The organism is Leptospira vanthielii serovar Holland str. Waz Holland = ATCC 700522 (assembly GCF_000332455.1).
Taxonomy (GTDB): domain Bacteria; phylum Spirochaetota; class Leptospiria; order Leptospirales; family Leptospiraceae; genus Leptospira_A; species Leptospira_A vanthielii.
On the sequence record NZ_AOGY02000069.1, the window covers coordinates 1 to 115343 of the forward strand.

Annotated in this window: 101 protein-coding genes, 1 tRNA gene and 2 pseudogenes (1 of these 104 running past the window's edge); 36 read left to right on the top strand and 68 right to left on the bottom strand. The window is 38.9% G+C overall.

Features of this window, described 5'->3' with window-relative positions; translation table 11 throughout:
• Positions 1-153, top strand: a pseudogene (locus LEP1GSC199_RS21920) (IS30 family transposase); the annotation flags it as partial.
• A gap of 236 nt (positions 154-389) precedes the next feature.
• On the opposite strand, the gene LEP1GSC199_RS21925 reads toward LEP1GSC199_RS21920, so the two are convergent.
• The 4 genes from LEP1GSC199_RS21925 to LEP1GSC199_RS16440 are packed head-to-tail and all read right to left on the bottom strand — an operon-like array spanning position 390 to position 4112.
• Entirely contained in the window at positions 390-554 is a 165-nt protein-coding gene (locus LEP1GSC199_RS21925; protein WP_002988160.1) for a hypothetical protein, read from the bottom strand.
• Positions 551-736 (bottom strand): hypothetical protein, encoded by a 186-nt coding sequence (locus tag LEP1GSC199_RS16430; RefSeq protein ID WP_002988277.1) that lies wholly within the window; start codon positions 734-736, stop codon positions 551-553. Before LEP1GSC199_RS16430 ends, LEP1GSC199_RS21925 begins: the two co-directional genes overlap by 4 nt.
• A gap of 9 nt (positions 737-745) precedes the next feature.
• Positions 746-1354 carry a tetratricopeptide repeat protein gene (locus LEP1GSC199_RS16435; RefSeq protein ID WP_002988114.1) on the bottom strand — a complete coding sequence of 203 codons (609 nt, stop codon included), beginning with the start codon at positions 1352-1354 and terminating at the stop codon, positions 746-748.
• On the bottom strand, positions 1326-4112 hold the full coding sequence (locus LEP1GSC199_RS16440; RefSeq protein ID WP_002988093.1) for a hypothetical protein: 2787 nt from the start codon (positions 4110-4112) through the stop codon (positions 1326-1328). Before LEP1GSC199_RS16440 ends, LEP1GSC199_RS16435 begins: the two co-directional genes overlap by 29 nt.
• A 50-nt stretch (positions 4113-4162) precedes the next feature.
• On the opposite strand from LEP1GSC199_RS16440, the gene LEP1GSC199_RS16445 reads away from it, so the two are divergent.
• Positions 4163-5137, top strand: coding sequence for an alkaline phosphatase family protein (locus LEP1GSC199_RS16445; RefSeq protein ID WP_002988324.1), 975 nt, complete (start codon positions 4163-4165; stop codon positions 5135-5137).
• Here LEP1GSC199_RS16445 and LEP1GSC199_RS16450 read toward each other — a convergent pair.
• Together LEP1GSC199_RS16450 and LEP1GSC199_RS16455 are read right to left on the bottom strand one after the other, a co-directional pair.
• The gene (locus tag LEP1GSC199_RS16450; protein WP_002988256.1) at positions 5134-6303 is read right to left on the bottom strand and encodes a tetratricopeptide repeat protein; all 1170 of its coding nucleotides are present in this window, start codon (positions 6301-6303) and stop codon (positions 5134-5136) included. The two genes, LEP1GSC199_RS16445 and LEP1GSC199_RS16450, sit on opposite strands and share 4 nt — an antisense overlap.
• Complete coding sequence (locus LEP1GSC199_RS16455) at positions 6300-7985, bottom strand: hypothetical protein (protein ID WP_051999785.1); 1686 nt, start codon at positions 7983-7985, stop codon at positions 6300-6302. Before LEP1GSC199_RS16455 ends, LEP1GSC199_RS16450 begins: the two co-directional genes overlap by 4 nt.
• A gap of 80 nt (positions 7986-8065) precedes the next feature.
• Here LEP1GSC199_RS16455 and LEP1GSC199_RS16460 point away from each other — a divergent pair, with 80 nt between their 5' ends.
• The 7 genes from LEP1GSC199_RS16460 (at position 8066) to LEP1GSC199_RS16490 (ending at position 14565) form a co-directional block, all read left to right on the top strand.
• Entirely contained in the window at positions 8066-8725 is a 660-nt protein-coding gene (locus tag LEP1GSC199_RS16460) for a class I SAM-dependent methyltransferase (RefSeq protein WP_002988195.1), read from the top strand.
• Positions 8726-8771: 46 nt separating this feature from the next.
• Entirely contained in the window at positions 8772-10055 is a 1284-nt protein-coding gene (locus tag LEP1GSC199_RS16465) for a UvrD-helicase domain-containing protein (RefSeq protein ID WP_002988341.1), read from the top strand.
• A gap of 14 nt (positions 10056-10069) precedes the next feature.
• Positions 10070-10143: transfer RNA gene (locus tag LEP1GSC199_RS16470), tRNA-Val, on the top strand.
• Between the two features lie 94 nt (positions 10144-10237).
• Positions 10238-10918 (top strand): DUF6989 domain-containing protein, encoded by a 681-nt coding sequence (locus LEP1GSC199_RS16475; protein ID WP_002988144.1) that lies wholly within the window; start codon positions 10238-10240, stop codon positions 10916-10918.
• Positions 10902-11852: an LA_2486 family SGNH/GDSL-type esterase gene (locus tag LEP1GSC199_RS16480; protein WP_002988047.1), complete on the top strand. Its 951-nt coding sequence runs from the start codon at positions 10902-10904 to the stop codon at positions 11850-11852. Before LEP1GSC199_RS16475 ends, LEP1GSC199_RS16480 begins: the two co-directional genes overlap by 17 nt.
• Positions 11853-11894: 42 nt before the next feature.
• Positions 11895-13133 (top strand): LA_2490 family SGNH/GDSL-type esterase, encoded by a 1239-nt coding sequence (locus tag LEP1GSC199_RS16485; protein ID WP_002988081.1) that lies wholly within the window; start codon positions 11895-11897, stop codon positions 13131-13133.
• Between the two features lies 1 nt (position 13134).
• Complete coding sequence (locus tag LEP1GSC199_RS16490; protein ID WP_002988112.1) at positions 13135-14565, top strand: MBOAT family O-acyltransferase; 1431 nt, start codon at positions 13135-13137, stop codon at positions 14563-14565.
• Positions 14566-14694: 129 nt separating this feature from the next.
• Here LEP1GSC199_RS16490 and LEP1GSC199_RS16495 read toward each other — a convergent pair whose 3' ends face one another.
• The 20 genes from LEP1GSC199_RS16495 to LEP1GSC199_RS16590 form a co-directional block, all read right to left on the bottom strand.
• The gene (locus LEP1GSC199_RS16495; protein ID WP_002988287.1) at positions 14695-15285 is read right to left on the bottom strand and encodes a LemA family protein; all 591 of its coding nucleotides are present in this window, start codon (positions 15283-15285) and stop codon (positions 14695-14697) included.
• A gap of 54 nt (positions 15286-15339) precedes the next feature.
• Positions 15340-16497, bottom strand: a complete 1158-nt coding sequence (locus LEP1GSC199_RS16500) for a DUF1343 domain-containing protein (RefSeq protein WP_002988181.1) — start codon at positions 16495-16497, stop codon at positions 15340-15342.
• A complete protein-coding gene (locus tag LEP1GSC199_RS16505) occupies positions 16494-17387 on the bottom strand; it encodes a prephenate dehydrogenase (protein ID WP_002988106.1) in 894 nt (297 codons plus the stop codon). Before LEP1GSC199_RS16505 ends, LEP1GSC199_RS16500 begins: the two co-directional genes overlap by 4 nt.
• Entirely contained in the window at positions 17384-18475 is a 1092-nt protein-coding gene (gene pheA, locus LEP1GSC199_RS16510; protein WP_002988218.1) for a prephenate dehydratase, read from the bottom strand. The genes LEP1GSC199_RS16505 and pheA overlap by 4 nt, the downstream gene beginning before the upstream one ends.
• Entirely contained in the window at positions 18476-19105 is a 630-nt protein-coding gene (scpB, locus tag LEP1GSC199_RS16515; protein WP_002988042.1) for an SMC-Scp complex subunit ScpB, read from the bottom strand.
• Between the two features lie 6 nt (positions 19106-19111).
• The gene (locus LEP1GSC199_RS16520) at positions 19112-19855 is read right to left on the bottom strand and encodes a segregation and condensation protein A (protein WP_039927179.1); all 744 of its coding nucleotides are present in this window, start codon (positions 19853-19855) and stop codon (positions 19112-19114) included.
• Between the two features lie 3 nt (positions 19856-19858).
• Positions 19859-20221: a response regulator gene (locus tag LEP1GSC199_RS16525; RefSeq protein ID WP_002975323.1), complete on the bottom strand. Its 363-nt coding sequence runs from the start codon at positions 20219-20221 to the stop codon at positions 19859-19861.
• Between the two features lies 1 nt (position 20222).
• The gene (locus tag LEP1GSC199_RS16530) at positions 20223-21290 is read right to left on the bottom strand and encodes a protein-glutamate methylesterase/protein-glutamine glutaminase (RefSeq protein ID WP_002988065.1); all 1068 of its coding nucleotides are present in this window, start codon (positions 21288-21290) and stop codon (positions 20223-20225) included.
• On the bottom strand, positions 21287-24490 hold the full coding sequence (locus tag LEP1GSC199_RS16535; RefSeq protein WP_002988049.1) for a chemotaxis protein CheW: 3204 nt from the start codon (positions 24488-24490) through the stop codon (positions 21287-21289). Before LEP1GSC199_RS16535 ends, LEP1GSC199_RS16530 begins: the two co-directional genes overlap by 4 nt.
• Before the next feature lie 18 nt (positions 24491-24508).
• The gene (locus LEP1GSC199_RS16540; protein ID WP_002988262.1) at positions 24509-25012 is read right to left on the bottom strand and encodes a chemotaxis protein CheW; all 504 of its coding nucleotides are present in this window, start codon (positions 25010-25012) and stop codon (positions 24509-24511) included.
• A 39-nt stretch (positions 25013-25051) separates the two neighbouring features.
• Positions 25052-25666, bottom strand: coding sequence for a 5-formyltetrahydrofolate cyclo-ligase (locus LEP1GSC199_RS16545; protein ID WP_332307942.1), 615 nt, complete (start codon positions 25664-25666; stop codon positions 25052-25054).
• Positions 25633-25950 (bottom strand): cell division protein ZapA, encoded by a 318-nt coding sequence (locus LEP1GSC199_RS16550; protein WP_002988008.1) that lies wholly within the window; start codon positions 25948-25950, stop codon positions 25633-25635. Before LEP1GSC199_RS16550 ends, LEP1GSC199_RS16545 begins: the two co-directional genes overlap by 34 nt.
• A 5-nt stretch (positions 25951-25955) precedes the next feature.
• On the bottom strand, positions 25956-26588 hold the full coding sequence (locus tag LEP1GSC199_RS16555; protein WP_002988124.1) for a hypothetical protein: 633 nt from the start codon (positions 26586-26588) through the stop codon (positions 25956-25958).
• A 57-nt stretch (positions 26589-26645) separates the two neighbouring features.
• Positions 26646-26999 carry a 50S ribosomal protein L20 gene (gene rplT / locus LEP1GSC199_RS16560; protein ID WP_002988099.1) on the bottom strand — a complete coding sequence of 118 codons (354 nt, stop codon included), beginning with the start codon at positions 26997-26999 and terminating at the stop codon, positions 26646-26648.
• A gap of 3 nt (positions 27000-27002) precedes the next feature.
• Complete coding sequence (gene rpmI, locus LEP1GSC199_RS16565) at positions 27003-27203, bottom strand: 50S ribosomal protein L35 (protein ID WP_002988170.1); 201 nt, start codon at positions 27201-27203, stop codon at positions 27003-27005.
• Between the two features lie 7 nt (positions 27204-27210).
• Positions 27211-27774: a translation initiation factor IF-3 gene (gene infC, locus LEP1GSC199_RS16570; RefSeq protein WP_002975194.1), complete on the bottom strand. Its 564-nt coding sequence runs from the start codon at positions 27772-27774 to the stop codon at positions 27211-27213.
• A gap of 90 nt (positions 27775-27864) precedes the next feature.
• Positions 27865-28746 carry a hypothetical protein gene (locus LEP1GSC199_RS16575; protein WP_039927186.1) on the bottom strand — a complete coding sequence of 294 codons (882 nt, stop codon included), beginning with the start codon at positions 28744-28746 and terminating at the stop codon, positions 27865-27867.
• Between the two features lie 49 nt (positions 28747-28795).
• Positions 28796-30709 carry a threonine--tRNA ligase gene (thrS, locus tag LEP1GSC199_RS16580; RefSeq protein WP_002988332.1) on the bottom strand — a complete coding sequence of 638 codons (1914 nt, stop codon included), beginning with the start codon at positions 30707-30709 and terminating at the stop codon, positions 28796-28798.
• 49 nt (positions 30710-30758) lie between these two features.
• Positions 30759-31352 carry a TetR/AcrR family transcriptional regulator gene (locus tag LEP1GSC199_RS16585; RefSeq protein WP_002988078.1) on the bottom strand — a complete coding sequence of 198 codons (594 nt, stop codon included), beginning with the start codon at positions 31350-31352 and terminating at the stop codon, positions 30759-30761.
• Entirely contained in the window at positions 31337-32227 is an 891-nt protein-coding gene (locus tag LEP1GSC199_RS16590) for an alpha/beta fold hydrolase (protein ID WP_002988292.1), read from the bottom strand. Before LEP1GSC199_RS16590 ends, LEP1GSC199_RS16585 begins: the two co-directional genes overlap by 16 nt.
• 154 nt (positions 32228-32381) lie before the next feature.
• Here LEP1GSC199_RS16590 and LEP1GSC199_RS22095 point away from each other — a divergent pair, with 154 nt between their 5' ends.
• The 4 genes from LEP1GSC199_RS22095 to LEP1GSC199_RS16605 are packed head-to-tail and all read left to right on the top strand — an operon-like array spanning position 32382 to position 38793.
• Positions 32382-33038, top strand: a complete 657-nt coding sequence (locus tag LEP1GSC199_RS22095) for an adenylate/guanylate cyclase domain-containing protein (protein ID WP_002988266.1) — start codon at positions 32382-32384, stop codon at positions 33036-33038.
• A gap of 2 nt (positions 33039-33040) precedes the next feature.
• Positions 33041-33739 (top strand): adenylate/guanylate cyclase domain-containing protein, encoded by a 699-nt coding sequence (locus LEP1GSC199_RS22100; protein ID WP_002988087.1) that lies wholly within the window; start codon positions 33041-33043, stop codon positions 33737-33739.
• A gap of 51 nt (positions 33740-33790) precedes the next feature.
• Complete coding sequence (locus LEP1GSC199_RS16600; RefSeq protein WP_002988338.1) at positions 33791-35497, top strand: ABC transporter ATP-binding protein/permease; 1707 nt, start codon at positions 33791-33793, stop codon at positions 35495-35497.
• Positions 35455-38793 (top strand): GH36-type glycosyl hydrolase domain-containing protein, encoded by a 3339-nt coding sequence (locus tag LEP1GSC199_RS16605; RefSeq protein WP_232420817.1) that lies wholly within the window; start codon positions 35455-35457, stop codon positions 38791-38793. The genes LEP1GSC199_RS16600 and LEP1GSC199_RS16605 overlap by 43 nt, the downstream gene beginning before the upstream one ends.
• A 67-nt stretch (positions 38794-38860) precedes the next feature.
• Here the strand turns inward: LEP1GSC199_RS16605 and LEP1GSC199_RS16610 are convergent, their stop codons facing one another.
• Together LEP1GSC199_RS16610 and LEP1GSC199_RS16615 are read right to left on the bottom strand one after the other, a co-directional pair.
• Entirely contained in the window at positions 38861-39205 is a 345-nt protein-coding gene (locus tag LEP1GSC199_RS16610) for a P-II family nitrogen regulator (protein WP_002988210.1), read from the bottom strand.
• A 20-nt stretch (positions 39206-39225) separates the two neighbouring features.
• The gene (locus LEP1GSC199_RS16615; RefSeq protein WP_002988018.1) at positions 39226-40614 is read right to left on the bottom strand and encodes an ammonium transporter; all 1389 of its coding nucleotides are present in this window, start codon (positions 40612-40614) and stop codon (positions 39226-39228) included.
• A gap of 295 nt (positions 40615-40909) precedes the next feature.
• Between LEP1GSC199_RS16615 and LEP1GSC199_RS16620 the strand changes: the two genes are divergently transcribed.
• Positions 40910-42400, top strand: coding sequence for a hypothetical protein (locus LEP1GSC199_RS16620; protein ID WP_002988327.1), 1491 nt, complete (start codon positions 40910-40912; stop codon positions 42398-42400).
• On the top strand, positions 42397-42681 hold the full coding sequence (locus LEP1GSC199_RS16625) for an ATP-dependent Clp protease adaptor ClpS (RefSeq protein ID WP_002988032.1): 285 nt from the start codon (positions 42397-42399) through the stop codon (positions 42679-42681). The genes LEP1GSC199_RS16620 and LEP1GSC199_RS16625 overlap by 4 nt, the downstream gene beginning before the upstream one ends.
• 31 nt (positions 42682-42712) lie before the next feature.
• Here LEP1GSC199_RS16625 and LEP1GSC199_RS16630 read toward each other — a convergent pair whose 3' ends face one another.
• Positions 42713-44773 carry an adenylate/guanylate cyclase domain-containing protein gene (locus LEP1GSC199_RS16630; protein WP_002988117.1) on the bottom strand — a complete coding sequence of 687 codons (2061 nt, stop codon included), beginning with the start codon at positions 44771-44773 and terminating at the stop codon, positions 42713-42715.
• A 46-nt stretch (positions 44774-44819) separates the two neighbouring features.
• On the opposite strand from LEP1GSC199_RS16630, the gene LEP1GSC199_RS16635 reads away from it, so the two are divergent.
• The 3 genes from LEP1GSC199_RS16635 (at position 44820) to LEP1GSC199_RS16645 (ending at position 48221) form a co-directional block, all read left to right on the top strand.
• Positions 44820-46139, top strand: coding sequence for a class I SAM-dependent RNA methyltransferase (locus LEP1GSC199_RS16635; RefSeq protein WP_002988075.1), 1320 nt, complete (start codon positions 44820-44822; stop codon positions 46137-46139).
• Between the two features lie 49 nt (positions 46140-46188).
• Positions 46189-47316, top strand: a complete 1128-nt coding sequence (locus tag LEP1GSC199_RS16640; protein WP_002988352.1) for a SpoIID/LytB domain-containing protein — start codon at positions 46189-46191, stop codon at positions 47314-47316.
• 62 nt (positions 47317-47378) lie between these two features.
• A complete protein-coding gene (locus LEP1GSC199_RS16645) occupies positions 47379-48221 on the top strand; it encodes an HDOD domain-containing protein (protein WP_002988204.1) in 843 nt (280 codons plus the stop codon).
• A 31-nt stretch (positions 48222-48252) separates the two neighbouring features.
• Here the strand turns inward: LEP1GSC199_RS16645 and LEP1GSC199_RS16650 are convergent, their stop codons facing one another.
• Genes LEP1GSC199_RS16650 through LEP1GSC199_RS16685 form a run of 9 tightly spaced genes read right to left on the bottom strand, consistent with a single transcriptional unit; the run spans position 48253 to position 56505 of the window.
• Positions 48253-49485, bottom strand: a complete 1233-nt coding sequence (locus LEP1GSC199_RS16650) for an adenylate/guanylate cyclase domain-containing response regulator (RefSeq protein ID WP_002988322.1) — start codon at positions 49483-49485, stop codon at positions 48253-48255.
• A gap of 5 nt (positions 49486-49490) precedes the next feature.
• Positions 49491-50309: an NADH-quinone oxidoreductase subunit B family protein gene (locus LEP1GSC199_RS16655; RefSeq protein ID WP_002988167.1), complete on the bottom strand. Its 819-nt coding sequence runs from the start codon at positions 50307-50309 to the stop codon at positions 49491-49493.
• Complete coding sequence (locus LEP1GSC199_RS16660) at positions 50306-51736, bottom strand: hydrogenase large subunit (RefSeq protein ID WP_002988279.1); 1431 nt, start codon at positions 51734-51736, stop codon at positions 50306-50308. Before LEP1GSC199_RS16660 ends, LEP1GSC199_RS16655 begins: the two co-directional genes overlap by 4 nt.
• Entirely contained in the window at positions 51724-52941 is a 1218-nt protein-coding gene (locus LEP1GSC199_RS16665; protein ID WP_002988158.1) for a proton-conducting transporter transmembrane domain-containing protein, read from the bottom strand. The genes LEP1GSC199_RS16660 and LEP1GSC199_RS16665 overlap by 13 nt, the downstream gene beginning before the upstream one ends.
• Positions 52938-53066, bottom strand: a complete 129-nt coding sequence (locus LEP1GSC199_RS22105; protein ID WP_002988289.1) for a hypothetical protein — start codon at positions 53064-53066, stop codon at positions 52938-52940. Before LEP1GSC199_RS22105 ends, LEP1GSC199_RS16665 begins: the two co-directional genes overlap by 4 nt.
• 54 nt (positions 53067-53120) lie before the next feature.
• On the bottom strand, positions 53121-53549 hold the full coding sequence (locus tag LEP1GSC199_RS16670; protein ID WP_002988314.1) for a hypothetical protein: 429 nt from the start codon (positions 53547-53549) through the stop codon (positions 53121-53123).
• Positions 53550-53557: 8 nt separating this feature from the next.
• Entirely contained in the window at positions 53558-54436 is an 879-nt protein-coding gene (locus tag LEP1GSC199_RS16675) for an NADH-quinone oxidoreductase subunit H (protein WP_002988282.1), read from the bottom strand.
• Complete coding sequence (locus tag LEP1GSC199_RS16680; protein ID WP_002988190.1) at positions 54437-56182, bottom strand: proton-conducting transporter transmembrane domain-containing protein; 1746 nt, start codon at positions 56180-56182, stop codon at positions 54437-54439.
• Between the two features lie 38 nt (positions 56183-56220).
• A complete protein-coding gene (locus tag LEP1GSC199_RS16685) occupies positions 56221-56505 on the bottom strand; it encodes a hypothetical protein (RefSeq protein ID WP_039927189.1) in 285 nt (94 codons plus the stop codon).
• Positions 56506-56563: 58 nt separating this feature from the next.
• On the opposite strand from LEP1GSC199_RS16685, the gene LEP1GSC199_RS16690 reads away from it, so the two are divergent.
• The 3 genes from LEP1GSC199_RS16690 to LEP1GSC199_RS16700 are packed head-to-tail and all read left to right on the top strand — an operon-like array spanning position 56564 to position 60673.
• On the top strand, positions 56564-57268 hold the full coding sequence (locus LEP1GSC199_RS16690) for an ABC transporter ATP-binding protein (RefSeq protein ID WP_002988242.1): 705 nt from the start codon (positions 56564-56566) through the stop codon (positions 57266-57268).
• On the top strand, positions 57265-59727 hold the full coding sequence (locus tag LEP1GSC199_RS16695; protein WP_002988148.1) for an ABC transporter permease: 2463 nt from the start codon (positions 57265-57267) through the stop codon (positions 59725-59727). The genes LEP1GSC199_RS16690 and LEP1GSC199_RS16695 overlap by 4 nt, the downstream gene beginning before the upstream one ends.
• 37 nt (positions 59728-59764) lie before the next feature.
• Positions 59765-60673: a hypothetical protein gene (locus LEP1GSC199_RS16700; protein ID WP_002988285.1), complete on the top strand. Its 909-nt coding sequence runs from the start codon at positions 59765-59767 to the stop codon at positions 60671-60673.
• Between the two features lie 2 nt (positions 60674-60675).
• On the opposite strand, the gene LEP1GSC199_RS16705 is transcribed toward LEP1GSC199_RS16700, so the two are convergent.
• From LEP1GSC199_RS16705 to LEP1GSC199_RS16715, 3 genes are all read right to left on the bottom strand, one after another.
• Positions 60676-61428, bottom strand: a complete 753-nt coding sequence (locus LEP1GSC199_RS16705; RefSeq protein WP_002988044.1) for a hypothetical protein — start codon at positions 61426-61428, stop codon at positions 60676-60678.
• Entirely contained in the window at positions 61429-61986 is a 558-nt protein-coding gene (pyrE, locus tag LEP1GSC199_RS16710) for an orotate phosphoribosyltransferase (RefSeq protein ID WP_002988227.1), read from the bottom strand.
• A 186-nt stretch (positions 61987-62172) separates the two neighbouring features.
• On the bottom strand, positions 62173-63159 hold the full coding sequence (locus tag LEP1GSC199_RS16715; RefSeq protein ID WP_002988347.1) for a cytochrome-c peroxidase: 987 nt from the start codon (positions 63157-63159) through the stop codon (positions 62173-62175).
• A 273-nt stretch (positions 63160-63432) separates the two neighbouring features.
• On the opposite strand from LEP1GSC199_RS16715, the gene LEP1GSC199_RS16720 reads away from it, so the two are divergent.
• Positions 63433-63780, top strand: coding sequence for an LEPBI_I2431 family sigma-54 regulated protein (locus LEP1GSC199_RS16720; protein ID WP_002988164.1), 348 nt, complete (start codon positions 63433-63435; stop codon positions 63778-63780).
• 87 nt (positions 63781-63867) lie between these two features.
• The gene (locus tag LEP1GSC199_RS16725; protein WP_039927193.1) at positions 63868-64800 is read left to right on the top strand and encodes an ornithine carbamoyltransferase; all 933 of its coding nucleotides are present in this window, start codon (positions 63868-63870) and stop codon (positions 64798-64800) included.
• A 55-nt stretch (positions 64801-64855) separates the two neighbouring features.
• Here the strand turns inward: LEP1GSC199_RS16725 and LEP1GSC199_RS16730 are convergent, their stop codons facing one another.
• Positions 64856-65290 carry a globin domain-containing protein gene (locus LEP1GSC199_RS16730; RefSeq protein ID WP_039927226.1) on the bottom strand — a complete coding sequence of 145 codons (435 nt, stop codon included), beginning with the start codon at positions 65288-65290 and terminating at the stop codon, positions 64856-64858.
• 198 nt (positions 65291-65488) lie between these two features.
• On the opposite strand from LEP1GSC199_RS16730, the gene LEP1GSC199_RS16735 reads away from it, so the two are divergent.
• Both LEP1GSC199_RS16735 and LEP1GSC199_RS16740 read left to right on the top strand, forming a co-directional pair.
• Entirely contained in the window at positions 65489-66478 is a 990-nt protein-coding gene (locus tag LEP1GSC199_RS16735; RefSeq protein WP_002988055.1) for an HpcH/HpaI aldolase/citrate lyase family protein, read from the top strand.
• 448 nt (positions 66479-66926) lie between these two features.
• A pseudogene (locus tag LEP1GSC199_RS16740) lies at positions 66927-67127 on the top strand (alginate export family protein); the annotation flags it as partial.
• A gap of 81 nt (positions 67128-67208) precedes the next feature.
• Here the strand turns inward: LEP1GSC199_RS16740 and LEP1GSC199_RS16745 are convergent.
• From LEP1GSC199_RS16745 to LEP1GSC199_RS16755, 3 genes are all read right to left on the bottom strand, one after another.
• A complete protein-coding gene (locus tag LEP1GSC199_RS16745; protein WP_002988031.1) occupies positions 67209-69281 on the bottom strand; it encodes a methyl-accepting chemotaxis protein in 2073 nt (690 codons plus the stop codon).
• A 179-nt stretch (positions 69282-69460) separates the two neighbouring features.
• Positions 69461-70594: a FecR family protein gene (locus tag LEP1GSC199_RS16750; protein WP_002988155.1), complete on the bottom strand. Its 1134-nt coding sequence runs from the start codon at positions 70592-70594 to the stop codon at positions 69461-69463.
• A gap of 270 nt (positions 70595-70864) precedes the next feature.
• The gene (locus LEP1GSC199_RS16755; RefSeq protein ID WP_083901969.1) at positions 70865-72157 is read right to left on the bottom strand and encodes a chloride channel protein; all 1293 of its coding nucleotides are present in this window, start codon (positions 72155-72157) and stop codon (positions 70865-70867) included.
• Positions 72158-72269: 112 nt separating this feature from the next.
• Here LEP1GSC199_RS16755 and LEP1GSC199_RS16760 point away from each other — a divergent pair, with 112 nt between their 5' ends.
• Positions 72270-72611 (top strand): ArsR/SmtB family transcription factor, encoded by a 342-nt coding sequence (locus tag LEP1GSC199_RS16760; RefSeq protein ID WP_039927196.1) that lies wholly within the window; start codon positions 72270-72272, stop codon positions 72609-72611.
• The gene (locus LEP1GSC199_RS16765; protein WP_002988184.1) at positions 72604-73092 is read left to right on the top strand and encodes an SRPBCC family protein; all 489 of its coding nucleotides are present in this window, start codon (positions 72604-72606) and stop codon (positions 73090-73092) included. Before LEP1GSC199_RS16760 ends, LEP1GSC199_RS16765 begins: the two co-directional genes overlap by 8 nt.
• Before the next feature lie 24 nt (positions 73093-73116).
• On the opposite strand, the gene LEP1GSC199_RS16770 is transcribed toward LEP1GSC199_RS16765, so the two are convergent.
• From LEP1GSC199_RS16770 to xerA, 5 genes are all read right to left on the bottom strand, one after another.
• Positions 73117-73896 carry a lysophospholipid acyltransferase family protein gene (locus LEP1GSC199_RS16770; RefSeq protein ID WP_002988269.1) on the bottom strand — a complete coding sequence of 260 codons (780 nt, stop codon included), beginning with the start codon at positions 73894-73896 and terminating at the stop codon, positions 73117-73119.
• Between the two features lie 93 nt (positions 73897-73989).
• Positions 73990-76146 carry a PAS domain S-box protein gene (locus tag LEP1GSC199_RS16775; RefSeq protein WP_002988084.1) on the bottom strand — a complete coding sequence of 719 codons (2157 nt, stop codon included), beginning with the start codon at positions 76144-76146 and terminating at the stop codon, positions 73990-73992.
• Between the two features lie 145 nt (positions 76147-76291).
• Entirely contained in the window at positions 76292-77734 is a 1443-nt protein-coding gene (locus LEP1GSC199_RS16780; RefSeq protein WP_002988316.1) for a nitrilase-related carbon-nitrogen hydrolase, read from the bottom strand.
• Positions 77735-77784: 50 nt separating this feature from the next.
• On the bottom strand, positions 77785-78474 hold the full coding sequence (locus LEP1GSC199_RS16785) for a TetR/AcrR family transcriptional regulator (protein ID WP_002988090.1): 690 nt from the start codon (positions 78472-78474) through the stop codon (positions 77785-77787).
• 219 nt (positions 78475-78693) lie between these two features.
• Complete coding sequence (gene xerA / locus LEP1GSC199_RS16790; protein WP_002988234.1) at positions 78694-79629, bottom strand: site-specific tyrosine recombinase/integron integrase; 936 nt, start codon at positions 79627-79629, stop codon at positions 78694-78696.
• A 302-nt stretch (positions 79630-79931) separates the two neighbouring features.
• On the opposite strand from xerA, the gene recA reads away from it, so the two are divergent.
• Positions 79932-81095: a recombinase RecA gene (gene recA, locus LEP1GSC199_RS16800; protein WP_002988250.1), complete on the top strand. Its 1164-nt coding sequence runs from the start codon at positions 79932-79934 to the stop codon at positions 81093-81095.
• 131 nt (positions 81096-81226) lie between these two features.
• Positions 81227-82321, top strand: a complete 1095-nt coding sequence (locus LEP1GSC199_RS16805; RefSeq protein WP_002988096.1) for a hypothetical protein — start codon at positions 81227-81229, stop codon at positions 82319-82321.
• Between the two features lie 37 nt (positions 82322-82358).
• Here the strand turns inward: LEP1GSC199_RS16805 and LEP1GSC199_RS16810 are convergent, their stop codons facing one another.
• Together LEP1GSC199_RS16810 and LEP1GSC199_RS16815 are read right to left on the bottom strand one after the other, a co-directional pair.
• Positions 82359-83186, bottom strand: coding sequence for an aldo/keto reductase (locus LEP1GSC199_RS16810; RefSeq protein WP_002988127.1), 828 nt, complete (start codon positions 83184-83186; stop codon positions 82359-82361).
• A gap of 116 nt (positions 83187-83302) precedes the next feature.
• Positions 83303-85690, bottom strand: coding sequence for an ATP-dependent Clp protease ATP-binding subunit (locus tag LEP1GSC199_RS16815; RefSeq protein ID WP_002988298.1), 2388 nt, complete (start codon positions 85688-85690; stop codon positions 83303-83305).
• 115 nt (positions 85691-85805) lie between these two features.
• On the opposite strand from LEP1GSC199_RS16815, the gene LEP1GSC199_RS16820 reads away from it, so the two are divergent.
• On the top strand, positions 85806-87842 hold the full coding sequence (locus LEP1GSC199_RS16820; protein WP_039927201.1) for a SpoIIE family protein phosphatase: 2037 nt from the start codon (positions 85806-85808) through the stop codon (positions 87840-87842).
• Positions 87843-87861: 19 nt separating this feature from the next.
• On the opposite strand, the gene LEP1GSC199_RS16825 is transcribed toward LEP1GSC199_RS16820, so the two are convergent.
• From LEP1GSC199_RS16825 to LEP1GSC199_RS16835, 3 genes are read right to left on the bottom strand one after another with little or no spacing between them, the layout of a single operon-like run.
• Positions 87862-89787 (bottom strand): hybrid sensor histidine kinase/response regulator, encoded by a 1926-nt coding sequence (locus LEP1GSC199_RS16825; RefSeq protein WP_002988177.1) that lies wholly within the window; start codon positions 89785-89787, stop codon positions 87862-87864.
• Between the two features lie 8 nt (positions 89788-89795).
• Positions 89796-90662: a patatin-like phospholipase family protein gene (locus LEP1GSC199_RS16830; RefSeq protein WP_002988152.1), complete on the bottom strand. Its 867-nt coding sequence runs from the start codon at positions 90660-90662 to the stop codon at positions 89796-89798.
• 37 nt (positions 90663-90699) lie between these two features.
• The gene (locus LEP1GSC199_RS16835) at positions 90700-93210 is read right to left on the bottom strand and encodes a cation-translocating P-type ATPase (protein WP_002988260.1); all 2511 of its coding nucleotides are present in this window, start codon (positions 93208-93210) and stop codon (positions 90700-90702) included.
• A 54-nt stretch (positions 93211-93264) separates the two neighbouring features.
• On the opposite strand from LEP1GSC199_RS16835, the gene LEP1GSC199_RS16840 reads away from it, so the two are divergent.
• Positions 93265-94614 carry a C69 family dipeptidase gene (locus LEP1GSC199_RS16840; protein ID WP_002988215.1) on the top strand — a complete coding sequence of 450 codons (1350 nt, stop codon included), beginning with the start codon at positions 93265-93267 and terminating at the stop codon, positions 94612-94614.
• Here the strand turns inward: LEP1GSC199_RS16840 and LEP1GSC199_RS16845 are convergent.
• From LEP1GSC199_RS16845 to LEP1GSC199_RS16860, 4 genes are read right to left on the bottom strand one after another with little or no spacing between them, the layout of a single operon-like run.
• Positions 94573-95778 (bottom strand): glycerate kinase type-2 family protein, encoded by a 1206-nt coding sequence (locus tag LEP1GSC199_RS16845; RefSeq protein WP_002988052.1) that lies wholly within the window; start codon positions 95776-95778, stop codon positions 94573-94575. The genes LEP1GSC199_RS16840 and LEP1GSC199_RS16845 overlap by 42 nt on opposite strands.
• A gap of 3 nt (positions 95779-95781) precedes the next feature.
• Positions 95782-98043, bottom strand: a complete 2262-nt coding sequence (locus LEP1GSC199_RS16850) for an NAD(P)-binding domain-containing protein (protein WP_002988343.1) — start codon at positions 98041-98043, stop codon at positions 95782-95784.
• A 40-nt stretch (positions 98044-98083) separates the two neighbouring features.
• On the bottom strand, positions 98084-99388 hold the full coding sequence (locus LEP1GSC199_RS16855; protein WP_002988237.1) for a sensor histidine kinase: 1305 nt from the start codon (positions 99386-99388) through the stop codon (positions 98084-98086).
• Positions 99385-101271 (bottom strand): PP2C family protein-serine/threonine phosphatase, encoded by a 1887-nt coding sequence (locus tag LEP1GSC199_RS16860; protein WP_039927229.1) that lies wholly within the window; start codon positions 101269-101271, stop codon positions 99385-99387. The genes LEP1GSC199_RS16855 and LEP1GSC199_RS16860 overlap by 4 nt, the downstream gene beginning before the upstream one ends.
• A gap of 279 nt (positions 101272-101550) precedes the next feature.
• Between LEP1GSC199_RS16860 and perRA the strand changes: the two genes are divergently transcribed.
• Together perRA and LEP1GSC199_RS16870 are read left to right on the top strand one after the other, a co-directional pair.
• Entirely contained in the window at positions 101551-101979 is a 429-nt protein-coding gene (gene perRA, locus LEP1GSC199_RS16865; protein WP_002988319.1) for a peroxide-responsive transcriptional repressor PerRA, read from the top strand.
• A 184-nt stretch (positions 101980-102163) separates the two neighbouring features.
• A complete protein-coding gene (locus LEP1GSC199_RS16870) occupies positions 102164-103153 on the top strand; it encodes a ketopantoate reductase family protein (RefSeq protein ID WP_039927230.1) in 990 nt (329 codons plus the stop codon).
• 8 nt (positions 103154-103161) lie between these two features.
• On the opposite strand, the gene LEP1GSC199_RS16875 is transcribed toward LEP1GSC199_RS16870, so the two are convergent.
• The 9 genes from LEP1GSC199_RS16875 to LEP1GSC199_RS16915 form a co-directional block, all read right to left on the bottom strand.
• On the bottom strand, positions 103162-103476 hold the full coding sequence (locus LEP1GSC199_RS16875; RefSeq protein WP_039927231.1) for a winged helix-turn-helix transcriptional regulator: 315 nt from the start codon (positions 103474-103476) through the stop codon (positions 103162-103164).
• 140 nt (positions 103477-103616) lie between these two features.
• Entirely contained in the window at positions 103617-103910 is a 294-nt protein-coding gene (locus tag LEP1GSC199_RS16880; RefSeq protein WP_002988135.1) for a DoxX family protein, read from the bottom strand.
• Positions 103911-104177: 267 nt separating this feature from the next.
• Positions 104178-105386: a Crp/Fnr family transcriptional regulator gene (locus LEP1GSC199_RS16885; RefSeq protein ID WP_002988015.1), complete on the bottom strand. Its 1209-nt coding sequence runs from the start codon at positions 105384-105386 to the stop codon at positions 104178-104180.
• 41 nt (positions 105387-105427) lie between these two features.
• Complete coding sequence (locus LEP1GSC199_RS16890) at positions 105428-106825, bottom strand: alkaline phosphatase family protein (protein WP_002988180.1); 1398 nt, start codon at positions 106823-106825, stop codon at positions 105428-105430.
• Positions 106822-108045, bottom strand: coding sequence for a metabolite traffic protein EboE (eboE, locus tag LEP1GSC199_RS16895; RefSeq protein ID WP_002988173.1), 1224 nt, complete (start codon positions 108043-108045; stop codon positions 106822-106824). Before eboE ends, LEP1GSC199_RS16890 begins: the two co-directional genes overlap by 4 nt.
• Complete coding sequence (locus LEP1GSC199_RS16900) at positions 108042-109205, bottom strand: 3-dehydroquinate synthase (protein WP_002988024.1); 1164 nt, start codon at positions 109203-109205, stop codon at positions 108042-108044. Before LEP1GSC199_RS16900 ends, eboE begins: the two co-directional genes overlap by 4 nt.
• Positions 109206-109213: 8 nt before the next feature.
• Positions 109214-110080, bottom strand: coding sequence for a UbiA-like protein EboC (gene eboC / locus LEP1GSC199_RS16905; RefSeq protein WP_002988268.1), 867 nt, complete (start codon positions 110078-110080; stop codon positions 109214-109216).
• On the bottom strand, positions 110081-111109 hold the full coding sequence (locus tag LEP1GSC199_RS16910; protein ID WP_002988251.1) for a TatD family hydrolase: 1029 nt from the start codon (positions 111107-111109) through the stop codon (positions 110081-110083).
• A gap of 7 nt (positions 111110-111116) precedes the next feature.
• Entirely contained in the window at positions 111117-111971 is an 855-nt protein-coding gene (locus LEP1GSC199_RS16915; protein ID WP_039927234.1) for an EboA domain-containing protein, read from the bottom strand.
• Positions 111972-112181: 210 nt separating this feature from the next.
• Between LEP1GSC199_RS16915 and LEP1GSC199_RS16920 the strand changes: the two genes are divergently transcribed.
• From LEP1GSC199_RS16920 to LEP1GSC199_RS16930, 3 genes are all read left to right on the top strand, one after another.
• On the top strand, positions 112182-112739 hold the full coding sequence (locus LEP1GSC199_RS16920; RefSeq protein ID WP_002988213.1) for a DUF1415 domain-containing protein: 558 nt from the start codon (positions 112182-112184) through the stop codon (positions 112737-112739).
• A 129-nt stretch (positions 112740-112868) separates the two neighbouring features.
• Positions 112869-114689 (top strand): alginate export family protein, encoded by a 1821-nt coding sequence (locus LEP1GSC199_RS16925; RefSeq protein WP_002988221.1) that lies wholly within the window; start codon positions 112869-112871, stop codon positions 114687-114689.
• 149 nt (positions 114690-114838) lie between these two features.
• On the top strand, positions 114839-115343 hold the 5' portion of the coding sequence (locus tag LEP1GSC199_RS16930) for a hypothetical protein (RefSeq protein WP_002988150.1). 179 nt of this gene lie beyond the right edge of the window; 505 of the gene's 684 nt are visible here — the first part of the coding sequence; the start codon lies at positions 114839-114841; the stop codon falls past the right edge of the window.

The following is a 115343-nucleotide window of genomic DNA, read 5'->3' on the forward strand; positions in this document are numbered from 1 at the left end:
TATGCTAATAAGAGATTTCTTTCCTAAAAAACTGACTTTAATGATATATCAAGAAAAGAACTGAAAAGAGTCCAAAAGCTTTTAAATGAGCGTCCAAGAAAAACGCTTGGCTGGAAAACTCCCGCGGAAAAAATAAAGGAAGTGTTGCGTTAAACTTTAGAATCTATCTTTAGTTTCCCCAAAGAAGTTTCTAACTAATAATAGAGGAAGGGAGGCCACCTCCCTTTCTGTGTCCACTATCAGCACATCCATCCCCTCTTTTAAAGCGATTGCCATTTCGATATCACAAGTTTCTGGCATAAAAATTTGTGTTCTAAGTCCTTCTGTATCCAAATCAAAAATAGAATCCGTGAGGTCTTCGAGGTAACGAAGGATATGTTTTTTTTTCTCTACATCAAGGGATCTAAAAGTTGGAATAATAAAAAAATGGAAAGCGAAGAAGTAAAAAATCTCTCGTGTTTATCTAATGCTTCAAGTAATCGTTTTTGGATCTTTGTTTTACGAGAAGAACGAAGTAAAGCAAAGAGGACAGACGCAGTCAAATAGAGTTTCAATCGAGTAACTCCGTAAGTGCCATAAGAGCTTGTCTTCGCAAAAGTTCTGACTTTTGGATGATTTCGTTTTTTAGAGCCAAACGTATGAGTTCCCCTTGCGAAACCCCTCTTCTCGATGCCTCATTATACGTGGCGTAAAATTTGTTCCTCTTCCGAAAGTAGGATTTGAAACCGTTTATCAATTTTTGCCATTAGTCTTCTTCTTCCAATTCTTTTTCGGCTTTTTCAAACTTACGCCAATACAAATTAGCATCCTGCCACTGCCCCAGGGATTCATAAAGGGACGCAATATTATAATACGATTCTGTCAAACGATAATCCAACTTCACTGCCTTTTGAAATAGTTTAATCGACTTCTCTTTGTTATCTGAGAACCATTCACTAAAAGCCCAAAGGTAATACCAACGACCCAAATTGGGATCCCTCGGCCTTACTTTTTCCAAATGCAGAACATTTTCTTGGAAGAGTTTGGAAGAGAGATTATAATTTTTTTGAATTAGTTTTGCTTTATTGATTCGGTCTTCTGCGGGTTCATCGGGTCTTGGTACAGACAAATCGTTTCTATAAAGAAGAGCCTTCGCATAAAGTAGTTTGAAATAGAGTTCATTTTGGCTAAGATCAAGATAACGTTCCAAATAAGGAATGGACGAGGTTTCTTCATCTACTTTGTGGAGATTGTAAATTTGTTTTTTTAGAGCCGTAGTTTCTTCTTTTTTTTTGCTACCACCGGCCCATAGAGTTTGGATGGATAAGAGAAAAATACAAACAAATTTAAAAGTATAAGTAGAAGTTTTGTCCATCGTCAGGGAATTTCATCGATTTGATTTCATGGCGAAATGGTAGTTCCTGTAATTTTTGAATCACAGAGAGGTATAAATCTTTTGCCGTTACAATCAGCATAGAATTGGGTGAGGTTTCAATCAATCGATCTTTGCTCTCCAAATAGGTTTGAATGGAATCTACAAAATGTTTTTTGGAACGTTCCCATTCTTGCGAGGGATGGTATTCTGGCCATTGGATGCGAAGGACCGAGGTTGCCCTCTTCCCACCAAAGGTAGCTTGCATAAAGGAACGAATCATCCAAGACAAACTATCCTTTAGAAACTCAGGTTTTCTTTCTTCTTTTTCCACAAGAACGTGAAGGGCGGGAATCACTTGGCGGAGTTTGTCCTGAATCATTCGTTTGTGAGAGTCAAGAAATTTACTTCTTTCTTCTTTATTCAAAAGTACAAGAAAAATTCCTGGAAATCCAAGAGACTCCATATGAAAGGCAATGATAGCTTCTGTTTGCAAAAGAATTTCCCAAGAAAATTTCTTAGCAATAAAACGGTCAAGCCTGACAGCATCATCCACTTCAAGCAGAGCAAATCCCATTTCATCAAAAGGTAAATAAGGATCATGATGCAAAAAAATCAAATTAGAACGAGTGTTATAGTCTAATCCCGAAGAAATTTGGTTATGAAAAGAACCAAGAGAATCATTTAAAAATAAATAAGAAAACCTAGGTGAACCAAGTCGTGAAATGAAATTTTTTGTATAACCCACAATCCCATCATAAGAAATTTCGTTCTCTCGATAAATTTTATCAAGTAAACCATACTCCACTCGTTTTTCTTCAGGTACCAAAGTTAGAAAATTTTCAGCAGTTGGTTTTGGGGTTTCTTGTGATTCTTCTCTTTTGGTAACGGAATGAACGAGTTTTTCTAACTCAGGATTAAAAATAGTTTCTCGTTTTTTTTGTACTGCATCTAAGATCGCAACCCGTCTCCAAGTCGCTGGAGGTAAAATTTTAAAACTCGTTTTTTTCACAGGATTTGTATTGTTTGTAAGGGGTTCCACTTTTGTTTCAATTCCTTCTTTGCGAATCGGAGTTTTTTTTATCTCTACTTCTACTACGGATGACTCTTCACTCACTTCACTTACTAAAGGGGATTCCCCTAACATCTTGGGATGATGTTGTTCCCACTTACGTTTGACAGTCGCCCAAATCACAAAGAAGATCCAAGGTCCTATAAATAAATATCCAAAACTAAATAGATAGGGAGGGAAAGAAGAATAACGATATACGGATAACCCTGACAAAAACCCAGGTTTCCCTTGTTCTTTAGAAGTATAATAAGAATGGAATTTATGGTGTAAAAATCCTACCGATTGTTTTTTTGATTCCAGATGGACAAACTTAGAACTATCCTCACCCTTCCAAGTTCTTGGATTGAATAAAACTTGTTCCTTACTTTTGTTATCCGATAGTTTAGCAGAAACCAAGGGAAAGTAAAATTCATCGCGATCTTTTTCTTTTTTTGCCTGCAAAAGATTGGAATTGAGGACAGCAACCAGAATATCAATCGAACCATTCTCAAAGTTCCGTTTTGGAATGAGATAAACTAAATCTAACTCAGACTCGAGCAACATCGTAATTGGATGACTTTGTATCCTTTCAAATAATCCAAATATCTCTGTTCCAAATCGATTTTGTATGGTTTTACTTTCGATAGAGCCCTCTTTCCAAAGGTAAAGTTCGGAAACAATTCTTTCTGCTTCACCATGTCCACCACCTTCTCCCAGACCTTCGCGAAGTAGATTTTTCTCAAGAACAGAAAGTGTTTCTTCAAACTGAGTTAACCTATGTTTGGTCCATGGTTTGTAATAACGATAGTCAGGAAAAAGCTCCCAACTTTTTTGATAGAACAAAAGCAAAATCAAATAAACAATGACTGGCAAAAGAATTCTTCGTTTGAATTGAAACCCATGGGTATGAATGACCATCCAAATAAACCGGATGTAAAAAAGACCAGTAAACGTAATTAGGAAAAGTATAAAACAACCGAACCTGATTTCATCGGATTCTGAATCCGACTGACGAAGTAAATAAATAGAAAAATGATCTGTAGTTTCTAAGATTAGTTTTGAATTTTCACCATCTAACTGCCATGTTATGACCTGACCTTCTTTGCCAGAAAAAAGTCCAAGGAGTTGGTTACTTTCTCTATCTCCTGTCAAAATCGATTCATCATTGGTATACAATATCTTTTGTGACTTGGGATCAAAGGCCCAATAAAGATATCCATATTCTAAGTTGGCATTCTGAATTTGTCTCGGTAATGCAGGTCCCGGAGGGAAAACCACAAAGAATTTTCCCGATAAGTCCCGATACACATAATCGCCGTTAGCAAGGGTGCGAAGTTTTCCCTCTAAAAGTCCAGAGGGGTCTTGCCTAAGTTCCTCCTGAAAAATTTCACTCGTTTCATTTGTACTATGGATGAGGCGAAGTGAGTCATCATACAATCGTACATAGTTCAGTCCTAAGGTTTGTTTGATGCGAGTGGTTACTTGGGAGGCACGGTAAGGTAAGGCAGATTCTCGAAAAAAGAACTCGAGTGTATTCAAATACTCTTTTGTCCTATCTTCATCAAAACGCTTCAAAGCAGAAATTAAATTGGATTTCATACGAAGGGGGCGAATCCATTCGAAATACCCAAAAAGGAGTGAGGTAACAAGAAGGGAAACGAGCAAGTATCCAAAAAGAATAGACAGGTTTCCGAAATTCCGTTTCATCATTCTAATTATCGGGTTGTCATTGGCAAAAACCAATCAGTCCAAGGAAAGGAATGATTTTTTATGTATTTTTGGACGGAGTGGGAATCGCAAACTACGACCCAAAATCCAATCCATTCAGTCGTTTTGCCAAAGGATTTTTAGCACCCGTCGGAGGGATTCCGAAGTCTGATGCAGACCTACCGGTTTTGCCATCAAGGTTACATTATATCAAAACTGACGCCCACATGGGAGTTCCTGGTCTTCCCCAGTCCGCTACAGGACAAACGGCTCTTTGGACGGGAATTCCTGGTCCCAAAGTGCTTGATCGTCATGTGAGTGGATTTCCGACCATCACCCTTCGCAAAATCATCGCCCAATATTCCATGATCAAAGTCCTAAACGAACATGGATATCTCAGTGATTTTCTAAATTGTTTTTCACCACCTTATCTCAAACACGTAGAAGAAAAGCCCAAACTTGTTTCTGCCTCCACCTTAGTTCAGTTAGCTAGTGGTCGCCCTTTAAAGAACTTTGAGGACCTAAGAAATGAAAGAGGTCTTTATATGGATCTCACTCATGAAATTATGGGGACTATGGGAATCGATATGTTGAAACAAGGGGACCCACTCCTCGAAAGGCGAGATCCCTACGAACTTGGAAAACAATCCAAAATTCGATTTTCCCACTACCAATTGGCTTTGTATGAATACTTTCTCACTGACAAAGTGGGGCATGCGATGGACTGGGAAAAAGCAGAACGTGTGATTCAAAATTTAGAAGATTTTTTTCGTGGGATCCTTGAGACTCTCGATCCAGAAAAGGATTTACTCATTGTCTCGAGTGATCATGGAAACATGGAAGACTTAAGTCAAAAAAACCATACGGAAAACCCGGCGGCCACCATCCTCTATGGAAAGAATGCTGACCGCTTCGCAGAAAATATACATTCGCTTGCAGACATTGTTCCGGAAATTTATAAAACTTTCGGAATGGAGGAGGCCCTCCAGAATACAAAAACGAATGAATTTCTAATTAAGTCCGACTAAAACTCTAAATCACTTCCCGAATTTGGTCTTGTCGAAACCGAACTTGGTTTAGGTGAATCAGAATCAGACGTTACATCTGAACCATCTAGATCATTGTGGTCGGTAAACTGATCGAGTGATTCTTTTTTCCATGCAATCGCTTTGTCGGTAATCTGGTTTTTAGGGTATTTATCTACGATCGTTTGAAATATTCCGGCAGCTTTTTCAAACTTACCCTGTCTGAAATAAATCGTACCTTTTTTGTACAAAGCAGCTTGGTCGAGCGAATAATCGCTGTTATTCAAAGCTTTATTGATGTAAGTGAGAGATTCGATTTGTTTTCCCATAGCATCGTAAGACAAAGCAATGTAATACAAAGCTTCTTCTTCTTTTTTAGGAGTAGGGTTAACAGAAATTACTTTTTGGAAAAGTTCTACTGCTTTGGTATATTGTTTTTTTGTATAATTTTCTTTTGCATCTTTTAAAACAGAATCTTTATACTCCCCAACCACCTTTTCATCTGCACCAGCTAATTGATCAGCCGTTTCGATGTATTCATCAAATACGTCAAAAGACGCCCAGTCTTTTCCAAGTTTACGTAAGGATCTTCCCCAACCAATTCTGGATTCTGTATTGTTCGGATCTTCCTGTAAGGCCAAAGTATAATTTTTACGTGCTGTTTCAAAATTTCCAGTTCTATAGAAATGATCGCCAAGGGAAAGAAAGGATTTGGATCTTAGTTTATTGTCAGAACTTGATTGCAAAACGGACTCCAAATGAGCCTTCCCTTCCGACTCATTTCCAATCTTTAAAAGTAAGTTTCCAAGAGAGTAACTCAGTCGTTCCCTTTCTTCAGGTTTTAAACTCGGATTCTTTTTTAAATCTTTATAAATATCAAGTGCCGGATAAAAATCAGAATTTTTTTCTAGAGCTCTTGCTTGATTGTATTTGATTTGGAATTCATATTTTTCTGCACCACGTTTTCCAGCTAACTCAGAAAAGATGGCAATTGCTTTTTCTTTACTATGTGGGTTAGATTGTTTTAAGTATTCTTCCCCTTCTGCAATTTTTTCCAAAATCACCTGTGATTGGTCTTCCTTTGCAGAAATATTGGTTTGGTAGTATGCGGTAGAAAGACCCGCAACAATAAACAAAAACCCAGCTAAAGTTACAATAATTCGATTCATAAATTCCCTCTACCCGCATAACTTAGGGTTTGATTCGTCCAAAATTCCACTCGAGAAGGTGAATAGGATTTAGTTTCCCTTTTCAAAAAACATTTTAAGGCTTTTTTTGTATCACCAGTTTTCAATGCACTCACTCCAAGGAAAAACATAGCCTTCCCTCGTAAGTATGCATTGGATTCATTTTTTAAATATTCTTCTAACCGATACACGGCTATTTCATATTTTTTTCTAATCACAGTTTCTTTAATGATTCGATTCAGGTCCGTTTGGCCTAAATCATAATTCACAGTTGCGGATGTTTCTTCTTTGAAGTCGTTTGCCTGTTCTGCATTTTCTCTTGGTGGCAAACTGTCCGCAGGTGTTACCGCATGTTCATTTTTATTGATATCTGACTTTTCTGGTTCTTTTTTGGGATGGGACTCCGCAACCACATGGGGTTCCTCTGGAGGAGCGATATCTTTAGAAAAATCATATTTGAAGTAAGAGACATTTTCTTTTAAATTATAATCTTCTGGAATTCCATTAGATTTCGCAGTTACACCAAAATAGAGTTCATCGATTTCTTTTAATTCTTTGATAAAAAAATTTGTTTTAGGATGCACCACAGTTGCCACTTTCACAACCGATCCTTGCCCAAAGGAAGAGGAACCTTGGTTTAATGGTTTTACTGAAGCATACAAACTATAGATTGTAGATTCGTCTGCAGCTTCTGGACTAATCCAGCTAATCACTGCTCCTTTCCCTACACGTTCGTAACCAAGTCCTCTAACATGCATTGTACCGCCATAATCGGTATGTGTGTCGTTTGATGCGACTTCCTGTTTTGGTTTTTTAGGAGACTCTTCTACAATAACTTCTGCGTTGGTTTTTTCAGTCTGCTTAATATAAAACGCTCTTAAGGTGGACTTTTTATCTTCCAAAGGAAGAGTTTCCTCACCACCCACTTGTTTTACAGAAACTCCATAATAAAATGTTTGGGATTTTTCCAAATCTTGGTCTAAAAAAGTATTCACAGGATGAGTGAGTTCCGCCAATTTTTCTGCTTTTTGCATCAACGGTAAACTTGTGAGAGGAGAGTTCGATCGATACACTGTATACAGAGTTCTTCCCGCAGTAGCCCCGTTTGGTGGTGTCCAATTCAATCGGATAAATTTTCTTTCAATATTTGCAGTAATCCCAGAAACCCCACCCACCATAGATTGGATCCCAGCGTCCGCAGGAAAAGCGGGGAAGTCAGGATTTTGTCCCACAACAGGAGTTCCGTTTTCTTCTGCAATGTGAACAGGAGTCACTGTGTAGTTTTGGTTCGAAAAAAGTTTCACTTCACGGCGGCGAACGTCCGTTACCATCACGACAGCATAGTAATAAGTTCCCGGTTTTAAATTATAATCGAAAAATACGCGTGTTGCATTGGCCCCAGAAGCTTTGTACCTGCCGAGGGAGTCCGCAATGTACAATTTGTCTGGACTATCAATCATTACAGTGGAACGAGCCACAATGATTTCCCCATCCTGTTTGGGTGGATCCCAATCCAAACGAATCGATTTTTTATCAGGTAGGAGGTTAACGTGAATTGCCTTCGCTATAGTAGGATAACGACTTTCCTCAAATCCGGAGTCTGCCGAAACCGGAACTAACGAGAGTAGCAGCACAACCATCCAGAGTTGAATCGAGAACTTCATACTTAGATTTTCGGTGGTTGAGGCCTGCGAATTGAATTTTTCGTTTGTACTTTCCACGCTTTTCTCTGAGAATTGTCATTATGTCCGAAACGGAATACTACCGTTCCCGAAGTTACCAGGATTATTTACTCTCGAGCCACAGAAGAGAGGTATGCCCACCGGAAGATGTATATGCATTTTTCAACTGGAAGGGCCTAAACAACCTAGTGGACTTTGGGAGTGGACTTGGGTTCTACTTTCAAGAATTTCGAAAGTGGTTTCCCCATGTCTGGATTTGGGCTGCCGAATGCCAACAAGATATCATCGATATGATCCTTCGCCGTAAACTTATGGAAGGAATTGAACAACTCACACCTTTCCATATCGACCAGTCCGATCATCCCCTTCTCCCAGAATGGGTTCCCGTTCCTGAAATCATCTTTGCATCCCTAACTCTTTCTACTTTCCCAAACCCTGGTTTGGCGATGGATGGCCTTATACGCTCTATGAAATCGGGAGGCCGGTTGTTTATTATCGATTGGTCTAAAACAGAATCTGGTTTTGGTCCCAAAATCAATGAAAAGATATCCATGGACAAAATGAAATTTTTGGCAGAAGAATATAAATTGGAAGTCACCAAATCTGGCCGAATTTCAGAACATTTTTACGGAATGGAAGTAAAGGCAAGTTCCAGTTTTATTTATGGATACTATGACCTCAAAGAAGAAGAGGATGAAGATACAGCAGTCTTCAAACAATAATCTAAAAATTTAGAACCATACGTCACGTTCTTTCCGCCAACATTGTATGTGGAGTGAAGAACAAAAAGCCATCATACATTCAGATCATCCCATCAAACAAGTGATTGCTGGTGCTGGATCTGGTAAAACTGCCACGATGATTGGACTTTTAGAAGAAAGGGAAAAAAAGAATTTTATTCTTCCGGAAAATACTTTAATTGTTACATTCACCAAAAAAGCCACCCAGGAATTTAAAGAACGGTGTCATAAAAAAAATCTCTCTACAAATTATCATATCTCCACATTTCACGCATTTTGTTTTTTTGCCCTCAAACACTATGATACTTCTAAAAATTGGTCTCGTTACAAACTGCTAAGTGATTCGAAAAAATGGGAAATCACAAAAGAATTCCTCCTTCCCTTACAATTTACGATTGGAGGGATCCCCTTTCCCATCCTATTCAAAAATAACGGAAAACATTTCCGGGAACTTTCTTTAGGAGATTACGAAACCTTCCAATCTGCTTTCCAAAATTGGAAAGAAAAAAATCATTACTTCGAGTTTGATGATTTGATCTTTGCTTTCCTTCAATTTTTGGACACAAAATCTGCAGATGCCGTGAAAGAAAGATGGAAGGCACTGATCATTGATGAGTTCCAAGATACAGATGAAGTACAACTTCAAATCATACAAAAAATGAATTTTGGGTCCATTACGGTTGTGGGCGATGATTGGCAGGCAATTTACGGCTTTCGCGGAGCCACTCCCAAACCATTTTTAGAGTTCTCAAATCATTTTCCAAATGTAATACAATATTTTCTTTCCACTAACTATCGTTCGAAGGATTCCATCATTCGGTCTTCTCTACTTCCCTTAAAACACAACAAAGACAAAATCGAAAAACAAGTCCAAACTTTCCGCAAAGAAAAAGGGACCTTCCAAGTAGAGCGCATCAAAGATATCGAATCAAGGCCCATTGAGATTTGGAAGGAGTGGTCAGCGAAAGATCCAAATGCAATTATCCTCACTCGAAGCAATTTCAGGAAAAGGGAATGGATCGAAAGTGGTGTTCCTTCCTTTCAAGTGATGACCATCCACAGTGCCAAAGGATTGGAATTCGAAACCGTCATTCTTGACCTGGTTCTCGGTTGGAGTGAGGACATAGAAGATACAAACGAAGCCGAGGAAAGAAGGATTCTTTATGTCGGCCTTTCCAGAGCAAAAGACAATTTGGTTCTCTTAATCCCTGATACAACCAAACCCGATCGCTTAGCGGATCGAATGAGTGGGGATTTCTCAATCAGGAACCGGTTCAGAAATCGTACTTTACGATGGACTCGGCTCTGGTGAAGTGGTTTTACCTTGGGGGATTAGCTCAGTTGGTTAGAGCGCTACCTTGACATGGTAGAGGTCACTGGTTCGAACCCAGTATCTCCCAAGTATCTTCGACTCTCGCATCTTTTCATTTTTTAAGCCCACTCTCTTTCAGTTTCGACTTGCATCCTAATGCTGAATCGTTAAAGTTCGAAGCGATGAAACCTAAGTTCCTAGCAGAAGAATTCCTATTGGCTTTGTATTTTTTGGTATTTAGCATTGTTTCCGGACTTGTTCTTTATTTGGGACAAACACAAGCAGGAATTAAACTTGCCTCACTCACCCTTCTATTCCATATCAGTTTTGCTGGCTTATGTTTGGCATTACGCTGGCACACTCCTTTTCGTATTTGGAAATTTCTCGTTCCTTTATCTATCCTTATGGTTTTTCCTGATTGGTTTCTTTCTGCCGTCTTACAAACATTAGTATTTCCTGAAGACGGATTTTTAAAGATCGGAACTGTCTCTGGTTATATGGCGGGGCTTTGGGCCATTCCCCTTTTTATCTGCGTTTATACAGGAATCAAACTAGAAGAAATGTCGGTATCCATTGTGGGAACTTGCCTTTGGGTTGGAATCTGTGCTTTAGTGATCTTTGGAACTTCCGAAGCTACTATGTGGGTTTTAGGTTCTTGGTATGCCCAGGATGTAAAAATGTGGGGGAAAGTCGCATACTATGTGTTAATCCCTGAAATGATTTTAGGTATTACCACCTATCTTGCCTACCAAGGTTTTTCGTATTCGGCCTATATTTTCCAAATCGCAATTGGATTTTTAGTGATGATTCTTTATATTGGAAATCTTTCTTTCTTTTACCTCCTCATTGAAAAAATTCTATAGATTTTTTCTATCGATTGTTCTTTCCCTTCTCCTAGTTTTTTTTCTGGGAGAGGTAGTCTTAAGAATCCAATCAAAAACTGATTCTGAAGAAATTCGGTATAAAAAAATCCATTGTTTATATGGACTTTCGGATATTCGCCTTTGCCCCAATATAAAGGATCAGTTTACCCGTAAAGATGGAAAAACTTGGGACATCCAAACCAATGTTTTGGGAGAACGAATCCTCTCTGAGAAATCGGAGACCGCCAATTTATGGTTAATCGGTGATTCCATGGCTATGGGTTATGGTTTGCCATCAAAAGAAACTCAAGCCTACTATCTAAAATCCAAATACAATTTAGAGACCCGTGTCATTGCAGTGGATGCCATTGGAACGAATGGGATATTGAAACTTCTAAAAGAAACATTGGCTTCTACAAAAAAAGAAGACCATCCAAAACAAATCTATTGGATTTGGAATCCATCTGACTTTATTGATGATACGGTAGAAAAAACGGGTCTAAAACATTTTCTTTATCCGATCCATTTTTCACTCACAAGAATTTCCTATCTTTACCGGTATCTTCTTCCCTCTCCCCCCACCAATGTGTACACTTCGTACGGTGATCCCATCCTTTATCCCCAAAATCATATCACTTATAACAATTTAGAAAAGTTTTTTACCGACCCTTCCCTTCCGCAGAGTAAAATCTCAGTCCTCTTCAGTTGGGGAATGTCAAGAGAGGGAATCCCTGATACCAAAGATCCCAATTATACATTGGCAAAAACATTCTTTCAAGAACAGGGTGTGAAAACGATCGACCTAAGACAAAGGACAGAAAGATTGTTTAAAGAACAAAAACAGGTTTATATCCGAAATGATGGCCACCCAGGTCCAGCACTCGCAGAACTTTTTGCCGATGCCATAGCCAAGGCCTTCCTAAATTTGCCTTAGAAATGCTTGATTCCCAGCCTGAATTCTAAAGTTTAGAGGGATATGATTCAAAACTGGAAACGATGGGGAGCCATTGTCCTATTTTTCCCGTTCGTCTTGCTGTCTTTGGAATTGATTTTGCGCCTTTCCAATCCGCCTGCCTTACGTTATTACCGCGATGTCAAACTCCTCCACGCTTACCATCCAGATTACGGGGTAACTTTAGAACCCAAGGAAAGTCGTTTTGTCCGCCACTATGCAGACTTATGGCAGGGCCAATTCACAACCAATTCGCTTGGCCTTCGTGGACTTGAAGAACCAATTCCAGGAAAACCCAAACTCCTTTGCCTTGGCGATAGTTTGGTCATGGGATTTGGTGTTTCGGATGCAGATACTTTTTGTTCGTTGCTCGGCGGATTTGAAGAGAAAGGAATGGTTTACCAAAGTCTCAATTTGGGTGTGGATGCTTACGGATCCCTCGGATCTTACAAACGACTAAAAGACATGTCTACAAAAATTGACAACATCCAAACTGTTCTATTTTTTATCTCACCCAATGATTTTACCATGCCAGAAGAACTTCGTGCCCAAGGCATTCTACCCGATGATGAAAACGATGCCCTTCATGAAAATGATCCCCTATGGAAAAAAAACTTCCGGCTTCAATTTGAACTCACAAGGGTTTCTTATCTTTTGCAAGCTCTAAAACTTGCTTATGAACAAACTAAAGTTAAGGTAGCACAAACCAAATATTTAGTTTCTGCTGATACAGAACAACTTTCGACCTCTCCTTTGGTTTACTTACGAGAAACATTTTTTCTTCCCGTCAAACAACAAAAATGCGACGATGCTGCTGAATTTATTTGTCCTAGCCCTTTACAAAACTTAAATATAGTTTGTTCGGACACTCCCATTGATCCAAATTCCCTAGAACCGCTACCGGAAACCACAACGAGGGCTTATGATTTAATGATTGGGCTTTCTAAAGAGAAAGGTTATCAGTTTGTTCCCGTCATCCTTCCCATGCAGATCGAAGAAGTGTATTGTAGGCAAATGGGAAAATTCAACTCCCTCGGAACCTATGCTATGCGCGCCAAACGTTATCTGGAATCCAAAGGAGTCAAAACACTCGATATCCTTCCTTATACGGACAAAATGTGCGGTCGCGAATTTACCTACCATGGAAAAACAAAAAAAGCAGGAATCCAAGACTATTACATTCCTGGTGACGGCCACCTAACCAAATTAGGAAACTTATGGGCCGCTGAATCCATCAGTTATGCCTTAAAGGAAATAAAATAACATGCTTTTTAATTCCGTTCATTATTTAATTTTTGCACCCGTTGTTATCCTGGTTTATTTCCTTATACCCAAACGATTCCAAGGACTTTGGTTATTCATTGTTAGTTTGTACTTCTATGCCATTTTTAGGATTCCTTTTCTTATCCTTTTGGTTTTTTCTTTTGTCATTACAAAACTTGCTGTCGACTATATGGAGCTAACTTCTTCCAAATCAAAAAAACTCTTTTGGTTGAATGTTGCCGTCTGGAGTAATTTAAGTTTACTTTTTGTTTTTAAGTATTTGGATTTTTCTATTACAGTTTGGAACCAAACTTTTTCTCTGACTCCTTGTGATCCTGAATTTGTGCAAAAGTCTGGGATCTTACTTCCCATGGGGATTAGTTTTTTCACCTTACAAGCGGTATCCTATGCTGTGGATGTTTACAAGGGTGTGGTGGTTAGGGCCAAGTCCATATTTCATTTCGGACTCTTTCTCGCATTTTTTCCCCAACTTGTGGCAGGTCCCATCTTACGTGCGAGTGATGTCCTCCATCAGTTTTTAGATTCTAAAGACTTCACAAAAGAAAACCTCAAACAAGGTTTGAAACAACTCTTTTGGGGAATCTTCAAAAAGACCTTCATTGCCGATCCCGTATCTTACGTGATCGATCCCATGTATGCCAATCCCACGGAATACAATTGGATTGCTATGTGGATGGCCGCCTCACTATTTGCAGTACAAATCTATTGTGATTTTTCTGGGTATTCTGACATTGCGATTGGAACAGCAAGGATTCTTGGTTTCCATATTCCCAAAAACTTTGATCGTCCTTTTTTATCGGGAACACTCAGTGAACTTTGGAGAAGGTGGCATATTTCCTTTAGTTCTTGGTTACGGGACTATGTATACATCACTCTCGGCGGTAACAGAAGGGGTGAGATTATGGCCTATGTGAATCTTTTTCTCACAACCTTTGTTTCGGGAATTTGGCATGGTGCCGATTGGACTTTTGTTTTTTGGGGAACTCTCCATTCCACAATGATGGTGGTCGAAAAGTTTGTATTCAAATTTGAAACCATGCGTACTGCCTGGAAGCGAGTACCAAGAAGCATCCAACCCATATATCCAGTGGGAGTTTTTGTATTGTCTTGTTTTTTCTTTCGAGCCAAGGCCACTCCTGAAGTTCCCACAGGAATGGGAATCACCAAAATCATGTTAGAACGTGCTTTTACTGGAGCAAGCGGGTCTTTTCCACAAATGAGTGTTAGTTTGGTGATCTTAGTTGGTTTTTTGTTTTTAGTGGACATCCTCCAAGACAGAAACGAAGACCGGTTTGCCTTTATCACAGACAATCTCTACTTTCTAATTCCTACTTGTATATTACTCTATATCACTTCGTTTATTATTTATAGTGTAACAGTTTCCAGCCCTTTCCTCTACTTCCAATTCTAAATCAAAAAGCCGGCAAGTAAGTTTGCCGGCTTCCATTGAAAAATTCAGTGATTCGTTTCGGAATTGATCTTAATTAAGATCTAATTTACAAGACAATCTGAATTTCAAATTTGATTATCTTCTATCGATTTAGAATTCTACTTTTGGCGCATTCTCAATTGTTTTTTGGTCTTCTACTGTAAAGGTTGCTTTGGAAGCATAACCAAATGCTTTAGCAGTAAGAACCGCTGGGAACTGGCGAATGTATATATTGTATTCTTTCGTTGATTTGATAAATCGATTTCTTGCTACAGTGATTCTGTTTTCTGTTCCTTCCAACTGCGCCATTAAATCAGAAAAGTGTTGGTCTGATTTTAATTGTGGGTAGTTTTCTTGGATCATAAGAAGTCTAGACAATGCGGAACCCAACTGGCCTTGAGCTTGGTCAAATTGTTTTAAACTTTCTGGATTGTTTACAAGTTCCGGCGTTGCTTGGATAGAACCAATTCTGGCTCTCGCATCGGCAATCCCTTTCATAATGTCTTTTTCTTGGTTTGCAAATCCTTTGACTGCAGAGACCAAATTGGGAACTAAGTCAGCTCTTCTTTTGTATTGGTTGAGAACTTCCGCCCAAGAAGCAGTCACTTCTTCATCCAATTCTTGGATACGGTTGTAACCACAATTGGTAAGCAGTATTGCCATAAGGGAAACTAGAAAAACGGTTCGAAACATTCTTGTCATGGTGATTGTATACCTACGCATTAGTCGGTCTGCAACACCAATTTGTTAAAAAAATTAGTAACGAAAGGGTTTTATGGTCTTCGCCCAACGTTTTTCTGATTCCTTCAAATAGATTTCCAGGTCAGAATCGGAAAGTTTTCCGTTCAAATAGTCTAAAAGAGTGACATCTCCTGCAAGAAGTTCGATGGCAGGCCTGTCCGAACGGAATTCATACACTCCTTTCAAATATTCAAAATCGCTTGGAAACAATTCCGCCAGTTGTTTTAAAAAATATAAAACAAAATAAAGGGAGTGGAATTGTTTTGGTTTCAAAACCATCAATTGGTATCCTTCACAAATCGAACCAACATATTTATGAAAGGTGGGCAAAAAACGTAAGTTCCGCAAAAGATAGGTTCCCGGTTGGTGGGTCAACATTCGTTTGTCTAATTCTTCCTTTGGTTTGCCTAGAAGATAAGGAGCACCAAAGGTTTCGAAGGGTTTTGTCGTTCCACGTCCTTCGGAAAGGTTTGTGCCTTCTAACAAACACATGCCTGGATACACCAAACAAGTATTTTGTGTAGGAATATTAGGGGAAGGAGGAACCCACTCCAAGTGCGATAATGATTTTGGATGGATCACGCCTACAGGTACAACCACAACATCCACTTTCAACTGAAAAGTCTCATTATAATAGGATAACAGTCCCCCAGGAGTGAGCCCATGTCTATGTAGGACAGTTGGTACTCCCACAAAGGACTCAAATTCTTTTTGTAGGGGTGTGCCTTCTACTTTTTTACCGATGGGATTGGGAGAATCTACCACCAAAAATAATGGGGCCTTTCCCGTTTCTTTTTTTAACCGCGAAAGCTCACCTAATATATAATAAGCGGTAGTTAAAAAAGTATAATAACGAGAACCCACGTCTTTGATATCAATAATGACTACATCAACATTGGTCAACGTATCCCGAGGCGGAATTAGACTTTTCTCTTCCTTTCCATACAGGTTTACAACCTGCATACCACCGAATAGATACTGCAGTTCATCCCCGCTGACCTGGTCTTGTAACTCCGCAAAAAGTCCATGTTCCGGTAAAAAAATGGTTTTTAGATCAAAAATTTCAGCATAGGTTTGGAAGTGATACTTTCCATGAAAACCAAAAGCACTTTGGTTTGTAAGAATCGCCGCCTTACAGCCGCTTAGCTTATTTATATTTTTTAAAAACTTCATTTTGACTTTCGAATCTGATCTTTGTTTAACAAAGCCAATTCCCAAAGTTTTCGAACTTTCTCTTCATCAAAGGGATGATCCGGTTTCAACAAATCACGAAACTCAGTCAATTGATGAATGAAATCATCAATCGACTGGTACAAAAAATCTTTATTTTCTTTGAAAATAGAAATCCACATATCAGGATTGGATCCAGCAATTCTTGACATATCCCGAAACCCACCACCGGTGATTGGTTTTGAAATCCCCATCACCTCTCTCATGGTTGTGGTATTGGCACCCGCCACATTCACAAGAATGGTGGAGATCACATGCGGAAGATGGGATAAATTCGCCAAAGTTTCATCATGAGATTTTGAATCCATCTCCATCGTCCAAGAGCCAATCGCTTCCCAAAATACACGCACCCACTCCAAACTAGTGTTAGATGCTGATTTGGGACTGGTTAGAATACAAAGTTTATCTACATAAAGATCAGGGATTGCTGCCTCTGGGCCCACCTGTTCGGACCCACACATGGGATGGGTCGAAATGTAATGATGTGTTTCCTTCCCATAATATTTCTCTACCGCCGACACAATGGTTTCTTTGGTGGATCCTAAATCCATAAAGATGGTATTTCCCGATTTGGGTAAAGTAGGAATGATTTGCAGAATGGATTCCACAGGGGTGCTAAAGACCACCAAATCATAATTAGACCAATCGGGTTTCATAAACTCCGATAACAAATAAACTTCATTTGCAAGGTCTTTGGATAGAATCGTGGTTTTACTTTTTTCGGAACGAACTACGGCCGTAATGAGAACATCTGGAAATTTTTTGCGTAACGAAAGAGCAAGCGAGCCACCCATAAGCCCCATGCCGTAAATCAAAACTCTGTGAAGGTTCATGTAGGAAAGGATCCAGCTGTTGGATAAGAACCGAGAAGTTTAAATAAGGTACATTGTGATTTTACTTTTTCTAGAAGTTCTGCAATTTTTGGATCTTCTCTGTGACCAATAAAATCCACAAAAAAATGGTATTCCCATAAGTTTCGTTTTAAGGGTCTGGATTCAATTTTGGTTAAGTTGACCGCAACCTCATTGAAAGTTTTTAAAATCGCAAACAGAGACCCCGTTTGGTTTGGAATCGAAAACACAATGGAGGTTTTATCTTCTTTTGTTTTCGGTGATTCTGTTTTCCCTATCACCAAAAACCGAGTGGTGTTTCCCGAATAGTCTTCGATTCCTTCTGCTATGATATTTAGATTATAAATTTCACCGGCAATTTTAGAGGCAATGGCAAGTCCGTCTTTTCTTTCGGAAACTAATTTTGCCGCCATCGCTGTGGATGAGGTTTCCACTACTTCTGCATTGGGAAGGTTTGCAGAAATCCAATTGCGACACTGTTCGTTCCCAATACGAATTCCATAGATTTTTTTAACGGCTGCAAGATCAGTTTCAAAACCGAGCAAAAAAAAGGAAATCTTTTGGTATAACTCAGAGTATACGATGAGGTCTGTTTCTAAAAACATATCGAGAGTAGAACTTACCTGGCCCTCTGTAGAATTTTCTACAGGAACCACTCCGTAATCCAACTTCCCCTCTTCTACCATTCGAAATACATCTGGGATGGATGTTTGTGGAGCAGCATCGATAGAGGTTCCAAATTTGGAACGCATGGCCGAATGAGAAAAACTTCCTTCAGGTCCCAGAAATCCAATCTTTAACGGGTGTTCTAAGGCAATGGTTCCAGACATCATCTCCCGGTAGATCGCACGAATCACCGATGCGGGAAGTGGCCCGCCAGATAACTTGGTTACTTTCTCATACACATCTTTTTCACGATCGGGTCGGTAGATAGGTCCACCAGATTCTTTTTTGACTCGCCCAATCTCTTGTGCGTAACCAGCCCGTTTTTGAATCAAACCAATAATTTCGGTATCAAGTGAATCGATCCCAGCGCGGAGTTTTTTTAATTCTTCTTCTGCACTACTCATTTAGGCCTCTTCTTGTAATTCTTCTGGTAGTGTGCTCAAATCAAAATCGGGATTCATTTCCGTATCATCCGTAACAATGATGGATTCGGGAGAAAATTCTTCGAACTTTAGTTCCTTAACTTCCACAGGGGTTGGAAGGTCTGTGAGTTTACTAAGGCCAAAGTGTAACAAAAATTCGTTGGTGGTTCCATACAATGTGGGTCTACCGGGGACTTCTTTTTGTCCCACAGCCTTCACCAATTTTTTGGACATGAGGCTTGCAACCATTGCCCGAGAAGAGACCCCACGAATTTCATCTAGTTCTGTCAGTGTGATGGGTTGTTTGTAAGCAATGATAGCAAGAGTATCCAAAGTTCCCCGAGAGAGGGTTTCTCTTTTTTTATCTTTAAAGATATGTGAGAGAACTTCGCTATATTTTTGATTTGTGATGAATTGATAACCACCAGCAATTTCTCTGAGTAAAAAACCGCCTTCTTTTTCTTGGTAATCGAGGATGAGTTCGTCTAGGAGTTCTCGGGTTTCTGTTTTTTCTATCCCGGCGGACTTTGCAAGTGCAGACAATTTGATCGGATCCGAAGACAAAAAGAGAAGCGCCTCAAGAAGGCCCTTGGTATAAGTTCTTTCTTCCAAATTGATCTAAACCTTGACTATTTTGATTTCACCGAAAACTGCATGTTGGAGAACTTTGCAAACTCGGATTTTAACAACTTCCAGTACTGCCAGGAAGGCAGCGACGATTTCTTTTTTTTCCGGTTTTTCTGTTTCAAACAAATCCATAAAATGGATTTCCCCGTTTTTATCTAAAAGATTTCGTAAATACTCCATTTTGTCCTCTACGGAGTATTGGGCCACACCCTCGTAGATCGGTAGAAGGTCCTCTACCTCATTCGAACTTTCTTGTTCTAAAATGGAATTAAAAGCAGAGATGAGATCCACAAGGCTTACATCCAACCAAACTTCCGTTTCATCCAAAACTTGGTTGGTTTCTCGAGTGAACATTCCCGCAGTCAATCGGTCCAGTTCTGCCAGGCGTTGCCCGGCCATTTGGAACTTTTTGTGTTCTAATAATTTGTCTACTAGTTCCTTCGGAAGAGGAGGATTATAATCCTCTTCCTCAAAACCGGGATCGGGCAATAAGGCTTTGGATTTTAAATAAACCAAATGAGCTGCCATCACGGCAAACTCAGATGTAAGTTCAATCGACAAAGACTGACTCGTTCTCAGAAATTGAATGAAATCGGATGTGATATGCGAAAGGGAGACTTCAAAAATATCAACCTTATAACTATCAATCAGAGACCACAGAACCGTTAACGGTCCTTCTGTCAATCCTCCGTCCTGGTTCTGCCACCGGACGATAAACTCCGGGGTTTGGGACACGGTTTATAAACCCAGTGCTTTTGCCGCTGCTTGTTGCAATCTTTCTGGAGGGAAAGGTTTTACAACAAAATCCTTTACGCCCATCTTAATTGCCTTCGCAAGTAGATCCTCTTGACCAAGGGCCGTTACCATAATGATTTTGGCAGAAGCATCAAATTTTATAATTTCCTTTGTCGCTTCAATTCCATCTTTTTCACGCATGGTAATGTCCATAGTGACTAGATCCGGTTTGAGGTTTTTGTATTGTTCCACCGCAATATTACCATTCTCTGCTTCACCTACGATCTCGTGACCTGCTCCAACTAACGCATCTTTTACGAGCGTTCTCATGAATTTTGCATCATCTACAACCAAAATTCTTGCCATGTTAATTCCCTCTCGACTTTAATAATTCAATCATCTTTGGTACTAATTCATCCACAGGAAGAACAAAATCAATTCCTCCCAGCTCCACTGCAACACGGTTCATTCCGTACACAACCGATGTTGCTTCATTCTGCGCCAGAGTAATACCTCCCTTGGCGTGAATGTTGTTGATTGCGTGTGACCCATCTTTTCCCATACCTGTCATGATCATGGACAAAAGATGATCTCCACCATAAGCATCAACCAAACTATCAAACAATACTTCTATCGATGGTCTGTGCCCATTAACTTGCCCTGCGTGGGTGAGTTCAATGACATGATCTTTTCCCTTTATGACTACCTTCATTTGGTAATCACCGGGAGCAATGTATGCGGTTCCCGATTGTACAATATCACCATCTTCCGCTTCTTTCACTTGTATTTTCGACAAGGAATTCAATCTGTCTGCAAATGCCTTCGTAAATCCTGCCGGCATGTGTTGTACCACAAAGATTGGTTTTGCAAAGTCTTCTGGAAGACTGGCAAAAACAGTCTGCAAAGCTTTTGGTCCCCCGGTCGAGGTTCCAATTCCGATAGCCTCTACTTTGATTGGTTTTTGAAAACTTTTATTTAATTGGCGTTCAATTCGCTCTGGTCGAACCAAAGTTTCGATACTAGGCAGTCTAGAATCCGAAAATCCTTTGATTTTTGCGGACAATACCGCAGCAATATCTTCCGGTGAGAACTGATTTCCACTGGATGGCTTCGGAATGAAATCTACAGCACCGAGTTCCAATGCTTTGAATGTGGCATCAGCACCATGTTGGGTAAGCACCGAAAGCATAATCACATGACTTGGTAGTTTTAATTTTTTGATTTCCGCAAGAGCAGTGAGACCATCCATGATGGGCATCTCAATGTCCAAAACGATAAAGTCTGGTTTTAGTTTTCCAGCCAAATCAATACAATCCATTCCGGTTTTACCGGTAGCGATCACCTGCACCTCATCCTTTTTGGTGAGGGCATCACTCAATATATTCCTCACAAGAAGTGAGTCGTCTATGATGGCAACGGTTGGTTTTTTAATCATGATTTATGAATTAAATCTACCAGTTCGTCAAAATCAGGTAGGAATACCAAAACACCAATTAGGTTACTTCCTTGGTGGTTAAATTCTGTGTGCATGGATAAAAACTTTGTTCGTTCCGGTTTTACAATGTCGATCACATCCATAAAACTACCTGTAATCATTTCAGGAACTGAAGGCAAAATCTCTTTTTTCAATTTATTGGAAAGAGAGTTCATCACACTTGAACAAACAATATTGGAAATTTCCGATAATACAGAAACCATATCCTCTGATAGTTTATGAAGACTACCTTCTGCATATTTTGCATCTTCGGAACCCAAAAGTTCTTTCGCAATTTCAGATCCGTTCTCTTCAGAAAACATCATAAGAAGATTTCCGTTGAGATCTCCTGTCATACGAATTTTCATTCCAAAAAACTGATCCATAGAGTATCTAAACTCTTTTGCCAGTCCTTCACGATCAGTAAGTTTGATTTCAGGGATAAATAACTCTACGTCTTTACCAACTAACTGAGAAAGTACGACACCGGCATTCATCATGCCTGTATTAACAATGTTCTCAAGTTTTTTGATATCTTTCGAAGACATGATCTCGTTAATAGCTTCCGAATTCAAAGCAGCAACTTGATTCAATCGTTCTTCTTTTTGTTCCACAAAACCTTTGATAATTTCTGCGGCCTGTTCTCTTTCCGTCAATTTGACATTGTCAATTTTTGCAACATCTGCCAAACGATGGATTTCATCTGTTTTGTGATCAATTACAAGAGTTGCTGTGGAAGCATGTGAATTTCCATCGAAATCTCCATTCACTACGGTTTCCGTTTTGATCACCTCAGTTGTGATTTTGAGGTTGGTGGCAGGTTCTTCTGCATACACCTCTTCTTTCGGAACAATGATATGTTTTTCGATTTTATGTTTATCTTTTTTGACACGTGATTTGTCTTTTGCACGTAACTCAATCAACTTCGCATTGTAACGATTTGTAGGGTGATTGGATTTGAACATAAACTCAGAATCCGACATTTCAAGGGAACGAATTGTAGATGCCCGTTTCATCATCTCACCGGCAACTAACTGGTCAGTCCAATCCACTTTATCGGCAGCAATCTCCACAAGACCAGGAATGTCTAACACAAGGATGATGGTTCCATCACCCATAATTGTAGCACCTGTTAGGCCTTGGATGTCTTTAAAGTTTTTGCCAAGAGATTTGATTACAGTTTCATGTTTTCCAATCAGGTCATCCACCATAAATCCCAGTTTTCTCGTTTTGTAATTTACGATGACTACAGGAACTTCCACCATTTCTTGTTTGTCGGCAAGTCCAAGGATACGATTCAAACGATAAATTGGTAATACCTCTCCCCGTAAATTGATGATCTCATGACCTTCAAGAGTGGTGATTTGGTCCAAGTTAACTTTGATGGTTTCAGAAACTTCCGACAACGGAAACGCATACACTTCTTCCTCCATAATCACGAGGATAGATGGAATGATGGCAAGTGCTTGCGGGAAAGAGAGGGTAAAAGAAGAACCTTTTCCTTCTTCGGAATGGATGAGGATTTTCCCCTTAAACTCTTCAATGAGTTTGTTGACAACGTTCATCCCCACACCACGTCCCGAAATATCGGAAATTTTATCCGCAGTGGAAAAACCAGGAGCAAAGATAAATTGGAATATATCTGATTCCGAAAGGTTCTGTGCATCGGACTCATTCACAAGCCCACGTTCGATGGCTTTTTTCAGAATTTTATCTTTGTTTAAACCTTTCCCATCATCCCGAATTTCCACAAGGATATTGGACCCGCCTTGGTATGCGTTGAGTTCCACCGTTCCTTCTTCTGGTTTGCCGGAAGCTCTTCTGTCTGAAGGAGATTCAATTCCATGATCTACCGAATTACGAATCAGGTGGATGAGTGGTTCACCAATGGCATCGATTACTTTTTTATCGAGTTCTGTGTTTTCACCACGTAAGACTAAGTTTACTTGTTTTCCGGTTTCTAAGGAAAGGTCACGAATGAGTCTTGTGAACCTGTTGAATACAGATCCAATTGGAACCATGCGGATATTCATGATACCAGTTTGTAAGTCTTTGGAAATTCGATTGATTTGATCGATTTTTCCTTTGAGTTCATTGAATAATGAATCTTCCCCAAACTGTGCTACCAAATCATCATAGATTTTTTGGAATCCAGAGTTTGTAATCACAAGTTCCCCAACGTTATTCATTAGTTGGTCCAGTTTATCAGAAGAAACTTTAATGGTTCTCATCACCACTTTGGAATCAGTTACCGCCTTATCAAAATTAGCGGAACCTCTAGCGGCATGTTTATCTTCTAACTCAGACTGACCTGATGGATGATTTCCCGATTCTATAGAAGCTGAATCAGACCTTTTTTCCAGGGCTTCCATTTCTGTTTCTGGAAGTTTGATTTCTTCTACAGAAAGGGAGTCTACCATATCAATATTACACTGAACATGTAACTCGTGCCTATTGAGTTTTGTAACAGTCACGAAGGAAAGAGCAAAACTCCCTTGGCCGTTGTCTAAAGCATCTTCGGAAGGATTACATTTGATGATTACACCCGATTGTTTGACCGATTGCAAAATAAGGAGAAGCCTTAAGTTTTGCATCGGAGTGTCATCTTTCAACTTCAAATTCACAGAGAATGCAGTTAGGTCACTATCCTCTTTTAAGGATTGGCGAATTTCAGAAATTTCTTCTTCCGTGAGAGTGATGGAAGAATTAGCGTTATCTGTAGTTTTATTAGATTCACTACGTTTGGAAGGACCGGAACTAACGCCAGTTTGAGTAGAAGAAGCCTCATAGTCCTGGAGTTTTTTAATCATGTCCGTAAAGGGAGTTTCCACCTTTACCCCATTAGCAACACCTTCGATCACTTGTTTAATCAAATCAAAACATTCAAATAATAAATTTACCAACTTAACGTTGATTTCCAAACTCCCTTCTCTAATTTTCTGGAGAAGGTTTTCCATCGTGTGTGACAAATCGGACAGGTTATAGAGTCCGACGAAGGCAGAGGAACTTTTTAAGGAGTGTGCCGCACGAAAGATGTCATTGATGATTTCCGGGTTTTCATGATCTTTTTCGAGTTTCACCAAATTGGAATTTAATTCCTCAATTTGATCCTCGGATTCTTCCAGGAAAACTTCTGTGTATTCGCCTAAAATTCCAGCCAATGTCGTATCCCTTTCTCTTTACTTTGCGGACGAAACAAAATCAACGATTTGTTCCAAATCCAAATTCAAAACTAAATGGTCTTCGTATCTAGATACAGATTCAACCATCTTACTGTAGTTTAACGACAAGTCATCGGTTGTGTAACTGATAAAATCTTTTTGGATTTTAACCACCTGTTTGACCTCATCAACGAGAACACCAATTCGCTTTTCATCTAACATAATGACGATGATACGTGATATTGGAAAAATTTCAGAATCAGTTCCGTGAAATCTTTTTTTCAGATCCACAATAGGAATGATCTCTCCACGAAGGTTGATCACACCTAAGATGTAATCATCTACGTTGGGAATCCGAGTAATTAAAACTGGTTTTAAAATTTCATGAACCAAGAGCAATCGAATCCCAAAGAATTCTTTATCAATGGTAAATGTAAGGAACTGTTCCAAGTCTCCCAGATCGGACTCTTGTTCCATTTTGGTTTTTTCCGCCAGGGATGTGAGTAGTGTTTCTTGGTCCATATTATGCTACCTGGAATCGTGTCAGAATCCTTCGTGGATTCAATCTAAAAACGAATGAATTTGGATTTCCGTAATCATTTTTCCTATTTTTAAATCGTGAGTTTCTGCAAGGAATGGGACGGGAAAAAGTTTAGAAAAACTAAGGCCTACTGTTTTCTTTTGAACAGATTCTGAACTTAAAATGCGATCGTAATACCCACCACCTCGTCCTAACCTGTATCCTTTTTGATTGAATCCAAGGGCAGGGACAAGAATCAATTCGGCTTCGTCTACGGAGATCTCCTCATCTCCTATGGGTTCAAAAAGTCCAAGGCTGTTCTTCTCAAAAGAATAGGGACGAAGGAAACGAAGTTTTTTTCCCTCTTCCATCCGGGGGAAGTACCATTCTGCAGAATGCCTCGCTTCGATAAAACTCGTGGGTCTTGGGAGAGGGCAGGATTCAATGATAGGAAGTACATCCACTTCATAGATTAAGTCGGGAGAATAAGTGATGATTTTGGTTTTCCCCTGTAAAAGTGGGAATAACCTTCTTAGGATGGCCGCTTCATGGTCTTCCCTTTCCGGTAAGTTTGGAAGATTTTTTTTTAGAATTTCTCTAGCGTCTTTTTTTGAAATTGGATTCAGAAATTGTCCCCAATGATCCCCTCTTCTAATAGAGAAATGATCTTCTTTGTTCGCTCTTCCAGTTCAGGAATTTCATTTGCCTTGGCAGAAACTTCCTTCATCTGGAACAGTTCGTCCGCCAAGTTTAAGGCACATAAAACTGCCAATTTGGTTTTGGATGCCGTAGGGAGAGCCTTTGCCAAATCAATTAGGCGTTGTTCCACAAAATCGGCCACCTCAGAGATGTATCCAGAGGAGGCTTCGCCGACAATGGTATAGGTTTCACCAAAGATTTGTTTGGTTATTTTCTGTGGCTGTGGGGCAGACTCTGCCATAAAAATTACTTAGGATCGTCTTCGATAATCAAAAAATCATCGTCGTCATCAGCATCAAAAACACTGATTGCTTCGTCTTCGTCGTCAATGATGATGTCATCATCTTCGTCGATATCAACTGTTGGAATCTCTTCTTCCGATTCCACAACGAGTTCTTCTTTTTCAAAGGATGCGGATGCAGGAGGTTTTTCCAAAACATCTTCTGTTTGGAATTCAGATTCATCTTCATCCAGTAGGATGATTTCATCATCCTCGTCTGTTGTCAAACTAGGCACCACAGCAGCGGAAACCGCAGGTTCTACCGGAGAAGAATCAGAACTTGGTTGTGCTTTGGGTGTCGAACTTCCTGTAGTGGGAAGACCGTCCAATCGACCGAGAAGTTGGTGAACCTTGGATTCCAAAAGTCCTTCTCTTTCTCGGAGTTGGTTTAACTCATCCGTTGTCTCTTGGAGCTGAGTGCGAAGTGTTTTTAATTCGCGCTCTTTCTCCTCCATTGCGAGCTTCATTTGGTCATTTTCCGCACGGAGGGATTCGTTTTCCGTCTCCAGGCGTGCATTTTCTGTTCTCAGGTCTTGGATTAACTCCAAAGCCTTAACAACTTTACTTTCTAGCTCTTCAATGGTTTCGATTTTTAACATGATAACAATCCGATGGAATAGAATAGCCGAGCCATTCTATTCCAATCAAGCACTAATTTACTTAGCGACTTTGGTTTTTTCAACGATGGCGTTGAATACTTCTTTGTGGTTGTAAGCAAGGTCAGCCAAAGTTTTACGATCTAAGTTGATTCCGTGTGTTTTGAGTGCATGGATGAATTTAGAATAAGACATTCCATTTTCTCTCACTGCGGCGTTGATTCTCGTAATCCAAAGTTTACGGAATTCGGACTTTTTCTTTCTACGGTCACGGTATGCCCATTGACCCGCTTTCATCACAGCAGATTTTGCTGTTCTGAAAAGTTTAGAACGTCCGCCCCTAAAACCTTTAGCTTTCGCGAGTATCTTCTTTCTACGATTCTTATGGATGGTTCCGTTGACTGCGCGTGGCATCGTTTAACCTCCGTAAGGTAGAAGTTTTTCTACACGGTTATAATCAGTTTCATGGATGAGGTGCATTCCACGGCTTTGGTGTTTCATCTTAGGAGATTTTTTCTCCAAGATATGTCTTCGGAACGCGCAACCGCGTTTAATTTTACCAGATTTGGTAAACTTAAAACGTTTGGCTGCTGCCCTATTTGTCTTCAGCTTATACATAGTTGTTTTATCCTTTAGGTTTTTCACCAATTGGGTTCATCACGACCACTATCGTCTTTCCGTCGTGTACCGGCATTTTTTCGGGAGAGGCATGCTCTTTTAGGTCCTCGACAAACCGGTTAACAATATTCATTCCAATTTCAGAGTGAACCATCTCTCTGCCTCGGAATCGAAGTGTCACTTTTACCTTATCACCCTTTTGCAAGAATTCTAAAGCATGACGCTTCTTAATCTCGAAGTCATGGTTATCAATCCGCGGGCGGATTTTAATTTCTTTCACCGTGACAACGTGTTGTTTCTTTTTCGCTTCTTTCGTTTTTTTAAGAAGTTCGAATTTGTATTTTCCAAAATCGATCAACTTACAGACGTGAACATCTTGGTCACCCGAGACTTCCACCAAATCAAGGTTAGCTTCTTTAGCTCTCTTCAGAGCTTCTTCCAGAGTAACGATGTCAGACCCTTCGTCAGAGACGAGTCGGATCGATGCTACATTGGTAATTTGTTCGTTAATTCTGATGTGGGCGAATTTATCTTGGTTTGGGTTCCCTCTAGGGTTGGGCCGTTTCTGCATTCAGTCTCCGAAATTTCTTTCAATTTCCAATTTCGGCGTAAAATCCAGGCGAGCAAGTACATTTCTTTGTGAAATGTTAGGTATCTGGGGTTAAAGCGATCCGGAAGGGCCTTCCCAAACCACAAGTTCCAAATACAAGGATGGAGACTCTAAGATTTCGGGTAAAATGGGTATCAGAGAGACTAAGTCCCCATGATTTCCCATTCCCATACAGGAGCCGCCGTGACAAAGTTGGCCCGCTTCATTGTAGAATGCATATTGAATCAAATTATCGAAGGTTTTGACCAGTTGTTTTGGGGATTGGGACTGAATGAGAGCCAGGTAGGTCAATCCTTCACTTTCCCTGCGTTCTAAGCGAATTCGTAGGCAATTTTCTTTGGTGAGGGTTTCACTCGCAAAGAGAAGATCCCCCTGACCGGGATTCCATTTTTGGAAATTATAGGATCCAACAACTCCGCCATCCCGCACCCAATCATACCTTGTTTCTGTTTTTGGTTTTTGTTTGGAGAGGACTACGGCCTCTTTCGGTCGGGGATCTTCCCAACCGTACGAAGTGATACTTACGGAAGCCCGCGCAATTTCTGTAATGGGAAAAGGAAACCGACTCCACAGTCCAGGAACATCATAACTCTCCCAAGGTTGGATGATGTGTTCACTTGATTGACAAGAAAGAAGCCGGTTTCTGGCATCATAAAAGGCAGCAACTACATACAAAGCCACAGGAGAATCACCCTGGTTTTGTCCTCCAGTGATGACTATATTTGGGCAATCTAACTTAAGGTCCCGACCAAGCCCATCCACAAACTGCATAGGGCTTACCTTCCAACCCACAGTCAATCCTTCCGCAAAGGGAAGAAGTTGCATAGGGATAGCATCGAACGCATCACGCGCGTCATACGGTGGATGTATAGGAAGATCCAGGTAGTATGCGACCGGATCAATCTGTTTGGTTAAGATCAGGTTTGGGGACACTGAAGGGAGCGTAACTCTCCCCCAAGTGTTAGTCAAGAAATTTCTTTATCTAAAGATCGCCCTTTAGAAGAGTGATAAATCCATCACGAGAAACAGTTTCTGTTTTCTCTTCACCCATACGTCGGAAGGAAATAGAACCTGCTTCTTTTTCTTTATCACCTAAAATCAAAGTGTAACTGCTACGTTTTAGGATGGAATCCCTAATTTTACTGCCGATCTTTTCGTTACGAACATCTAGTTCGACTCGGAAACCTTGCATTACCAAATCCTGATATACTTCTTTCGCATAATCACTATGAATTTCTGCCACAGTTAAGACACGAATTTGTGTTGGGTTGAGCCAGAGTGGAAACTTTCCTTCGAAGTGTTCGATAAGAATTCCAATGAACCTTTCGAGAGATCCATAGATGGCTCTGTGAATCATCACAGGTGCATGTTTTTTTCCATCCGAGGCAGTGAAGTCGAGTTCAAAGCGACTCGGCATAGAAAAATCAATTTGAACCGTTCCGCATTGCCAAAGTCTTCCGAGGGAATCCTTAATGTTGAATTCAATTTTGGGGCCATAAAAAGCTCCGTCCCCTTCTTTGATTCCGTATTCGATTCCTTTTTTCTTTAAGGCATCATGTAACGCTTGTGTTGCGAGATTCCAATCTTCATCGCTCCCTTGAGACTTTTCTGGTCTTGTGGCAATGAAGGTTTTGAATTCGGTAAATCCAAATTTTTTATACACATCAAAAGTAAAGTCGATGATGTCTTCCACTTCCGATTCTACTTTTTCGAGGGGAGCATAGATATGGGCATCGTCTTGGGTGAAGGCACGTACCCGAAAGAGTCCATGTAATACTCCCGACATTTCATGTCTGTGGACATTTCCCAGTTCCATAAACCTTAGAGGAAGTTCCCTGTAAGAATGCATATGGTATTTATATATCAAACAACATCCAGGACAGTTCATGGGTTTGACTGCAAATTCACTTTCATCGATGTCAGTGAAATACATGTTTTCCTTAAAGTTGTCCCAGTGGCCCGACTTCTTCCAAAGGCTGGAATTTAAGATGGCCGGAGTTTTAATTTCCTGATACCCACGCCTGAAACATTCTTCTCGAATGTAGGAAGCAAGAGTGTTCCAAATTACAGTTCCCTTGGGATGCCAAAAAGGAAATCCAGGAGCTTCGTCTTGAAAACTAAAAAGATCGAGTTCTTTCCCGAGTTTTCTATGGTCTCTTTTTTTAGCCTCTTCGATAAGAAAGATATATTCGTCTAACTGCTTTTTGGTGGGAAAAGACACACCATAAATACGAGTGAGTTGTTTGTTTTTGGAATCCCCTTTCCAGTAAGCGCCGGAGATGGCAGTGAGTTTGAAAGCCTTGAGTTGGCCAGTTCTTGCCACGTGAGGTCCACGGCAAAGGTCATACCATTCGCCTTGTCCATATAATGAAACCGATGCGGAATCGAAACCTTGGATGAGTTCTACTTTATATGGTTCGTTTTCATTTTGGAATTTTTTTATGGCTTCTTCTTTAGAAAGTTCCCATCTTTTGACAACGAGGTCTTCCTTAACTATCTTTGCCATTTCGGCTTCGATTTTGGGAAGGTCTTCTTGTGTTAAAACAGTATCCCCAAAGTCGATATCATAAAAGAAAAAACCAGGACCGTTATCGATCACTGGGCCTACCGTTAGGCGTGCCTCTGGCCAAAGGCGTTGTGCCGCCATACCGAGTAAATGGGCAGAAGAATGATGGAAAACTTCTTTTCCTTCCGGATCATCAAAGGTGAGAAATTTTACCGTGGTGTTTGCCTCTGGGACAAAAGAAAGGTCAACAGTGCGACCATCGGATAAAACAACGGCAAGAGCTTTCTCTTTCAAGAAAGGCAGTTGGGCTTGGATGAAATCAGAAAAGGATTTACCGGATTCTAGTTCTTTGGAACTTCCATCTGGTAGTGTGATTGTAATTGCTGCCATAATTCTATACCCAAGTTTTCGCACTGACCCTATCCCGAAAAGTAAAGTTTTACCAGAGTCTACCGGATTCCAATGATTCTGTTATTTTCTTAAAACTTTCCTCGATCGATTCTTTGCGACCAAATCCTCCCGCCTCTTCTAGGACAATAAACCCATGGAGAAGGGAACGTAAAATACGAATCTTGTGAACTGCCGATTCGTCCAAAACCGGGAACCGGAAGACCTCCAGACAGAGATCCAAAAAACGATCTCCTAGTGGTTTTAGTTCTGGATCGAACTCGGTGGATTCAATGGTGAGTGGATAAAACTCTGGATGGGTCTTCGCAAAACTTCTGTAAACATTCAGAAAATCAGAAATTCGATTTTCGGCAGAATTTTGATTTTTAATTTTAAGATACAGCCTGTCCCCTAACAACTGCATGGACCTGCGTTTCATTTCACGGCGTATTTCCTCCATATCTTGGATATGGTTGTAAAGAGAGGGGGTTCGAATTCCCAAAATTTCCGCAAGTTTTGCTAAACGAAATTCGTTCCATCCCTCTTGTGTTATCAAATCCCAGGCTCTGTCCAAAACCAAATCACGAGTGATCTGTGTTTGGCCTTTTTTGGGACGGCCCGGTTTGTGTTTTATTTTTTTTGCCATAACTTTTGTACGTCGGAATGAAACCGAGTAGGATCTTCCACAAAAGGATAATGCCCTGCACCTTCATACATTCGTTTTTCACCACCGAGAGTTTTGGCAATCCATTCGGCCTCTTCTTCGGGAGAATCAAAGTCGGGATCTTTTGTTCCCATCACTACGATTACATTTCCCGAAACTATATTTAAAGCAGCTTCACATTCTTTTTTTGGTGCCAGTAACATAGATCTAACAGCCGCCATACGGCCATCTTCCGACAAATTATTTTTAAGTTTTTCAGAACGTTCCTTTAAATCTTTTGGAGGATTCACTGGAAATAGAGATTCATAAAACGAAACCCAAGTTCCTGGTCCCCAGGGACCACGAAAAGCCAGTTGGATTAATGTTTTCATCCCGAAAGACAAAGGAGATTTCTCTCGAACAAAGGGGCCTGACAAAACAAGGCCAAGAACTCTCTTTTTTTCCAGAGAACGAATGTACACGGCCGATGCTGCCGTCATCGAATTGGCAATGATATATACGTTTTGTAAGTCTTTCTCTCGAATAAAAGTGAGAATGTCTTCTGCAGTTTCTTTGGGACCATAGGAAGAAAAACTAACATCGGATTCTCCAAGCCCCCGTAAATCAAAACTATAAACAGAATTTTCTTTTGCTAAAAGCAAACTCAATTCAAAGTAACTTTCTTTTCTGTCACCAATTCCAGGCAGTAGGATCAGGTTTCGTTTTCCATCACCAGTCTTCGAATAAGCAATTTTACCTTCTTTTGTCTGAAAATAAGAAGTTGTGATTGGAGATCCGAGCAGTGAACCATTCATCCCAAAAAGGTAAGGAAACAAAATTAGGTAGAAGAGGCCGAGTTTGTGGTAGATTTTTTTCATAAAACTAATGATATTAGTTTATTTAACTAATGCAATTAGTTTTTTAAATGTTTTGACAAAAATCAGGTCAATTTTCGGATATTTCCTACTTTTCTGACTTGCCCTGGACTCGGAAACAATGGAGTCTTCAATTACCTAGAAAATGCGGTGATCCATGTCCATTGTTACCTTCGAAGACAAAGAAAATTTTCCCTTAGAAACAAACAAACCGGGAGCCACGATTCTTGAGACGGCCCTCAAACACGATTACCCACTCTACCACCTCTGCGGAGGAAATGCTAAATGTACAACCTGCCGGGTGTTTATCACAGAAGGTCTAGACCATCTGAGTCATCGAAATGACAGAGAACAAACCCTAGCAGATCGGAAAGGTTGGCCTTCGGAAATTCGGCTCGCATGCCAAACAGAAGTTTTTGGTGATGTATCGCTCAGACGGATCATCAAAGACAATAAAGATTTAAAAACAGTAACCAGTGAATCCAAATCTTCAAAAACAGGGGAAGAGTGTTACGCGGTAATTCTTTTTCTTGATATCAAAGGGTTCACTGCATTTACCGAAGCAAGTCTTCCTTATGACGTGGTTTTTGTTCTCAATCGTTTTTTTCAAGAAATGAGTGAACCCATCCTAAACAATGGAGGGGGAATCGATAAATTTATCGGAGATGGGATCTTAGCCTTTTTCCAAATCAAAAACAAAGACCAACTAAAAACGGCAACCGAAGAAAGTCTCAAAGAAGCAAAACGTGAGACCATTCATTCTGCAATCCGAGCTTGTCTTCGTATGTTTGACCAACTAAAAAATTCAATTTAGAAATGAAAGATAGGTTTAATTTTAGTTTTGACATTCGCATTGGCCTTCATGCGGGGAATGTGATTTACGGAGACATTGGACATTCGGAATACAAAAGTCAAACGGTTCTTGGCGATACAGTGAATGTAGCAAGCCGCCTCGAAGCATTGAATAAAAAAACAAACACTCAGTTTTTAGTCTCAGATGAAATTTACAATTTGGTTGGTTCTTCCCTTTCTGTGAATAAAAAAGTGATCACGAGGTTACGGGGTAAGTCAGAAAAGATGACAGCCTACTCTGTCCTTGGATTTAGGATATCGGATCCCATCTTAGAAATTCAAAAATCTTTTGATCATGTTTTAGAATACAATCCTCATTGGATCGAAAGTTATATAGACAAATTGAAAAACTTTACAATGGGAAATGCAACGTCGGACCAAGTTAAGGGAGAAAAAGAATCATCCATTTCGCAAGCCGAGTTTCTAAACTCCATCGAATCCATCATTGAAAAATTAGGAAACCCCATCTCTTTAAAAAAAGAAGTTTCAAAACTTGCGGACATTTACCAATCCCTTGGTATAGCTAAAAAAGATTTTCCAAAACTGGTTCCCATTCTTCTCTCAACTCTCCGAGAAAACCTTCCTTCGGAGTGGAACCCAAGTTTAGAAGCCATTTGGACCCAAGTCATCACGGATTTGACCATAGAAACCATTGAATCTTAAAATGACCTTGCCTTGGGAAAGGAACCATGCCTTTTAATTAGGTAAGTATCAATGCCTTCCAAATCAAAATCCAATCCATCCCAAAACTGGTTACGGCTATCAAATATCATTCGGCAACTCATCCAGTCCAAACAAGGACCAACAGCCATTCGTTATGGGATCACACTGGTAATACTTGTTATTTTGTTTAACGCTTTTAATGTGATCAATAGTTATGTGGGAAGAGACTTTATCTCTTCCATCGAACAAAAAAATACAAATGCATTTTATACCAACGCATTATTGTATGCATTTGTATTTATCATTTCTTCTGCCATTGGATCAGTCTATCGGTATGCGGAAGAAAGGCTTGGTATCCTTTGGCGCGAACAACTCACGTGGCGACTGACAGAAAATTATCTAACTGAACGAACTTACCACCAAATTATTGGTAAACCAGGAATTGAAAATCCCGACCAGAGGATCACAGATGATGTCAAAGCCTTTACCACAACTACAATCTCTTTCACCTTACTCTTTATAGGTGGAGTATTTTCAGCAATTTCTTTTTCGGGAGTTCTATGGAGTATAAACCCGATTCTTTTTCTTGTAGCCGTTGCTTATGCTGTGGCCGGAACTATCTCCACTATCTTTCTTGGGAAATCACTCATTCGTATCAACTATGATCAATTGGATATGGAAGCAAGTTACAGAGCTGACCTACTCCATATACGCCAACATGCAGAGTCTATTGCCGTCACCCATAGGGAAGCAAGAATGTCTGTACGGTTGAAATCGAGACTTCGGAAGTTAGTCAATAACTTCAGAAAACTCATTTCAGTAAACCTGAGACTAAGCCTATTCACCAATAGTTATAATTATTTTATACAAATCATTCCAATGCTCATCATAGCGCCAAGTTATATGAGAGGAGAAATTGAATTTGGTGTGATTACACAAGCGGCTCTTGCTTTCACCACCTTACTTAATGCTTTTTCTCTAATTGTCACGCAGTTCCAATCCATCTCTGCATTTTCTGCCGTTGTCAAACGTTTACATTCCCTGGATACGGCTATGTTACATGCAGAAACAGAATCTAAAACAGTAAGAGAATCTAACTACACCACCGATGAAATTGGTTTCGAAAATTTCACATTGTATTCGAATGACAAATCCAAACTCCTTGTCGACAATCTTCAACTGAAGATTCATAGAAAAGAACGTTGGCTTATCACTTCCCTTGATGAGACGGTAAAACTTAGTTTATTTCGTTCCATTGTAGGCATCAGTAACCACTCCGAAGGCAGGATCACAAAACCCAATTGGGAAGAGATCCTTTTTCTTCCCGAACAACCTTACCTGCCGCCTGGACGACTTCGCAATATCATTGTGCCTGCCTATTTGAATTTAGAAGTATCGGATGCAGAGGTTCTGAAGGAACTAAAATATATGGGGCTTGAATCTTTGGTGCGCAGGTTTGGGGGCTTAAGAGCCTTAAAAGAATGGGACGAAGAACTTTCGTTAGCTGAAAAATACAAAATTGCAGTAATCCGCATTCTTTTTGTGAAACCAAAATTTCTCATTCTCGACAGGCCTGGGTCTAGTTTGGGTAAATTTGAAATTTCAAAACTCATAAAATTATTTCACAGACTGGGAGTGACCACGGTAGTCATCGCAAAAGATGAAGAAACTGTTTTGGAATACGACTACCATCTAAACATTTCTCATTTTGGGAAATGGACTCTTTCTCCACTCCATCCAACACAAACAAATTTATGATCCAAACCATTCAAAACCAATCCGGATTAAGATTTCAATTTTTATTCAATGGAAATGTACATTCCATTCGTTTTCATGAACTTCTCGTAAACTTGTATCTCGGCAATGAGATGGAACCTAGTGTGAGTAATATTTATTTGAGGATTCATACAAAAAAAGAACTTTTAGTTTTCCCTTTACTCGGACCAAAATCAAATTCTGAGTTCCAAATTTTCGAGTCGACTTATCTTTCCCAAGGAACGTGCTACAAAATTGATTATACTTTATCTTTAGAACTCCATCCTCAGCAACCTAGTTGGAGATACAAAATCGAACTCACAAACCAAAATGATCACTCGGTTCTTTGTGATTTGATTTATGTCCAAGATATAGGTATTTGCGAATATTCTGCTTCACGACTGAATGAATATTTTGTCTGCCACTACATCCATCACGAACCCATTTTTTCCAAAGATTTTGGTTATGGAATCCTATCTAGACAAAATGAATTGGTATCAGGAAACCATCCTGCCAGTTTTTTATTTGGTTCCGAACGCATTAGGTCTTATGTTACCGATGGCCTGGATTTATTTCCGAATGGTTTATACCACCCATTCCTCGGCAAACGAAGGCAAGGTGAACATTCTATACTAGGATTAGAAATGGAACCATTGACTCTTAAACCACAAGATGTACAAAGTTCTACTTTTTTTGGGTCTCTATTCTCTAATTTAGAATCCCTGAAATCATTCAACGACATAGAGGGATTCATTCAAAATACCAGAACGGGATGGAACGAGACCCAAAAATTGGAGAAATCCTTTTCCAAACCAATTCCTAGTCTTTTCACTTCCGCCAAACGGAAGGAAGGTGATTCAGCAACGAATTTTGATCTAAAATCTTATTTCCAGAATCCTTGGAGAGAGGTCGAATTCAGTGATACTGGATCTATCTTATCTTTTTTCACTGAGGAATCCACTCATGTTGTATTAAAAGAAAAGGAATCCCTTTGCCTCAGGCCCCATGGACAAATCCTTCGGACTGGGTTGCCAACTACTCCAGACGAGTCTTCGCTAACCACAACCTGTTATTACAAAGGAATTTTTTTATCACAACTCACAGAGGGCCATACAAGCATCAATCAATACCTATCACGGAACCATAGTTATATTGGTTTATTTAATTCCTATGGATTCCGTATTTTTAGAGAAGAAGAGTCTGGTTTTGCACTACTAGATTCACCTTCTCTAGTGGTCATGGATCCTCATCGGATGGAATGGATTTACCAATGGGAAACTGAAATCCTGCGCATTCAAGTCGAAACAACTGAAGATCATAAAATCAACTTCCAATTAAAAACGACAGAAAAGAAATCAAGAAACTACCTACTCTCCTTTCCTATCGCACTCGATGGCGACAACGGTTCTTTAGAAGAACCTCCAATTATAGTTACAAACAAAACAAAGATCCAAATCCAACCAAATCCCGAATCTTCCCTCTACCAAAGGTTAGATGGCAAAGGATTCCAAATCGAATCCGAATCCTTAAACACTTGGGAAATCTCTGATGATCGATTTTTGTTCCCCGATGGGAAATCAAAAAACCAATCTTATGTAACGGCACGAGTTTCCGTGAACACAAGTTTGCAATTTGCAATTCAAGGGAATTTGGAACCCTCCCACAAAGCGAACTCACAAGTCCAAAAGCGAACGTTGCCTTTTCTTTCTTTGTCCACACTTGGAAAAAGCGAGGAGGTAGAATTTCAATCCTTACAACAAATTAAGGAAATCCTTCCCTGGTTCGAACAAAATGCACGCATCCACTATTTGAATCCGAGAGGACTCGAACAATATTCCGGTGGCGGATGGGGCACAAGAGATGTATGCCAAGGGGCTTTTGAATTTTTACTCGCAATGGGAGAATTTGGGTCTTGTCGCAGTTTACTTCTCCATGTATTCCAAGAACAAAATGAAGATGGAGATTGGCCGCAATGGTTTATGCTCTACCCACGTGATCAAAAGATTCGAGCCAGTGATTCCCATGGAGATATTCTTTATTGGCCCATCCTTGCTCTATCTACCTATTTAGAAAGAACCCATGACATGGACATTCTAAAGGAAACAACGAGTGGCCCCCACCGACCCGAACCAAGGACCATTCTTCAGGCAATTGACAAAACGATATCTCTAATGAACGATCGTTTGATTCCCACCACCAAACTTCCAAGTTATGGAAATGGAGATTGGAACGATTCCTTACAACCAGTCCGAAATGAGTTTCGGACCCATGCAGTAAGCACTTGGACGGCAGAATTACAATCCATTACCTATAAAGCACTGATCACGATATTTCACCTAACAAACCAAAGCGAAAGACAAAAAAACTTCGAAACCGAACTGGCAACATTGGAACAAAACATCAAAGAACATTGTATGGAAGGAGGAATTCTTGCTGGTTTAAGGTACTTTTCAGACGACGGTTCGCAAAAATTCTACTTACATCCATTAGATACAAAAACGGGGATCCGTTACAGTGTACTTCCTATGATTTACGGAATTTTGTCGGAAGTTTTAAACAAAGAAGAAGTAGAAACCCATCTTACCCTTATCAAGAATTCCCTTATGGGATCTGACGGAATCCGTCTTTTCGATTCCCCCGTTCCTTATTCCGATGGGGATAACAAAGAATTCAAACGGGCAGAAACTGCCAGTTACTTTGGCCGAGAAATTGGACTGATGTACACACATGCTCATTTACGTTATTGCGAAGCACTTGCTCATCTGGGTAAATCAGAAGAATTCTTTTATCATCTGAATTTAGTAAATCCTATCGGAATCCAAAAAAAAATCCCATCGGCGAACAGGAGACAATCTAACTGTTATTATTCGAGTTCCGACGCAGTCTTTATGGATCGTTACGAAGCAAGTAAAGATTACAAAAAATTGTTAACCGGTGACGTTCCTTTAGAGGGAGGTTGGAGAGTGTATTCTAGCGGGCCTGGAATTTATATCAAACTAGTATATGAATGTTTGTTTGGAATCAAAGTTTTTTCTGATGGAATCGAATTCGATCCCACTCTAACCAAAGATTTGGATGGATTACAATTGGACCTACAACTGCTAGATAAAAACCTCACTATTATCTATACAGTGGAATCAGATAATGCAACCATTGAGTCTGTAAACTTAAATCAAAATTCTATTCCTTATTTTAGGAAAGAAAATCGTTACCGCAGAGGTGGTGTTAGGATCAAATTTGCTGATTTAGAATTGTTTTTAAAAGAAGACAACAATCATCTCAAACTATTGTTACTATAAAAATAAAAAACGTGCAAGGGAATTTTCCCCGGCACGTTTTCCGATTTTTCCTTTCAGTAAAGGAAGCTTAAATGGCGCTTTTTCCTTTCTCGCCAGTTCTGATTCGAATCACTTCTTCGAGAGAAGAAATAAAAATCTTTCCGTCTCCGATTTTACCGTCACCACTTTTTGCTGCTTTCAAAATGGCATCAACGGTTGGTTTAACGAATTCATCATTTACCGCGATTTCTAAACGAACTTTTCTGAGTAAATTGACAGTGTATTCGTGTCCACGAAATACTTCTGTTTTGCCTTTTTGTTGTCCGTAACCTTGGACGTCAGAAACTGTTAGACGATAGATTTCGTTTTTAGTTAATTCTGCTTTAACTTCTTCCAACTTATGTGGTTGGATGATTGCAATGATCATTTTCATAATGTTATACTCCTATTCCCTTAACCGCGAGCTCTGATATTGAAATCAGGGTAAGCTTCTGCTCCGTGTTCCCCAAGATCCAAACCACTAAGTTCTTCTTCTTCACCCACTCGGATTCCACCTGCAAGTTTCAACACAAACCACAACACGAAAGATATTGCGAATGTGAAACCACCGATAGCAAGGATACCGTAAATTTGAGTTAAAATAGAAGGGACTTCTACTCCAGCAGGAGAACCTTCGTAACCAAAAATGGCAACTGCTAATGTTCCCCAGATACCACATACTAAGTGAACAGAAGTTGCACCCACCGGGTCATCGATTTTGATTTTATCAAAGAAAAGAACGGACAATACTACGAGAACTCCGGAAACCGCACCAATGATGGCAGCAGATGTTGGGCTAACAATCGCACATGGTGCAGTGATACCCACAAGACCGGCAAGTGTTCCGTTAAGAATCATACCAAGGTCAGGTTTTTTTAAGATGATCCAAGCAGTAACAGTTGACGCAAGTGCTCCAAGAGCTGCAGAAATGTTAGTAGTCACAATTACATGTGCCATAACACTTCCATCACCTACACCCATCGTAGAACCAGGGTTAAATCCAAACCAACCGAGCCAGAGGATCAGCGTTCCAAGAGCAGCGGAAGTCATGTTGTGACCAAGAATTGGTTTAATTCTACCGTCTGGTAAAAATTTTCCTTTTCTTGCTCCAAGAACGATAGCACCAGCAAGAGCTGCCCAACCACCTACCGAGTGTACTACGGTAGATCCTGCAAAGTCATGAAAACCAAGACCTGCAATCCAGCCACCACCCCATACCCAGTGACCTGTGAATGGATATAGAAACGCTACTAGAATAAAGGAGAAGATAAGGAAGGAATGAAATTTAATTCGTTCTGCCACAGCTCCAGACACGATAGTTGCTGCTGTTGCTGCAAAAACTAATTGGAAGAAAAATTTCGCAAGAAGTGGAACACCAGTCCAATTCATAGAAGAATACACACCTTGGTATGCATCACCGATTGCAGGTGAGTTATCAGCACCACCTAAGAAAAAAAGACCTTCGGTTGCCAAAAAAGGAGATCCGTCACCAAACATCAAACCCCAACCAATTGCCCAGTAGGAGAAAGTTGCTGCTGCAAAAACAATAAAGTTTTTAGCAAGGATGTTCACGGTGTTCTTCGATTGAGCGAATCCCGATTCAACGAGAGCAAATCCGGCATTCATAAAGAATACCAACATACCAGCGACTAGCACCCATAAGGTGTCTAAACCAACGGTTAAAGTTTTGATTGCATTTGCGGTTTCTTGCGCCGGGTTCGCGACGGTTGCAGCATCATCTGCAAAAAGGAACATCGGAACAACCAGGAGCAGGAAGGCGATTGATTTGAAATACTGTTTCATATTGCCATGTTTCCTTTCCATGTTATTTGCTTAGTAACAGTGCAAGATTGGTACCCGAATTGGATTTGAAGGAGAAAGGGATTAAAAAAAATGAATTAATGCCTAGAAACCCTCCATTTTGTTTAGATTTCTGGGTAAATGGGAGAAAAATATCGTCACTAGAGATGATAATGTTACGTCAATTTGCCTCAATTAAAACCATAAAGTATATTATTTAAGCATATAGGAAATCGATTTGCTCCGAGAACTATAGAAAAAACACGGCCCGAACGAACACAACCGGCCTCTAATAGAGATGAACGAGGAACGAATCCGGCTTTGTAATCAAAAACCTATGTTTTCTAGCGGCAAATACATCCTTTATTGGATGCAAACCTACCGCCGGTTCGACTCAAATCATGCCTTTGCTTATGCGGCCTCACTTGCAAAAAAACAAAACAAAGAACTCATTGTGTATGAGGGATTACGCTGCGACTATCCCTGGAATTCAGAAAGGCTCCATAAATTTATTTTGGAAGGGATGTATGACAACCAAACAAGGGCAGACGAACTAGGAGTCAACTACTGGCCCTTTGTAGAATCCAAAACAAATCCCGCACGGGGAATCTTAAAAGAAATTGCCAAAGATGCAGTCGCGATTATTACCGATGACTTTCCTTGTTTTATTATCCCAAAACAAATTGAGAAACTTTCAAAAAAAATCAATTGTCCACTCATTGCTGTGGATAGTAATTCTATCCTTCCTTTCTCTCGTTTTGATCGAAGTGCTAGTGCTGCAAGAATTCTAAGAATTTGGATTCATAAAGAATTTTTAAAAGGGATGCCGAAGTTCACAAAACCAAAATGGAAAAAAGAAGACCTACTTGGATTGAATGGCAACACAAAACCTCCTGCCGGATTTGGACTCCCAAAAAACTTAAACTCATTTTTACAGACCTTTGATTTTAAAAACGAAGTCCCTCCCGCCAAAGGAGTGAAAGGTGGTCGCAACGAAGCATTAAAAATACTAAAATCCTTTGTCACAAAAAAATTACAAACCTATGAAACAGGTCGCTCCGAACCAAACCGACCTGAGATCACTGCTACAAGTGGCCTTTCCCCCTACCTTCACTTTGGTCATATTGGAATTGAAGAAATCTTTCACTCAGTATTAGAGGTTACATCTAAGGGAAAATGGAATCCTGAACGAATGAGCCACCAAAAGCCCGGAGACCGCAAACATTTTTATTCGGAATCCTCTTCCGCCAATCACTTTTTAGACGAACTCATTACCTGGCGAGACATTGGTTATCTTTTCTTTTGGAAAGACAAACCAAACAATATTAATTTAGAAAATCTTCCAGATTGGGTGAAGTCCAATTTCAAAAAACATAAATCCGATACTAGAGAATATCTCTATACCTTAGAACAGTTTGAATCTGCAAACACACATGATGAACTATGGAATGCTGCCCAAACGGAACTTGTGAAAACAGGAAGAATGCATAACTATATGCGAATGTTGTGGGGAAAAAAAGTAATCGAATGGACAAAAACTTATGAGGAAGCATTTCAAATTTTAGAACATTTAAATAACAAATATGCATACGATGGACGAAATCCGAATTCTTATACTGGGATTTTGTGGTGTTTTGGACTTTTTGATAGGCCCTGGTTTCCCGAACGAAATGTATTCGGAAATGTTCGGTTTATGTCCTCCGATTCCACAAAAAAGAAGTTTAAAATGAAATCCTATTTGGAGTATATTGGTGAACTGAGAGGGAACTCCGACTCATTGTTTCCATGACAGAACAGAACCAACCTTCTATATTTGAAGAAACAAAAACCCATTTTGATTCTGTATACTCTTACTTTGTCATATTGTTCAATGACTCGATTCATGAATTTTCTTATGTAGAAGATTGTCTCATGAAACTTTGTTTCAAAACCAAAAAAGATGCCAAAAAAATTGCCATGGAAGCCCATACCAATGGCAAAGCGGTTTGTTTTCAAGGCAGTATGGAAGAATGTGAAACCGTTGCAGAAAATATGACAAATGCCAACTTAACGGTCATATTAGGTTTATGAAATTCATTTCAGAATCCATCCTTTCCTAAACTTAATCAACAGGCCTTGGTTTTACCTTTGTCACAAAATACACTTTGACCGGTTCAGCCTTACCTTTGAGCGTGAGTTCCTTTGTGTCTTCATATTCAATGTATTCACTCCCACCTGCGGCAAGAAACGCAGCCTCAGAAACGGCAACCTTTCCAGGAATTCCATGGCTTTCTAATCGTGCGGCAGTATTGACGGCATCCCCAATGACGGTGTAGTCCATACGTTTGACAGAACCAATGTTACCAACTATGGCTTCACCAAAATTGACACCAATCCGCAACCGAAATGTGCCGGGGGGGACTCCTAGTTCCAAATTGATCTCTTCCATTTTTTTCTGCATATCCACGGCGCAAGCAATGGCATGATAGGCATCCAGCTCTGTTTGTTTTGGGGCACCCCAAAATGCCATGATGGCATCTCCGATAAACTTATCTAAGGTGGCGGAATAATGAAATATCAATTCCGATAAGGATTCAAAAATTGTATTTAAACTTTGCAGCACAACTCCTGGAGGATTTTTTTCAGCAAAGGTTGTAAATCCAACAATATCAGAGAACAAAGTAGCAATATTTTTTTCCTCACCACCTAACTTGATACTATCGGCGACAATCGTTTCCATCACGGCTGGTGAGAAATATCTAGAGAGTCTATCTTTTTCTTCTCTTTGTTTTTCCACAAGTCTCCTGGAATCGATCATATTTTTTACGATAGATAAGGCTACCGATACAGAAAAAGCTGCAAAAGCATAATCTTTTAGATAAGTATGGCTCGGATACCATTCCCATTGCATTTCCACGAAGATATCATTGAGAATGAGAGTGACAAAGGCAAAAAATCCGAGGGACACCGTTCCCATGGAAGGAACTTTTCTACCGAGAAAGATAATATAAAAAAGTGCTGCACCAAGAATGATGGTAACGAAACTCCAACTGAAGAAAAACTTAGATAGAAAAAAGAAATTGGGAGAAACCAAAACCACAAGTAGAGAAACAAGTCCGGCGATGTCAATGTACCTGTTGGTGATTTTGATCCAACCTTGTCTTACATGAGCAAATCGAACAATGAAGTTAAACAACAAATGGACAAGGCCTATCCAAGCCAAATATTCGATTTTTTTGATCCAAAATCCATCTCCAATGATGGAATAGATGATTTGGCTTTGAAACAAAGTATTAAATGCCATAAAGATGGAACCTAATGCGAAGTATATGGTCGCATCATCTTCATTCCTAAACAAAAATTGCCAATATAAATAAAAACTACCAAGTAACAATGTGAGTACGATCACAAAGATCTTCTTAAAATCGTTCCAATACTCGGCCCGTTCTGAATACTTTACAGAGGACAGGTAAAATTTATCATGAGATAGTCCTGGACTCAAAGGATACTTGGCATACACTCGTACAGCAAGGACATTGGGTTCATCTGTTTTTAATTGGTCTATTGGGATCTGGTAGAACCTGATTTTATCACTATAGAGAGATTTATCATCCAACTCGGCTCCTTCTTCTGTATCCAAATGAAGGCCTGTTCCTCCAATGAATTTCCCGTTCCAATAAACGGCATCGGCTTGGCTGATTTGGCTCAACCGAACAGTTAAGTTCCTTGATTTGAATTTAGAACGGATGTCTTCTTCGGTAATTTGAATTTCTGTTCTATACCAAGCGTATCCCTTATACATTTCTTGGTATTGTTTGAAGTCTGGAAAATACAATTCCCCATCCCCATCTCTCACTTTGTCCCAAGCAGTTTGGATTTGGAATCCAGAAATCCAACCATTTCTTGCTGATTCTTCCAAGCTAGGTTGGGCATGAGCAAAACGTAGGGCTCTCGTTTGTCCGTTTTCTTCATCTAAATAGAGATCATCTTCCTTCTCTTCTGTGACTAGGGGTGAGTCCCCTGGTTTGAAACTCCATTTATGAATGGATTGCCCAAAAGAAGTCTCAGACCTCAGGTCCAAAATTTGGTTGGTGAGGAGGACTTGGGCAGACAGGTTTGAGAGAAAACCCGTAAAAGTTAGGTAGATGAGAAACAAAGAAAAGAGTCTTTTCGAAAAAACCATGTCGGAAATCCTATAAAAATCAGAAGGAACTGGCAAGTAGAAAACATTGGACAAAGTCATTGTGGAAAGTTTAGATTCCGATTTTTCAGGAATCGTCACGGCACCTAACGGGAAAAAGGTGAATGTTTTCTTTGTTTATCCTGGTGACGAACTCCAAGTTGAGTATGTCAAACGTAGGCCAAGACAAAGGTCCTTACGGATTAAGGAAACCATCCGCAACCATGATTGGAAATTGGTGAAATGTGATGTGTTTGGTGAATGCGGTGGGTGTACGGGCCAACACATAAGTTACAAAGAACAATTAGAACTTAAATTTTCACCCATCCTAAATGCATTCCAAAAAGACTTAGGAATCTCCATTACACCCATTCCTTCTGAACAAATTTACGAGTACCGGTCTCGTATGGATTTTTCGGTATTCCCTGGACCGATCATTGGACAAAGGCAAAGAGGAAATTTTCGCAAAGTTGTTCCCATCACCAATTGTTCCATCCAATCAAGCTGGGCCAACGAGGCACTAAAAGACGTACAATCTGTACTCAACCAAAAACCGGAAGTCATTTGGGATCGAAGATCAGAAGAAGGTGGATTAAAATATCTTACCATCAGAAAAGCACAAAACACCGAAGATGGAATTTTAATTTTTACTTTTACCGATGGATATGAATCACATCCTTCCATGGAAAGTTTTCGTAAACTTTGTTTGGAATCTTTATCACAAGAATCATTACTCTTTTGTTACAACAGACCAAAATCGGAAGTTTCTGCTTTTGGACGGCCGGAAGTGTTACGAGGAAAATCTACATTTACCGAAATTGTCCTCGGACAAAACTTTCAAATTCCCTTTGATTCCTTTTTCCAACCGAACCCCAAGGGTTTTTTACCAATCTTATCTTTTATCAAAGAACGACTTCCTAACGCTTGTGAGAATCTAATCGATTTATTTTGTGGGAATGGTTTCTTTTCTTTGTTATACGGTGATTCCTTTCAAAATGTGGATGGATACGAACTTACGGAATCCTCCATTGAAATTGCCTCCAAAACCTTTTTGGAAAAATATCCGAACAAATCTTTTTCCTTCCAAATTGCTAATTTGTTTATGTCCACAGAACTTTTAAAACAAAAAGAGAATGCCACTTTGATTTTGGATCCACCGAGGGCCGGAGCTGGTAAATTGGTAAACCAATGGATTCGCGATTTTGGACCTGAATATGTGTTCTATGTCTCTTGTAATCCTTATTCGCAAAAAGAAGATGTATCGATCTTTCTTTCAAAGTATGATTTTGTGGACGGAATTCTGATTGATCCCTACCCGCACACTCCTCACACAGAATCTGTGTTATTCTTTCGCAGAAAGTCTTCATAATTCCCTTCACCAATTTTGAATTTCCACCGAAAATAGAAACGAGGGTACTATGAAGATTCAAAAATCGATTTTATTCATCTGCGTCGCTATCTTAGGGCAAATCGGTTGTGCGAGTGTGATGGTGACCAACTGGACACCAGAAGAATCCAATTTCAAATCCAAGCCAGTTCGAGTATTTCTTGGCTATGCTACCGAGGAGGAAACGTTTAAGTCCTCAGGGGAAATCATTGTGCGTGATGCCAATGACCTTACGATAAAAAAAGCATACGATTTTTTATCCTTAAATCCGACTGCACTCAAAGCTCCCATCTCCATTCAGAGTGGTTCCCAATTTTTGGAGTACAAGGGAGTGAGTTATAGAGGATCCGTTCTACTAAAACCAGTGGATGGAAAAGTTTATATTATCAATTTAGTTCCTATCGAAGAATACCTTTTGAGTGTAGTTCCTTCTGAAGTCAGTGCCTCTTGGCCGAAAGAAGCACTCAAAGCCCAAGCAGTTTGTGCAAGGACTTATGTAGTGCGTGAAATGTTAAATCGCAAAAAACAAGAGTTTGATGTTGATACATCCACAAACACCCAAGTATACAAAGGAAAAAACAAAGAACATAGAAATACAACGGAAGCTGTATTTGAAACAGAGGGTCTTATCCTCATTCATAAAGGGCAACCCATCCAAAGTTTTTTCCATTCCAATGCCGGTGGATATACTGAAGATCCCATCAATGTTTGGGGTAGTCCCGTAGAATACTTAAAACCGGTTCCATCCGAATATGATAAAGATGGGGATCAGTATTCTTGGGAAGAAAAATGGAAACCAGATTATGTGAATACCAACTTACAATATTTAGGTGTCGGTGAAATCCAGGATATCATTGTATCAAGTCGTTTTCCCTCGTCTCGGGTGAATGAAATGGAAATCATTGGAAGTTCTGGATCCAAAAAAATCAAAGCCACTGAATTTCGAAAAAAAATTGGCGCAACGAAACTCAAATCCACACGATTTGGAATTCGTAAAGAAGAGTCGGGAGAGTATTATGTTAAGGGACTCGGTTCTGGACACGGTGTTGGAATGTCCCAATGGGGAAGTTTTGCTATGGCAAAAAGCCAATTCAACCACAGGGAAATCCTACAACACTATTTTAAAGGAATCGAATTCGCAAGAATAGTTGCCAGGTAGTTGGGAGTTTTTAGTTTCCTTAGTCTGATCTTTCTAGATCCTGACTTTAGGTCCCTATCCGAATGGCAACTGTAGAAGAATACCTTTCCCAAATCAAAGACCTGACGATTGTACCGCCAGTCTTACTCTCCGTACTTTCCCTAGATGATGACAACGAACTCTCCTTTGGAGAGTTAGAAAAAAAAGTCCAATCCGACCAAGTGTTAGTGGCAAGGCTTCTGAAACTTGCCAACTCTCCCTTTTTCTCAAGAGGTAACCCAGTTGCCAATATGAAACAGGTCATCACTCGTTTGGGATTCAAAACGGTTCGGAGTATGGTGGCGATGTCTATGACAGACTCACTCTTTAGCCAAGGAAATTATAAAAAATTCAGGGATGAAGTTTGGGACCATTCGGTTGCCAAAGGAATTTTCGCACAAATTCTCTGTGAAGAAAAGAAATTCAAAAAAGAGGCAGAACTTGCCATCACTTGTGGTTTGATGCAAGACCTCGGACGAATTGTACTCAATACGATTGATAGAAAAAAATATGTGGATGTGCTTACCGAATTCCAAACATCGGATGCGACTCTAATTTCCCTCGAAAAAAAATCCTTTGGAGTGGATTCTTATGAAATAGGAAGTGCTGCCGCCAAACTTTGGAAGATGCCAAACATTATCATTACTTCCATTGAAGACCTTTCCAAACCAGTAAACGAACAGTCAACTCTCGGACAAATCATTGGATTTGCCGGAGTGATCGCAAAGTTTACAGGCCACGGCAAAAAGGAGCCAGGCCTTGAGGAAAAATTTGAAGAATACAGATCAACTTTAGGCCTTGAGATCGAAGACCGAAAAACATTTCTTACCCTCAAAGATGAAAAACTGAAAGCAAACGAATTGTATCAGTTTTGCAGCACTCTTTAGAGAAAAAATTCCAACAAAAAACAAAGACCGGTTAGATGGGTTTTACACTGAGAATTCGGTGTAACCCTTCTTTTCCTTTGATTTTGACAGGTTCCAATTCTTCATACTTGTATTTATTTGCATACTCCTCTGGAAGAAAATTATACAGTCCTTCTGACATATACACTTCCATCGGTTTTGCAATCGATTCCAATCGGCTTGCCATGTTAACAGTATCTCCAACAGCTGTATAAGAAAGTTTTTGGAAGGATCCTACGTTCCCCACAATAGCCTTACCAGAAGCCAAACCAATGCCAATTTGTGGAGTAAATCCATAAATTTGTTGCCATTTGGGTTGCCAAAGTTCAAAAACCTGCACCATTTCCACAGCACAGTCCAAAGCATTTTGTCTATGATCCTCTTGGAAAACTGGGGCACCAAACAAACACATGATGGAATCACCTATGTATTTATCGATCATTCCCCCATAACCCAAAATCACTTCTGTCATAGCCGTAAAGTATTCATTTAAAAATGAAATTACTTGTTCTGGTTTCATTTTTTCGGACAAGGTCGTATAACCACGAATATCCGAAAATAAGACAGATACTTCTTGTTCCTTTCCTTTTTGATCGAGGGAAAGTGTGTTGTTCATCAAACTTTCAACAATGATGGGATCAACATACATACCGAAAACATTTTGCATTTTCTTTTTTTCGGTTTCGAGATTTAGTTTTTCTTCGTATTCCTTTTCCAATTCTTTTTTAAATTTTTTCACCATCGTATTCAAATCTTGAATCTCTGATTGGTTCATACCGTAAAGATCTTGGAATCGTTTTAGGCTGTCGTCCATTTGGATGGAGACAACTTTTTTGCGATAAATTTCTCGGAACAAATTTCTAAACCTATGTTCCAATACATTTTTCTTTAACCTTCGTTTGCCGAAGTATTCGTTGATTCCTAATTGGAAGGCGTGGATGGGAAGTTGTTTCCCTTCGGCTTTCGTAAACACAACCACGGGAAGTTCGGAGGGACCGGCTAAATCCATAATTGATTCTAAAATAGATTCGGGAGAATCTTCGAGTTCAGGGAATTGGATTTCTGTAATTAAAAGATCATACTGAGCTTTTTTGATTTCCTCAGCTCCGTTTTCAAAAACGGAGCGCCAAGTCAGTTCGATGTAATCCCCAAACCACTCAGTGAGTAATTGGGAGATGGTATCATACGATTTTTTTTGGGGTTCGAGTACAAGGACACGAACGATTTCTTCTTTTTCTAAATCCACGCACCTTATTTTGCATTCTCTAAAATTTTGTGAAGCTCCTCTTGAAACCGGAAGGAAAATCTTCCCATTAAAAGTCGAAAACCTTGCAGAATGACGTCTGGCCTTGGGGGATCTCCTGAAATATAAAGATCTGGTTCTTTGGGAAGTTTGCCCATAGGATACAACCCACCACTCACAGCTTCTGTCCCGCAGGCGATTAGCGCCTTGGGTTCACTCATAACATCCCAAGCTGTTTCCAGCGGACCTGCCATCCTTTCACCGACAGGACCAGAAAACACAATGGCATCCGCATGTTTGGGACTGGCAACACAACGAACCCCTTCTCTTTCCGAGTCAAAAACCGAATTAAAAGAAGCATTCAGCTCCGATTCCACAGTGTTGTTTCCCGCAGCGGCGACCTCTCTATAAAGAAATCCTCGTTTTTTTGTCAATCTGCGAAACTGTTCTTGGTTTGGTGTTAGTGGGTGAGGTAAGTCACTTACTTTTGCCATTCGCCCAGAAACGTAGGTAACTTTGAATTCCTCACGACTTAAGGCAAAGGTATAAATAAAACCCGAATCACGAAGTTTACCATCCGAAGATTCTGTACAAAGTCCACATTGTAGGCATTTCCCATAATCAAACTGAACTTCCGAATCAGAAACTATTCGGATTGCTTTGGTAGGACAAACCGCTGCTGATTGGCTCAAGGAACCAGACCCCTCCCTCATCTTCGCTGTTGGTACAGGAATCCCGCGACTTGTCGGATGAACCGGAGAGGCAGTAGCAAAATTTAATACATTCTTAGGGAAAATAAAGCTCTTTAACTCATATAAGAAATTCATAGATCAAACCCAACATAACTAAGATTAAACGATTTGTTATTCAAAGGAAAATCGCCAACTTGTTCTCCACGAACTGCCAATTCCAATGCATGCCAATTTAAAACTGATGGATCACGAATATAAGAATTTTTTACGAGGCCTTCGTGATCAAAATCCAAAGATACAAGTAAAGGACCACGCCATGCTTCCACCGCAGCCGTGTAAATTCCTGCTTTCGGTTTCCATTCTTTCTCGAATTGAGTTCCTTTCATTTTATCATCTTCTGACCATAAGGATTCCCAATCCAAGTCATCCAAATGTGATTCCATCCATTTTAAAGATTGTTCAATTTCCGTATAACGAATGTATGTACGAGCCCAAACATCGCCATTATAATGATGATGTTCTTCTTGTAGAGGTAAAACAGTCCAATCCGGATAATCAGGGTTATCAATTCTTAAGTCATCACAGACCCCGGCCATACGAGCAACCATTCCCAAAAATCCATTTTTTTGCACATCAAGTTCAGAAATAAAACCACAACCCTGCATCCTTTCCTTTAAAGTGGAAACAGAAAGGGCTCTTAGGATTTGAGGACGAACACGTTTGAAATAAACTTTTTTAAGATTAAAAAATGCGTCTTTTGCTTGTTTTGCGGTAATGCGCTGGTTCACCCGAACTCGTCCCGGACGAACGGCCGCCTTTCCAAAACGATTTCCAGTCCATGTTTCCATAAGACCAAGGGCAGCCCCTCTATCAGTAACACAGACCCCGTATAGTGGATAATATCCTATATCTTCCGAAATCCCACCTAAATCCCCAATATGAACCGCAATTCGTTCCAACTCGACTAAAAAGGAACGAAATAAAGCAATATGATTAGAAACCTTGATCCCATACATTTCTTCATAGATTTTACTAAAGGAGACCGCATAACCAACGCTTGTATCCCCAGAAATGGTCTCAGAGAAAGGCATAACCACGGACATCGGTTTCCCTTGAATTTTTTCGCGGATCCCTCTATGTTGAAAACCCAAACGAATCGTTAGGTGACGGATCTCTTCTCCCTCTACGATAAAACGAAAGTGCCCTGGTTCAATGATCCCTGCGTGAATTGGACCCACTGCATGAGAATAAGTTCCTTCCTGAAAAGGAACGTGCAAACCATGATATGCCAAGTCTCTGACGATTCCCGTTTTTTGGTGTAAAGAAAGGTTTTTTCCACGATTGTCAGATAAATAATCTTCTTCCTTTAAATCCGAATAATCTTCAACACCCATATCCTGACCAAAGGCATGACGAACAAGCCAAACCGGATACTGAGGATCCAAAAGAAAATCAATATTACTTTTTTTAGAAGCTACTTCTTCCCGAATCATTTTTTGATCACGGATCACATACTGGTGATAGACACCATCGAAATTAGTAATGCCTGTTATCTTTTCCATATATGTTCTGCCAATAGATAAGTTAAACCGTATGTTCCAACGAATACGGTGAATAAAAAACTAAACCAAAAGAATACCAACCGAGTTTGTAGTATTCCATAGACACCTGATTCAAAATTCCGATTGGGCAACCGAACCAAAGGTAGTACTTTGTTAAGTGCAATAAAGAAAAATATCGCTCCCGTAATAGGAAACAAAAATAATAAGAACATTTTTTGTTTGATAGCAATCTCAATGACTTTTAAATCTAAAACAAAAACGGGAGATAAAGGAAAAACAAACGCTACAAGAAGTGCTAATAAATACATATACAATGCTTTATGACTCAGAGAAGATTTTTCTAGGATCTGCGAGATATTTCTTTTCCCTGCATCCATCCGTAAAATTCCCATTGATAAAAAAACTAATAGTTTTACGAGCACAGTCGTTGTTAACAAAAAGTAAAATACATCATCAGATACATCTAACCACAAAAATAAAGTTAACATACCCGTATGGAAAAGTGCTACCTTCGCTGAAATCCTACGAATGTCTTCCCTTGAAAAAAGAATTAAAGTAGAATACAGAATGGTCAAAACTCCGATAAAAAGAATTCCATTGGCTGCGTTAATCATATGTGGATTGATTTCACGTTCCAACTGTATCAGGGGACGTAAGGCAAGAACTACACTGACTGGCACAAAAGATGCGATCAGGGAAGAAATTTGACTTGGGCTCTCCGCATACGTATCTCCCACCCAAAAGTGATTCGGAACAAGCCCCAACTTCCCACTATATCCGTAAACAGTCAGAAGGATTCCTGTTTCGATCAAAAGTCCACTTTGACCAACTAACCCTTGTTTAAGGGAATCAAAATCTAAATTTTCTAGTGGAGTGGAGGCAAACAAAAGAATTACAATTCCTAAAAAGGCAAGTCCAAGTGCATAAGAATTGATTAATAAAAATTTCCAACCCACATGAAAGGAACGTTCCGTGCCACTAGAGGAAATGAGTAGTGCCCCAAAAAGTGTAGAGGCTTCAATTAAGATCCACTTAAGAACAATATTATCAGTAAACCAGGAGTAAAACAAAGAACAAAAAAAACAAATCTTCAGAATGCTCCATAACCAAATGCGAGTTTGTCCTTTTGTTGGTGCCAAAACAGAAACCAAAAAAATAACAACAAAGGCCAATACTCCGGATAGGTAAAACAATTGTGCCATCATAGTTTTCTCTCCTTGGTATGCATATGAGGAGAGAGTTGCAAAATTCCTCCTGAAACAATAACGAGAATGGCATCCAAAAAGGATCCAAACTCGAGGCCTACGGGAAGACCTTTATCTAATACCATAGTCAAAACAAAAATTCCATTTTCAAAAACACAAAACCCAGCGATGAGAGCAAGTCAGTTTCGCCTAACAACAAAACAAAGAATACCCACATACACGAGTAAAATTACATAAATGAGTCCAATTTTATGAACCGGAATGGAAAGAACAGAAACTCCTTCCGTAATCTTTACTGCTAAAACCAAACCAAGGACCATAAATAACAAGGTCGCAAGGTATCCAAAACGAGGGGCTGTACTTTCGTTCATCTTGGATTTGTTTGCTGTCCAATTTAAAACCCAAGGAGTTAAAATTCCCTTAAACAAAATAACCATTACAATCAGGGAGATGGCATGTTTCCAATCTCCTTCATGAGTTTGCAAAACAGGGAAAACCAAAAGAAATCCTTGTATACTTAGAAAAAAAATAATCCGACTCAACCGGTTTTCAACCAAAACCACAACACCGGTGAGTAACAATAATAAATAGATAAAATCGTATATCATATTAACCCTTAAGAAAGTTTAACTAATGTGCCTAATATTAAAATCGCAATGAATGTTAAGCCCATAAACTCAGGAATCCAAGTCCATTTCCTGCGAACACTATTTGATTCCCAAAAACCAAGAATGATCGCAAGGAGTATGACCATCGGAGCAATCATAAGCTCTCTCGCAAAACTATCCAAAACTTCATTTTTAAATAACTTGGAATGTTCGAGTGCCAACTTCACAAGGAAAACTAGTAGTGTAGAAAGTTTAATGGAACTGGCCAAATCAAAGATTCCCAACTGTTTTCCTGAGGCCTCTAAAATCATCGCCTCATGAACCATTGTTAACTCCAAGTGAGTTCTCGGGTCATCAAACGGTGGTTTTGCGAGCTCTGCAAGAATTGCAATAAAGGACAAAGAAAGAAAGAGTAAACCAATAAGGGCCCCTTGAGGACTCACTGAAATTTCAATATGGGACTGAGCCGCAAGGATCATTAAAATAAAAGTGGGTTCGGCCATTACTGAAAGTAAAATCTCTCTTCCCGATGCCATCCCTCCAAAAGAAGAAGCCCCTTCCATCGCAAAACTTACGTATGCGAACCGGTAAAGCGCAAGGAAAAACGGGATGAGAATGAATGGAGCCCATTCAAACAAAACTACACTCCAAATCATCAGTGCCGAAAACAATGCAACCCTAGGTGCTAAATGCGTAAAATCAGAAATGTTTGTGTGCGAAATTGGATTTTTTCTAAGCGATTTATCCACTTCCCAAAAAAACTGAATTAATTTTGGGCCACGCCTTCCTTGAGCATAAGCACGGACTTTCCGTATAATACCCGTTAAGAGAAATGGCATCACAACAAAAAGAACAACTAAATAAAAATAATACAAAAATGAATTCATCTACAAACCTCCGAAGTCACCCAAAATGAGCAGTGAAAAAATGAAGATCAGAAACATAGAGGAGATAGCCAGGTATTTGCTCACGTCCTCTTCCTTAGGATGGTTTGTGGCAGACATAAAACCAATGCCCAATCTAAAAAAGGAAGTAATCCCTCGGATGAGAAAAGAATCTACTTTTGATTCGCCTGTTTTGTTTAAAAAATAGCGACCGAGGGAATTTCTTAATGGCAGAGAGAATACAGAGGTGGGTATGGAAAGCTCATGACCACTGTAACCTCCTCCACAATCCCAGTTTTTTGTTTTTGGTTTTCCGAATCGTTTTAATTGGTAATGATCATACAAACGGAAGATAAATGCAGCACCAATTGTCACATAGGACACCAATGCTAAAGTCCAAAACCAATCCACAAGTTGCGGATCCACAAAAGGACTCAACATTGGCAAACGAACAAAGTAAGGCAAAACTAAAGGAAAGATAAAAATCACTAAAGCCAAACTAAATAAAGAAATGGTGACCCACCTTCTTTTTTGGGCGCTAAAAGGTTGGATATTGATATCCTTACCCGGTGTAGACAAAAACAAACTCATAAACAATTTGATATGAGTGAATCCACCAAGAACAATTCCAAAGAAAATAAATATCATAGAAGGCAAAAGAAAAACCGAACGACCAATAGGCATATCCAAGATGCGAGCATTTAGATAAAAGTAAGTTGCTTCAGAAACAAATCCGAGAGTACCCGGTAGGACCGCATAACTAAAAGTACCTGCCCCAAGTAACAAGGGAGAGATCCCAAGTAGTCTTCCAATCCCTTTTAGTTCATCACTGGAACTTGAATTTTTGAGTCTTGCTACCATACCAATGGAGAACAACTGAAATGTTTTTGAAAAGGAATGATGAAATAAACTTAAGAAAAACAAAATTCGAAATGAATTACTGAGATTCATGAGTTCAGAATCAACAGAGAATTGAAACATACCCGCGATGATCAAACATAACCAAAGAAAGTTAATCGATTCAACAGAACTATATGCCAATGATATTTTTGGATCTTTATGAAAGAAACTGGTGATACCGCCAAAAAAAATTCCGAGTGCTGCTAACGGAAACAAAACTTGGTATATGATTGGATCCAATTGGTTGGGAAGGACATATCTGTAAAAAAGTAATAGTGGGAATACTTCCAACACACCAGCAAAGGCTCCCAATGCATGTGATGGACCACCCTCATTTACCTTAGGAATCCACAAATGGAACCCAGAAAATCCAGACTTAATTAATAGGCCGATGAGCAGTAAAATGATACCCACATTGTCACCATCAGGTAACATCACCCAGGCGGACAAAAATAATGCAGAAATCCCAGAAGCCAGAAGTAAGGAACCTAAACTTTCAATTTGTTTTTTCCCAAACTCAGTTCCTGAATAGATCAGAATGGTAGAAAATGACGTAACTTCCAAAGCAATTGGGAGGATAAGCGACTTACCCGCCAAATAACAAACACCGAGTGCTGACCAAAAGATGATATAACCGATTGTGACTTTGTTTTTTTCCTTTGGCTCAAAGGACTGAACCAACATAAACGATGAAAAACCGATATATGCCTGAATGACAAGACCAACCAAAATGGGAAAGTCCACAGACAAAACATCATAATTAGAAAATAAGAATATAGCAAGCGGCGAAAGCGCAGATATACCCACTAGGATCGATCTGAAGATTGAAATTCTTTCATCTTCTAACATAACTACCTCAAAAATTAAATTTTAAAGAAATAAGTGTGTTATGTAAGGTTGGGAGGTCCCCGACGATCCGGGAATTTAATAGAAATGATATTAGGTGAAATTGTTGCAGAGATGAGAAAAGAATAGGAATGAAAAACGGAGATATAAACAGGAAGAGAGGGAATATAAAGAAAATTCTCTTCTTCCCCAGGAGGTTCTTCGAAATTTTTCTCACAGGAAAAAATTTCTCCAGACTCGGTAAACTCCGCAATGGAAGTCCACGATTGTGACTTTCCGATGACTAAAACTGACAGGAGTAGAATGAAAAATATACGTGCTATCAATCCGTTTTACCTTAATCTTGATATTCTCGACTGTCTTATATATGGGAAGTTATTTTTCGTGAGCAATGAAAAAAAAGAATCAGTCTCAAAATCTGTCATACAAATCCAACATGTAAACAAAACCTTTTACCAAGGTGAAGTTGCCTTTCCCATTTTGAATGACGTTTCATTTGAAATTGCAGAAAAAAAACTAGTTACCTTGATGGGACCTTCCGGTAGCGGGAAGTCAACACTACTCAACATTCTCTCAGCGATTGAGTCAGCAGATTCAGGACAAATCAATGTATTTGGAAACAAACTCTTCGGTGCCAACGAAAAAGAACTTACCATTTATAGACGAAAAACAATTGGAATCGTCTTTCAATTTTTTCATTTATTTCCTTATCTTTCAGCGATTGATAATGTTTCTTTACCATTATATCTTTCTGGTATCTCTAAATCCGTTGCCGAAGCCAAAGCAAAAGATGCACTTTCTCTTGTTGGCCTAAGTCACAGAAAAGATTTCACTCCCAAAGAAATGTCTGGGGGTGAAAAACAACGAGTTTCGATTGCAAGGGCTATCGTTCACCAACCGAAACTAATCCTTGCTGATGAACCAACGGGAAACCTAGACTCTAGGTCTTCCGAAATGGTTATAAAATTATTCAATAGATGTGTCAAGGAATTGGATATATCTGTATTTCTCGTTACCCATAACGAACAAATAGGAGAATCAGGGGATATTAACTTACGAATGTTAGATGGTAAAATAATAAATAAATGAAATTTCTTTATTATTTATTTATATTCGGATATTTCAAAGATAACATTCCCAAAACGTTATTATCTATTACCGGAATCAGCTTGGGAATTGCTTTATTTGTAAGCACACAAATCAATTCCTGGCGGGCTGAACAAAGTGTTCTTGACCAAATGATTGCATATTCTTCAGAAAAATTTAGCGGAAGGTATGTAGCGAACAACCAAAACCAAGGGGCAAAGGACAGTTTTCTGAAAGAAATTGAGTCCCAAATACCAGAAAATATACGATTAGAGCCGGAATTCCAAACCAAAGGTACCATCACAATAACAAAGGATCACATACAGAGCATTCCCATAATCGGAAAAGACATTCTTTTGTCTTCTCAGATTATGCCGCTACCGAAAGTCGGAAAAAACAAAATACCAAAATATTTCATAAGCCAATCCCTTTCAGAAAAGCTGCGAACACAAAAGACCAAAACAAACTTAACAATCTGTGAAAAAGAAATTACCATACTAGAGGACGATTATCAAATCATCCCGACAGAAGGTATTTTTTTGGTGATGGATATAACAAGGCTTCAATCCTTATGTTATCAAAAAAATCGAATTACTTCTATATGGTTAATTCACGATGAAAATTCTAATGTTAGGTCTTCCCTCGAGAATACCAAGTCCCCAGATTGGACTTATGAATCGAAGGAACTTATACTAGAACGCGCAGGCATCGCCCTAGGTTCCCTAAAAATCAATCTAACAATTGTTTCATTAGTATCCGTACTTATTTCATTTTTTATGGTTTCCAATATGTTTACCGGGCTCTATCTATCGAGAAAACGAGAATTTGGAATTTTGTTATCCATCGGGTCAAACAAAATTAATAATTTCATATTATTTTTAGTCCAAGCTATTGTCATCGGAGCATTTGGCGGTATTGTCGGAATATTGTTCGGAATTTTTATTGCCAATACAAACTTTCTAACAACCGTTAATACGATCACTGATATCAACCAAATTCGTTCTTATCGCCAAATACCAGTATCCATTATCATATCAGGTTTTTTTATTTCTGTTTTTGGATCCATATTAGCATCGATTTATAATTCATACAAAACTTTCCAAATACTTCCCATCGATCTGATCCGAGAAAGAGATGTTTCCAATTCAAAATTTTTCCTTGGGCTTTCTCATCGAAAAACTTTTTTTCTTTCAATTCTATTCATAATCACGGGAATTGTTATTGGTCTTGTTAGTTTTGCAAAACAGATTTTACCAGGAATGTTGGGGGTTGGATTTGTCATCTTAGGATTTGTTATACTCAATTTTTTATGTATACCATATCTAATTCGAATATTAGATAAAACACTTTCAAAATTTCATTTTCCTCCTGCGGCCGAAATTGGATTAAAAGAAATACAAATCGAACCCTGGAAAAACGGTCTCACTGCTTCCACAATAATGTTATCTACATCTCTTGTTTTCACTCTCACCAGTTTAACCGATAGTTACGAAAAATCCTTGATTCGGTGGGTCGATGGTGAAAACAAATCGGATTACTCCCTAATTAATGAAAAAAAGTTGAATTCAGGGGAACCAGGAGTTCCCGTTTCTCTTTTTGAAACCTTGACAATGGATCCAAACTTTTCCTCTGTAGAACCTTTTTACATTGATTCAAAATTCATTGTGAATGGAAAATACTACACCTTACATGTGTTTAATTTCACAAGTAATTATAACAAAAATGATCTAATTGTTTCGAAGAATTTATGTTTTTTAGATCAAATCTGCAAAGGAAATTCTATCACAATCAACACGGAATCAAATTCCAGAGTTTCCATGAAAATTCAGGATGAAAAAGATCACTTTTTCTCAGAAAGAGGAACCATCATGATGGATTATTCCTACTTTCAGAAAAACTATAAAATAAAGTATCTAAACTCGATACGGATTTCCAAAAACAAAAACCTTTCAGAAAAAGAAACAACAAACCTACTGCAAAACATAACAAGGAAATTCGATTTAAAATATATTAACCAGACAGAATTAAAAAAATTATATATGGAAGGAATGAACCAAGTATTTTCTATATTAGATACTTTAAAGATTTCAGCACTGATCATTTCTATTCTGGCCCTTACGACCTCACTTGTATATTTCATAAGGGAAAAATCACAACTGTTAGCAGGACTAAGGGCAATAGGGATGGATTCATTTCAAATGTTCCAAATGGTTTACTGCCAAGCATTATTTCTCGTATCTTTTGGCATTTTTTCTGGAATCCTTAATAGCCTCATATTATCACCAATCGTAATTTTTGGGATCAATCGAAATGCTTTTGGATGGATACTCGATTTCCAATACCCACTCACACTTGTAGTAAAACTCCCGATATTAATTCCCTTAATCACATTTGTCATTTGTCTCATTCCATTCTATTTCCTAAAACAGATGCAAATTTCGAAGGAATTGAAATATGAATAATTCTTTACCGAAAAAGTGGTAATGGTAACTTCTATTCATGGCTGGAAGTATCAAAGTTTGTTTGGAACTCGCAGAGATGATTCGAAAAGAGAATCTCGAATCTAGAGAAAAAATCCCGACTTCAGATACACATTTACGGATCTGGTCCTCCCAACTGTCCAGATCAGAAGAAGAACTCCGGAAGTTGCTTACTGCCCTTAGAGACTGCCATTACATTTTCATTGTATCAGTAGTTGCTCCTGACCAAAATTTATTTGTTTATGGAGAAGACGCTTACGTTTTTGCAGAACCGTTCATTTTGAACGAACTAAAAAAACATTCAGAAGAAACTCTTGAAAAACTTTACGAAGCAAGTAATTACAAAAGAAAGTCAGCATTCCAAATCACTCGTGAACTGTTTCCGAAAATTAAAGAGTTCAACAACACACCTTTAGGTCGGTCCATCAATGTTTCCGTAATGCTTGAAGAATTCCAAAGGATGTTAACTGCACAAAGTTATGAATATACAGACCAATGGCGTAGAAGCAGGCTCCAGGAAATTTTTAAGGATGAAGTAATTGCAGCAGAAGAGTTAGCGAATGCCTCTGCTGTTCGAGAATTTGATCCAACAAAACGCGCGGTAGACCAACTCAAAGAACAAGGCCCCAAAGAAAAGGTTGACCAAAACTGGATTAAAGCAAAAGAAAATTTTTCCACTGAATTTTTATTACGAGTTCACTTTAGAAAATACGAATTTGATGTAGTAAGAAAATTAATCCAATCAGGAAAGCTGAAGGAAGAAAAGGACATTAGATATGTTCGAGACACTCTGCAATTAATGGAAAATAGGATGGAACAAGACAATCTTTTGAAGAGATATTCTACAGAAATGATTGATCTTAGAAGATATGCCCAAGCAAAACTGAATTTGCTCAGGCAAAGTGTTGGATCAAAACAAGAAAACTAAATTTAGTTTTTAAGCCAACCTGACTTATCTAACTGGATGTAGACCTGAAAGAAAAATACCACCAAACTTATAAAAATCATTCTTCTTTTTAAGGAAAACTGGCTTATTGTATGATTCTGCTTTTCAGGTAAATACAAAAGGTAAATGATCAAGTTTACATTAAAAAACAAACCCAAAAATTCATTGGAAAGGATTGGAAATTTTTCCCGAATTACCGGTGTATAAGTTGCAATCAAAACCAAAATACTTGGCAAAAAGTAGAATGGAGTTTTGACACTCCATAATCTATCTTCGGTGAGATCGGTGATTCGTTTGAGGCCCGTTTCTTTTTCAAGAATTGAAACTAACTCTTCTTGTTGTTCAATGTTTACAAGAGGATAAATTTTTTCTTTAGTTTCCAATACGATACGATTGTATCCACGGAATTTATCTGTTGTGATTTGTTCTAAGTCTTTGATCCGGATAGTGGCACAATTTCCATTGGCATCGAATTGTTTTAACGATCCACCTTCAAGTTCAATTCTTCCAGAAGAAAGCATTTCTACTTGTTTTAGGAAATTTTTTCTTAAAAACCAAAAGAACAGTGCTAACAAAGGGAAAAATATTGTAAAAAACTGTATCCTACCCGCAGGAGGCACCTGCAAACTGTTATACGAAACAAAAACAACAAATAAAGAAATGACAGTCCATGTTCTTTTTAATAGTTTATTTCTAAATAACTTTACATCATATAGAAATGTTTTTTGTATGCTCATTTAAAAAAACTCACTTTTGCGAAAGATAGATTCCATCTGAACACCGGCCTTTTCCAAATTCTCCGCACCACCCTCTTCCCGATTTAAGATACAGATTCCCTTTGTGACAGAAATACCCGCTTCTCTTAAAACTTGGACTGCCTTAAGAGTCGATCCACCAGTAGTAATTACATCATCTACTACCAAACATGATTTTATTTCCTTCCAAAAACCCTCAATTTGTTGGCCAGTCCCGTGACCTTTGGTTTCCTTTCTCACAACGAGTGGGTAAATCAGTTTCCCTCTTTTTTGATAAGCCAAGGCAATCGAATAAGCCAAGGGATCGGCACCGAGAGTGAGTCCCCCGACTGCTTGGAATTCGATTCCCATCTTTGGGATGATCTCTTCTACAAAACATTCAGCAAGGACTGCCAGTCGTTCTGGGTGAAGAGTGATTTCTTTACAATTAAAATAATGGTGGGATTCAAGCCCACTTGCCAGTCGGAAGGGGGCTTCTGAGTAGCGATAGACGTAAGATTTCATCCAAAGGAAAAGTTGGTCACGGAAAGATTGGGACATAGTCCAATTATTCGTCCAATTCTCGTCCGGAAAGTATATTTTTATCTCAATAGATTAATTGAGTCGCATACAAGGTTTCCCTTGGAAGTCCAAGGCGGAACGTAGATAGCCTACTTCGTGAAGTACCTCCTTGGATCACTAAAAATGGGTCAGGTATCCAAGGAGATTCGAAATTACTGGAAAGAATTAATTCGTGCGGGTTTTATCAGATAAAGTGCCAAGGAAAGTAACAATTTTCTTTGTTTCTTCCTCAGACAAATTCATACCCAATTGATGGTATGCCATCTTCTTTACTGCATCCTCTAAGGTTTTTACTTGGCCATCATGAAGGTATGGTCCAGTCAAAGCGATGTTTCTTAGGCTCGGTACTTTAAAGAAAAATTTATCTTCTGCTTTTTTGGTTACATTATAAAGTCCAAGATCGTTTGTTTTGTATTCATTTACTTGGCCCATCTTTCTGTAAGAATTTCCACCGAGTAAATTGCCCGAATGGCAAGAAGTACATCCTGCAGAAATAAAAGCTTTAAAACCGTCTTGTTCTGCTTCCGAAATGGCTTTATGATCCCCGTTGATAAAATCATCAAAACGTGAAGGTGTAATGAGAGTTCTTTCAAATGCAGCAATCGCACCCGCTAAGTTCTCGTAAGTAACAGGAGTTTTGTCATTCGGATAGGCTTTTGCAAATAAAGCAGGGTATTGTGCATCTTCGTTCAATCGTTTTAGAACTTCCTTCTCAGAAGGCATAGCCATCTCTACCGGATTGAGAATCGGACCTTTTGCTTGTGCTTTTAAATCAGCGGCGCGACCATCCCAGAATTGAACAAAATGAAATCCTGCATTGAGAACAGTTGGTGAATTTCTGTCTCCATTTTTACCGAAAGCACCGGGAGAGGTAGGAAGATTGTCCACACCAGCACCTTTCCCTTCCACGTTGTGGCAGGAGTTACAAGATTGTGTTTCATTAAGGGAGAGTTTTTTCTCAAAATAGAGTTTTTTTCCCAGAGAAATGAGTTCCGAAGTATCATTTTCCGAACCCGGCATTTTTGCCGGAAGGGCACCAATGATTTGTTTGGCTTTCACCTGCAAATCCTTAGTTTCGGGCGAAGGCCCACAATTGGCGAGCGATACGAATAGAAGGGATAGAAGAAAAGGTGTAAATATTTGTTTGAGCATATATTTGGAATAGTCCTAAAATTTACTCGGAATCGGCAAGTTAGAAATAATATAAATTCAGTCTAAACTTAGAATCATTTCAATTGTGTATAAATGATACAATTTGGCTGTTCCTTGTCCGTTCCCAACTCCTCTTTGGGTTGTAGAATCAACAATTTAGGGCAAATGGATGTCTCCCCCATTTTATGGCAGTGACAAAGTGGAAAAACCTACCTTTTTTCGCTCTTGGCACGATTTATGCTTATCACTGTTTTAGACCTTAAGGAGTTGTATATGTTGAATACAAGAAGAACCGATCGAATTGAATCTTTGGATTGGGATGATTTGGTCTTAAAACTTTTTTCTATTAATCACACACCAGAATTCCTTTTAGCAAAAATTGGGAATATTTCGGAACTCGGTGTGAGTGGAAGTATAGATAAGGACATCGAACTGAATGACCGTGACCTTGTGGCAGGAATCATTGAAAGTGATTTAACTAGATCCCGTATTTCCTTTAAGGGGAAAATTGCTTGGAGAAAGGAAACAGACCAAGGCCTACTCTTTGGAATCAAATTTTCAGAAGAGCTGATCCTTCCCAATTTTATCATTGCTCGGTCCATGGCGGAATCCGCAGCTTAAAAGAGAAAAAAATCAGGATTCAAGGTTAGATTCCTACGAGAATCTCTCGATTTGAATCCGATTCGATCCGATATTAGTTGGGAAGCTATGTCCCAAGTTAAACATTTGATATCTTGGCAAGATTGGAGTGACGGAGAAATCCGTGAACTTCTAGAATTTGCAGTCTATGTAAAGAAAAATCGAGTTTATTTTTCAGGACATATGGCCGGCCGTTCTCTTGCCATGTTGTTCCAAAAAACTTCAACAAGAACGAGAGTTTCTTTCGAAGCTGGAATGACGGAACTTGGCGGGCACGCTATTTTTCTAGATTGGATGGCATCCAATTTTCTTCTTTCAGATATCGATTTTGAAGGGAAATACCTTTCGAGTAACGTAGCCATCATCATGGCAAGACTCAAACGACATGAAGACTTACTTGTGTTAAAGTCAGGATCTACAGTTCCTGTGATTAACGGATGTTGTAATTTATTCCATCCATGCCAATCTCTTGCAGACATACTTACAATCGTTATGGACTCACCTAAAGATTGGCAAAAGAAAAGTTTATGTTATATTGGCGTTCATAATAATGTCGCAAATTCACTGATTGAAATCACAGCAGCACTAGGGATTCATTTAACACTTGTGACTCCCATTGCCTCTGAAGAGTCGATCGTTAAAAACTCCATCGAAAGAGGGAAAACAAAGGGAACCATCTCCTGGGAAACGGATGTCAAAAAAGCTGTTTCTAATGCGGATTATGTTTATACAGACACTTGGGTGGATATGGAATACTTCAATGATCCTAAGTTCCAAAAAGAAAAAGAAGAAAGAATCCAACTCATGATGCCGTATCAAGTGAATGCAGAACTTTTGAAAAATACAAAAGCAAAAGTAATGCATGATATGCCAATCCATGCAGGTTATGAAATCACAAGAGAGATGGTGGAAAGTGATCGTTCGATTATTTTCACTCAAGCAGAAAACCGCTTGGATGCACAAAAAGCAGTCATTCTCAAACTATTAGAAAATCATAGTTAGTATTGATTCGACTCCGTAAAGTTTGATTTGTAGCCAATGATCTTCGCTTGCGGAATCATTCGGTGGGAGAATCTTTGCGATTGACCATCCACCCACTAAATCCATCTAAAAAGTATAAAAAATCAATTTTATCATCGTGTTCGAAATCAAACTTTTGTAAGGCTTCATCATAACATCGAAACCATACCGCCCTTTCTTTTTCGGAAATAGGAAAAACAAAATGGCGCATCCGCATCCTGGCAGGTCCCCATTTTTCAATGTAATAACTGGGACCACCTAACACTTGGATCATAAAATCTGCCTGTTTTTCTTTGGCAAGATCCCAGTCTCCTTGAAACATCCATCGAATTTCTGATGTGGCTACCAGGTCATAAAAGTCAGAGACGAGTTTGCGAATGTTTCCTTCGCCCCATTTTTCATAGAGAAATTTTACATTCGGATTTGCGGGAGGGGGACCACCGGCAGGAGTATAAATATCGTTTGGATCCAAATCGATAGTCAGTTTTGCGAAAGGGACAGGAAGGGGAAGTCGAATTTTCGACCGGAGCCGAAGGCGGAGCCCGGACTGGCCCGGCCCCGAGGAACGAGAGGGTTCGCCCAAACTCCCCATTCGGATTTTGGTATTATTTCCTGGACGATAGGCAAAATTCACAAAACTTGGTAAAAAAATCCGAAAAAGGTATATTAAATGGCACTGACTCACCCGCAATCAGCTCTCTTTGCAGGAGAAAAACCTTTCCCTATCATCCCTGCTTGTGAACACTTCGCTGGATCTGAAAAACTCATCACAAAAGCTCTCGAGTTACAAAATAAACTCGGTGGACTTTTTGATATCACGATGGACTGCGAAGACGGTGCCCAAACAGGAAAGGAAAAAGAACACGCAGAGATGATTGTTCGCATTCAAAACTCGGAACTGAACAAACACAAAATGAGTGGTGTTCGGATTCATGATTATACCAACGAACATTGGCGAGGTGACGTGGATATTCTGGTTCCAGGAGCTGGAAATGTACTCGCATACATCACAATCCCAAAACCGACTAAAGCAAGTCAGGTGAAAGAACAAATCACTTATATCCAAGATGCTTGTAAAAAAGCTGGAATCAAAAGAGAAATCCCCATCCACGTTCTAATTGAAACTCACGGTGCACTCAATGATGTATTCGAAATTGCGGCATTACCTTGGTTGCAAGTTTTGGATTTTGGACTGATGGATTTTATCTCCGGCCACCATGGTGCGATTCCGGCATCTTGTATGAAATCTCCTGGTCAATTTGATCACGAACTTCTTCGCCGAGGAAAAGCAAACCTAGTCGCAGCCGCTCTTATGAATGGTGTGATTCCGGCTCATAACGTAACTTTAGACCTTAAAAATATCTACCAAACGTACGCAGATGCAAAACGTGCCCATGATGAGTTTGGTTTCTTACGTATGTGGTCCATCTACCCTGCACAAATCCAATCCATTTTGGATGCAATGGCTCCCAACTTTGCAGAAACACAAACAGCTTGTGACATTCTCATCAAAGCACAAGATGCGGAATGGGGACCGATCCAACATGACGGCGACTTACATGACCGTGCGACTTACCGCTATTTCTGGGAACTAGTCCAAAGAGCCAAACTCACAGGACAAAAACTTCCAGACGAAGTAGAGAAACGATTCTTCGCATAAGAATTAAAACAGATAAGATTAGGATTGGATTGGGTAAGTTGCTCCTTTGCGGATTAACTTACCTAACTGGGGATAACAGTTTTCCCTTCTAACACCTAATGATACAAAGGCTCACATTTGTGGGCCTTTTTTATTGCCTTAATAGAAATTGGTTTTTCAACTATAGCTAAAAATCCCAAAGAAGGAACGTCGCAAGGAAGGGAAAAGGGAGGCGTTATTTACAAAAACATCTGGGCTTCTGAGATTCAGAAGCTGGGATTGGCTCCATTTTTCTGTTTTTACAGACTCTTTATCTGCTATAACGATTTTTTGTTTGTAATCTTGGGTGGGTCATTGCCTACTGGCCTAACTTATGAGCGAGTCAATTTCAAAATCCACCCCCTTCTCCTCCCTATTTTTACTTCTGATGATCGCCATGAGCACTTCGGCGATCTACGGCCAAGCGGAATTAGTAGCAACAGAAGTGAATTTTATTTATATCATCACTCCATTTGAAAATGTTTCTTTCTGGTTCGGAGCCACTGTGATTCGTGCGGGAGATGCCATTAGAAACCAAAAAAACAATCCCAATGAACCAGACCCACTTCATAGATATGACTTGAGCCCTACTGCGACAATGGCGACATTCCAAACCGTATTTGCGATTTAATGGATGGTAATTGGTTTCATGGAAACCGATACGAAAGGAATGGGAACCTAAAGATTTGGTTCCCATTCGAAACGATAGACTTTATTTCAACTTAAACCTTTCTACTTGCGTGGACAGGTAAGATGCTTGAGAAGCAATTTCCCCTGCAACAATTGTCAATTGGTCAGATCCCGTGGCTACATCTTGAGTTCCATTGGAGATACTGATGATTGTTTTGGAAATTTCCTCTGTAGCTCTTTTTTGTTCAAACACTGCATCTTCAATTTGTAAGTTTAAGTTAGTTAGTAGATTTGAATTCCCTGCAATGTCCTTTGCGTTATTTTCTTGTAATAGTACAGAGCCAAGAACTCTTGTGGCAGAAGTTTCAAATTCTTTGACTCGGCTATTGAGTAGATTTAAAACTTGTGCTGCTTCGGTTACTTTTTTGTTTCCATTTTCCACGGCAGAGTTTGTGGATATCACAAGGTCTCCAATCTCTTTTACAGAAGCACCCGTTTGTAAGGCTAGTTTTCCAATCTCTTCCGCAACCACGGCAAATCCTCGCCCAGCGTCTCCGGCCCTAGCCGCTTCAATCGCAGCATTTAGTGCCAATAGATTTGTTTTTTCGGAAATTTCTGTAATGATATCTAAAACTTCACTAATCCGTTCTGCTTTTTCACCAATGTCTTCCATAGCGCGAGTGGATTCGTTCATTGCCGTTTCACCGACAACTGCATGTTCTCTGGATTCCGATGCAAATTTTGCTAGATATTCCATTTCTTTATTAATATTTTGAACTTCTTCTTGTAGAGTTAACACTGATTTATCAATTTCTTTCATTTTTACAACTGCCTCCTCCATCGACTTACCGACATTATCTGCCGATGCGGATAACTCTTCCACAGCAGCCGAAGACTCTTCTGCAGCAGATGCTTGGGTCTGAGAGGTATCTGATAGATTCTGTGAAGTAGATGCCATTTTATTGGATTGATTTCCCAATTTCTCCACTGTTTGTTTGATATCCCCAATAATGGATACTAAACTATTTTTCATTCGATTCATAGAATGTAATAAACTTCCAATTTCATCCTGATTGATTTCTTCAGCGTTAATCGCCAAATTTCCATTCGCAATTTCAGAAGAAAAATCCATGGCTTTCTGTAACCTGACACTGATTTGTTTTTTAAATACAAAATTAAGAAAAAATAAAACCACAATTAAAATGACGATAGAAATCAAAGTAGAACTAAAAATTACCTTGGTAATTTGATTTCTAAAAATTGAATCGGGGATACTGACTTGAAGTGCCCAAAATTGTGGATCTTTTCCTATATGAAACGGAGAAAAGTAATGAGTGTATCCATCACTTTGAATCGTAAACATTTTACCAAGTTTAAGATTTTCTAAATAAGTTTTCAAATGTTCTGGATTTTCAATTTTTTTACCAAGTTTGGTTTGGTCCTGACCATACATCACGTAGATCCCTTTATCAGATAAAAAAGCAATATGTCCCTGGCCACGAAAAGGTCGGCTATCTCCGATTTTCTCTTGCAAAGTACCAACATCCAAATCAATCCCAGCGGCTCCTTTAAATTTCCCTTTAGGATAAATCGGAACTACAAGTGAGATCATTTGGATTTTTTTCCCACCTGCTAAATATTCATAGGGACCAAATACTTTCGCTTTATTGGTTTTTTTTACCTGAAGATAATAATCCCCTGCTCCATTTGGATCGTCATAATCATTCAAATGTTCTAAATTGATCTTACCATCAGCAGTATGATGTAAATAAGGAACAAATCTTCCAGTTTTGTCATGGCCAGGTTTTCCAACAAATGCAGAATCACGACCCTCGTAAGCATTTGGTTCATAACAAAGCCAAATTGCAAAAATATCATCATTACGTTCTAAGATTTCTCTCATACTGCTAATCATCGAATCGCGAGGTGGTGATGTATAAAACAACGCAAAACGATATCCTCGAATGACACCCATCATTGCATTTAGGTGTTCTTGGATTTCAAAGGACCATTTTTCAGAAGTGATTTTTGCATTTTCTTCAATTTCAGTTTTAAGGTCTGTGATTGTTCGATACATCTGAAAAGAAGTTAGAACAACAAATCCTACAAATAAAATTCCTGCAATGGATAAAGAGACCCTTTGTCGTATACTCATAAGGATCGATCTTATGTGGTTAAAATTTTTTGTAAATATATTACCATTTCCCTGATTTGAATTATGAACGTCAGATGGTAACGGGAACTCTAGTTCCCGCAATCAATCCCACAAGTTAGGTAGATTTACTAATCTAATTCTACCTAAAAATGGGATAAAGTTACGTTATACGATCACTGTTACTTTTTAACCTTCGTTTTCACTTTGAAATTCTTATATTCCACATATTCGATATCATCAACGGACAACTGGAATACACCCTTCGTGGAATGGATAATGAATATATCACCTAACTGAGCCACTACGGCACCAGAAAGCACATCGCCATTGGATTTGTGGATTGTTTCCAAAACACTATAGTGACTATGGATTTCTTCCTCGTTGTCCAAACCTATTTTTTCTGCGTCAGCGGCAATTTTGTTCAATGCTTCCACTCGCTTTTCTTCGTGTTCTTTTTCGATGGTAACAACAGCGGATTCCGATGGATTGGAGTTTTGAGATTCGATTTGTTTTTGGACTGTTTCTTGCGCTATGGATACAAGGGTTTCTGCTTCCGCTTTTTCTTGTGGAGAAACGACACTTTCTTTTTTTGATAAACCATTATCAAAATCTGTAAATCCAGCTAATTGTTCGTTTGTGAGAGCATTGGCAGCAACTTTAGCATTGATCAAATAAACAAGTTCATTTAAATTTGGGTTTACCTCCAATCGTTCGCCTGGTTCCAAAACCACTTCGTTTTCTTCTAATGTTTTCACTAAACGATTGTAATTTTCGATAGAAAGTCCTTCGTTGATTTCAATTAACTTGGGAGAAGTTTTAAATGCAACAGACACAACTCCTTCATATACCTTCACCTTAGGTACCGATCCTTTTTCTAATTCAAAGGAAAACACAGTACCACGAACGCCCGCCACCATCGTTGGGGAGGTCACAGAAAGGTTTTGTCCCGACTTTAATTTTACTGATTTAACAAGAAGGTTCCCCGTCCACAAATGAATGTCGGTATTCGGACGGCTTTCCCCCGCAATGTCTCGAAACAATACATCTGAATTGTCTTTAATACGGATCACCTCTCCTCGGTAGGTTTGTAAATCCACCCGACCTAATTTTGTGAGAACACGATCACCCGGACGAACTACATCCCCCAGTTTTGCTTTGGATTCCTTTCCCTGGGATGTGATGGTAATGTTACCTTGTAAAAAAGTGACTACTGCGCCAGCTGTCTGGTCTTTGGTTTGGTTTGAGCCGAACTGCAATCGATTGCATTGAAATGAGAAAAGGACGAAAGTTAAGAGAGTGATTATGGTTTTCATATTTTTTTCCAATTGAGCCTTGTAGTAGAACAAACAATTCAGGGTAGTTCCATTTTCAAATTTGTAAAAACAAAATTAAATTTTAAAGAAATTGAGTCGATTTTGCCTCGATCCGTAGAAATGGAACCAAAATTGTAACCGATGTCTAACTAAAATCAGGCCAATAAACAAGAGTTTACTGCCAATACTTTAACCAAACAAAGCAAGTTACAAAAAACCAAATCTTCCGAAATAGAATGCCAAAAAAAATGGCAAGTAAAAACCATAAATCTATTTCTTCAATTCAGAAATTTTTTTCCCAACATGAGAAGAAGGGCTAAACATTTTTGCCCTTCCAATTCTTTGTGATGGGTAGATACTACTATGGCCAGAACAAATGTAGGCAATTAGAGAGACAAAAAAGAATAAGATTCCCGATTCCCAGCCGAACAATTCCATTCCCATAATCGCAGAAGCAAGTGGTGTATTACTTGCTCCCGCAAATACCGAAATAAAACCAATCCCAACAAATAGTGTTAGGTGAACTGGATCAAAAAAACCAAAAATATTTCCCAAACTGGCACCGATAAAAAACAGGGGTGTAACTTCACCTCCCTTAAAACCAGAACCGATTGTAATGGCAGTTAAGAGTAACTTAAAAAGAAAAGTTTCCCATGGCAAAGATCCAACAAAGGCAGCTTGAATGGTAGGAAGTCCTAAACCAAAATAAGTAGGGCTTAGTCCAATACTGAATAGGATAACGAGTATGATCCCACCAAACAACGGACGTAAAGGAGGATACTCAATCCACAAAGAAAACCATTCCGATAATTTATGCACAAACCAACTAAATAACTTAGCTACCCATCCAGAAAGGATTCCAATGATCACCAAACAAACGATTGTTACTCCAGTAACATCCAATGGGATTTTTGGATAATGTGAATGACTGGCTCCCCAAAAAAGACAAACTAAGTGAGAAAGATAGGCTGTTACTAAAGTGGGAAAAAATAATTTCCAACGGTAAGTTCCTATCCGAATTACTTCAATAGAAAAAATCGCAGCAGCAAAGGGAGTACCAAAAACAGAGGCAAATCCAGCACTCATTCCTAGTAGAATCAATGTTTGTTGCTCTTTATAACTCAAAGGTAACAAACGAACCAATTGGTGGGAGATAGATCCGCCCATTTGGATTGCCGTCCCTTCTCTTCCCGCTGAGCCACCAAAAAGATGAGTGAAAAGTGTGCCAAAAAAAACAAAAGGAGCCATTCGAATCGGAATGATGGAGGTGGGCGAATGAATTTCTTCTAATAACAAATTATTTCCCTTATGAACATTCTTTCCATAATGAAAATAAAACCATCCAATTCCAAATCCAGCGAGAGGAAGAAAATAAACAAACCATTGTTTGGATTCTCGAATTTCTGTAACTTTTTCCAGTGCCACTAAAAAAAGGGCAGACGCAGATCCAACAAACAAAGCGATGAAGGTAATGATAACGAACCATTTCCAAACAAAACGTAGATGGAAAATGCCAAAAGAATTAGAACTTATTTCCTCGTTTGGTGGAATTTCCAACGTCATTTACCTATCCATCAAATAGAATCAATTCTCTTATGAAAACCAACTTTTCAAAATCGTTAAAATCTAATACTTAGGTGTTGACCTAAGTATTAAAATCTGATACAATGCCAATATGGTCAAAAGGTCTTACAATATTGATGTTGTTTTACAGGCCTTGTCTGATCCAACAAGGAGGCAAGTCATCGAAAGACTGGGTATGGGTCCGGCCAGTGTCAGCAATTTGGCCGCACCTTTTTCTATGGCGATGCCTTCCTTTATGCAACATTTAGATATTTTGGAAACTGCTCAACTGATCTATACCGAAAAGGTCGGAAGGGTGCGAATCTGCTACCTAAATCAAAATCCATTTTCAGTTATGGAATCTTGGTTACAGGTTCAAAAGTCTTTATGGGAAACAAGACTGAACCAATTGGACTCATTCTTATTAAAAACAAAGGGGAAAAAATATGAGTAACGAATCAAAAGAAACATTCAATCCCGAATTGGACTTGGTGCTCGAGCGAATAGTCGAAGTGCCAGTGGAATTGGTCTGGAATGCATGGACAAAGCCAGAACAATTAATGCATTGGTTTACACCAGCTCCATGGAAAACAATAGATTGTAGAATCAATTTACAACCCGGAGGAGAGTTTTACACGATGATGGAATCACCAGAAGGAAAACATTTTCCGAATAACGGATGTTTTCTGGAGATTGTTCCTTTAAAAAAACTTGTTTTTACTGATAGTTTACTTCCTGGGTATAGGCCATCAGGAAATAGTTTTATGACTGCCTTTGTAACCATGGAAAGTTTGGGAACTGCTACTAAGTATAAGGCTGTAGCAAAACACAAAGACCCCGAAACGAAAAAACAACATGAAGATATGGGTTTTATGGATGGATGGGGTACTGCCCTTGACCAACTAGTAGCCTATACAAAAACCTTACCTAAATAAGAGTAAGCAAACAAGGGTTCGCTGCTACACAGGAACAGCGGACCTTTCGATTGCCTCAATTTCCTTTTTTTTATCTTTCATAAGAGTTTCTGCAGCCGCTAAATAAGTTTCAAAAGTAGAATAGTCTTTTGCTTTGATGGACCCGCAAAAATGGAAGTATACGGTTTTGGACTTTTTTAAATGGGAATATTCTTCAAAATCAGAATAACCCATCATCCCACTCACAACAAAAACATCTAAATCCACATGAAATTTATAGGCAATTTTCATAACCCCTGTTTGGAAAGGTTTAACTTCTTCCGTAAAAGTTCTCTCACCTTCAGGATATAAAAATATAGATCTTGTTTTTAAAACCTTAAGTACATCTGTTTTGAAGTTTCTGAAATTAGGTTTTTTTTCAGAATAAATTACAGCCTCCACAATGGTTTTGTGCATCATCAGGGGAATGATTTTATATCTTTGAATGATATCCCCACCTAAATAAGATAATTTTACATCTTTAGATTTGGACAAATAAGGAAGAGCTACGATTAAGGGAACTTCCATTGCATTGGTATGATTACAAATTAAAAAACGATTATTCCCATTGGGATCCCAATTCCCCTGTTCAAAATGTAACGTTCTACCAGTGAGTAGGAAAAAAGAACGATACCAAAAATATCCAAGATAATTATTGATACGATTGGACCATTTGTCGAGGCCAGTAATTTTAAATATGTAAGAGAATGATAGTCCGATAGGAAAGAGAATTACAAAAATAGGAATTGCATAACATAATACAACATAGAATTGGAGTTGGCCCATGTGAGAATAGGAACCGACACATGAAGGCGGTAAACAAGAATTCGAAAGAACTGTCTTAAAATCTAAATATTTTTGCAGATACCTTGGAATGCATCAAAGAGTTAGTTCTAAAAGAAACTTAGTTATTGGATTTCTAACGATGCTAATTTTACCTTCGATTTGATCCATAAGCATACCAATCAACTGTAAACCAAATCCAGGAGAGTGTTCTAAAGTAATGGATTCTGGAATTCCCACACCATTGTCCGAGTATTCTAAATACAGTTTTTTACCTTCTCGAAAGATTTTTAATCCAATCTCTGCACTTGTGATTTCGTTGAAGGCATGTTTCATTGAATTGGTAATGAGTTCGTTCAGAATGATTCCTAAAGAAGAAAGGAGTTTTGCGTTTAACTCAATTGGTTCTTCGAGGATATCCATCTTCACTTCTACATTTTTCGGAAAGATACTGACAATTTCATTAAAGATAGCCGGAAAATAATCTTGTAAAGATACAGTATTGTCTGTTTCAGAATGATATAGTTTATCATACAATACAATCATACTTTTTACACGTCCCGCAGCCTCATAGAGAATCGTTTGAATAGAAGTGTCGGATTGGGACCTTGCCTGTAGAGTTAACAAGGTAAAGATGGAACTCATATTGTTTTTTACACGATGGTGGATCTCTTTGAGTATATTTTCCTTTTCGTGTAATAACTTTTGAATTTTAGATTCGGAAAGATTACGAACACTGACGTCTCTCAAAATTACTGTATATAATTTTTCGCCCTTAACGGAAATCTGAGAAATGGAAGCCTCAATAGGAAACTCTTCTCCATTAGCCCGAAGACCACGGATCTCACCAAGAGCACCCATGGCTCTGCGACTCACTCCTGTTTTAGAAAACGAATCAATATGACTGTCATGTTGGCTACGGAAATCCATAGGAATCAAACGATCCAAACCTTGGCCGATGATATCCTTAGATTCGTATCCAAACATTTTTTCTGCAGCTCCATTAAAGAGAATGATTTTTTTAGATTGGTCGATGCTGATGATGGCATCCATTGCCGATTCAATGATTTGTGTAAGTTTGGCCTCCGATTCACGAATGCGATTCATAGCGTTCAATCGTTCGGAAATATCTCTACCAACAGTAATATAACCAATAGGTAAATCACTTTCATCATTCAAAAGTACTTGGTTGATTTCGATATTACGGAGACTTCCATCTTTTGCAAACTTAATCACTTCTCCAATAAAACTACCTTCCAAATTAACTTTTTCAATCACTTGGTCGCTGGTTAGCTGCAAATAATCTGTTTTTAAAACTTCTAAAACAGATTTCCCAATCACTTCTTCTGCTTTCCAATTATAAATCTTTTCTGCAGCTTTGTTCCAATAATTGATTATATGATTAAAATCTGTTCCGATAACGGCATCCAATACATTGTTTAACATGTTGGCTTGTTTCGCAATTTGACTTTGAACATTGTATTCTGCCGTGATATCTCGAAAAACGAGCACAACTCCCCTTGTATCACCATTGAGATCTTTGATAGGAGATCCTGAATCGGAAATCTGATATTCGGCTCCATCCCGAGAAAGAAGGACTGTATGATTGGCAAGGCCAACAATAGAATTGGTTCGCAGTACTATATCTACTGGATTTTCTACTAAACTACGAGTTTTTACATTCACAATTTTGAATACATCACTTATGGTAAGTCCGACCGCCTCATCGTGAGTCCAACCCGTTAATTTCTCCGCAATGGGATTCATACGAATGACTTTTCCATCGCTATCAGTTGCAATGACACCATCGCCAATCGAATGTAAGACGGTTTCTAGATGCTCTTTTTTACTTTTAGTCAGTTCGTTTGCTTCAAAAAGTTTGAATGCCATTTTGATCGAAGCATCAAGCACCGTAAACCCAGAGTTTTTGACTACATATCCATAGGATGTGATGGTTTCTGTTTTTTTGACAATTTCTCTTTCTGTATGAGAGGAGAGGAATACTACGGGAATCTCTTTATGGTTTAATATTTCTGTAGCCGTCTGGGTTCCGTCCAATCCTCGTCCGAGGTCAATGTCCATAAGGATGAGGTCGAAAGGTTTACCTTCAAGAATGATGAGTTGGATGGCATTTTCCCCATTGGTAACATGTGTTACAGCGTATCCACCTTGCTCCAATTGGTTTTTCTCAAACATGGCGAGGATCGCTTCATCTTCAACTAACAAAATAGATTTATCAGCGACTACTGTCATCAAACATCCTTTGAGAACTCCAACCCGGTAGGTATCAGGAATTCACAGACTACAAATGATGCCAAAAATGAAATTTAATTCAACCAAATATTTAGAAATCTTCTAATATTAAAATCTGCCCTTATTCCCCTTACATAAATCTCTGTTAGTTCCTATTTTTTAGTACATACACAAAAATGGACAGACCACAAACGATGAAATAGATTATCCCTATACCGATTATCCAATTCCCTAACTTACTATAAAGTGTTGGAATTGCAGTCGCTGTTACAGAAGCTACCAAAACTCCATCATTTTCCTCGTAGTAGTCAAGTGTTCCTTTGGCACGACCATAAGCATCGTAAACTCCAGAAAGAGCCCCTCGAGTGGAGCGAACGATGGATGTTCCATTTTCGATTCCACGAAGGACGGCCATTTCGGTATGGAAAGGATTGATTCCCTTCCAATCAGAAGCAGGAATAAAAGTGATTCCTGTTCCTAAATCAGAATGTGTTTTTGTTAGTTGGAGGCTATCAAAATCATAACAGATAGCTACAGACATCTTTCCCCATTCGGTTGTGATGACTCTGATTTCGGAAGGGTTATGGGAAACTGGCTCACCTGGTGGAATGAATTGTTTGAAATAAATCTGGCGTGTGGATCCATCCTTTCCGATCCAATGTAACTTGTTATCCATAAAGAATTCTTTTTCTTTGATTGGGACAATATAGGCTGCAATGATTTCAATTTCTTTTCCTTTGGCTAAAGCAGATACTTTTTTTAAAAACGAATCTTCATCCTTACGATGGATCATTACAGCTCCTTCATTCCAAACAACTACCTTCGCACCCTCCTCTGCTGCCTGTTTGGTTCGATCAAAAACAAGATCGGTATTCTTTTGATTTTGGATGGGATCTAACCAAATGGTTTGAATTTCCATTTTGGAAGTCACCGTTCCCACTTTGATACTTCTCCCTTCGATGGGGAGAGTGAGACGCACTGTTCCATAAAAAGACAATCCCACTAAAAATAAAGAACAGGTGAATAAAGAATATTGTGAAGACTTGGAGATTTTAGATTCAGAAATATATTCAGATAAGGATTGATCGATACTTGCATTTACTAAATAAATAAGAAAACTAATTCCCGTGGCTCCAAATAAGGATGCAGATTGTATCAAAATCAAATTGTTGATTTGACTATTGGCAAACATTCCCCAAACACCTAACTCAGAACTATAACCACCCACCCATTCGACAATGGTAAATAAAAAGGCAAAACTGAAGATAGGGGAAATTTGTTTGGAAAATTTTATCTTAAGTTGGTTCCAAATCCAAAGTAGGAGAGTAAATACAATTCCGCCCTGGACACCAGAAAGGATAGCAATCCAGATATGGAAAGGTTCCGAAACAATCCGCATGGTTGATGCTGTTTGAATTAAAATAAGTGCAATCAGTAGTGTTCGAATGGAATACCCTAATCGAATGTAACGTAAAAAAGGGACAAGGGTTATCCAAGCAAAGATAGGAATGTTCCAATTCATACCCGTAAAGCCAAGAAAAATCCCACCAAGAGATAACAAAAACCACTTTTGATCCAAATATTTCATCAATATTTCCTTATATAATTATATCTTCATTTACTTATTAGTAACAAATTTCATCCCTTTATTTTTCCGCCGGCTCCCCTCCACAAATAATACAAGGATTCAAGCCAAAGTTTTTCCAAGTTTTGGTTTAGTTGAAAAGCGAGAACGGGAACTCCAAAAAAACAAGATGCGATTGCCATAGAAAATGATTTCCAATCGGTAGATGTTGGGAGTTCGCCATTTTTTGCAGCCACAGATATTGCTCTCCGAATGATTCCTTCGACCCCATCGGCAACCAAATCTTCAATGCCAACGATCCGAGGAAAGAGTAACGCTCGTTCGGCTTTTGTGAGTTTTGGTTGTTGTAAGGATTTCCGAGTTTTTGCCTGAAAGGATATGATTTCCAGAAGGATTCTCGGATTTTTTTTGGATTCCTTGGCAGTATAACGAAATAAAGCAGTAAGGATACCAAGTCCGGATTCTGACATTTTTTTCTCATGGGCAAACACAGAAACTTGCAAACTCCAAATTTGGATGTAATGGAGAATCAAATCACCTTTTTCCGGAAAATAATTATAAAAAGTGGGTTCGGAAACTTCAGCGATCTGACAGAGTTCTTTAATTTTAATTTCTTCAAAGGGTTTTGATTCTAATTCTTTTAGGAAGGCAAAGGTTAAATTGGTTCGAGTTTTAGCAAATTTTGTTTCCTTCAATGGGAAAGAAAGGAGTGGATCCGAATGTTTATTTAAACCTTGAGGCACGATCTAAATATAGCTGGCTTTAATTTTATAGTCAACTATATATTTTTGCATAACTTTCAGAAAAATGAACTTATGGGAAGTTTTTTTAAGGAAATGGGAAATTTGGTTTCGGGAAAAATGGGTTTGTGGTAGAAGGAACGCATTGGGCGGTGGGTCTAGTTCCCCACCCTCAGATCAGGGCGGGGAGATTCTATCCGCGCGCGAAACTATATCCTATCCCTATTTCTTCGCATGAGGATGTGCATTCCTATACACTTCCTTCAAACGGTCCCTCGATACACTTAAATATATTTGTGTTGAGGATAAAGAAGCATGACCGAGTAACTCTTGTACGGCGCGAATATCGGCCCCAGCATTCAATAAATCAGTGGCGAAGGTATGTCTAAATTTATGCGGAGTGATGGCTTTTTCCATTCCCATTACGACTCTACGTTCAGATAAAATATAACGAATCCCTCGTGTTGTTAATTTTCCACCGCGTTGGTTTAAGAAAATTTCGTCAGGACCCGCAGAACCTCTTTCTTCCAAATACTCTCTTAAAGCAACTTGTGCTTCGTCACCAATAAACACGAATCGTTCTTTACGACGTTTCCCCATAACTTTGAGTGAAGTTAATTCCTCGTTGAGATCGCTTAACTTGGCATTGACTAACTCAAACACACGTAGTCCCGTGCTATACAATACTTCGACAATAGCTTTGTCTCGTTTTCCTAAAACTTCCGCTTTTTCTCCATCTTCATAGTCGAGAATGTCTTCTGTTTCTATTTGTGTAAAATTTTTGGGTAACTTCTTTTTGGTTTTTGGAAAACTCACCTGCAGGATGGGATTGGCTCCAATTTTTTCTTCTCGGAATAAAAATTTATAAAAAGTGCGGAGAGAAGATAGTTTACGACTCTGGGTTCGTTTGTCTTGTTTTTTCGTGGCTTTTAAATCTGCAAAGTAAGACCGCACATCCAAAACATCGACTGTCAAAATATCGATTTCTTCTTTCAAACAAAACTCAAAGAAAAATTTCAAATCACGGAGGTATGCAAATAGAGTATGTTCCGAATAGTTCTTTTCGATTTTTAAATAAGTTCGGTAACTGCGAAAGAGTTCAGCCATGGCTTGGGGGAAATGGTCGGGGATTTGGACTTCAAGAACTGGCAGGGTCATACAGAAAGAATATCGGCAAAGTTTTCTTTCTCCTACGGCAAAAAAACACTATACAAGTACTTACGTTTTGTTTAGTGTTGAAAACGGAAAAAAAAGACATAATCCAGAAAAAATTCCCTCCCCCTTCTAATTTGTCCCAGGCTTCAGGCATAATGAGACCAATCCGGAAGAGAAAAAGAGTGGAATGCGGAAGGGATGGGTTCATCCTTGAAAGAGTCGGTTCAGAAGAATTTTTTGAAACCAACGAACCCAGTCCCCTACCTAGTCTTTCGGAACACCGATTTTAGGAGAACGTTTGATTCATGAAAAAAGAGAAAGCTGACAAGGCTCAAGAAAAAGAAACCGACCAAAGAAAGCAGGCCATTGACGCTGCCCTAGGCCAAATCGAAAAACAATTTGGTAAAGGTTCCATTATGCGCCTTGGCGCCGATACACGTATGTCAGAAATGAACGTAGTATCCACAGGTTCTTTGGATCTAGACATTGCCTTAGGGATAGGCGGGTTTCCTTCTGGTAGAATCTTAGAAATTTATGGACCAGAGTCTTCTGGTAAAACAACACTCACTCTTTCTGCGATCGCAGAAACACAGAAAAAAGGAGGCATTGCCGCCTTTATCGATGCGGAACACGCCCTCGATCCGTCTTATGCCAAAAAATTGGGAGTGAACGTAGACGACCTACTCGTAGCCCAACCAGACAACGGGGAAGAAGCATTAGAAATTTGTGAATCCTTGGTTCGCTCGAATGCGATTGATCTCATCGTGATCGATTCGGTTGCCGCTCTCGTTCCGAAAGCTGAGATCGAAGGCGATATGGGCGATTCGCACATGGGTTTGCAAGCTCGCCTTATGTCCCAAGCCCTCAGAAAACTCACTGGAACCATATCCAAATCCAATACAACAGTTATATTTATCAACCAGATCCGTATGAAGATCGGTGTGATGTTTGGAAGTCCAGAAACCACTACCGGTGGGAACGCCTTAAAATTCTATGCTTCGATCCGATTGGACATCCGTCGTATTGAGACTCTGAAAGAAAAAGAAGAACCTGTAGGAAACCGAGTTCGCGTGAAAGTGGTGAAAAATAAATGTGCCCCTCCTTTCCGCCAAGCAGAGTTTGACATCATGTATGCGACTGGTATCAATAAAGAAAGTTCTCTTATCGATCTTGCCGTTCGCCATGACCTCGTTGGGAAAGCAGGTTCTTGGTACTCCTATGGTGGAGAAAAAATCGGCCAAGGAAAAGAACAGGTCAGACTTTTCTTTCTCGAAAACCCAGACATTGCATTCAAAATTGAAAACCAAGTTCGGGACCTCAACGGGCTTCCGCTTGTCGACCAAGCAAAGATCCAAACAAGGGAAGTAAAATCCATTGAAAGGGATCCGAAAGAAACTAAAGAAACAAAATCAAAACAACCAGTTAGTTTCTCCACCGAAGCAGACGGAGACGTTGCTGTCGGAGAATAGATAAACACGGCTTTCTTTTTAGGAACCATTGACCGGTTCGGGGTTTCCCGGGCCGGTTTTTTTTTTGCCAAATCAAACGAAGGTAATTTCCACTTACACAAAGAAAAATCGAAGTCCATCTATGAAAAAGGATGTCTGGAATCTGTCTTCGGGGAGATTGTTCCTTAGACATTCCGAAACCTATGACAAAAAAGCTCATCCTCTTCGTATTTATTTTTTCCCTCCAATGCCAAATCCAAGAAAAGAAAACAGAAACTGCCTATGGGGAAACCTCTCTCCATGATGAATGGGCCGGTCTCAGTAGTTCTGATCCACTCCATAAAAACGAAATGGATCTCAGTTGGAAAAAGTTAATCAATACAAAAGATACAATCACCAATTACCTGAAAGGAAAAGAATACCAACCAAAAGTAAAAACTGTTGTTTACCCTTTTAGTGGAATCGATGTTCTAAACCTATTCTCTTTTTATCCAAATTGTGATCGTTATATTTTGTTTGGATTGGAAGAACCCGGTTACCCAAACCAATACAGTTCTCTTTCTGATAAAGAAAAACAAATCGTAAAACAGGGAATAAGGAACTTATCGGATCATTTGGCTGGCAGAAATTATTTCACGTACCGGAAAATGAAGGAAGAAACTAAGAAAAAAGAACTGAACGGAGCCTATCCAGTGTTTGTTGCCTTCCTTCGTCGAATGGGGAAAGAGATATTAGATTCAAAAGAGGAAGTGATTGTTGGCAAAGGGATTACTTATAAGGGTTTTACAATTTCCCTTTATGATGCAAAACTAAAAAAATACGAAACACTTACCTACTTTAAAATATTCTTAATTGGCAATGAAGGTGTTCCCGGCGACGGATTGTATGAATACTTCTCTGAGTTAACGAACGTTGGAATTTTTACAAAATCTGCGGAGTATTTGTTTCATGGGGAAAAACGAAAGTTAGTTAGAGACCTCCTTCTAAAGAATGCAGAATTTGTAGTTCAAGATGAGTCGGGTTTCCCCATTCGGTTTTTTCCGGAGGAGAGCTGGAAACGCCAAGTTTTTGGAAGGTATGAAAGGTCCTGGAATTTATCCGGGGCAGTTGTCCCGGAAGTCCAACCAGAATTGAAACACTTGAGTGCGATTACAAATGACGAAACCCTACCCTTTCCCTTTGGTTATGGGTATTTAGGAACTAAGGACAACCGTCAGTCGGCTGTCCTCGTCTTCGAAAAGAAATAAAAAAAGTCTAAGATCGAGATTCGGATTGGGATTTCGATTACTCTACAGTAGTGGGATCCCAACAAGTTCGAAAATCTTCATTCCAACCAGCAATTTCCTTCATATCTGAGTCTGATAAAACAAAATCATATACATCCGCATTCTCTCGAATGCGTTCTGGATTTTTTGATTTTGGAATGACTACGTGGCCTGCTTGTAAAGACCAACGAATCAAAATTTGCGCATTTGATTTTTTATATTGGCTCGCAAGTTTTGTGATCCTGGAGTCTTCCAACTTTTGTCCATGAGCCAGCGGACTATAGGCTTCGAGTAAAATTCCTTTTTGGATACAATATTCTTTTAGTTTTGTGTCTTGTAAAAAGGGATGGTATTCCACTTGGTTCATCGCAGGAACCGTTCCCGTTTCTTTTAAAAGTTCTTCAAGATGGGATACCATAAAATTACTGACACCTATGGATTTTGCCTTGCCTGCTGCTTTTATTTTTTCTAAAGCCTTCCAAGACTCATTGCGTTTTCCAGAAACAGGAAAATGGATCAAATACATATCTACATAGTCTGTTCCTAATTTCTTCAGTGATACGTCTATCGCACGTAATGCAGTATCATACCCTTGGTCAGCGTTCCAAAGTTTTGTAACGAGAAATATATCACTCCGACTCACTCCACTCTCTTTGATGGCAGTCCCTACATCCGCTTCGTTTCCATAAATGGCTGCGGTGTCAATATGCCGGTAACCCAATGACAAAGCTGATTTGACAGCCTCCAAACATTCTTTGGGTCGGGATTTCCAAACACCAAGTCCTAACTGAGGAACGGAGATGGATTGGTTTGACTGTAAAGTAGATGTGATCTTAAGATTTGACATAAAGTAATCGTTAGACTAAAGACACACAACTATAGTTGCCCTATAGTTGTGTGTCTCCCGATCCAATTCTAAAAAAATTTTGTCTAGATCCTTAAAATTCACCAGACCAGTAAAACTTATCGTTTTGATCCGACAGTTTCCGGAATGGATGCAAATTGTAATTGTTCGCCGTTCCAATCGGCTCGATATCTTCCCTCACCGATGGTTCCCGATAGAATTTCCTTTGCCAAAGGTCGATTCACAATTCGGTTAAAAACACTTCCCAATGGCCTTGCTCCAAATTTTGGATCAAATCCTTGTTCCCGTAAAATGTGTTCCGTACTTTCGGAAAGTTCAATCACAATCCCTTTTACCTTTAACCTCTCATTCAATTGTCTGAGTTGTTTTTCGATTAGTTTTTCCATAATCGAAGAATCTAACGAATGATAGGTTAATATTGCATCCAATCGACCTAAAACTTCAGGTTTAAAGTCTGCTTCAATATTTTTAGAGTTTGTTGTCAGAATCAATATGGTATTTTTGAAGTTAATCGTTCTACCTTTGTTGTCCGTCAATCTTCCTTCGTCCAAAATCTGAAGTAGAATATCGGAAAAATCAGGATGTGCCTTTTCCACTTCATCAAAAAGAACCACAGAGTATGGTTTCCTTCGAATTGCTTCTGTCAGAATTCCCCCTTCTTCGTAACCAACATATCCCGCCGGGGCACCGATCAATTTTGCAACTGAATGTTTCTCTGAATACTCACTGAGATCCAATCGAACCAAATTAGTTTCTTGATCGAACAAAAACTTTGCTATCGCTTTGGCAGTTTCTGTTTTACCCACTCCAGTCGGTCCTTTTAATAAAAAGGATCCAAGGGGTCGTGACTCAGAAGAAATTCCCGCATAAGACGTAAGTAGCGTATCTGCAATTTCACGAACGGATTCTTTTTGTCCATACACGACCGTATTGAGGTCATCTTCCAAATGGAGTAGATGGTCTTGTTTTGTTTTTAGAATCTTTTCTGCTGGAATTCCCGTTTGTCTAGCGATAACAGCAGCTATATGATTTCTTTCTAAAATCCAACTGTTTTGAAAAGTACCTAATTCTTTTTCCAATTCAGGAAGGACTGCATATTTCAACCGAGAAGCCTCTGTATAATCGGCTCTTTGTTGTGCTGCATCCAAATCAAATTTTACTCGATCAATTTTATTTTTGATTGAGGCAATTTGTTTCAAAGAATTGACTTCTTTCTCCCAAACGACTTTTCCTTCTTGGAATTTTTTTTCAAGACCTTCGATTTCCTTTAAGATGTCTTCGTTTTTCTTTTCCACTTGGGCAAAGATTTTTTTTGAACGAATTTCACTTTCCAATTCCACAAGTTCCGTAGGCATGGCTTCCGCAGAAAGTTTTAATGCGGAGGCAGCTTCATCTACTAAGTCAATGGCTTTGTCTGGCAAAAATTTATCTGTGATGTATTGGTCTGATAAAAGCACTGAGGCATAGATGGCTTCATCGGAAATTTTAATTCCGTGGTGGATTTCATGTTTATCACGAATTCCCATAAGAATTTCAATCGCATCTTCCTTACTTGGTTCATTTACGGGAACCGCACGGAATCTTCTTTCCAATGCTTGGTCTCCTAAAATGTATTTTTGAAATTCATCTTGGGTTGTGGCTCCAATACAATGCAGCTCTCCCCTAGCAAGAGCTGGCTTCAAAAGATTGGCAGCATCCATGGCCCCATCTGTTTTGCCTGCACCTACCAATTGGTGGATCTCATCAATGAAGAGGACTGCTTCGCCTGCTTGGCCTTTGATGTAGCGAAGCATGACAGTTAATTTTTCTTCAAACTCACCACGATATTTTGTTCCCGCCATCAACTGGCCCATATCTAGAGAAAAAATAGTTTTTCCTTTTAAGACATCGGGAACACGTCCCTTTACGATTTGTTCTGCAAGCCCCTCGACGATGGCTGTTTTTCCAACACCAGCACTACCAACTAACACTGGATTGTTTTTTGACCTTCGCCCTAAAATTTCCATCACGGAACGAATTTCTTTACTCCTTCCAATGACTGGATCGAGTTTTCCTTCGCGGGCGAGATCATTCAAATTCACAAGAAAATTGGGAACCTCTTCATCGGTTTCCTTCACTTGTAAATCTTCATAATTGATTTTTAACTCTGGTAATACCTGCGGCAAAAACTTCAGGAAGTCTGCTTCTTTCAATTCCTCTCGGCCATTTTCTGCGGCTCGAGATGAGGCCATAGTGAACCACTGGGCCAGTTTTGGCGAAGTTCGAAGTGATTCAAAAGGGATTTCTCCCGAAGCCCTTGCTTGTTTCTTTAAAAATTCATCTACTGTCGATTTATATTTGATTAATGTTTTTCCAGAAACAGAAGTCGGTAGGGTCATAAAACCCCAAACCAAATGGTAAGGAGTGATTTCTGTGTTCTGTCTCCTTATAGCCTCTGTTTGCGCAATGTCCAAAGCTCCTTGGACGTTGGAATCATACTGTTTCATAGTGTTTCCCCTCTCTTAGCACTCTTATGGTTAGACTGCCAATTTTGCGTTCTTAATACAAGTTTTTTGCGGAAATTCACTTTCTCTTCCCAAAACTCGTCCTATTATAGTACAAATGTTCCGAATCTCCCTTTCTTTTTTCCTTTTTTCCGCTGATTTTCCCCGTTCGGAATCTGCCAACCAGGGAAAGACCAAGGTGGAAAAGAAAACACTGTTTCTTTGGAGGAATTCCGCTGTTTGGCTTCCACTCTTCCTGATTCTTTTATTTTTCAATGTCCCTCTTCGGTCCTTCCCACTCTCCATAGAAGAATCCAAAAACTATAGAGATATAGGAAAGCATTTTGAGTATGTCATCGTTCCCGAAAGGGAATCTAGTTTGGATCGAATTTTAAGAGAGGATACTCTCTGGCGACCTAATCCAAAAGCTACGATTTCTTTCCCACGCCTGAAAGATCCTTTGTGGATACGAATCACTCTGATCCATTACGGGAACTTACCCCATACCTTCTTTTTACACTTCTCAAGTCCAGTGGTAGATGTTTTTGAATTACATACTCAGGTGAAAGGAAATTGGATTACGCAAGTCTCAGGGGAACAAGTTCTCCAAAGAAACAAGCCAATTTATTCTCACATCCCGGCTTTCCCTGTCACACTATCACCAGATGAAACAAGAACTATCTATGTAAAAATAAACTCAGCCAATCCAATCTTTAATTTTGTTTCGGTTTATAACTCCAGGAGTTTTATTGCGTTTTCAAAGAAACAGGATATCTTCTTTGCCGCCTACTTCGGTGCGGGGTTTATGATGTTTCTTTTTAGTTTATTTTTAGCACATACTTTACGTTATAGAAAATTTTTCTATTATTTCTTCTACTTAGCTACCGTACTCTTAATCAATTCGTTCTCTACTGGGTTTATACAGTACATTGAGATAGGTAATTCTCATACATGGAAAAATTATCTTTTCCCAATCACTATATATTTGACTTCTGTATTTGGATTGTTATTCACCATTGAATTTTTAGAGACAGAGAAAAATTTCCCGAAAGCAACAAAACTAACAAAAGGATTTATCCTTCTATTTATTTCGTTAATATTTTCCATATTCTTCTTAGAACTGAGGAACTTTATTCAACTGGGAGTAACACTCGTCATCATCCCAATAATATTAGCATTATCGATTTCTACGATGGCTTTTTTCAAAAGCAAAAAGAAACTAGAGGTAATCCTTTTTTTATTTGCATTTGGATCAATCCTTATCGGGGCCGCGTTAAATTCACTCACGGTCCAAGGACTAATCCGACCGATTCATTTGTCTTCTTATTCGCTACCATTAGGTTCAGCAGCCGAAGTTTTCTTTTTATCTATGGCATTAGTTCTAAAGGTATCTGATTACAGAAAAGCAACAGAAGAAAAACAGGAAATTGATCTACAATTAAAGATCGCACAGAAACTTCAAAATGGTCTTTTGCCTAAAAAACGAACCCATGCCAATGGTCATGCTTTAGGATTTCGTTATTCACCAGCTTCCGATATAGGGGGTGATTTTGTTCAAATCATCGTAAAAGAACATGAGATTGGTTTATTTTTATGTGATGTTTCTGGACACGGAATTCCTGCGGCCATGATTGCATCCATGACAAAGGTTTCCTTACAAATTTGGGATGACTCTTTAGACAGACCCGCTTATGCTGCGGAAAGAATCCGATTGTCACTACTCAGTTCTCTCTCAGGCCATTTTCTAAGCGCCTTCTTTGTATATCTATATCCTGAAAAACAAATTATGAAGATCGCCAATGCAGGGCACCATCCGATGGTTTATTTAGATCGGAAGGGGAATCTAGAACATATCACAAGTTATGGAAGAGCAATCAACGAGTATATCGAATCACAAATGGTTGAAAAAACATTACCACTTCCCAATTCGGGAACCTTAGTATTATATACTGATGGAGTGATTGAAGCGAGAAATGCCACCACTGGAGAGTTATTTGGTGAAGAACGTTTTTTTGACCTTCTACAAACTTTAGCAGCGAATGATCCGCAGACTATTTGTGATCAGGTAATCACAGAAGTGGAAAAATTTCAAAAGTCAAAACGATCCGACGATGATATTACAATATTAGCAATTTCTTTAGAGAAAGAAACTTAAGAACGAATTTGACAATTGATTAAAACATTGTTTTCCAAGCTGGAAAATACAAATCAAATTCGGTTCCTTTCTCTACACTAGAATTAACAAGTATAGTTCCACCCATCTTCACCATGATGCCATAAATGATGGGCAATCCAAGTCCAGTTCCTTTACCACCTTTGGTTGTAAAAAATGGATCAAAAATTTTTTCGATAATGTCTGGTGATATTCCCGAACCATTATCAGTAAATCCTAACTTCCAATACTCAGTGTTTTTCATAAATCCCACATGAAGTAACTCAGACTTTTCATATAAGATTTTGGAAAGAGAAATGGTGATTTTGGGATTTGTTGTTTCTTGCAGAGCAAAGACGGCATTTTCATATAGATTAGATAGAATTTGAAAAATTTGAATTGGATCTGCATTCACATACGCGGGTTCATTCCCCAAATCCGTAAACAAAGTGATTTGATTGGATGATACTGTCCGCACTTCTTTTAAAACCTGCAAAAGATGTTCTCGAAGATCTAATTGTTTGGAAATGGAATTATCAATTTTAGAGTAAGTTAAGATTTGTTGGATTAGGTTTTTTGCTCGGTCCAACGATTTTGAAATTCCTTCAATCGCCGGTAAAGACTTTTGGATCGCTTCGTTTGTTTCAGTTTTAGACCATTCAGAATTTAAATAAGAAACATAGGCCAACATTGGTGTAAGAAGATTGTTAAAATCATGAGCAATCCCACCCGCAAAGGTCCCTAGCGCTTCCAATTTTTGTGATTGGGCATAAGCTCTTTCCAAAACAATTTTTTCCGTAATGTCCTTTGCTTCTAGTACAATGTATAAAATTTTTCCAGATGAATCTGTAAGTGAATAGAAGTCACAGTCAAAGTATTTTTCTCGCCCGTCAGACAAACTATAACTTACAAATATCTCAAAACTTTGGTTCTTTAACGCAAGTTTCATTCCATAGGTTAATTTTTTAATCGATTCTTGATTTGAGTTTGAAAAAACAGACCGGATCAATTCCAATCCTTGAATATCGGGTTCGTCTCGTTCAAAAGACAATACAGCAGTGCGATTCATGCGAATCACATGACCTTGTAAGTCCAAAAGAAAAATTGCTTGTGACGAATTATTAAAAATACCTTTAAACAACTGTTCGTTGAGTTTGATAGAATGTTCTAATTCAGAAAGATCAGATATATCGTGGATGGTTCCAAATATACGAAACCTTGAATCTTCGAACCTTTCCGCTTCCAACCAAAGATTAATTTTTTTCCTCCCCACTTTAGTATTCAAAGTAACAATCATTTCTTTAGAATGATTATCTTTTAGAAGGTCTTCCCATACTACCTTAATATGATCATGTTCAGTTGGATCAAGGAGGGACCATACCTTTTCCATAAGTGGGATTTCGCCGAAGTCAAAACCCAAAATCCTATACAACTCTAATGACCATAAGGTATTTTTTTCTGGAAAAATTACTTCGAAATGGCCAAGATGAGAAATTTTCTGGGAACGAGTTAATAACTCTTCACCATGAACCAACATGTCCCAAGCTTTTTTTTGGGAAACTTTCAGTCGATAGGCTTCTAACTCACGATTCACAACAAACGGAAGTTTAATGATAGATGACTTCGGCAAAAATTCTGCTGCACCCAAATTGAGAAATTCAGAAGCGGCCTCCTCTGGGAGAAATTCTGTTACTATAATCACAGGCAAGTCTGGATTGATTTCTTTGACTCTAGAGATAACGTAACGACCGTCAAAATCTGGCAGATAAAAATCAGAAATGATAATATCCCAAGTTTCGTCATTGATTCTCTGTTCAAATTCCGCTTTCCATTCAGCCCTTTCTGCAAAAATAGAAAACCCAAAGTTTTGAAGAACAGAAACAATTGCTTTATAAGAAGCAAGAGAATCTTCTACGATCAAAACGTTGAGTTTCTTTTGAATGTCCATAGTATTCGTTACTGATTAAAAAAACCAAATACAGGTAATTCTAAATCTCCCAAAATTTCAGCCTTGTGTCGGTAGGCAGTTCCTCTACCTTCGGCAAGGGCAAACTTACCTTTAGAAAAATCATTCGGAGATAAATAAGGAGTGTTTGTTTCCAATCGGATGAGTTTTTTTCCTTTTTCTTTTGCCAGTAAAGATTTTAAGTCCTCAGATTCCGATTCAATGATTTGCACTGAAGCATCTAACGCTCGTTTCATCGTATTTCGACTTAATGGCCTGTGATTGTTGATCTGGTGGATTACGATACGGTCGATACTTGGATCTAAAATAAGTTCTTTAATTGGTTCACCATCACCGATACCCCCATCCAAAAACTCTTCTCCTTGAAATTCTTGGACTTCATACAAAAAAGGAAAGGCAATGGACGCCATTACTGCATCGAGCACGTTTCCTTCCATGATGAGTTCTCGTTTGTTTTTGGAAAGATTGGATACGGCAATTCCTAGTTTAATGGGTAAGTCAGAAAACTTTTTATTCCCAAGGTAAGGATATAGAATGTCACGTGTGGCTTTGCCGGTCAAAACTCCACTGTAGCCGTTTAAACCTTTACGCAACAATCGACCGAGCATAGTCAGGGAATTTCCTTCCCAAAAATCTTTTTTCCGCAATCCCAAAACTAGAGATTCAAAGTCTACCATCTCTCGCCCCGTTGCATACAAGGCACCGATCATAGCACCCGAGCTGGAACCTGTGACCACTGCGGGTTTAAAGCCAATTTCTTGTAACCCACGCACAAATCCCGTATGGGCAAAAAAACCGAAAAACGCAGATTTTAAACAAAGGGCAGAATACTTTTTAGGGAAGAAGAGTTCTATCATAAGCTTTTACTAAGTTTAGAAACAGACTACGTCCATGTCAGCCACGAAGTAATTTGGAAACTAAAACTTTTGTCATATCGTAAAACAACACTCCCACAAATGCAACCAGTATCGCTGATGAAAACTGCAGAAAATTGAGTGGGACAAACCGAAACATTGTATTCATTCCGGGCAAATACATAGATAGAACAAGTACCCCGATAGTTCCAGCAAAGACATAACGAATGGTAGGATTGGGAATTCTCATTCGGCTCCACATGGACTCATGCAGCGACCGATTGGCCAGGATTAAAAATAAATTAGAAAATACTAATGTAACAAAAGTCGCTGTACTTACCACCTTGGGCGAGGAAGTTCCCTTTAGAAACAATTCAGTGATCCAATAAGAAGACACAACCGATAACAAGGAAAATGCTCCCTGAATCAAGGAATTGATGAACAACTCACGATCTAACAATGGTTCCTTGGTTTTTCTCGGTTTTCTTTTCATCAAATCAGATTCAGCTGATTCTCTTTCGAATACAATGGTACAGGTGGGATCAATGACCATTTCCATAAACACAATATGAATTGCTGACAAAACGATGATTGGCCAATCGAAGATGATTGGGAAAAAAGTAATACCTACTATCGGGATATGAACACCAATAAGATAACCCAAAGCTTTTTTTAAGTTATCAAAAATTTGTCTTCCTATCCGGACAGATTCTAATATGGAAGAAAAAGAATCATCTAACAAAACAATGTCTGCCGCTTCACGAGCTACATCCGTCCCCCTCTCACCCATAGCAACACCAATGTTTGCCGTACGTAATGCAGGTGCATCGTTCACTCCATCTCCAGTCATAGCAACAATCTCACCATCTGCTTTTAACATCCGAACAATGCGCCATTTGTCTTCAGGACTCACTCTTGAAAAAACATTACACTTACGTATGACTTTCTGCATCTCTTCTTCGCTCAGATTCGAAAATTCTTTTCCCGTATATACCAAATGAGATTCCTTTAATCCAATTTGATTTGCAATGTTCTTTGCTGTTTCTGGATAATCGCCCGTAATCATTATCACTCGAATCCCCGAATCGTAAGCAGTTTTGACTGCGAAAGGAACGATCTCTCGAATTGGATCTAAAAATGCCAATAGTCCATAAAACAAATAATCGATTCGTTTTCTTTCCTCGGGGATCTCATTTAAAGGAGACCTTGATTTGGCAACACCGAGCACTCGAAACCCTCTTTTTGCTAATTCATTGGTTTTAGTTGTCCAAAAATCTAATTCGGAAGAATTAAATTTACACAAATCAAAAATCGCTTCGGGTGATCCTTTTGCATAACTAACGTAAGATTCTCCTTCTTTCAAAACACGAACCATCGTTAAATGATCTGGTGTTAATGGAAAATCTTGGACTGATAGTAAAGCGGAATCCTCTCTTTCATGGAATAAAACCAAACAATCGGAGATTGCAATGTCCATTGGATCGAAACTAGGGTGTTTGGAGGCACAATAAGCAATATGGAGTAAGTTTTTTATTTCCTCAGAAAGATTTGAATTGGGATTCAATTCGACAGTTTCCGATTCTGTCACAACGATTCCAATTTTCATTTTATTCTGAGTGATTGTTCCTGTTTTATCAGAACAAAGGACTGTGGCTGCGCCTAGAGTTTCAATGATGGAGGAACGTCTTACCAAAACATTTTTTGTGCTCAACCTAAATGCACCTAACGCAAAGAATATGGTCATAACCAAAGGAAGTTCTTCTGGCATGAGTCCAATGGCAAGCGTCAGTCCAGAAAGTAATCCTTGTAACCATTGGTTTTTGACAATCCCGAAGTAGAGAGCAAGAATCACACACAATGAGGCCGCAACGATAAAGAGATTACGAACGAGACGTGCGACTTCTACCTCAAGCAAAGTTCTACCAATGGCCTCATCAGCAATCTTACGGCCAATCTTACCGATCTCGGTATGATTACCCACAGCCTTGACTCGACAAACCCCTTCTCCACTAACAACTAACGAACCACAAAACACTGGATTCGATTGTGATTTGGTTACAGGCACAGATTCTCCCGTAAGGAGCGATTCATCACAAGAAAACATTCTATCGGATATGAGTTCAGAGTCAGCAGGGACCCTGTCCCCTTCGTTCAAAATCAACAAATCATCATAGACTACATCTTTTCCTTCGATGCGAATGATTTGTTGGTCTCGGATGACATTGGTCCTGGGACTCGCCAGGGAACGTAATGCAGAGATTGCCGTTTCTGTTTTTTTTTCCTGGATGAAAGTGATCGTTATAATCCCCACAACAGAGAACAATAACAACAGTGCCTCTCCCCGATCACCCAAAAGCAAATAAACTATGCTTATGGAAATGAGAAGCAAAATCATCGGCTCCATTACCACTCCCAATAACATCTGAAAGATTCCTTTTTTTTGGGAGGAGCTGATTTCATTAGCACCATACTTCGTACGGTTTTTTCTGACTTGTTCCTGGGTTAACCCCATGAGGATGTATTCTGAAATTTGTTTTGGAATCGAAGGCATATTCTTGTTTGATTTGGTCTTGTATTTTAAAAGAAATCTGTTTAACATTCTAGAATGTGTGACACCTCTCTTGCCACTGAAAAATTTACAAAGACTCAAAAAAGAATCTTTGCCAAAAACTCTGACCGAGAACCAAACGAATCACAATCTATACTTCACGTTCCTCGTTTAGAGCATAAAAAAGGTTCTTTATTACGTACAACTTATATAGAAATTCCCCAAACTCCCGTTACTTATGAAGTTTTTCTAAGTAAACCCTTTCATATGTGGGGTGCGGAAATGGGTGTGAATGAATTTGGTCTTTGTATTGGAAATGAAGCGGTTTTTACGAACTTAAAAATTTCAAAAAGAAATAATGGTCTAACAGGAATGGACTTAATTCGTTTAGCTTTAGAACGATGTAAGTCCGCAAAAGATGGTTTATTTCTAATCACAGAACTTTTAGAAACTTATGGACAGGATGCCTGTGGTGGGTATGAAAATAAGTCGTTTTTCTACCATAACAGTTTTATCATTGCTGACCGCACGGATGGTTACGTTTTAGAAACTGCTGATAGGTACTGGGTGGCAAAAAAAATTGATTCGTTTTATGCCATTTCAAATGGACTTACGATTGGATCCGACTTTGACTATTCTTCTCCTAATCTAATTGATACATTACGAAAAAATTCCAATCGAGATTTTTCTTTTAAAGATTATTTCAGTGATCAGTTTTACACATATATGAGTCACTGTAAAGACAGAAAAAAATTACACGAAGACACTGCTGAGAGTTCAGAAAAAGAAACAGCAAGTTATACAGCCAAACAGGCGATGGAAACTTTGAAAACTCATTTCATCGAAACTGATGAATTTGAACCATCTTCTTCTTCAATGAAATCTTTATGTTTGCACGCAACAGGTCCCACTACACCGAACCAAACCAATGGAAGTCTTATTGTAGAATGGGATACCTCAGAAACCAACCAAGACCCACTTCGAGTGTATTATACAGGGACATCCACCCCTTGTTTGAGTTTGTTCAAACCATTTTATTTTGGGACAAAAAATTTTATAGGATCTTCTAGTTTGTCTTCAGATAAAGCATATTCAGAAACCTTATGGTGGTTACACGAATCAATTGCACGAAAATCCAATTTTGATTACCAAGCAGTTCGATCTATTTTAGTCCCTGCCTTAATTGGGTTACAAGAATCGGTTTTTAATATCTCAAAAGAATTTCTATCTCCTCAAAAAAAGGAAGAAGTCCAATGGCGTTTTTTAAAAGATCATGTCAATATTCTAAAGAAAGTAGATGAAGAATTGATACAGTCTAAAATCGGAAGGAGTCGATGGCAAAATCCACTCTTTCAAATTTACTGGTCAGGACAAAATCGGAAACTTGGAATTCCTTTCCGCCAATAAAAGTATCAAAAGATCATTTACATTGGTTCCTGTCGCTCCAGTGAAAAGAAGGGAATTTGTATCTTTTAAGATGGGATAAGAATTGGATTTCTTAAGTTCAGTTACTGCGTCCCAACCTTTTTCTTTCATTTGTTCCAAAGTTTTGGGTCCCACAATGGCACCGGCAGCATCAGTGGGCCCATCTGTTCCATCGGTCCCGCAAGAAAGAAACATCCAATCCCTCTCTATATCCAAAGATTCCGATAAAATGACCATACGAAGTGCAGTCTCTTGGTTACGTCCGCCTTTACCATTACCAAAAACTGGGCAAACCATTTCACCACCGAGTAGAATGGCTTGTTTTTTATCATTTTTTTTGGCATTTAACAATTCGCTAAACATACGTTCTGCGGTATATTCGCTAGAGTAATCCCAAGAATCAGATATGACTTTAACCTCATAATCTAATGTTTTTGCTTTTTTTTCCATCGCAGCAAGGGATGCAGATAAATTCCCCATAATATAATATTCACTTCCAGGATAACTTGGTCCAGATGCAATAATTGATGGATCATCGCCGAGTACATCAGAAATCGCAAAAGTATAAACTTTCAAATTTGGATTTAATAGTTTTAATAACTTACCAGATTTTACAGCAGAATATTTTTTTCTCTCCGCATTGATTTCATGGATGGGAAGTCCTTGTTTTAATAAATTCTGATTTAATTGGACTATATCATCTATAGTAAATCCTAGTTCTGGAATTTCGAATAAACTGGACCCACCACCTGATAACAAAACAACCAATTGGTGGTTTTTGTCTAAACTCGAAAGATCTTGTAAAACTTCGCGAGAATACAATTCTGAATTTGTATCTGGAATGGGGTGAGACGCCTCTCTACATTTCCAAACTCCCATCTGGCCTTTGGTTTTGATCTCTTCTGGAAGGTGATTGTATTTTGTGAGGATAAAACCTGCATCGACGGAAAAGTATTCCTGAAAAGACAGTGCCATAACATAAGCCGCTTTCCCTAATGCAAAAACATAAGTTTTTTTATCTGGGTTGTTTAGAATTCTCTTTAGGTCGGAATGTTGGTTCCAAAACTCTAAAGAAAGATATTTTGGCGTTGCAGCCCGAACACCCTCAATAAAAAGAGCTTCGATATCTTCTCTTAAAGTGCTCAATTTTTATTTCCGTAACTTTGCTTGAATGGAATCATACCGAACACCAGAGGATGCCAACTGTCCAAACTCCAATACATCGGTCGGACAAAGTGAAACACAAGCAGAACATCTTACACATTGTACGCTATCCATTGGTATTCCTCTGCTGGCATAACCCATAACATCAATTCCCTGATGGCAGTTTTTCGTACAAATATTACAAGAGATACATTTCTTTTTATCAGAAAATATTCGGAACCTGCTAAACTTAGCATAAATATGCATAAGGGAGGCTAGAGGACAGAACATACGACACCATATCCTTCCGGAAAAAAGAAAGTAAAAACCAACGCCTACCACACCTGCAAGCCCAATATCTACAACGATATCATAAAGCCATTTTACAGAATCAGCAACGGACTCACTCAGCGCCAAACTTGAATCACTTAGCTTACCATACACTCCAACTAATTTGAGTAGCGTAAGGAGAAACGCAACAAGCAGGATGTATTGCCCAGAATGTTCCAACCGATATGCCCATTTCCCGTGAGGCATCTTTTGTCTATGTTCATCACCTAAGGTTTCAGCAAGACCACCACAGGAACAAATCCAACCACAATATGCCCCTTTTCCATATCGATATACTAACAGCGGTATAAATCCAAAACTAAACAGAACCCCATAACCTAACCAAAAATTGGTGATCCCGCTATCATACAAAACCCCCATACTTAGGGGCCAGGCCAAAATAAAACCGTAAGCTTTCCAATAAGCATCTTTCGGAAAAATCTCCGTTCGGATGTATCCGTCGGGACTACCTAAATAACCCAAATCTCCAAACGCAGGTAAAATTAGTTCTGGCAGCAAAAACAAAAAGAAAACTTGTACAAAAATCAAACTAAGAGTTTGGTAAAAAATATAATCAGTTTTCCTAACCAAAATCCTTCGGATCCCAAATACCAAAATAGTTAGAGAATATAACATGGTATAGTGGAAGGAAGGGTATTTTCCGAAGAGCGTATAACCAAAATAAGTCGTGCTTAAATACACAAAAAGAAAATAGCTGAAAGCCATAAAAAGATAAGTATTTCTTATAAAAACCCAAGGTTGAAAAACCCCGAGTCCATCCTTTAGCTTCAAATAAACAAAAAGAGACAAAGTGAGAACCGATATACAAGCGAATGCTGTGGCTAATGGGGAAAACCAACCCGGCCCATAAAAAGAAGCCTTTCCGAAATAAGCAAGGACAGCAAATGAAAAAAGAGAAAAAAATCCTACCCAATCCGAAAACGATTTTTCATTTTGAATTTTGATTCCTATTTTTTTTAAAAAGGAAATTGGTGGTGTCGTTCCGATTAAAATATAAACAATATCAGATTTTAGTTTAATAGATGAATGGAGAGTTTTCACAAAAACGTTCTGTTCTGTTATCTCGGTAACTTCTGCCTCCATAAGAAGATTTATTTTTCCCTCCCGAACCTTCGTTTCTAAACCTTTTCTATTTTCCTCTTTCGGCCTTTGAAATTCCTTTCCTCTATGAATTAAGTTAACTTCGTTCGCATAACTTGAGCATGCAATAGCTGCTTCTACTGCACTATCACCTCCCCCGACAATCACAACCGACTTATCCTTTACATCAGAAGGATCGAAGAGGCGATAAAAAACAGACGAATGGGACTCACCCTTCACACCTAACCGTTTTGGATCACCCGATTTTCCAATCGCAATCACTACGGAATTTGTAAGATAAGAATCCCCAGTTTCAGTTTTTACAACATAAAGAGAACCATCATGCTGAATGGAAGAAACTCTTTTTCCTGAATGTAATTCGATTGGTTCTTTTTTTAATAACTCATTGAGATATTCTAACAAATCCTCTTTAGTAGAATCTTTAATTTTAAGTTTGGATAGAGGTTCTAAGTTTTTGGGTTCAGCAAAAATTGGTTTTTGTTTTGGATAACTTTGGATAGTTTGGAATGGTAAATTTGCTTCGAGAACCACATATTTTTTTCCTAACCGACTGGCTTCATAAGCACAAGACAAACCTGCAGGCCCAGATCCAATAATCACTGCATCCAAACAATCGGCCTTTTTTTTTCGGATGTGTTTCCAAACATTCACTCCACTTTCGGCCGCTAATTTTAACAGAGGAACACCCGTTAGATCTCCAATGATAAATACATTAGGAAGATTCGTTTCATACGAATCTGATAGTTCTGGGTAAATTTCCACAGGCCCCGTCGGGACAGATTTGGTTAACCAACGAAAATAAAAAGAGGGCCACATTCTTAAAATTGGACTCGAACTTTAAAAAAAAGAAATGAATTTAATCGGCGAGAGGAAGTTGGATAATGATTTTTGTTCCTTCTTTCGGTTTACTGGTTACCTGAAAAGTACCTCCCTGCTCCTTCAATAATTCTATACAGACTAAAAGGCCAAGACCGGTTCCTTTCTCCCCTACAGTACCAAATCCGGAAGTAAAACGTTTACCTTCGATTATTTTTTCTAAAAGGTCATGAGTCATTCCTACCCCATGGTCTTCAAACCGAATCTCCATAAAATGAGAAACAGGTTCCGCCTCAATCAAAACCTTTCCATTTGGATGAGAATATTTTATAGCATTCGATAAAATATTACGCAGCACAGTGGAAGTCATTCGTTCATCACAGTATATAGAATATTTTTCCGAAATTTGTGTCTCAAAGAAAATCCCTTTTTCAGTCGCTTGAATATTGAGTATATCCAGCGCATTTTTTAAAATCAAAGAGAGATTTAATTTTTCTAGATTACATTGGGTCTTTTTTGTTTCATTCCGAACCCAATCGAGCAAATTTTCCAATACCAAATAAGTTTGGTTTGCACTTTTTTTAAGTTCGTTTAATGCAAATACCAGCTCATCTCTTTCAGGTAGCGAACTTGTGAGATAACCCAAAAACTTACTCATGGTTCCAATAGGTCCTTTTAAATCATGAGCTAAGATAGAAAAAATTCGATCCTTATGATCATTGGTTCGAATCATTTCTTTTTGGATTCTATTGATGTTCCTTAAAAAATAAAACATAAACAGAGCAACAAAGGACAAACAAGAAACAACTGAATTAATACGGAATAAGTCTTGGACTTTTTTATGATAAAGAAGAGTTCCCTTTGCAAACACACCAGGACTACCAAAAAACTCGAACCAAATATAAAACGCAGTGTTCATAAGAAAGATAAAAAGTATCCACCACTTTTCCTCATAAGAAAAAAGAACAAAGGGAACAATGGCAAACATTAGAAAATAATAATAAAATCCTCCGGAAGTTCCAAAACTAATTGTAGAAACAAAGAACAAGGGAACAGAAATTGTGAAAACCAATATGATTCGCGATAATGAATACCTTTCCTTCGTATTTAAGTAAAGAACCAATACCAATAACGAAATTACAATTAAATGTATCAAATTCATAAACTGGTAATGCGGTGCACCTGCGATGACAAAGAAAATAGAATACTGAATGTTTGAGAAAATTCCCAAAAAAGCAATTAAGTTTGAAAGTTGTACGCGAACAGAGGATTCCAAACCCAACTGTTCGGTAACTCCTAAATTGAGTAACCGACGAATTCCTAATCGGTCAAAAATTGCTTTCATTTGATATCGATCGTAAAGTATGTTACGTCATCTGACAAACGAAATGCGAATTTTCGAATATCATTTTTAATTTTTTCATTCAATTCAGAAATAGAAAGGTTTAATCCACCAACTAACTGCTCCTTTAAACGAGATTCTCCATATAATTCTCTGCTTTTGTTCTGACTCTCCGTGATTCCATCCGTATAAAAGAAGAAACGATCTCCTGACTTCAGATCCCGAGAAAATGTTTCGACTAAAATATCTTTTTTCCAACCCATGATTGGTCCCCTTCCAGGAAGAGGTGCCAAAGAATTAGAAACAACATTCATAAAAAAAGGACTTGGATGACCCATAACGGAATATTTGATTATGGATTTTTTTAAGTCAAAATGACAGGCAACCGCAGTGATATAATTCTTTTCAACAACGGGTAACATCTTAAGATTTAGTTCTAATAAAAATGTAGCAGGATCCTTTTCTTTCGGAGCAATCTCTAAAAAGTTTACTTTCAACATACTAGCAATGAGAGCCGCTGCAATTCCATGACCCAGGACATCACATAACAAAAAACTAATAGATCCATCTTCATGAATGTAGTAATCAAAGTAGTCACCACCAATTTTTTCCATAGGCATAAAAACAGAGGCGACACTGAGGGAATGGTGTCTGAATTCCATCGGAGGTATTAATTTTGACTGCAAACCTGCTGCTATTACCAAATCGTCATGTAACAACTTAAATTGTTTGTGTAACTCCTGTGTACGAAGAGTGACAAGCATTTCCAAAGATTCATTTAGATTTCGAAGTTCTCTTCTTGTCCTTGCACTTTGCAAAGCGATAGCAAACACACCCGCAAACAAAAAAGTCAAAATCCCATATTGAGTTAAATATGAGTTTTTTCCTGTAACAACGTCGGTGATGACATCGGCAATCCCAAAAAAAGTTGCAACAAGTGCACCGAGAGAAACTACAATCGCCTCAGCTGTTTTTTTATAATTTTTAGCCAACAACTGAACAAGGATGGGGACCTTAATTGCGAGTAATATATACCAAAGATAAACTAAATAAAATCGACTATCTGGATCCATAGAAAATAGCTGAATGAAACCAAGAACGATATCTAAAAAAAATGTAATTACAGCAAGTTTTGTGATACGCCTATCAAAAAGAGTATGAACAAATAACATGATAAAGACGGGAAATAAAAACTGACAAAAAAATAACAATCGCACCAGGATTTCCGGATGGATCATTAGAAAATGAATTTTATTTAGAACGGGTAACCGCCAGCCAACAAAAAATACAGCTGTTCCCGCCAGATACAACCCAGATTTGGAAGATCGATTTAACGCATAACCAATCGCTTGTTGGAGAAAAATCCCAAAGAATAATGCAGCGATAAGGATTTGGTTCACATCTTCAAAAATCATTTTGTCTTTGATTTGATCTTGAGAGCCAAAAATGGGAACAGAGCGAAACAAACCACACCTAAACTGTGTTTCACGGCATTCCACATCCACAACCAATTCATTTTCGCCTTGTTTTAGAAGAGAAATGGGAATTTCATAATAACGGACTTTATGCCAATAAGCATAATACTCAGGAGTGAAACTACCGGTGGAACCGATGACAGATCCATTCCAAAATGTTTGGTCAGCCGAATGGACTCGATCCATATAAATGGCCTGCGAGGATTCAGGCAGAACGGATACAGGAATTTTCAATCGATACTTGCCGCGAATAGGAACTTGGTATCCTTGATCAACTAAAGAAACTCCAACCAAAATTGGTCTGGATTCTGTTTCTCCCTCTTGTTGGAATGTCCAACCCGATTCTAATGATACAACCTCTGCATTCAGTGATGCAAAAGATAAGAAGGCGAATAACAAAAAGAGTTTCATCGATAAGTCCAAAACAAAACCAAACTCCACTGGAGAAAAACAAACAAATTTTGATGTTTCATAGATTCTCCGGAGAACACCGGAAGGATTGAATAGAAATCTATGGGAACTGCAAGAATATTTTAAAGCTGCTCGATTCTTTGAAAACCCTGGTGCGCAGAGAGAAAAGAAAACGGAAGATAGAAAGAAGGGAATTTTCGATTCCATTTCTAGGAAATGATTTTTTAGATTGAGTCTAATTATTGACAAAAAAACACAGACAGAGAAGGTGAAACTGAAATGGATTTAAGTTACCAAAAAACCAAGGAACTCCTCGAATCTCATGGGATCCGACCGACTTCACAAAGATTGGAGATGGCACACTTGCTTTTGGAACGCCACCAACACCTCTTTGCGGAAGAAGTGTTCCATTTGGTCAATTCCCACTTCCCCCACGCATCGCGGGCTACCATTTTCAATAACCTCAAACTCTTTGCGGAAAAGGGAATGCTCGGGACTTTAGAATTAAAAAGCGGAGTGACTCATTTTGATTCGAACATCGGCCCTCACCACCATGCGCTCAATGAAGAAACGGGTGAGATTACTGACGTGAAAATGGACGAAGAACTTGAGACAAAAGTCCTAGAGGAACTAAAAGAAAGTTATTTTAAAAAGACAGGAAAAAAACTAGATAACGTCAAACTTGTGATTACCCTTAGAGGGAAATAAATTCCTTCTAAGTTTATAATCTTAGTCGGAGACGCAGCTACAAAATAAAATCTTATCTTTTTTTTGATTTTATCTTTATACTTGAACGCGATTGCGGAAGCATTCCAGATCACTCGATTCCAAACAAAAGGTCAAAAAAAAAGAGAAGATACATAGTAAACAGATGGTTAAACTTTCCAAAGATATGCCAACATCCTATCCATCCATTGCCATTAGTGGGATTGGTTCCGTAACGGTTACCATCATTCACGCACTTTACCAAAATGCCATTCCCTTCCAAATCCTATGCCGTAATGAGAATCGATACCGATCTTTAAACGCAAACCCCATCCGTTTCCAAGGACCAAATGGAAAAGCTGTTAATATTGATCTTAAAAACCATCTAACAATGGTTCAAGAAAACAAAACAACATTTGATTATATTTTTATTGGATGTAAAAATCAAAATCTCACCGAATACTTAGATGAAACAAAATCGTTATTAAAACCAAATGGAAAATGGATTCTGATACAAAACGGGATTCCCGAACAAAACTTAGGATCATACAAAAATAAAATCATAGGCGGTGTTGTGGGATGGAATACCCAAATGTTTCCAGACGGAACCTATTACCAAGCGAATGTAGGCAGCCTTATTCTTGGAGAAGTTGCCAAAACAAAACCAGATCCCATTTGGAACCAAATCCTACCACCTCAAATACCAGTGATTTTGACAGACCAATTGGAAGGATACCGTTGGCATAAATTAGCAATCAATTCGATCATCAACGGATTGGCGGCCTCCAAACAATTGAGTTTAGGAGAATTATTTCTCAATAAAGATTATAGGTATGAAGCCTTAGAAACGTTAACAGAGATTAAATTAGTGATGAACCAACTGAACATTATAGAACAAGTGGTTCCCGGATCCTTTCCTATTCAAAAATTAGGTGGAGGCGTGGGTGCTCTGCCCACATGGATCCGTCACCTAATTCTAATTTTTCTCGGTTTGAAATACTTTCGCATCCGAACTTCGATGGTTCAAGACTTAGATCATGGAAGAAAGACAGAAATTGATTATATCAATGGGGAAGTAGTCAAAATTGCCAATGACTTAGGAATTCCTGTACCAAAAAATCATTGGATTGTTTTCAAGATAACAAATTTAGAAGAGAACCAAGAAATCAAAAAATAAATGTCTATCTACTTACCCAAACGTAATAGTTCTGAGATGGAATGGTTTGCTTCTAAAGTATGACGTAATTTTTGTTCCGCTTGGATGATGTATTGGTTTCGTCGTCCATCTTTACTTTTTTCTAAAATTTGAGCATCAACCAAGTCTTTGACAATGGCCTGAACCGCCCTCTCAGTGATGCCAACCAACGATGCAACATCTTTCAATCGCATATCTGGATCCTTACTCAAACAAATCAAAACGTGAGCATGGTTTGAAAGAAAGGTCCACTGGCCTCCCTTTTTGGTAATTTCTTGAGGTATTCTTTTTTGCTCTTTTGTCATTCTTTGTGTATAAAAACTCATAAGAAATTTTGATTTTATCATCCATAAATTTCTTATTTATAAATCTAATTCTATGAGTTCACTCTCTCTAGAGCAAAAAAAATGTAAACGAAGAAACCTTTTAGATTAACTCACAGGGGTTAGGTTGGTTCTTCGGTCCACTTAAAATCTCTGACTAACCATGCCCAATAAATAAATAAAAACTGAAAAGGTAATCTTGCATATAAGGCCCAAATGGGGACACCGTAATCTTTTCCATCTAAAGCAGTTAACAACATATTTATGTTCGCAGGATAAATAGCGAGCAGAAGAAGGATGATACCGTAACTCGCCAGCTTTCGCATCCGTTCGTAGAGAACAAGAGATCCTAAAGTAATCTCCACAAGCCCACTGGTCACATTCAGAAGTTCATGGAAAGGAAGGTAATCCGGCATTATTTCCAGGTAAAATTCCGGAGAAAAGAAATGATTGATTCCTGCAATTATGTAGAACGCCCCGAGAGAATACACGAGAAATTTTTTCATCACCGAACTAGAACACAATGGTAGAAAAAATCATTACAATTTTTATGTAGTTAGAAAAATGGTATCTACTTTTTTCGAGGGTTCGCCACCCCACAAGTGTAAATTTGATGGTTCGGGCCGAATCAGAAAACGATGAACCGCTACATCAATTTTGTAATACAATTCCTTGTGGATTCATTAAGCAACAATTTGCCCCTCTTTTGATTTATAATGTCCCAACTTTTCCTCCAATCGTTTGCGGCTTTTGATTGTAATGCGGTTGGGTTCAATGACCAAGTTCGTGTCACTCAAGAATTCTTGAATGGTGTCCTGTTTTACTTTGATGATTCCACACATATTACAGAGTTCTTCCATCTGTATATAAATTGTATGTGCATTGTTAAGACTTTCATCCAGGTTCCGACCCAATCGAATGTCTTGGTCTCGGATGGAATTGTATAAATAAGCATAAAGCCGGATCACAGGTGTTTTCAATCGCAAGATTACCAATCGCTGGTGTGAAAACCAAATCCGTCTTGCAATACTTTCAAAGATTTTTTGTAATAAGGATGGGCCTACGGATTCAAATAAATTTTCTGCAGTAACACGAAGAATTTTACTTTTCGTTTCTGTAATGGCTGAAGCCATTCTTGGTGCATTATCAATCAGAGACATCTCTCCGAAAATTTCTCCTGGTCCCAAAACATCGATTACATATTCATAACCGCGAACAATTCCAAATAGTTTAACATTTCCCTCTAACACAACATAGATTTCGTTGTTCTTTTCGCTTTCTACAAAAAGAATTTCACCAGCTTCTAAATTGGACTGCATACTTTCCCAGGCAAATGGTTTGTAATTGGAACCAATGGACCTAAGAAGATCTGTAGCCTCTGCCACGTTTGCCGTAGAGTTATTTTCTTTGGACCATTTCAGAAAAGTTTGCAAAGAGTATGCAGCTAAGTTTGGTTTTTCCCAAGACAAATAGGTTCTTGCATTGAGCACTAATCGCTCCGGATGGTATTCGCGATCAGCTGGTTTGTTTGCCTTAGAAAGATGTTTTTGTAAGGTTCTGAGTTCTCTGGAATATAGACCCAAAATCTTCATTGCCAACTCTTTTCTCTCTTTGAGATAAGAACCCAAAAGTCGGATCGGAATTTGGACTAACTCAACATCTGTATCGGCAAACAAGGTAACTAAAAACCGATGTTCGGTGAGGGCCGAGACAAGCCCAAAACTATCTCCGGCTTCATAATAGGAAAGCTCATGGTCAACCACGATATGTTCTGAATCGACCGACACACGGCCAGATCTCACAATAAAAAAGTTCCCTGCGTTAGTGGAATTCTGCACTACAATGGCAGCACCTTTGGAATAATTTACAACTTTGATTTCTTCTACGGACACTGAATCAAAAATATTGTCTCAGAAGGTAACTAGTCAAACATTTAAATCTTTGAAGTCATCTGATCCCAAATCAAATCGTACACTTTATTAGCAGAAATTTCTTTTTTCAGGTATGGTTTATCCGCAGAAAAAATGGGGTAAAATTCCTTTTTCTCATGGATAGACCCGTGGGAACCCTTAACCAAACCAGCATCCAAAGGAATTACGTCCATAAGGTATCGAAACCCGAGTTTTTTGCGAAGTAATTTCAATCCCACTCGTAATTTAACCCCCGCTTTTTTAGGATCCAAAAACATCTCACAAGGATCATATCCAGGTTTTCTGTGAATATCCACCAAACGAGCATAATCTGGTGCTTTTTTATCATCTAACCAATAATAATACGTAAACCACGAATCCGAATTTGTTACCGCCACTATATCGCCTGAACGTTTGTGATCAATGTGATATCTTTTTTGTGTCTTTTTATCTAAAACAAGATCGATACCCTGTATGTTTTTTAAAATCTCTTTTACTTGGTTTTGGATACTGAGATCCTTACAATAGATATGTGCAATTTGGTGATCAGACACCGCAAAGGCCTTAGATGCACCTGGATCCAAAAGTTCATACCACCTTTCTTTTCTAACAGAAACAAGGCCACTCTCTCTAAGAATGCGATTAATATGGATCGGATGATGCACTGGTGTAATTCCATATTCAGACAGTAGAATGATCTTTGTATTTTGCTTTTCATAATACTCAATCAATTGTTTTAAGACTCTGTCAATTTCAGAAAGTTCCTTTTGAATCAAAGTTAGGTTCGGCCCAAACTTTTGCAAACAATAGTCCAAATGAGGAAGATACACTAAAGTAAGTGTAGGGTTATACTTTTTATCAACGACGAGTGTTGCATCTGTTATCCACTGTGTAGATTTGATATTGGCATTTGGTCCCCAAAAATGAAAAAGAGGGAACTGACCAAGTTCTTTTTGTAACTCATCGCGAAGTTCTGGAGGATTAGAATAACAATCGGGAGCTTTGACTCCATCAGCATGGTACTGTGGCCTTGGAGTCACCGAATAGTCGGCACTAGCGTACATATTGTACCACCAAAACATTTGGGAACAGGTGAACTCAGGATCTATTTTTTTTGCACGTTCCCATATCTTTTCACTTTCAACCAAATGATTGGATTGTTTCCAAAATTTAATTTCAGCATCCTCATGATCATACCAACCATTCCCCACAATTCCATGTTTATTTGGCCATTCACCTGTGAGATACGTTGATTGGGTACTTGTCGTCACACTAGGAAGCATAGGTGCGACAAGAATAGTATTTCTTTTTTCCAAAAACTGTTTTAAAAATGGGGTAAACTCCCCCACCAAATGTGTGCTAAGTCCCACAACATCAATCACAACTGTTTTTTGAAACAAACTTGTTTTTGACTTTTTCATCTAGTAACCCCAAAACTTCTTTCACTTTCTAATATTGATTTTACCCATTGCAGTTCGCGAATGACGGATTCTGCCATAGGAATTTGTAATTCTTTTGGCAAAACACCCCATGTATATGTTTCTACTTCCAAAGAATTTGTTATAGAGAATTCTTTATGTAGGTTTAAAAGTTCGACTAGTTCCTTTTGGGTTGAGGATACAAGTCCATAAGAATCTAAAAATACGGGAACATGGAAGTGGATTCTCCATTTCTCGAATGGTTTTCCACCTCTTTGTAATGCTTGGGATAAATCGGGATAGGATTGTAATTTTCCATCATCCGACCGAATGACTACTTGGTGCAGATAAGTGGGCTCATCAAAACTGGCAAGTAAATCCATTGTCTCCTTTGGTTGTTCGGAAAACTCTACCTTCAGGGCAGAACTGATTTGAATCCTACCCACTTGTATGGAATTTTTTTTTAACAATTTAATTATCGTTTGGTTGTCTTCAAAACTAACGGCCGAATGGCAAACATCCAAACAAATTCGGATATGGTTTCGAACTTTATGTTCTGCAACTTCCTTTGTTAGTCCCCACTTAGTTTGTATTTCAGGAATAACTAAAGGAAGAAAAACGTCCAAAAACCACTGCACCCAAAGTTCTACATTCCCCAAGATCCCATCAGGTTCTGGTTCTAGATCCAAATGTAAGGTTTTGCCTGAATCTTTTTCAATTTGGATTAAATGGAAAAGCACATTGATTATATGTTTGGTGGCAACTGCAATCCTTTGTTTCCGATCGGAGTCGGTGGCATCAAAAAACTGATACGATATAGGTGGAGTGGAAACACCTCCTTCTATTCCTGCGGGCAATAATTGTGATAAAATGGAGAATAACCGTAATGTGTAATCCAATCTCTCCTTTGTTGCCCAATCCGGTTTATATACATTTTCCTTAACGGCTGTTTTATGAAAACTTCCATAGGGAAACCCGTTGATCAAAAAAACATAAAACCCTTCTCTTTCTAACCAAGTTTGAAATTCGGTGATGATCTCTGGTTTTATCAGTTCCAACGAAGCTTCATTTGCCAACCGAAGGCCGATACCCATCGGAGCATCTGGTGATAAATCTGCGCGAACCAAAGGTAGATTTTTTTGCAGATGGGAAAAATGATCTGACCAAGATTCACCAGGATGGATATTGGAACAATAAGTTAGGTGGCCGTATTTTGTTTTCATACATACGTTTCCAAAAAGTCGACAGATTGAGCCAATATTTTTAGATCGATTTCATGTATTTCTCGAGGTTCGCCAATACCAGCTAACAACGTTATCGTGAGCCTACCACCCAAATGTTCTCTAAACTCCTGCAATCCTAAGTATAAATTTTCTTTTGCATTCGCTGATAACTCTGGGTGGTAAATAACAAACCCAAGTTTTTTTAAAAGGGATAAGATTCTATCCTTATCCTCTTTCGGCAAAAAACCTTTTTGATAAGAATACACCGTATCTAACGCCATTCCAATGGCAACGGCTTCTCCATGTCTGAGAGAGAACTTAGTTAGATATTCTAATTTATGAGCCGCCCAATGTCCAAAATCCAAAGGACGAGAAGATCCAAATTCAAAAGGATCTCCGTTAGCAATATGGTCTATGTGGAGTTCGGCACAGCGGTGAATCAGATAAGACATCTTTTCCAAATTACGACTTTGTAAAAAGTAAACATTGGATTCAATCCAATGGAAAAAATCCCTATCTTTAATTAGGGAAACTTTGATTGCTTCTGCCATCCCGGAGCGCCAATCACGATCATCCAAACTTTCTAAAAACTGCAGGTCATTAAACACGGCAACAGGTGGCGCAAACGTTCCTAGGAAATTTTTTTTACCTTGGTGGTTGATACTATTTTTGACTCCCACACCAGAATCATTTTGAGAAAGTACGGTTGTCGGAATGCGAATCAATCGAATGCCTCGGTGAGATACAGCAGCCACATACCCAACCAAATCAAGGATGGCTCCTCCCCCAATAGCGACTATATAAGAATGTCGATCAATGCCATAAGTATCTACGGCTTCCACTAAAGATTCCCAAAGTATCGGATTGTTTTTACATTCTTCCCCGCCAGGAATGACCATAATATTTCCTGTTAGCTGGACAACAGAGCCAAATCCATGGAAGTAAGTTTTTATTTCAGTCATTAAATTTGGATAGTGTAATGTAAGTCCCTCATCGAGAACCACCAAAGCTTTTTTGATAGCTCCCTCTTTTTGTTCTGAGATTAAAAAATTACGCAAACTGGGATTCGTTAGATGAAAGATCCCCTTTGTAAACTGAACTGTATATCGGTAAGGAACTTGGAACTCAGAAGAAATAGGTGATAAAGAATCTTCAAACATATACAACCCTAGGTAACAGAAAAGGTTTTTGCTAAAACCAAAGAAAGAGGTAATAAACAAAGGATAACGAGAGCTACAGGAAAAAATCCAAAACTTGCCGCAAAGGATGCATTCAGAAGGATCAGTGTAATCACACCCATCTTCACCGCCTTACCAATCATAGGTCCTATCGGATTGTGGTAGGCACGATACAAAGGGGGAAACACCATCCCCAGATGTAGGAAAACAAAAGGGGTATTCAAGAGTATATTCCCCAAACGAAAAGATAAAAATGACATACAAAGAAAAACGGTTAGATAAAAAACACCCGCTAAAACTAGAGAAGTTTTTTTCCCACCATGGACTTCGCCCCGACTGATCATTGTTATGGCAGAGATATATAAAATCGGAAGTAGAGAAAGGGAAAGTTCGGAAATGTTGATTTCAGATACCAAACTCATTCCAAGAATCAAATTGCCTCCGCGACACATCCCCATCACGATTGGACCAAAAACAGAATGATGTTTCGCCAAACGATTGTAAGTAAGAATTAGGATAACAATACCAGCGGCAATCCATCCACTTTGTATTTGGTATAAAAATGCAAAACCCGTCCCTAATCCTAATAACAAACTCCCAAAAATCAAAGCAGATAGTTTGGACACCTTCCCACTGGGAATCGGCCGTTCTGGTCTTTCTTTTGAATCAATTGGTACATCAAAAAAATCATTCAGGACCACACCTCCGCCATACAATCCGATAGTGGAAAGTAGAAGAAAAACGGGAGTATTGTCAGTCCAAACAAAACCGACAATCGCCATACCAGCAAGAATATCAGCAAGAGCTGTCACTACATTTGCAGGTCGAAGTAAAGTAATGTATGCTTTTACATTCATCTATTGAATCAGGAGAGAATTTTTGTTAGTCACTGGTTGTTGGCCACCGCGAAGTATGGAGTTGCCATGAAACTTGGCATTCGGATCTGGTTGGAACTCTACTTCAAAGTCGGTTACATCGATTTGGCCACTTTTTGCAAAGGCATCAATGGCATTTTGGTAAGTGACCATTCGAATCACTTCGGAAGGAATCCCTCTTTGTTTCATAAGAGCTGCGGTTTTTGGAATCGCCAGTGGATCTGAGATTCCCCAATCGGCACTCGAATTGATCATGATCCTATCTGAACCATATTTTTCGACAACGGCCACCATCCTCTCATTACCCATCTTAGTAAACGGATAAATAGTAAAGGCTGCCCAAAAACCTTGATCTAACACTGATTTCATGGTCTCTTCGTTATTGTGATCCACAACCACCCAAGAAGGATCAAGCCCATGTTCCAATGCGATTGACATACTCCTTTCGGTTCCTCTTTTTTTATCACGATGTGGTGTATGGATTTGGACTGGTAATTTTGCTTTTTTTGCAAGTTCCAATTGTAAACGATAGTATTTTTCTTCTAGTGGAGTTTGGTCATCAAAACCAATCTCTCCAATGCCAACGACACCTTCTTTAAAAGCAAACAAAGGTAATATCTCCATGACCTCTTCCGCAAGACGTTCGTTATTTGCTTCTCTTGAATTCAAACCCATGGTGCAATAATGTTTAATTCCAAATTGAGAAGATCTAAACCTTTCCCAACCAACAAGGCTACTGTAATAGTCCTTAAAACTAGCAAGTCCCGTCCTTGGTTGGCCCACCCAAAAAGCAGGTTCAATGATCGCAACAATTCCTGCTTTTGCCATCATCTGATAGTCGTCCGTGGTTCTTGATACCATGTGGATATGTGGGTCGAAGAATCGCATACCTTGGATTAGGTTTTGGTAGTCCTCCCACAACAAATCTCTGTGAGTCGGTAAATCTTCGGATGAATGGTTAGATTCAAAATGTGAGGGATTCTTTGATGGTTCGTTTTGGTTTTGGCACATAGAAATTTTATTCGGGTATGGACTCTAATTTAGACCAATCCAACTCTCCATTTTGTATCGATAATTTTAAGTCTGGGTATTTCGATAATAACGAATGAACCTGGGGATTTGTAGATTCAAAACAAACAATTGCTGCAACTTCCCTTTCCGTTTTCAGTTCAGATGCAAATAACCTTATGAGTTTGGGAGACATCGATTCATCTGCAAAGGGAGCCACAAGTCTCCAAATTTGGAGAGGCATTTTTCGACCAGCAGCCGTACGTTCACTGATAAAATCAGAAACGGCAACTGCGAGTTCTTTGTTTTTTCGCCTTTCGATTCCGTAAATCCAGTGAATTGGTTTTCCATTAAAAATTGTTTTTAATACAAGTTGGTTCCACGCAAGTTCTGGAAAATAAAGTTCTGGATAAGGATTTAATAGTGCAATGGCATCAAATACAAATCCCATATTGGAGCGCACTGCATCCGTGGCCCTTGGCAACCATTCCCAGGGATAAGGAAGAAGTGGCAATGCTGAATACAAAGCAACAAGCTCATTTAACTCTGCTGTGTCAAATAGGGTATCTATATTTTTAATAAACTGTTCTTTGTCCTGCGCAGGAAGATGCAACAACAACCAAACGCGCGATAATCGAATCAAATTCCAACCATCCACTTGAAATCCAACCTGATGGGGGATCAAACTTCCCTTAGATTTAGAATCATAAGTAACAATCTTTTTTGATAAAAATCGAGGTGCCGCCACAAATGCGGTCATCAAATCCAAAACATTTGATTGGACTTTTTTTTCTAACCACTCGCGTTCTTTTTCCGTGGTTTGTTCAAAAAGGAATTGAGTTAAATTTGTGGGAATGTCTATCATAAGAATCTGATAATTGAAAACTTCTGACGCAGACGTCACTTCGTAAATCAAATATTCGATTCCCAACTCTCTTTCCAAAACAATTGTCAAATTTTAATGATGATTTCCTTAAAATAAAAATCGAAGGTTCATAACTTAGATTACATTCGTTTCCATTTAATGGATATTGGTAATTCGGTATATTTCGAAAACAAAAAGGAAATTCTCTGAATGTCCACGGAAAGAGATCTAACAAACGAAGAAGAAATTTTATTCAAAACCAAAGAATGGGTTTTAAAATCTGTGATCGGACTCAATCTATGTCCTTTTGCAAAACCCACATACCAAGCGAATACAATTCGTTATATTGTGAGTGACTCAAAAACAAAAAAAGAATTACTCATCCATCTAGAATCAGAATTACAATTTCTAAAAGAAACCGATCCTCTCATCACCGAAACCACCCTCCTGATTCATCCTTATGTTCTGGAGAATTTTTTAGACCAAAATGATTTTTTAGACGATACCGATTTTCTCTTAAATCGATTGGATTTAGATGGCATCATTCAGATTGCAAATTTCCATCCGCAGTTTCAGTTTGCAGAAAATAAGATAGACGACATAACCAACTTCGTTGGCCGATCCCCATACCAAACATTACATTTGTTACGTGAAGATAGCATCAGTCGCATTGTTGACTCTCATCCAAATATTGACAGTATTTTTGAAAACAACAGAAAAACGTTAAAGAATCTAGGACATGTAGGCTGGAAGAAACTAGAACCCTGAATAAGGTGTTCCAACCTGCTAAATAAATAATTTCTTCCATAAAAAACTAGGATTCCCACTAACTAATAAATATTAGATTTGAATGTTGTAACGATCTGTATCCACTGGCTCAAACATAGGTGGTATCAAATGTACGTTCGCAATCATCGGATCATTATAGGCCTTATTTCGCTCGGGATTTTCCTATCGCCTTTGGCAGCAGAGTTGGACGCACAGTTCATCACTCCTGTTAAAAAAGAAGTTCCTGAAACTCCACAACCTCCTCCTACGCCACCACCGCCCCCTCCTCCTCCAGAAGAGCCGGCAGAATACGTGAGCCCGATGAAAGGCAATTTAACGGGGGAATATTTAAAAAGCCTGCAAGTCACCGCCAAACAAAGAAAGGCGCTACAAGAGAATACAAATCTTTGGTTTGCTGATCGTTTCCGAGTTGGTTTGGGTATCCGACCGAAAGCTGATTCACTTTATAATACTGACTTTGACAAATCAACACCTGACAATCGCAATACGGTAAGTAACCAAACACAATTTTATCTCATTGGGGATTTATCTCCAAACATTGCCTTTAAGTTAACCCTTCAGGATGTTCGACTTTGGGGCGGAGAAATCGTTAATGGATCTTCCGACCAAAAGTTAGGCGTAATTCCCAATTCCGGAAATTTAGTCGATACCACCAAACAAAAAGAAGTTCCTCTTAATAATTATACAGGCTTTCGGGAAGCATTTTTGGATTTAAAAACTACCAATCAAATGTTCCGAGTAAGAACGGGACGCCAAATCCTAGACTACGGGGACGGAAGGATTGTAGGTTCCAGAAACGATAGTTTGAATGGAAACTCGTTTGATGCCATTCGAACTACCATTACCATTCAAAAACAAAGTTTAGATTTTTTTGGTGCCATCATTGGATCGGAAAATAATTCCAATAGTATGGTTTCCAACAATTCTACTCGTGTTGGCGGAACGGGAAATGCCTCTTACTATGGTGCTCATTATGGATTCAAACCCTGGGAATGGTTAGGAATTGAATTGTATAACTTCACACTTTATAAACAAAAACAAAAAGCCACAAATACAACAGTCAATTATGGTTCGGACATTTATTACCGAGGACCAGACCAACTCAACACTTCAGGATTCCGCCTAACAAATCGTACAAAAGGAAATATGATCGCAAGCGAAACCGGGATTGACTGGATGGTCGAAGCCGCTTGGCAAACTGGATTTACAGGCGAACGAGTCTCACCTGATTGGCTAAACCAAACCGGCACCTACTCAACCGATAAAAAAACAGGACAGGCACCGCCTCTTTCTTCACCTGTCCAATACAAATCAAACATTGTTGCCGTCCAATTAGGATACACTCCAGTAAAAGAGTTTCGGATTGGAGTTCAATATGTCCAGGCCTCTGGAGATCCCAATCGAAATGACGGAAGTGTAGGTACTTACAATCCGCTATTTGCCACAAGAAGGATGGCCGGTGGAGGACTACCTTTCGCCGGTAATGGTAACTCGGGAATGGTTTTCTGGCAAAACATCAAAGACTATTCAATCAACATAAAATATGAATCTGCCAAATGGGGAACTTTTATTCTAAACCCTCACTGGTATTATAAAGTTAAACTTCAAGATGGTTACTACGATAACAACAATTATGTGGCCGGAAGTAAGGCTACAGGAGAAACCGCCTCTACAGAAGACTATTATAACACGGAAGCTTATAATCCTAATCGGCCCAAACTAGGAAGGCATGTAGCAACGGAAATTAACTTTATATATATTGTTACACCTTTTGAAAATGTTTCGTTCTGGTTTGGAGCCAGTTCCCTCTATGCTGGAGAAGCTATTCGAAATCAAAAGAACAATCCGTATGAGACAGATCCATACCATAGATACGATTTAAAACCTAACTCTAGCTATTTTACAATCCAGAGTGTGTTTGCAATTTAGTTTTTTTAGAAAATCTTTTTATAGTTTTTAACCCAGAGTGCGGCATACCGCACTGGGTTTTGTTTGTATCTGGTTTTCTTAACATTTATTGTTGACGTTTCTACTGAAATCTCGATTTCTAATATGAACTAACAAAAATCAGGACAAAAATGAGAACACTTGCCATACTCACTCTCGCAATCACATTGTTCAATTGCAGAATCAAACCAGATATTTTACCAAATTCCTCCAACCAATCATCTGCAATCGCATTTGAACTCATAATCCCTAAAACTTTAATGGGCCATTTTTACCCAGAAAGGGTTTTGTTAGTCAAACTTGACAAATCGAAAAAGAATATTAGTGAATTACAAATAATTGAAACGAATTTTTTCTCACAAAGACGTTATTATGTTTTGAATATTGAACCAGGTGATTATGCTTTTGTCGGTGCACACGTTCACGAAAAAGACGTTCAGACGCAAAAAGAAGCAAATATTTATTACATATTGGATCGGCAAAATCTTGAAAAATCAAAATTCACAGTCAAACCAAACCAAATCCTAATATTAGGGAAGTATGTAGTAGATTTCAATAAAACAGCCTTGGAATTAGATCCTGACATGGACAACGTTGGAGAATCCATTATTGGAAGTTTTAAAACAAGTTTAACTG

Excerpts from the sequence above, each read along its gene's own strand:
- LEP1GSC199_RS16540 (WP_002988262.1), bottom strand. The coding sequence starts at position 25,012 with ATGGACCAAGAAACACTACTCACATCCCTGGCGGAAAAAACCAAAATG.
- LEP1GSC199_RS16925 (WP_002988221.1), top strand. The coding sequence starts at position 112,869 with ATGTACGTTCGCAATCATCGGATCATTATAGGCCTTATTTCGCTCGGG.
- LEP1GSC199_RS16455 (WP_051999785.1), bottom strand. The coding sequence starts at position 7,985 with ATGAAGTTCTCGATTCAACTCTGGATGGTTGTGCTGCTACTCTCGTTA.
- LEP1GSC199_RS16670 (WP_002988314.1), bottom strand. The coding sequence starts at position 53,549 with ATGATATACGATTTTATCTATTTATTATTGTTACTCACCGGTGTTGTG.
- perRA (WP_002988319.1), top strand. The coding sequence starts at position 101,551 with ATGGATTTAAGTTACCAAAAAACCAAGGAACTCCTCGAATCTCATGGG.
- LEP1GSC199_RS16770 (WP_002988269.1), bottom strand. The coding sequence starts at position 73,896 with ATGGGCCAACTCCAATTCTATGTTGTATTATGTTATGCAATTCCTATT.
- LEP1GSC199_RS16805 (WP_002988096.1), top strand. The coding sequence starts at position 81,227 with ATGTCTGGAATCTGTCTTCGGGGAGATTGTTCCTTAGACATTCCGAAA.
- infC (WP_002975194.1), bottom strand. The coding sequence starts at position 27,774 with ATGCAGAAACGGCCCAACCCTAGAGGGAACCCAAACCAAGATAAATTC.
- LEP1GSC199_RS16590 (WP_002988292.1), bottom strand. The coding sequence starts at position 32,227 with ATGAAAAAAATCTACCACAAACTCGGCCTCTTCTACCTAATTTTGTTT.
- LEP1GSC199_RS16875 (WP_039927231.1), bottom strand. The coding sequence starts at position 103,476 with ATGACAAAAGAGCAAAAAAGAATACCTCAAGAAATTACCAAAAAGGGA.
- LEP1GSC199_RS16915 (WP_039927234.1), bottom strand. The coding sequence starts at position 111,971 with ATGATAGACATTCCCACAAATTTAACTCAATTCCTTTTTGAACAAACC.
- LEP1GSC199_RS16850 (WP_002988343.1), bottom strand. The coding sequence starts at position 98,043 with ATGTGGCCCTCTTTTTATTTTCGTTGGTTAACCAAATCTGTCCCGACG.
- LEP1GSC199_RS16640 (WP_002988352.1), top strand. The coding sequence starts at position 46,189 with ATGAAGATTCAAAAATCGATTTTATTCATCTGCGTCGCTATCTTAGGG.
- LEP1GSC199_RS16725 (WP_039927193.1), top strand. The coding sequence starts at position 63,868 with ATGTCCCAAGTTAAACATTTGATATCTTGGCAAGATTGGAGTGACGGA.
- LEP1GSC199_RS16475 (WP_002988144.1), top strand. The coding sequence starts at position 10,238 with ATGAAACCTAAGTTCCTAGCAGAAGAATTCCTATTGGCTTTGTATTTT.
- LEP1GSC199_RS16835 (WP_002988260.1), bottom strand. The coding sequence starts at position 93,210 with ATGCCTTCGATTCCAAAACAAATTTCAGAATACATCCTCATGGGGTTA.
- LEP1GSC199_RS22100 (WP_002988087.1), top strand. The coding sequence starts at position 33,041 with ATGAAAGATAGGTTTAATTTTAGTTTTGACATTCGCATTGGCCTTCAT.
- LEP1GSC199_RS16680 (WP_002988190.1), bottom strand. The coding sequence starts at position 56,182 with ATGTTAGAAGATGAAAGAATTTCAATCTTCAGATCGATCCTAGTGGGT.
- eboC (WP_002988268.1), bottom strand. The coding sequence starts at position 110,080 with ATGAATGTAAAAGCATACATTACTTTACTTCGACCTGCAAATGTAGTG.
- LEP1GSC199_RS16910 (WP_002988251.1), bottom strand. The coding sequence starts at position 111,109 with ATGTGCCAAAACCAAAACGAACCATCAAAGAATCCCTCACATTTTGAA.
- LEP1GSC199_RS16695 (WP_002988148.1), top strand. The coding sequence starts at position 57,265 with ATGAAATTTCTTTATTATTTATTTATATTCGGATATTTCAAAGATAAC.
- thrS (WP_002988332.1), bottom strand. The coding sequence starts at position 30,709 with ATGGCAGCAATTACAATCACACTACCAGATGGAAGTTCCAAAGAACTA.
- LEP1GSC199_RS16920 (WP_002988213.1), top strand. The coding sequence starts at position 112,182 with ATGTCCACGGAAAGAGATCTAACAAACGAAGAAGAAATTTTATTCAAA.
- pheA (WP_002988218.1), bottom strand. The coding sequence starts at position 18,475 with ATGAGTAGTGCAGAAGAAGAATTAAAAAAACTCCGCGCTGGGATCGAT.
- LEP1GSC199_RS16675 (WP_002988282.1), bottom strand. The coding sequence starts at position 54,436 with ATGAATTCATTTTTGTATTATTTTTATTTAGTTGTTCTTTTTGTTGTG.
- LEP1GSC199_RS16780 (WP_002988316.1), bottom strand. The coding sequence starts at position 77,734 with ATGAAATATTTGGATCAAAAGTGGTTTTTGTTATCTCTTGGTGGGATT.
- LEP1GSC199_RS16495 (WP_002988287.1), bottom strand. The coding sequence starts at position 15,285 with ATGACAAGAATGTTTCGAACCGTTTTTCTAGTTTCCCTTATGGCAATA.
- LEP1GSC199_RS16555 (WP_002988124.1), bottom strand. The coding sequence starts at position 26,588 with ATGTTAAAAATCGAAACCATTGAAGAGCTAGAAAGTAAAGTTGTTAAG.
- LEP1GSC199_RS16735 (WP_002988055.1), top strand. The coding sequence starts at position 65,489 with ATGGCACTGACTCACCCGCAATCAGCTCTCTTTGCAGGAGAAAAACCT.
- LEP1GSC199_RS16825 (WP_002988177.1), bottom strand. The coding sequence starts at position 89,787 with ATGGACATTCAAAAGAAACTCAACGTTTTGATCGTAGAAGATTCTCTT.
- LEP1GSC199_RS16505 (WP_002988106.1), bottom strand. The coding sequence starts at position 17,387 with ATGAACCTTCACAGAGTTTTGATTTACGGCATGGGGCTTATGGGTGGC.
- LEP1GSC199_RS16760 (WP_039927196.1), top strand. The coding sequence starts at position 72,270 with ATGGTCAAAAGGTCTTACAATATTGATGTTGTTTTACAGGCCTTGTCT.
- LEP1GSC199_RS22095 (WP_002988266.1), top strand. The coding sequence starts at position 32,382 with ATGTCCATTGTTACCTTCGAAGACAAAGAAAATTTTCCCTTAGAAACA.
- LEP1GSC199_RS16775 (WP_002988084.1), bottom strand. The coding sequence starts at position 76,146 with ATGACAGTAGTCGCTGATAAATCTATTTTGTTAGTTGAAGATGAAGCG.
- LEP1GSC199_RS16755 (WP_083901969.1), bottom strand. The coding sequence starts at position 72,157 with ATGACGTTGGAAATTCCACCAAACGAGGAAATAAGTTCTAATTCTTTT.
- LEP1GSC199_RS16660 (WP_002988279.1), bottom strand. The coding sequence starts at position 51,736 with ATGGAAAAGATAACAGGCATTACTAATTTCGATGGTGTCTATCACCAG.
- LEP1GSC199_RS16625 (WP_002988032.1), top strand. The coding sequence starts at position 42,397 with ATGACAGAACAGAACCAACCTTCTATATTTGAAGAAACAAAAACCCAT.
- LEP1GSC199_RS16525 (WP_002975323.1), bottom strand. The coding sequence starts at position 20,221 with ATGGCAAGAATTTTGGTTGTAGATGATGCAAAATTCATGAGAACGCTC.
- LEP1GSC199_RS16705 (WP_002988044.1), bottom strand. The coding sequence starts at position 61,428 with ATGAGCATACAAAAAACATTTCTATATGATGTAAAGTTATTTAGAAAT.
- LEP1GSC199_RS16715 (WP_002988347.1), bottom strand. The coding sequence starts at position 63,159 with ATGCTCAAACAAATATTTACACCTTTTCTTCTATCCCTTCTATTCGTA.
- LEP1GSC199_RS16440 (WP_002988093.1), bottom strand. The coding sequence starts at position 4,112 with ATGATGAAACGGAATTTCGGAAACCTGTCTATTCTTTTTGGATACTTG.
- LEP1GSC199_RS16530 (WP_002988065.1), bottom strand. The coding sequence starts at position 21,290 with ATGATTAAAAAACCAACCGTTGCCATCATAGACGACTCACTTCTTGTG.
- LEP1GSC199_RS16880 (WP_002988135.1), bottom strand. The coding sequence starts at position 103,910 with ATGCCGGATTACCTTCCTTTCCATGAACTTCTGAATGTGACCAGTGGG.
- LEP1GSC199_RS16860 (WP_039927229.1), bottom strand. The coding sequence starts at position 101,271 with ATGAAACTCTTTTTGTTATTCGCCTTCTTATCTTTTGCATCACTGAAT.
- LEP1GSC199_RS16900 (WP_002988024.1), bottom strand. The coding sequence starts at position 109,205 with ATGTTTGAAGATTCTTTATCACCTATTTCTTCTGAGTTCCAAGTTCCT.
- LEP1GSC199_RS16585 (WP_002988078.1), bottom strand. The coding sequence starts at position 31,352 with ATGGCAAAAAAAATAAAACACAAACCGGGCCGTCCCAAAAAAGGCCAA.
- LEP1GSC199_RS16750 (WP_002988155.1), bottom strand. The coding sequence starts at position 70,594 with ATGAAAACCATAATCACTCTCTTAACTTTCGTCCTTTTCTCATTTCAA.
- LEP1GSC199_RS16605 (WP_232420817.1), top strand. The coding sequence starts at position 35,455 with ATGGACTCTTTCTCCACTCCATCCAACACAAACAAATTTATGATCCAA.
- rpmI (WP_002988170.1), bottom strand. The coding sequence starts at position 27,203 with ATGTATAAGCTGAAGACAAATAGGGCAGCAGCCAAACGTTTTAAGTTT.
- LEP1GSC199_RS16815 (WP_002988298.1), bottom strand. The coding sequence starts at position 85,690 with ATGAAACAGTATGATTCCAACGTCCAAGGAGCTTTGGACATTGCGCAA.
- LEP1GSC199_RS16550 (WP_002988008.1), bottom strand. The coding sequence starts at position 25,950 with ATGGCAGAGTCTGCCCCACAGCCACAGAAAATAACCAAACAAATCTTT.
- LEP1GSC199_RS16450 (WP_002988256.1), bottom strand. The coding sequence starts at position 6,303 with ATGAATCGAATTATTGTAACTTTAGCTGGGTTTTTGTTTATTGTTGCG.
- LEP1GSC199_RS16645 (WP_002988204.1), top strand. The coding sequence starts at position 47,379 with ATGGCAACTGTAGAAGAATACCTTTCCCAAATCAAAGACCTGACGATT.
- LEP1GSC199_RS16820 (WP_039927201.1), top strand. The coding sequence starts at position 85,806 with ATGTTCCGAATCTCCCTTTCTTTTTTCCTTTTTTCCGCTGATTTTCCC.
- LEP1GSC199_RS16465 (WP_002988341.1), top strand. The coding sequence starts at position 8,772 with ATGTGGAGTGAAGAACAAAAAGCCATCATACATTCAGATCATCCCATC.
- LEP1GSC199_RS16620 (WP_002988327.1), top strand. The coding sequence starts at position 40,910 with ATGAACGAGGAACGAATCCGGCTTTGTAATCAAAAACCTATGTTTTCT.
- LEP1GSC199_RS16445 (WP_002988324.1), top strand. The coding sequence starts at position 4,163 with ATGATTTTTTATGTATTTTTGGACGGAGTGGGAATCGCAAACTACGAC.
- LEP1GSC199_RS16630 (WP_002988117.1), bottom strand. The coding sequence starts at position 44,773 with ATGGTTTTTTCGAAAAGACTCTTTTCTTTGTTTCTCATCTACCTAACT.
- LEP1GSC199_RS16500 (WP_002988181.1), bottom strand. The coding sequence starts at position 16,497 with ATGAAGTTTTTAAAAAATATAAATAAGCTAAGCGGCTGTAAGGCGGCG.
- recA (WP_002988250.1), top strand. The coding sequence starts at position 79,932 with ATGAAAAAAGAGAAAGCTGACAAGGCTCAAGAAAAAGAAACCGACCAA.
- LEP1GSC199_RS16810 (WP_002988127.1), bottom strand. The coding sequence starts at position 83,186 with ATGTCAAATCTTAAGATCACATCTACTTTACAGTCAAACCAATCCATC.
- LEP1GSC199_RS16700 (WP_002988285.1), top strand. The coding sequence starts at position 59,765 with ATGGCTGGAAGTATCAAAGTTTGTTTGGAACTCGCAGAGATGATTCGA.
- LEP1GSC199_RS16765 (WP_002988184.1), top strand. The coding sequence starts at position 72,604 with ATGAGTAACGAATCAAAAGAAACATTCAATCCCGAATTGGACTTGGTG.
- LEP1GSC199_RS16610 (WP_002988210.1), bottom strand. The coding sequence starts at position 39,205 with ATGAAAATGATCATTGCAATCATCCAACCACATAAGTTGGAAGAAGTT.
- LEP1GSC199_RS16745 (WP_002988031.1), bottom strand. The coding sequence starts at position 69,281 with ATGAGTATACGACAAAGGGTCTCTTTATCCATTGCAGGAATTTTATTT.
- LEP1GSC199_RS16655 (WP_002988167.1), bottom strand. The coding sequence starts at position 50,309 with ATGAATTTCTTATATGAGTTAAAGAGCTTTATTTTCCCTAAGAATGTA.
- LEP1GSC199_RS16665 (WP_002988158.1), bottom strand. The coding sequence starts at position 52,941 with ATGATGGCACAATTGTTTTACCTATCCGGAGTATTGGCCTTTGTTGTT.
- LEP1GSC199_RS16460 (WP_002988195.1), top strand. The coding sequence starts at position 8,066 with ATGTCCGAAACGGAATACTACCGTTCCCGAAGTTACCAGGATTATTTA.
- LEP1GSC199_RS16890 (WP_002988180.1), bottom strand. The coding sequence starts at position 106,825 with ATGAAAAAGTCAAAAACAAGTTTGTTTCAAAAAACAGTTGTGATTGAT.
- LEP1GSC199_RS16435 (WP_002988114.1), bottom strand. The coding sequence starts at position 1,354 with ATGGACAAAACTTCTACTTATACTTTTAAATTTGTTTGTATTTTTCTC.
- LEP1GSC199_RS16870 (WP_039927230.1), top strand. The coding sequence starts at position 102,164 with ATGCCAACATCCTATCCATCCATTGCCATTAGTGGGATTGGTTCCGTA.
- LEP1GSC199_RS16720 (WP_002988164.1), top strand. The coding sequence starts at position 63,433 with ATGTTGAATACAAGAAGAACCGATCGAATTGAATCTTTGGATTGGGAT.
- rplT (WP_002988099.1), bottom strand. The coding sequence starts at position 26,999 with ATGCCACGCGCAGTCAACGGAACCATCCATAAGAATCGTAGAAAGAAG.
- xerA (WP_002988234.1), bottom strand. The coding sequence starts at position 79,629 with ATGACCCTGCCAGTTCTTGAAGTCCAAATCCCCGACCATTTCCCCCAA.
- LEP1GSC199_RS16600 (WP_002988338.1), top strand. The coding sequence starts at position 33,791 with ATGCCTTCCAAATCAAAATCCAATCCATCCCAAAACTGGTTACGGCTA.
- LEP1GSC199_RS16615 (WP_002988018.1), bottom strand. The coding sequence starts at position 40,614 with ATGAAACAGTATTTCAAATCAATCGCCTTCCTGCTCCTGGTTGTTCCG.
- eboE (WP_002988173.1), bottom strand. The coding sequence starts at position 108,045 with ATGAAAACAAAATACGGCCACCTAACTTATTGTTCCAATATCCATCCT.
- LEP1GSC199_RS16490 (WP_002988112.1), top strand. The coding sequence starts at position 13,135 with ATGCTTTTTAATTCCGTTCATTATTTAATTTTTGCACCCGTTGTTATC.
- LEP1GSC199_RS22105 (WP_002988289.1), bottom strand. The coding sequence starts at position 53,066 with ATGGTATTAGATAAAGGTCTTCCCGTAGGCCTCGAGTTTGGATCCTTT.
- LEP1GSC199_RS16855 (WP_002988237.1), bottom strand. The coding sequence starts at position 99,388 with ATGAAAGCAATTTTTGACCGATTAGGAATTCGTCGGTTACTCAATTTA.
- LEP1GSC199_RS16485 (WP_002988081.1), top strand. The coding sequence starts at position 11,895 with ATGATTCAAAACTGGAAACGATGGGGAGCCATTGTCCTATTTTTCCCG.
- LEP1GSC199_RS16840 (WP_002988215.1), top strand. The coding sequence starts at position 93,265 with ATGTGTGACACCTCTCTTGCCACTGAAAAATTTACAAAGACTCAAAAA.
- pyrE (WP_002988227.1), bottom strand. The coding sequence starts at position 61,986 with ATGTCCCAATCTTTCCGTGACCAACTTTTCCTTTGGATGAAATCTTAC.
- LEP1GSC199_RS16830 (WP_002988152.1), bottom strand. The coding sequence starts at position 90,662 with ATGATAGAACTCTTCTTCCCTAAAAAGTATTCTGCCCTTTGTTTAAAA.